Source organism: Nocardiopsis potens DSM 45234 (assembly GCF_000341105.1).
Classification (GTDB): Bacteria; Actinomycetota; Actinomycetes; order Streptosporangiales; family Streptosporangiaceae; genus Nocardiopsis_A; species Nocardiopsis_A potens.
This window is the reverse complement of sequence record NZ_ANBB01000021.1, coordinates 1-115,343: the sequence shown is the minus strand read 5'-3', so window position 1 is coordinate 115,343 and position 115,343 is coordinate 1. Positions and strand designations below refer to the sequence as shown.

At 75.5% G+C, this 115,343-nt stretch carries 86 protein-coding genes, 1 tRNA gene, 1 pseudogene and 2 riboswitches (1 of these 90 running past the window's edge); of the genes and pseudogenes, 46 read left to right on the top strand and 42 right to left on the bottom strand.

Annotated features, from left to right (window positions below):
• From D459_RS0108090 to hisS, 3 genes are all read right to left on the bottom strand, one after another.
• Positions 1-284, bottom strand: the beginning of a protein-coding gene (locus D459_RS0108090; RefSeq protein WP_017592492.1) for a LuxR C-terminal-related transcriptional regulator. It extends 2,212 nt beyond the left edge of the window; only the first 284 of its 2,496 coding nucleotides appear in the window; it begins with the start codon at positions 282-284; its stop codon lies off the left edge, out of view.
• Between the two features lie 293 nt (positions 285-577).
• Positions 578-2,980, bottom strand: a complete 2,403-nt coding sequence (locus D459_RS0108085; protein ID WP_017592491.1) for a LuxR C-terminal-related transcriptional regulator — start codon at positions 2,978-2,980, stop codon at positions 578-580.
• Between the two features lie 1,745 nt (positions 2,981-4,725).
• Entirely contained in the window at positions 4,726-6,048 is a 1,323-nt protein-coding gene (gene hisS / locus D459_RS0108080; RefSeq protein ID WP_017592490.1) for a histidine--tRNA ligase, read from the bottom strand.
• A 609-nt stretch (positions 6,049-6,657) separates the two neighbouring features.
• Here hisS and D459_RS0108075 point away from each other — a divergent pair.
• Positions 6,658-8,124: a uracil-xanthine permease family protein gene (locus D459_RS0108075; RefSeq protein ID WP_017592489.1), complete on the top strand. Its 1,467-nt coding sequence runs from the start codon at positions 6,658-6,660 to the stop codon at positions 8,122-8,124.
• A 304-nt stretch (positions 8,125-8,428) separates the two neighbouring features.
• Complete coding sequence (locus D459_RS0108070) at positions 8,429-9,016, top strand: GTP-binding protein (RefSeq protein ID WP_017592488.1); 588 nt, start codon at positions 8,429-8,431, stop codon at positions 9,014-9,016.
• 74 nt (positions 9,017-9,090) lie between these two features.
• Here D459_RS0108070 and D459_RS31070 read toward each other — a convergent pair whose 3' ends face one another.
• A complete protein-coding gene (locus D459_RS31070) occupies positions 9,091-11,004 on the bottom strand; it encodes an FtsX-like permease family protein (protein WP_017592487.1) in 1,914 nt (637 codons plus the stop codon).
• Positions 11,001-11,780 (bottom strand): ABC transporter ATP-binding protein, encoded by a 780-nt coding sequence (locus tag D459_RS0108060; RefSeq protein WP_017592486.1) that lies wholly within the window; start codon positions 11,778-11,780, stop codon positions 11,001-11,003. Before D459_RS0108060 ends, D459_RS31070 begins: the two co-directional genes overlap by 4 nt.
• A gap of 172 nt (positions 11,781-11,952) precedes the next feature.
• Here D459_RS0108060 and secA2 point away from each other — a divergent pair, with 172 nt between their 5' ends.
• The 4 genes from secA2 (at position 11,953) to D459_RS0108040 (ending at position 16,967) form a co-directional block, all read left to right on the top strand.
• A complete protein-coding gene (gene secA2 / locus D459_RS0108055; RefSeq protein WP_017592485.1) occupies positions 11,953-14,268 on the top strand; it encodes an accessory Sec system translocase SecA2 in 2,316 nt (771 codons plus the stop codon).
• A 98-nt stretch (positions 14,269-14,366) separates the two neighbouring features.
• Positions 14,367-15,752: a sensor histidine kinase gene (locus tag D459_RS0108050; protein ID WP_017592484.1), complete on the top strand. Its 1,386-nt coding sequence runs from the start codon at positions 14,367-14,369 to the stop codon at positions 15,750-15,752.
• Complete coding sequence (locus D459_RS0108045; RefSeq protein WP_017592483.1) at positions 15,743-16,420, top strand: response regulator transcription factor; 678 nt, start codon at positions 15,743-15,745, stop codon at positions 16,418-16,420. Before D459_RS0108050 ends, D459_RS0108045 begins: the two co-directional genes overlap by 10 nt.
• 277 nt (positions 16,421-16,697) lie before the next feature.
• On the top strand, positions 16,698-16,967 hold the full coding sequence (locus tag D459_RS0108040) for a DUF6406 domain-containing protein (protein ID WP_017592482.1): 270 nt from the start codon (positions 16,698-16,700) through the stop codon (positions 16,965-16,967).
• A gap of 132 nt (positions 16,968-17,099) precedes the next feature.
• Here the strand turns inward: D459_RS0108040 and D459_RS36805 are convergent, their stop codons facing one another.
• The 4 genes from D459_RS36805 to D459_RS0108020 form a co-directional block, all read right to left on the bottom strand.
• Complete coding sequence (locus tag D459_RS36805) at positions 17,100-19,532, bottom strand: acetate--CoA ligase family protein (protein WP_017592481.1); 2,433 nt, start codon at positions 19,530-19,532, stop codon at positions 17,100-17,102.
• Positions 19,533-20,253: 721 nt separating this feature from the next.
• Positions 20,254-21,855: a class I adenylate-forming enzyme family protein gene (locus D459_RS0108030; protein ID WP_017592480.1), complete on the bottom strand. Its 1,602-nt coding sequence runs from the start codon at positions 21,853-21,855 to the stop codon at positions 20,254-20,256.
• A 363-nt stretch (positions 21,856-22,218) separates the two neighbouring features.
• Entirely contained in the window at positions 22,219-22,578 is a 360-nt protein-coding gene (locus tag D459_RS0108025) for a VOC family protein (RefSeq protein ID WP_017592479.1), read from the bottom strand.
• Positions 22,575-23,006, bottom strand: coding sequence for a Zn-ribbon domain-containing OB-fold protein (locus D459_RS0108020; RefSeq protein WP_017592478.1), 432 nt, complete (start codon positions 23,004-23,006; stop codon positions 22,575-22,577). The genes D459_RS0108025 and D459_RS0108020 overlap by 4 nt, the downstream gene beginning before the upstream one ends.
• 223 nt (positions 23,007-23,229) lie before the next feature.
• Here D459_RS0108020 and D459_RS0108015 point away from each other — a divergent pair, with 223 nt between their 5' ends.
• Together D459_RS0108015 and D459_RS0108010 are read left to right on the top strand one after the other, a co-directional pair.
• Complete coding sequence (locus D459_RS0108015; RefSeq protein WP_017592477.1) at positions 23,230-23,853, top strand: cysteine hydrolase; 624 nt, start codon at positions 23,230-23,232, stop codon at positions 23,851-23,853.
• Positions 23,854-23,900: 47 nt separating this feature from the next.
• Positions 23,901-24,680: an SDR family NAD(P)-dependent oxidoreductase gene (locus D459_RS0108010; RefSeq protein ID WP_017592476.1), complete on the top strand. Its 780-nt coding sequence runs from the start codon at positions 23,901-23,903 to the stop codon at positions 24,678-24,680.
• 28 nt (positions 24,681-24,708) lie between these two features.
• On the opposite strand, the gene D459_RS0108005 is transcribed toward D459_RS0108010, so the two are convergent.
• A complete protein-coding gene (locus tag D459_RS0108005; protein WP_051065352.1) occupies positions 24,709-25,938 on the bottom strand; it encodes a serine hydrolase domain-containing protein in 1,230 nt (409 codons plus the stop codon).
• A 172-nt stretch (positions 25,939-26,110) separates the two neighbouring features.
• Here D459_RS0108005 and D459_RS0108000 point away from each other — a divergent pair, with 172 nt between their 5' ends.
• On the top strand, positions 26,111-27,055 hold the full coding sequence (locus tag D459_RS0108000; RefSeq protein WP_017592474.1) for a cyclase family protein: 945 nt from the start codon (positions 26,111-26,113) through the stop codon (positions 27,053-27,055).
• A 599-nt stretch (positions 27,056-27,654) separates the two neighbouring features.
• On the opposite strand, the gene D459_RS0107995 is transcribed toward D459_RS0108000, so the two are convergent.
• Positions 27,655-29,193 (bottom strand): AMP-binding protein, encoded by a 1,539-nt coding sequence (locus D459_RS0107995; protein ID WP_017592473.1) that lies wholly within the window; start codon positions 29,191-29,193, stop codon positions 27,655-27,657.
• Positions 29,194-29,239: 46 nt separating this feature from the next.
• Positions 29,240-30,310 (bottom strand): LLM class flavin-dependent oxidoreductase, encoded by a 1,071-nt coding sequence (locus tag D459_RS0107990; RefSeq protein WP_017592472.1) that lies wholly within the window; start codon positions 30,308-30,310, stop codon positions 29,240-29,242.
• A gap of 170 nt (positions 30,311-30,480) precedes the next feature.
• On the opposite strand from D459_RS0107990, the gene D459_RS0107985 reads away from it, so the two are divergent.
• Both D459_RS0107985 and D459_RS0107980 read left to right on the top strand, forming a co-directional pair.
• Entirely contained in the window at positions 30,481-30,798 is a 318-nt protein-coding gene (locus tag D459_RS0107985) for a Dabb family protein (RefSeq protein ID WP_017592471.1), read from the top strand.
• Between the two features lie 305 nt (positions 30,799-31,103).
• Positions 31,104-32,267, top strand: a complete 1,164-nt coding sequence (locus D459_RS0107980) for a thiolase C-terminal domain-containing protein (protein ID WP_017592470.1) — start codon at positions 31,104-31,106, stop codon at positions 32,265-32,267.
• 241 nt (positions 32,268-32,508) lie between these two features.
• Here the strand turns inward: D459_RS0107980 and D459_RS0107975 are convergent, their stop codons facing one another.
• The 10 genes from D459_RS0107975 to D459_RS0107930 all read right to left on the bottom strand — a co-directional run bounded on the left by D459_RS0107975 (position 32,509) and on the right by D459_RS0107930 (position 42,862).
• Positions 32,509-33,549, bottom strand: a complete 1,041-nt coding sequence (locus tag D459_RS0107975; protein WP_017592469.1) for an FkbM family methyltransferase — start codon at positions 33,547-33,549, stop codon at positions 32,509-32,511.
• A 190-nt stretch (positions 33,550-33,739) separates the two neighbouring features.
• Positions 33,740-34,453: a TetR/AcrR family transcriptional regulator gene (locus tag D459_RS0107970; protein WP_017592468.1), complete on the bottom strand. Its 714-nt coding sequence runs from the start codon at positions 34,451-34,453 to the stop codon at positions 33,740-33,742.
• Positions 34,454-34,557: 104 nt separating this feature from the next.
• Positions 34,558-34,926 (bottom strand): hypothetical protein, encoded by a 369-nt coding sequence (locus D459_RS0107965; protein WP_017592467.1) that lies wholly within the window; start codon positions 34,924-34,926, stop codon positions 34,558-34,560.
• Between the two features lie 211 nt (positions 34,927-35,137).
• Positions 35,138-36,130: a cytochrome d ubiquinol oxidase subunit II gene (locus D459_RS31065; RefSeq protein WP_017592466.1), complete on the bottom strand. Its 993-nt coding sequence runs from the start codon at positions 36,128-36,130 to the stop codon at positions 35,138-35,140.
• A gap of 31 nt (positions 36,131-36,161) precedes the next feature.
• Complete coding sequence (locus tag D459_RS0107955; RefSeq protein ID WP_017592465.1) at positions 36,162-37,403, bottom strand: cytochrome ubiquinol oxidase subunit I; 1,242 nt, start codon at positions 37,401-37,403, stop codon at positions 36,162-36,164.
• A gap of 281 nt (positions 37,404-37,684) precedes the next feature.
• Entirely contained in the window at positions 37,685-38,353 is a 669-nt protein-coding gene (locus tag D459_RS0107950; RefSeq protein ID WP_017592464.1) for a response regulator, read from the bottom strand.
• Between the two features lie 48 nt (positions 38,354-38,401).
• The gene (locus tag D459_RS31060; RefSeq protein ID WP_017592463.1) at positions 38,402-39,613 is read right to left on the bottom strand and encodes a sensor histidine kinase; all 1,212 of its coding nucleotides are present in this window, start codon (positions 39,611-39,613) and stop codon (positions 38,402-38,404) included.
• Positions 39,614-39,813: 200 nt separating this feature from the next.
• On the bottom strand, positions 39,814-40,773 hold the full coding sequence (locus D459_RS0107940) for a DMT family transporter (protein ID WP_017592462.1): 960 nt from the start codon (positions 40,771-40,773) through the stop codon (positions 39,814-39,816).
• A gap of 328 nt (positions 40,774-41,101) precedes the next feature.
• A complete protein-coding gene (locus D459_RS0107935; protein WP_017592461.1) occupies positions 41,102-41,932 on the bottom strand; it encodes a spermidine synthase in 831 nt (276 codons plus the stop codon).
• Between the two features lie 318 nt (positions 41,933-42,250).
• Entirely contained in the window at positions 42,251-42,862 is a 612-nt protein-coding gene (locus D459_RS0107930; protein ID WP_017592460.1) for a flavin reductase family protein, read from the bottom strand.
• 236 nt (positions 42,863-43,098) lie between these two features.
• Here D459_RS0107930 and D459_RS0107925 point away from each other — a divergent pair, with 236 nt between their 5' ends.
• Positions 43,099-44,277, top strand: a complete 1,179-nt coding sequence (locus D459_RS0107925) for a thiolase C-terminal domain-containing protein (RefSeq protein WP_017592459.1) — start codon at positions 43,099-43,101, stop codon at positions 44,275-44,277.
• Between the two features lie 165 nt (positions 44,278-44,442).
• Positions 44,443-44,868, top strand: coding sequence for a Zn-ribbon domain-containing OB-fold protein (locus tag D459_RS31055; RefSeq protein ID WP_040709535.1), 426 nt, complete (start codon positions 44,443-44,445; stop codon positions 44,866-44,868).
• A 121-nt stretch (positions 44,869-44,989) separates the two neighbouring features.
• Here the strand turns inward: D459_RS31055 and D459_RS0107915 are convergent, their stop codons facing one another.
• The 3 genes from D459_RS0107915 to D459_RS0107905 form a co-directional block, all read right to left on the bottom strand.
• The gene (locus tag D459_RS0107915; protein ID WP_017592457.1) at positions 44,990-46,672 is read right to left on the bottom strand and encodes an AMP-binding protein; all 1,683 of its coding nucleotides are present in this window, start codon (positions 46,670-46,672) and stop codon (positions 44,990-44,992) included.
• 296 nt (positions 46,673-46,968) lie between these two features.
• Complete coding sequence (locus tag D459_RS0107910) at positions 46,969-48,084, bottom strand: phenylacetate--CoA ligase family protein (protein ID WP_017592456.1); 1,116 nt, start codon at positions 48,082-48,084, stop codon at positions 46,969-46,971.
• Positions 48,081-49,151 (bottom strand): LLM class flavin-dependent oxidoreductase, encoded by a 1,071-nt coding sequence (locus tag D459_RS0107905; protein ID WP_017592455.1) that lies wholly within the window; start codon positions 49,149-49,151, stop codon positions 48,081-48,083. The genes D459_RS0107910 and D459_RS0107905 overlap by 4 nt, the downstream gene beginning before the upstream one ends.
• Positions 49,152-49,438: 287 nt before the next feature.
• Here D459_RS0107905 and D459_RS0107900 point away from each other — a divergent pair, with 287 nt between their 5' ends.
• Complete coding sequence (locus D459_RS0107900) at positions 49,439-50,962, top strand: endonuclease/exonuclease/phosphatase family protein (RefSeq protein ID WP_017592454.1); 1,524 nt, start codon at positions 49,439-49,441, stop codon at positions 50,960-50,962.
• Between the two features lie 148 nt (positions 50,963-51,110).
• Positions 51,111-52,871: a proline--tRNA ligase gene (locus D459_RS0107895; protein ID WP_020380090.1), complete on the top strand. Its 1,761-nt coding sequence runs from the start codon at positions 51,111-51,113 to the stop codon at positions 52,869-52,871.
• A gap of 202 nt (positions 52,872-53,073) precedes the next feature.
• Here D459_RS0107895 and D459_RS0107890 read toward each other — a convergent pair whose 3' ends face one another.
• Together D459_RS0107890 and D459_RS0107885 are read right to left on the bottom strand one after the other, a co-directional pair.
• A complete protein-coding gene (locus tag D459_RS0107890; RefSeq protein WP_017592452.1) occupies positions 53,074-53,601 on the bottom strand; it encodes a ferritin-like domain-containing protein in 528 nt (175 codons plus the stop codon).
• On the bottom strand, positions 53,598-54,173 hold the full coding sequence (locus D459_RS0107885; RefSeq protein WP_017592451.1) for a hypothetical protein: 576 nt from the start codon (positions 54,171-54,173) through the stop codon (positions 53,598-53,600). Before D459_RS0107885 ends, D459_RS0107890 begins: the two co-directional genes overlap by 4 nt.
• A gap of 283 nt (positions 54,174-54,456) precedes the next feature.
• Here D459_RS0107885 and rimP point away from each other — a divergent pair, with 283 nt between their 5' ends.
• From rimP to D459_RS0107830, 11 genes are all read left to right on the top strand, one after another.
• Positions 54,457-54,945 (top strand): ribosome maturation factor RimP, encoded by a 489-nt coding sequence (rimP, locus tag D459_RS0107880; RefSeq protein WP_026120172.1) that lies wholly within the window; start codon positions 54,457-54,459, stop codon positions 54,943-54,945.
• Positions 54,946-54,969: 24 nt separating this feature from the next.
• Entirely contained in the window at positions 54,970-55,971 is a 1,002-nt protein-coding gene (gene nusA, locus D459_RS0107875) for a transcription termination factor NusA (RefSeq protein WP_017592449.1), read from the top strand.
• On the top strand, positions 55,955-56,269 hold the full coding sequence (locus D459_RS31050; RefSeq protein ID WP_017592448.1) for a YlxR family protein: 315 nt from the start codon (positions 55,955-55,957) through the stop codon (positions 56,267-56,269). Before nusA ends, D459_RS31050 begins: the two co-directional genes overlap by 17 nt.
• A gap of 215 nt (positions 56,270-56,484) precedes the next feature.
• Positions 56,485-59,484, top strand: coding sequence for a translation initiation factor IF-2 (gene infB / locus D459_RS0107865; protein WP_026120170.1), 3,000 nt, complete (start codon positions 56,485-56,487; stop codon positions 59,482-59,484).
• Positions 59,485-59,591: 107 nt separating this feature from the next.
• Positions 59,592-59,933, top strand: a complete 342-nt coding sequence (locus D459_RS0107860) for a DUF503 domain-containing protein (protein ID WP_017592446.1) — start codon at positions 59,592-59,594, stop codon at positions 59,931-59,933.
• A 5-nt stretch (positions 59,934-59,938) separates the two neighbouring features.
• Positions 59,939-60,382 carry a 30S ribosome-binding factor RbfA gene (gene rbfA / locus D459_RS0107855; protein ID WP_017592445.1) on the top strand — a complete coding sequence of 148 codons (444 nt, stop codon included), beginning with the start codon at positions 59,939-59,941 and terminating at the stop codon, positions 60,380-60,382.
• The gene (gene truB, locus D459_RS0107850; RefSeq protein WP_017592444.1) at positions 60,379-61,266 is read left to right on the top strand and encodes a tRNA pseudouridine(55) synthase TruB; all 888 of its coding nucleotides are present in this window, start codon (positions 60,379-60,381) and stop codon (positions 61,264-61,266) included. Before rbfA ends, truB begins: the two co-directional genes overlap by 4 nt.
• 81 nt (positions 61,267-61,347) lie before the next feature.
• Positions 61,348-61,827: a riboflavin kinase gene (locus D459_RS0107845; protein ID WP_017592443.1), complete on the top strand. Its 480-nt coding sequence runs from the start codon at positions 61,348-61,350 to the stop codon at positions 61,825-61,827.
• Positions 61,828-62,093: 266 nt separating this feature from the next.
• Positions 62,094-62,363, top strand: coding sequence for a 30S ribosomal protein S15 (rpsO, locus tag D459_RS0107840; protein WP_017592442.1), 270 nt, complete (start codon positions 62,094-62,096; stop codon positions 62,361-62,363).
• A gap of 400 nt (positions 62,364-62,763) precedes the next feature.
• Positions 62,764-65,094: a polyribonucleotide nucleotidyltransferase gene (locus tag D459_RS0107835; protein ID WP_017592441.1), complete on the top strand. Its 2,331-nt coding sequence runs from the start codon at positions 62,764-62,766 to the stop codon at positions 65,092-65,094.
• 182 nt (positions 65,095-65,276) lie between these two features.
• Complete coding sequence (locus D459_RS0107830; protein WP_017592440.1) at positions 65,277-66,611, top strand: M16 family metallopeptidase; 1,335 nt, start codon at positions 65,277-65,279, stop codon at positions 66,609-66,611.
• A gap of 41 nt (positions 66,612-66,652) precedes the next feature.
• Here the strand turns inward: D459_RS0107830 and D459_RS0107825 are convergent, their stop codons facing one another.
• The 3 genes from D459_RS0107825 to D459_RS31045 form a co-directional block, all read right to left on the bottom strand.
• Entirely contained in the window at positions 66,653-67,123 is a 471-nt protein-coding gene (locus tag D459_RS0107825) for an Hsp20/alpha crystallin family protein (protein ID WP_026120168.1), read from the bottom strand.
• A gap of 13 nt (positions 67,124-67,136) precedes the next feature.
• Positions 67,137-68,741, bottom strand: a complete 1,605-nt coding sequence (locus tag D459_RS0107820; protein ID WP_017592438.1) for a BCCT family transporter — start codon at positions 68,739-68,741, stop codon at positions 67,137-67,139.
• A 311-nt stretch (positions 68,742-69,052) separates the two neighbouring features.
• Positions 69,053-70,639 carry a BCCT family transporter gene (locus tag D459_RS31045; protein WP_275041851.1) on the bottom strand — a complete coding sequence of 529 codons (1,587 nt, stop codon included), beginning with the start codon at positions 70,637-70,639 and terminating at the stop codon, positions 69,053-69,055.
• 207 nt (positions 70,640-70,846) lie between these two features.
• Here D459_RS31045 and D459_RS36795 point away from each other — a divergent pair.
• Positions 70,847-71,020 (top strand): annotated as a pseudogene (locus D459_RS36795) (ankyrin repeat domain-containing protein); the annotation flags it as partial.
• A gap of 140 nt (positions 71,021-71,160) precedes the next feature.
• On the opposite strand, the gene D459_RS0107810 reads toward D459_RS36795, so the two are convergent.
• The 3 genes from D459_RS0107810 to D459_RS0107800 all read right to left on the bottom strand — a co-directional run bounded on the left by D459_RS0107810 (position 71,161) and on the right by D459_RS0107800 (position 73,689).
• The gene (locus D459_RS0107810) at positions 71,161-72,630 is read right to left on the bottom strand and encodes a catalase (RefSeq protein WP_017592436.1); all 1,470 of its coding nucleotides are present in this window, start codon (positions 72,628-72,630) and stop codon (positions 71,161-71,163) included.
• Between the two features lie 52 nt (positions 72,631-72,682).
• On the bottom strand, positions 72,683-73,102 hold the full coding sequence (locus D459_RS0107805; RefSeq protein WP_017592435.1) for a Fur family transcriptional regulator: 420 nt from the start codon (positions 73,100-73,102) through the stop codon (positions 72,683-72,685).
• A 95-nt stretch (positions 73,103-73,197) separates the two neighbouring features.
• Positions 73,198-73,689 (bottom strand): DUF2000 domain-containing protein, encoded by a 492-nt coding sequence (locus D459_RS0107800; protein WP_017592434.1) that lies wholly within the window; start codon positions 73,687-73,689, stop codon positions 73,198-73,200.
• Positions 73,690-73,817: 128 nt separating this feature from the next.
• Between D459_RS0107800 and D459_RS0107795 the strand changes: the two genes are divergently transcribed.
• A complete protein-coding gene (locus tag D459_RS0107795) occupies positions 73,818-74,291 on the top strand; it encodes an Lrp/AsnC family transcriptional regulator (RefSeq protein WP_017592433.1) in 474 nt (157 codons plus the stop codon).
• A 93-nt stretch (positions 74,292-74,384) separates the two neighbouring features.
• Here D459_RS0107795 and D459_RS0107790 read toward each other — a convergent pair.
• A tRNA-Arg gene (locus D459_RS0107790) sits at positions 74,385-74,460 on the bottom strand.
• 556 nt (positions 74,461-75,016) lie between these two features.
• Between D459_RS0107790 and D459_RS0107785 the strand changes: the two genes are divergently transcribed.
• From D459_RS0107785 to D459_RS0107775, 3 genes are all read left to right on the top strand, one after another.
• The gene (locus tag D459_RS0107785) at positions 75,017-76,000 is read left to right on the top strand and encodes a cobalamin biosynthesis protein (protein WP_017592432.1); all 984 of its coding nucleotides are present in this window, start codon (positions 75,017-75,019) and stop codon (positions 75,998-76,000) included.
• Positions 75,997-77,529: a cobyric acid synthase gene (locus tag D459_RS0107780; RefSeq protein WP_017592431.1), complete on the top strand. Its 1,533-nt coding sequence runs from the start codon at positions 75,997-75,999 to the stop codon at positions 77,527-77,529. Before D459_RS0107785 ends, D459_RS0107780 begins: the two co-directional genes overlap by 4 nt.
• Before the next feature lie 243 nt (positions 77,530-77,772).
• Positions 77,773-78,228, top strand: a complete 456-nt coding sequence (locus D459_RS0107775) for a hypothetical protein (protein ID WP_017592430.1) — start codon at positions 77,773-77,775, stop codon at positions 78,226-78,228.
• A 99-nt stretch (positions 78,229-78,327) separates the two neighbouring features.
• Here the strand turns inward: D459_RS0107775 and D459_RS0107770 are convergent, their stop codons facing one another.
• On the bottom strand, positions 78,328-78,846 hold the full coding sequence (locus tag D459_RS0107770) for a hypothetical protein (RefSeq protein ID WP_026120166.1): 519 nt from the start codon (positions 78,844-78,846) through the stop codon (positions 78,328-78,330).
• A 115-nt stretch (positions 78,847-78,961) separates the two neighbouring features.
• A riboswitch (cobalamin riboswitch) is annotated at positions 78,962-79,122 on the top strand.
• A gap of 64 nt (positions 79,123-79,186) precedes the next feature.
• Here D459_RS0107770 and cobN point away from each other — a divergent pair.
• From cobN to D459_RS0107750, 4 genes are all read left to right on the top strand, one after another.
• Positions 79,187-82,954 (top strand): cobaltochelatase subunit CobN, encoded by a 3,768-nt coding sequence (gene cobN, locus D459_RS0107765; RefSeq protein ID WP_017592428.1) that lies wholly within the window; start codon positions 79,187-79,189, stop codon positions 82,952-82,954.
• Positions 82,955-83,269: 315 nt separating this feature from the next.
• Entirely contained in the window at positions 83,270-86,134 is a 2,865-nt protein-coding gene (locus tag D459_RS0107760) for a penicillin acylase family protein (protein WP_026120165.1), read from the top strand.
• Positions 86,135-86,319: 185 nt separating this feature from the next.
• Complete coding sequence (locus D459_RS0107755) at positions 86,320-86,760, top strand: NfeD family protein (RefSeq protein WP_017592426.1); 441 nt, start codon at positions 86,320-86,322, stop codon at positions 86,758-86,760.
• A gap of 59 nt (positions 86,761-86,819) precedes the next feature.
• Positions 86,820-87,890, top strand: coding sequence for an SPFH domain-containing protein (locus tag D459_RS0107750; protein ID WP_017592425.1), 1,071 nt, complete (start codon positions 86,820-86,822; stop codon positions 87,888-87,890).
• Between the two features lie 45 nt (positions 87,891-87,935).
• On the opposite strand, the gene D459_RS0107745 is transcribed toward D459_RS0107750, so the two are convergent.
• A complete protein-coding gene (locus D459_RS0107745; RefSeq protein WP_017592424.1) occupies positions 87,936-88,916 on the bottom strand; it encodes a quinone oxidoreductase family protein in 981 nt (326 codons plus the stop codon).
• 115 nt (positions 88,917-89,031) lie between these two features.
• Positions 89,032-91,188 carry a serine/threonine-protein kinase gene (locus tag D459_RS0107740; RefSeq protein WP_017592423.1) on the bottom strand — a complete coding sequence of 719 codons (2,157 nt, stop codon included), beginning with the start codon at positions 91,186-91,188 and terminating at the stop codon, positions 89,032-89,034.
• A 168-nt stretch (positions 91,189-91,356) separates the two neighbouring features.
• Here D459_RS0107740 and D459_RS0107735 point away from each other — a divergent pair, with 168 nt between their 5' ends.
• Positions 91,357-91,635 (top strand): DUF6504 family protein, encoded by a 279-nt coding sequence (locus tag D459_RS0107735; protein ID WP_040709516.1) that lies wholly within the window; start codon positions 91,357-91,359, stop codon positions 91,633-91,635.
• Positions 91,636-91,678: 43 nt separating this feature from the next.
• Here the strand turns inward: D459_RS0107735 and D459_RS0107730 are convergent, their stop codons facing one another.
• Both D459_RS0107730 and D459_RS0107725 read right to left on the bottom strand, forming a co-directional pair.
• Entirely contained in the window at positions 91,679-92,698 is a 1,020-nt protein-coding gene (locus tag D459_RS0107730; RefSeq protein ID WP_017592421.1) for an LLM class F420-dependent oxidoreductase, read from the bottom strand.
• Between the two features lie 69 nt (positions 92,699-92,767).
• A complete protein-coding gene (locus D459_RS0107725) occupies positions 92,768-93,040 on the bottom strand; it encodes a hypothetical protein (RefSeq protein ID WP_017592420.1) in 273 nt (90 codons plus the stop codon).
• 144 nt (positions 93,041-93,184) lie between these two features.
• Positions 93,185-93,313: riboswitch (cobalamin riboswitch) on the top strand.
• Between the two features lie 55 nt (positions 93,314-93,368).
• Here D459_RS0107725 and D459_RS0107720 point away from each other — a divergent pair.
• Together D459_RS0107720 and cobO are read left to right on the top strand one after the other, a co-directional pair.
• Entirely contained in the window at positions 93,369-95,459 is a 2,091-nt protein-coding gene (locus D459_RS0107720; RefSeq protein ID WP_017592419.1) for a putative cobaltochelatase, read from the top strand.
• A 49-nt stretch (positions 95,460-95,508) separates the two neighbouring features.
• A complete protein-coding gene (gene cobO, locus D459_RS0107715; protein ID WP_017592418.1) occupies positions 95,509-96,111 on the top strand; it encodes a cob(I)yrinic acid a,c-diamide adenosyltransferase in 603 nt (200 codons plus the stop codon).
• Between the two features lie 74 nt (positions 96,112-96,185).
• Here cobO and D459_RS0107710 read toward each other — a convergent pair whose 3' ends face one another.
• On the bottom strand, positions 96,186-96,734 hold the full coding sequence (locus tag D459_RS0107710) for a GNAT family N-acetyltransferase (RefSeq protein WP_017592417.1): 549 nt from the start codon (positions 96,732-96,734) through the stop codon (positions 96,186-96,188).
• A gap of 50 nt (positions 96,735-96,784) precedes the next feature.
• Entirely contained in the window at positions 96,785-98,176 is a 1,392-nt protein-coding gene (locus tag D459_RS0107705; protein ID WP_020380086.1) for a cobyrinate a,c-diamide synthase, read from the bottom strand.
• A 224-nt stretch (positions 98,177-98,400) separates the two neighbouring features.
• Between D459_RS0107705 and cobC the strand changes: the two genes are divergently transcribed.
• From cobC to D459_RS0107665, 8 genes are all read left to right on the top strand, one after another.
• Complete coding sequence (gene cobC, locus D459_RS0107700) at positions 98,401-99,585, top strand: Rv2231c family pyridoxal phosphate-dependent protein CobC (RefSeq protein ID WP_017592415.1); 1,185 nt, start codon at positions 98,401-98,403, stop codon at positions 99,583-99,585.
• A complete protein-coding gene (gene cobT / locus D459_RS0107695) occupies positions 99,582-101,921 on the top strand; it encodes a nicotinate-nucleotide--dimethylbenzimidazole phosphoribosyltransferase (protein ID WP_017592414.1) in 2,340 nt (779 codons plus the stop codon). The genes cobC and cobT overlap by 4 nt, the downstream gene beginning before the upstream one ends.
• Positions 101,922-102,421: 500 nt before the next feature.
• Positions 102,422-103,720, top strand: coding sequence for a uroporphyrinogen-III C-methyltransferase (cobA, locus tag D459_RS0107690; protein WP_017592413.1), 1,299 nt, complete (start codon positions 102,422-102,424; stop codon positions 103,718-103,720).
• Between the two features lie 64 nt (positions 103,721-103,784).
• On the top strand, positions 103,785-105,551 hold the full coding sequence (locus D459_RS0107685; protein ID WP_017592412.1) for a GTPase: 1,767 nt from the start codon (positions 103,785-103,787) through the stop codon (positions 105,549-105,551).
• Positions 105,548-108,199 carry a GTPase gene (locus D459_RS0107680; RefSeq protein WP_017592411.1) on the top strand — a complete coding sequence of 884 codons (2,652 nt, stop codon included), beginning with the start codon at positions 105,548-105,550 and terminating at the stop codon, positions 108,197-108,199. The genes D459_RS0107685 and D459_RS0107680 overlap by 4 nt, the downstream gene beginning before the upstream one ends.
• 903 nt (positions 108,200-109,102) lie before the next feature.
• A complete protein-coding gene (locus tag D459_RS0107675; RefSeq protein WP_017592410.1) occupies positions 109,103-110,386 on the top strand; it encodes a GGDEF domain-containing protein in 1,284 nt (427 codons plus the stop codon).
• Positions 110,387-110,578: 192 nt separating this feature from the next.
• Positions 110,579-113,332, top strand: coding sequence for an energy-dependent translational throttle protein EttA (gene ettA / locus D459_RS37615; protein ID WP_152522922.1), 2,754 nt, complete (start codon positions 110,579-110,581; stop codon positions 113,330-113,332).
• A 126-nt stretch (positions 113,333-113,458) separates the two neighbouring features.
• Positions 113,459-113,947, top strand: coding sequence for a globin (locus D459_RS0107665; protein ID WP_017592408.1), 489 nt, complete (start codon positions 113,459-113,461; stop codon positions 113,945-113,947).
• On the opposite strand, the gene D459_RS0107660 is transcribed toward D459_RS0107665, so the two are convergent.
• Positions 113,928-115,127 (bottom strand): MFS transporter, encoded by a 1,200-nt coding sequence (locus tag D459_RS0107660; protein WP_193790237.1) that lies wholly within the window; start codon positions 115,125-115,127, stop codon positions 113,928-113,930. The two genes, D459_RS0107665 and D459_RS0107660, sit on opposite strands and share 20 nt — an antisense overlap.
• Positions 115,128-115,343: the final 216 nt, after the last annotated feature.

Below are 115,343 nucleotides of genomic sequence, written 5' to 3'. Positions count from 1 at the left end.
GTGACGCCGACGGCCGCGGCCACCCTCGCGGCCACCTCGTGCGGGGTGGACACCCCCGACATCTCGGCCAGCCAGACCCCGTCCCGGAAGGCGGCGGTGGCGTGCGCGGCGACCTTCAGCGCCAGCCGGGTCTTGCCGACCCCGCCGACCCCGCAGAGGGTGACCACCCGGTCGGCGGCGAGCAGGCGGAGCAGGTCGCCGAGGTCGCGCTCGCGGCCGATGAAGCTGTCGGATTCCTGGGGGAGGTTCTGCCGCGCGGGCGCGGTTCGAGGTGCCATGGCCATCACGCGATCAGGCGGTCGGGGGCCGCTCTCACCTTGCCTGAGGGTAAGGGCGTTACCTGTGGGTCGGAGGGACGGGGATCGTGTGCGGCAGGTTCCCGGCCGAGGAGGCCCGGGGGCGCCGGGATGTCGGTCAGCTGGGGGTCCGGTAAGGGTTCCATGACGGTCGTCTGCAGGGCTCTGTGCTCTGTTCTTAGTAGGTGGGTCGCGGTCGTGCAAGCGATACGGCGGAATCGGAGGCGATCCGGCGTAATCACAAGGAGTGCGGGTGTATGCGCGTTGTGCGCCCGCCCGGGTCAGGGGGCGAGGCCGTTGCGCTGCACCCACTCGGCGAGCTGGGTGCGCGAGGTGAACAGCAGCTTCTGGAAGATGTTGGCGATGTGCCGGGCGGCGGTCGCCTGGCTGATGGTGAGCCGCTCGGCGATCTCCCGGTTGGACAGGCCCTTGCTGACCAGCACCGATATCTCCCTCTCCCGGCGGGTGAGCAGGGAGGGCAGCGCCCTGCGCGGGGTCGGGAAGAAGAGGGCGCGCTCCACCACCTGCTCCAGCGGCAGTGTGCGCCAGGAATTCCAGGCCTCCTCCGCGGCCTCCTCGGACAGGACCGCCGCCGCCTCGGCGCGGATCGCCTCGGCGTGCGGCGCGACCAGGCCCAGCGAGGCGCGGAGCGCGGCCCCGGCGCCGGCCAGCGAGGCGGCCCGCTCCGGCTGCTCCTCGGCGGCGGCGAGCCCGCCGAGCGCCTCCAGCGCGCGGGCCACCGCCAGCCTGCGCCCGCTGGCGACGCTCAGCCGCAGGCAGCAGGAGAGGCGGCGGCGGGCGCCGGAGACGTCGCCCCGGGCCAGGTCCAGGTAGCCCAGGCCGGCGGTGCAGCGCGCGATGTCGGGCAGCAGCTCCATCTCGATGAAGACGTTCAGCGCCTCGCCCAGCTGCCGGGCGGCGGCCTCCATGTCGCCCCGGCGGGTGGAGACCACGCCCAGCGCGTTGAGGCAGCGGGCCACGCACCAGCGGTCGCCCATCTCCTGGCCGATCGCGATGCCGCGGGTCAGGAAGACCTCGGAGGAGTCGAAGTCGCCGCGCGAGCGCGCGATCTGGGAGAGCGCGCCCAGCGAGCAGATCTCGGTGAGCCGCTCCCCGGAGGCGATCGCCAGCCGCAGCGCCCGGCGGCCGTGCCGCAGCGCCTCGGCGCCGTCCCCCCGGCGCAGCGAGGCCATCGCCAGGGTGGTGTGCGCGATGCCCTGCGCCGGGTCGTCGCAGGCCAGCGCGGCCTGCAGGGCCTCCTGGGCGGCGGAGGCGGCGCCCTGCGGCCCGTCCAGCGGCAGGAGCATCTCGGAGCGGACCGCTGCGGCCCGGGCGCGCACCGGGGTGCGCGCGGCGGGCACCGCGAGCAGCCGCTCCAGCCGGGTGCGGGCCTGGGTCTGCAGGCCGCGCACGAACCAGTGGAAGCGCAGCGCGACGCAGATCCGCAGCCCCTCCTGGACCAGGCCGAGCGGCACCGCCCGGTCCAGCATCTGCAGGGTGTTCTCCAGGCACCGGTCGAGCATGCGGATGGTGAGCATCCGCTCGTCCCAGTCGACCCGGCCGGTGAGGTGGGCCGCGAGCCCCTCCAGGTAGGGCGCCGCGGTGGTCAGCATCCGCCGCCAGACCTCGTCCTCCTCGCCGGCCTCGGCGAGCCGCTCCGCGGCGAAGGCGCGCACCGTCTCGGTCATCCGGTAGGTCACCGCGCCGTCCTCGTGCACGTCCGCGGTGACCAGCGACTTGTCCACCAGGGCGGCGTGCACCCGGTCGGCGCTCCCGGCGGGGAGCTCGCGGAAGCCGCACACCGGGCCCACCTTGTCCGCGGTCCAGATGCAGAACACCGCCAGGCGGCGGAAGAGCACCCGCTCCTCCGGAGAGAGCAGGTCGTGGCTCCACTCCAGGGCGGCGCGCATGGTGCGCTGCCGGGGCGGCAGGCCGTCCGCGCCGGCGGCGAGCAGCCGGAACCGGTCGTCCAGCCGCTCCAGCACCTGCTCGGCGCTGAGCACCCGGATCCGGGCCGCCGCCAGCTCCAGGGCGAGCGGGACGCCCTCCAGCATCCGGCAGATGCGCAGCACCGCCTCGGTGTTGCCGGGGGTCAGCCTGAAGCCGGGCCGGGCCGCGGTGGCGCGCTCGACGAAGAGCCGGACCGCCTCGTGCCGCACCGCCTCCTCGGGGGAGCAGGCGGGCTCGGGCCGGGGCTCCCCGGACGGGGAGGGCGAGGGGGACGGCGGCAGGGCGAGCGGGGGGACCCGCCAGACGACCTCGCGCCCGACCCGCAGCGGCTCCCGCCCGGTGGCCAGGATGTGCAGCCGCGGGCAGGCGGCGAGCAGCTCCTCGCAGAGCCCGCCCAGGGCGGGGGTGAGGTGCTCGCAGGTGTCCAGTAGGAGCAGCACGGAGCGGGAGCGCAGCGCCATCGCCACCGATTCCACGGCGGAGGCGCCCGCGGCCTCGGGGACGCCGAGCGCGTGCCCGATCGCGGCGGTCGCCTGGTCCCGGGTGGAGACCCGGCTCAGGTCGACGAAGCGGGCGCCGTGCTCGAAAGCGGGCAGGGCGGCCTCGGCGACGCGGACGGCGAGCAGGGTCTTGCCGATGCCCCCCGCCCCGACGAGCGATACCGAGCGCGAGTTCCGGACGATCCGGAGGAGGTCGGCGATGTCCCGCTCGCGGCCGATGGGGGCGGCGGACAAGGGCAGGTTATGGCGGGGGTCTGACATGGCCTCGTTCACACTGGGGCGACCGCGACGGGAGGACGTCGCGGGCCGCGGCGGCGGCCTGTTCCGTCCCGGCGCCAAGTCTTCCACGGGGCGCGGTCGGTGTTCGCGGATTGGCCGGTTCCGGCACCCGCGGAGGAAAAACCACTGGTGGGAGCGGGGAGGCCGCTACTCCGGCGGAATGATCTGCTACCAGGGGTAGCGGCTGTTCCGCCGAAACGGCGCCCTCGGCGTCGCGGCCCTGTCAGAGCGCTTGCCGTCAAATGGCCGCTGCGCCCATCGCAACGAGGAACCGTTGCAACGAGGAAAACGAGGAACTCAGGGAGGGGGAGAGGCTGGAGGTGCCCCGCCCGGGCGCGGCGCCTCACAGGGTGAGGGTTCGAGCGGGCGGCGAAGGCCGGCAGGGGGACCGGTCGGCCGGTCGGTCGGGTGCGGCGCCTCACGGGGTGAGGTTCAAACGGGCGGCGACGGCGGGAGGGGGACCGGCTGGTCGGTCGGGTGCGGCGCCCCGCAGAGCGAAGGTCCAAACCGGAACCGACGGCGGCGGTAGGGGCGGGGCGGAGGCGGTCGCCCGGGCGCGGCGCCTCACCGAGCGAGGGCTCAAGCAGGCGGCGAAGGCCGGCAGGGGGACCGGTCGGCCGGTCGGTCGGGTGCGGCGCTCCGCAGAGTGAAGGTCAAGACGGGCAGCGAGGGCGGGAGGGGGCGGGGCGGTGCTAGTGAAGGGGGCGGGACGCTCGCCCTGGCCTACCTGGGGGTCTTATCCCTATATGCCTGGTTCGCGGCGGGGAACGGGCGGGGGTGGAGGCGCCCTGCGCACCTCCGCAGCACTCCGATTACATCTACCAGCGAGTAGTGAGCCTCGAAGTCCCCACCGCCCCCTCGCCGGTTACCCGGAGTGGCCAAACAAGGCCTCCCGGGAGAACAAAAGCGACATCCCGCCCCTGCCCTCCGCCCTCCCCGGGTTCCGGCCCCTTGCATCCCGGCCTTCCGGGCGGCTCGAACCCCCGAACATCGGCTCGAACGGCCCCAACCGGGCTGCCAAGGGGCCGATCCGGCCCGGGATGCGCGCCCGGGAATCACCGGGGTGCTCTCGCGGTGCGCAGGGCACCCCACCTCGCCATCACCCTGTGTATTCACCCAGGTCAGAGAGGGGTAGCGGTTTCCAGGCGGCCGGCCCCGGCGCCCGGGGCGACGCGGGCACGGCGAACCCGCCACCCCGGACCACCTCTGCCGCCCCGACCCGCCCCGCCGCGCCCGACCGACCGGCCGGTCCCCCACCGCCCCCTCGCCGCCCGCTTGAACCCTCACCCCGTGAGGCGCCGCGCCCGGGCGACTACCCTCGCCCCGCCCCCACCGCCGCCGTCGCCGCCCGCCTGAACCTGCACTTCGTGAGGCGCCGCGCCCGACCGGCCGACCGGTGCCCACTGCTGTCTTCGCTGCCTGCTTGAACCTTCGCTCTGCGGGGCGCCGCGCTCGGGTGAGGCGCCCGGCCCCGCCCCTACCGCTGCCGTCGGTGCCGGTTTGGACCTTCGCTCCGCGGGGCGCCGCGCTCGGGTGAGGCGCCCGGCCCCGCCCCTACCGCTGCCGTCGGTGCCGGTTTGGACCTTCGCTCCGCGGGGCGCCGCGCCTGACCGACCAGCCGGTCCCTGCCGCCGCCTTCGCTGCCCGCCTGGACCCCGGCCCCGCGGGGCGCCGTGCCTGACCGGCCGGCCGGTCCCGCCTCAGCCGGCGGCGGGCCGCTCCCAGGCGGCCGGGTCGGCCTCGTACTGCTCGCCGCTGCCCATGTCCTTGACCTCGTGCGGCTTGCCGTCGTCGAACGGGGGGAACCAGACGAAGGGGATGCCCTTCTTCGAGGCGTACTGCACCTGCTTGCCCACCTTGGAGGCCTGGTGGAAGACCTCGGTGTTGAAGCCGCGCTCGCGGAGCAGCGCGCCGGTGCGCAGCGCCTCGCCGCGGCGCTCGTCGGAGGGGACGACGACCAGCACGTCGGTCGGGCAGGTCCGCCCGCCGGCCAGCCGCCCCTCGGCGACGAGCTTGGCGAAGATGCGGGTCAGCCCGATCGAGATGCCCACGCCGGGCAGCCGCCGCCGGATGAACTGGCCGGCCAGGTTCTCGTAGCGGCCACCGGCCACGATGCTGCCGTAGTCGGGGTCGTCGTCGAAGGCGGCCTCGTAGACGGTGCCGGTGTAGTAGTCCAGGCCGCGCGCGATGGACAGGTCGGCCAGCACGCCGCCCTCCAGGTCGGCCAGCGAGTCCAGGACGAAGCCGAGCTCCTCCAGGCCCTCGGCGAGCAGCTCGGACCGGATGCCGAGCTTGCGGACGGCGTCGACCACCGAGCGGTCCGCGCCGCGGATCCGGGCCAGCTCCAGGCAGGTGTCGGCCTGCGCGGAGGTGAGACCGGCCTCCTCGGTGAGGATGAGGCGGACGCCGTCGTCGCCGATCTTGTGCAGCTTGTCCACGGCGCGGATGACCGCCATCGGGTCGGCGGCGCCGATCCCCTCGTAGCAGCCCTGCAGCACCTTGCGGTTGTTGATGCCGATGGTCCAGGCGGGCAGGTCCAGCCCGGACAGCACCTCGTGCGCGATCCGCGGCACCTCGGCGTCGAAGTGCAGCGGCACGCTGTCGACGTTGATCACGTCGATGTCGCACTGGGTGAATTCGCGGTAGCGGCCCTCCTGCGGGCGCTCGCCGCGCCAGACCCGCTGCATCTGGTACCGCTTGAACGGGAAGACCAGGTCGTTGAAGTGCTGGGCGACGTAGCGGGCGAACGGGACCGTCAGGTCGAAGTGCAGGCCCAGGCGGGCCTCGGAGTCGTCGCCGTCGTCGTGCACCCGGTGCAGCGTGTAGACCTCCTTGGAGGTCTCGCCCTTGGCCATCAGGACGTCCAGGTTCTCCACCGAGGGCGTCTCGACCGAGGCGAACCCGTAGCGCTCGAACCCCGCCCGGATATGGTCCAGCCAGCGCTGCTCCACGGACCGGGTCTCCGGCAGCCACTCGGGGAAGCCGCTGATGGGGGTCGGGCGGATGACGCGCTGATCGGACATCGGTTCGGTTGGCTCCTTCGGCCGGTACGGGACTGCGACCAATGGTAGGGCCTGCGCCGCGGTGCGGCCGAACCGGCGGAGGCGGGCGTACGGGGGCGGAACGGCACGTCACCGCCGGTGCGCGCGCGGTCCGCCCGGGAAGTCCCGGAACGGGGGGCGGGCGTCGTGCCGCGGCGGCCCCGGGGGCGGCGGGCGGCCCTGCGCGGGCGGCCGCGCCGAGACGCCGCCACCGGCCCACATGGACGGAGAGTGGGCCGGTGGGGCCACCGGGCATCGGAGGGCGGCGGGCGGAGTGCTCCGCCCGGTCGTCGCCCCGTGCGACGGTGAGGACCGTCCTTGCGGGTGTCCGTGCGATACCGCTGTGCCAGGAATGCGATCGCCGGCGCCGCGTCGAAGGCCTCACTACCACGGTAGACCCCCGGAGGCGGTCCCGGACAGCATTCCCGGCGGCCGAAATGGGCCGCTCACAATGTCGTAAAGTCCGCGTGCCGCCGGGGTTCCGGAGGGGTAGAGGCCCCGGTGTCCGCGCACATCCGAGCCGGACCCGCGTAAACATCCGGCATTCTAGGTGATCGTCATATTTCGGGCATGGATCGCGGAGGGCCGCTGATGAAGCCGATCTGGAAGCTCTACGGCGACGGCGGCGCCCCGCCCCCCGGAGAGGTCGTCGCGCCGGGCGAGCGGCTGTCCTGGGGGCGCACCGCCGGGCTGGGCGCCCAGCACGTGGTGGCGATGTTCGGGGCGACCTTCGTCTTCCCGCTGATGATGGGGCTCGACCCCAACCTGGCGATCATGATGTCCGGGCTGGCCACCATCCTGTTCCTGCTCATCGTGCGGAACCGGATCCCCAGCTACCTCGGGTCCAGCGCCTCCTTCGTCGGCGCGGCCGCGCTCATCTCGCCGGGCGGTGCGAACCCGGCGCTGGTCACCGGTGCGGTGTGCGTCGCGGGGATCGTGCTGGCGCTGTCCGGCTGGGCGATCCACCTGATCGGGCCCAAGGCGGTGCTGGCGGCCTTCCCGCCGGCGGTCACCGGCGCGGTGGTCATGCTCATCGGGTTCAACCTGGCCCCGGTCGTCGCGGACAGCTACTGGCCCTTCGACCAGTGGATCGGCCTGGCCACCATGGCCTTCGTCATCCTGGCGACGGTGCTGCTGCGCGGGTTCGCCGGGCGCATCGCGATCCTGCTCGGCCTGGTGTTCGGCTTCGCGCTGTCCTGGCTGGCCGACCTCCTGGCCGGCCCGGCGGCGCTGCCGGACGGCGGCACCGCGCCGCGCGTCGACCTGTCCGCGGTGGGCGAGGCGGCCTGGTTCGGCCTGCCCGAGCTGCACGCCCCGGAGTTCCAGGTCTCCGCCGCGCTGGTCGCGCTGCCCGCGGTGATCGCGCTGATCGCGGAGAACGCCGGGCACGTCAAGGCGGTCCAGGAGATGACCGGCGACGACCTCGACCCCTACATGGGGCGGGCCATCGCCGCCGACGGCATCGCCACCGCGCTGTCCAGCGCCGTCGGCGGCGCCCCCACCACCACCTACGCGGAGAACATCGGGGTGATGGCGGCGACCCGGGTCTACTCCACCGCCGCCTACTACGCCGCCGCGCTGGCCGCGATCCTGTTCGGCCTCTGCCCGAAGTTCGGCGCCCTGGTGGCGGCCGTCCCCGAAGGCGTGCTCGGCGGCATCACCGTGGTGCTCTACGGGATGATCGGGCTGCTCGGCGCGAAGATCTGGGTGGAGAACCGGGTCGACTTCGGCAACCCGGTGGTGCTGGTCCCGCTCGCCGCCGGGCTCATCGCCGGCATCGGCGGGGTGCGGCTGGAGTTCACCGAGGCGTTCGCGGTCGAGGGGATCGCGCTGGGCACCTTCATCACGCTGGCCGGCTACCACCTGCTGTACCGGCTGGCCCCGGAGTCGATGCGGCCCCGCCCGGCCGGCCCGGCCGAGGTGCCCGCGCAGGGCGCCGGGACGGTGCTGGGCACCGGGTCCGACGCGGTGCGCGCCGAGGACGCGGAGCCGGGGCGGGGAGCCCCGGACGCCCCCGGACCGGAGTCCGGCGGGGAGGCGGACCCGGAGCGGCCCTAGCGGGAGGGCCCCGCCGCGGCGGTCCGGCGCCGTTCCGAAGCCGGTCGGGACGGCGCCGGCGCCGGGACCGCCGGGCCGGAGGAGGCCGGGACCGCCGGGCCGGAGGAGTAGGGGTGTTCGTCCCCTCCCGGCCAGGCGTTTCCGTCCAACTCGCTCATCCGGTCACACAGCGCGACCCGACGGTGCTAGGTTCACTGGAAGGTCTTCTGCGCGCAGTCGTGGGGACCGTATCCCTTTTGTGGCGGGCTATCCCGGTTCCTCGCGGTCCCGCCGCAACCCGGAGTCGTGAGGACCTGAAGACGCAGTGAACGAGTCACCGAAGCTCTCTACGAAGATCATCGTCGCCGGCGGGTTCGGTGTCGGCAAGACGACGTTCGTGGGCGCCATCTCGGAGATCCCGCCGGTGCGTACCGAGGCCGCGGTCTCCGCGGCGAGCGCCGGAATCGACGACCTGTCGCAGACCCCGGACAAGACCAGCACCACCGTCGCCATGGACTTCGGCCGCATCTCGCTCGACACCGACCTGGTGCTCTACCTGTTCGGCACCCCCGGCCAGCAGCGCTTCTGGTTCATGTGGGACGACCTGGTCCGCGGCGCCCTGGGCGCGGTCATCCTGGTCGACGTCCGCCGCCTGGAGGACTCCTTCCAGGCCATCGACTACTTCGAGAAGCAGTACCGGCTGCCGTTCCTCATCGCGGTCAACGACTTCGCCCAGGAGGGCGGCTCCGGCTACACCGACCAGGAGCTGCGCGACGCCCTCGACCTGGAGGACGGCGTGCCCATCGTGCACTGCGACGCCCGCGAGCGGCAGTCCGTGCTGGACACCCTGGTGGTCCTGGTCAAGCGGGCGATGGCGGTGGAGGCGCGGCAGAGCGCCCAGCTCGTCACCTGAGCCGGACCCCGGGCGGCGCCCGGTCCGCGCCGGGGCGGCGCGGACCGGGCGCCGCCGCGCCTCCGGCCGCGCCGCTACTCGCGCACCCCGGTGAGCGAGGCCGAGCGGCGCAGCACCGCGCGGGCCGGCAGCACCGCCGAGGGCAGCGCGATCGCCGCGCACACCCCGGTCAGCGCGAGCAGCGGCCCCCAGGGGACGGCCAGCGGGAGCCCGTCCACCCCGGCGGAGAGCGCCCGGTGCAGCACCGCGAGCACCCCGATCACCACCCCCCAGGCGAGCAGCGCCCCCAGCGCGACCACGGCCGCCGCCTCCGCGGCCACCATCCGCAGCACCTGCCCGCCGGTGGCCCCGGCCAGGCGCAGCGCGCCCAGGTCCCGGGCCCGGTCCGAGGCCGACATGACCAGCGTGTTGGCGATGGCCAGGCAGGAGCAGAACAGGCCCATGCCCAGCACCAGCCCGCCCAGCACCGCCACCATCCGGTCGTTCTCCTGCCGGCCGGGCTCCACCTCGCCGACCGCGTCCACCCGGGCGGCGGCGCCGCCGAGCGCCTCCTCCAGCGCCCCGCGCAGCTCCTCGGGGCCGGTGCCGGGGCCGGCCGAGGCGTAGAGGAAGGTCGCCCCCGGCCCCTCCGGCCCGGCCGCCGCGGCGGCCTCGGCGACCGCGGAACCGGGCGGCACCGCCGCGTAGCTCGTCGCGTTCCAGTTCCCCTCGGCCAGCACGCCCCGCACCCGCAGCTCCGCGCGGGCCCCGCCCGGCAGCCGCACCTCGACCCGGTCCCCTACGTCCAGGCCGGTCTCCGCGGCGGCCAGGGGGTCCAGCACCAGGCCGCCCTCGTCCAGGTCGGACAGCGAGCCCCGGACCGCGGGCGGGTCGATCGCCCGGGCGAGGGCGCCCGGCTCGGCGAAGGCCACCGGGGCGGAGACCGGGCCGAGCCCGGCCTCGGCCACGTCCAGCACCGCGAGCTCGGCCCCGGGCACCGCGCGCAGCCGGTCCACCGTCCCGCCGGAGAGCCCGCCGGGGCCGGTCGCCGTCACCACCAGGTCGGCCGAGGTCCACTCCGCGGTGGCGCGGGCCATGGACGCCGAGGTGAGCGAGACCGCCCCGGCGAGCACCCCGGACAGGCCCACGGTGAGCAGCACCGGGGCGCACAGCGACGCGGTGCGCCGCACCGCGGTCCGCATGTTCTCCCGCACCACCAGGGCCCCGGCGCCCGGCAGCAGCGCGGCGGGCAGGGCGAGCGCGGCGGCCACCGGCGGCACCACCACCGGGGCGAGGAACGCCGCGGCCACGATGGAGACCATGCCCAGGGCCATGGTGAGCGGGACGGCGCCGTCGCCGGTCGCGTTCACCAGCCCGTACCCGGCGAGCACCGCCAGCCCGGTGGCGCCCAGGCCGAGCACCCAGCGGCCGAGGGTCATCGCGCCGGTGTCCACCGAGGCCTCGCGGAGCGCCTCGATCGGCCGGATCCGCCGGATCCTGCGGGCCGGGCCCCACACCCCGGCCAGCGCCACGGCGGTGCCGGTGCACGCGGCGAGGGCCATCGGCACCGCCTCGTAGCGCACCTCCGGCACGCCGGGCGCGATGCCGGCGGCGTGCATCAGGCGCAGCAACCCCTCGGCGAGCGGGAGGCTCAGCGCGCACCCGGCCGCCCCGCCCACCGCCGCGACCAGCAGCGCCTCGCCGTACAGCACCGCCCGCACCCGGACCGGCCCGGCGCCGAGCGAGCGCAGCAGCGCGAACTCCCGGCGCCGCTGGGCCACCGAGTAGGCGAACGTGGAGGCGATCACGAACACCGAGACGAACGTGGTGATCAGCATCGTCATGCCGAGCAGGTTGAGCGCGCCGGAGAAGTCGCGGCCGTCCCGCCCGGCGGCCTGCATGGTCAGCCCCACCGCGGAGATCTGCGCGGCGCCCAGGGCGATGATCAGCAGCGAGCCGGCGAACGACGGCCACCGGTCGCGCAGGGTCCGCACCGCGATCCAGATCACCGGGAGCCCCCGGCCGGTGCGGCGGCCGCGCCGGCGCCCCGCTCCAGGCCCGCCAGCCGGGCGGCGACCTCCTCGGGGGAGGGCGCGTCCACCGCGTCCACGAGCCGGCCGTCGGCCAGGAACAGCACCCGGTCGGCGTAGGAGGCGGCCACCGGGTCATGGGTGACCATGACGACGGTGCGCGGCCGCGCACCGCCCGCCCCGGCGAAGCCGCGCAGCAGCCGCAGCACGGTGCGCGAGGATGTGCTGTCCAGCGCGCCGGTGGGCTCGTCGGCGAAGAGCACCTCGGGGGAGGTGATCAGCGCCCGCGCGATCGCCACCCGCTGCTGCTGGCCGCCGGAGAGCTGGGCGGGCCGGTGCCGCTCCCTGCCCTCCAGGCCCACCTCGGCCAGGGCGGCGCGGATCGCGGCGCGCCCCGGCCGGCGGCCGGCCAGCCGCAGCGGCAGCCCGGCGTTCTGCTCGGCGGTCAGCGAGGAGACCAGGTTGAAGGCCTGGAAGACGAACCCGATCCGGTCCCGGCGGAGCAGGGTCAGCCGCCGCTCCGGCAGCGCGGCCAGGTCGCTCCCGGCCACCTCGACCCGGCCCGAGGAGGGCCGCTCCAGCCCCGCCGCGCAGTGCAGCAGGGTCGACTTCCCGGACCCGGAAGGGCCCATGACGGCGGTGAAGGAGCCGGCGGGGAACCCGGCGGAGACCGCGTCCAGCGCGATCACCCGCCCCTCGCCCGCCCCGTAGGCCCGGGTGACGGCGTCCAGCCGCACGGCGTACTCGATCAGCATGCACCGATCACACCGCGGGCGGGGCGGCCCGGTCACTGCGTCCAGGGCGAGGATCCGGGTGGGGCGGGCCCTACCCCGGCGCGTCCCCCACGCGTTGCAGAGTGGAGGTGCGCCGGATGTGCCGGAACACACACCGGGTCCGGCGCGTTAGTCTTGCGTGGTGTTCGGACGAATGGCGGAGAGCGTCCGCAGGCTGCTGGGCAAGCCCGGTGCCGTGGACATCAGGCCCTATACCAAGCTGCTGGAACCCATCGAGGCCCGGGAAGAGGACCTGCGGGCTCTGGACGACGCGGAGCTCACCGCGAAGGCCGCCGAACTCGGCGACGCGGAACTCCCCTACGAGCGCGCCGACCTGATCGAGCTGTGCGCCGTCGGGCGCGAGGCCGCCCGCCGCGCGCTCGGCGAGCGGCCCTTCGACGTCCAGCTGCTCGGCGTCATGGCGCTGCTGGACGGCCACGTCGCGGAGATGGCCACCGGCGAGGGCAAGACCCTGACCGGTGCGCTGGCCGCCGCCGGGTTCGCGCTGCGCGGCAAGCGGGTGCACGTGCTCAGCGTCAACGACTACCTGGCCCGGCGCGACGCCGAGTGGATGCGGCCCCTCTACGACCTGCTGGGCGTGGCGCCCTCCTGGGTCACCGAGGAGTCCGCGCCGGAGGAGCGGCGCATCGCCTACACCGCCGACGTCACCTACGCCTCGGTCAGCGAGGTCGGCTTCGACGTGCTGCGCGACCGGATGGTCACCGACGCCGCCGACCGGGTGCTGCCCGAGCCCGAGGTGGCCATCGTGGACGAGGCCGACTCGGTGCTGGTCGACGAGGCGCGGGTGCCGCTGGTGCTGGCCGGCGCGGCCGAGGCCGCGGCGGCCGACCTGGAGATGGCCGAGGTGGTCAGGACCCTCAAGCCCCGGCTGCACTACGAGATCGACGAGGAGGGCCGCAACGTCCAGCTCACCGAGGACGGCATCGACGAGGTGGAGAAGCGCCTCGGCGGCATCGACCTCTACGACGAGGACGACGTCTCGGTGCTGCCGCGGGTGAACCTCGCGCTCCACGCCCACGTGCTCCTCAAGCGGGACGTGCACTACGTCGTCCGGGACGGCGAGGTGCGGCTGATCAACGAGTCCCGCGGCCGCATCGCGCTGCTGCAGCGCTGGCCGGACGGCCTGCAGGCCGCGGTCGAGGCCAAGGAGAAGGTCGACGTCTCCGAGACCGGCGAGGTGCTGGACTCCATCACGGTGCAGGCCCTGGTGGTGCGCTACCCGACGCTGGGCGGCATGACCGGCACCGCGATGGCCGTCGCCGAGCAGCTGCGCGAGTTCTACGGGCTGGAGGTCGCGCAGATCCCCTCCAACAAGCCGTGCGTCCGCGAGGACGAGGCGGACCGCCTCTACGCCACCCTGGAGGAGAAGGAGGACGCGGTCGTCGCCGAGGTGGCCGAGGTGCACGCCACCGGCCGCCCGCTGCTCATCGGCACCCAGGACGTCGCCGAGTCCGAGCGGCTGGCCAAGCGCCTGGAGGGCGAGGGGCTGACCTGCTCGGTGCTGAACGCCAAGAACGACGCCGATGAGGCGGCGATCATCGCCGAGGCCGGCGAGTACGGCGCGATCACCGTCTCCACCCAGATGGCCGGCCGGGGCACCGACATCCGGCTCGGCGGCAGCGACATGGCCGACCGGGACCGGGTGGTGGAGGCCGGCGGCCTGTACGTGCTGGGCTACGGCCGCTACCCGAGCAGCCGGCTGGACGACCAGCTCCGCGGCCGCGCCGGGCGCCAGGGCGACCCGGGCAAGTCGGTGTTCTTCGTCAGCCTCGACGACGACCTGGTCACCGCGAACGTCGCGGACACCTCCGGCTACACCGCCGACGCCGAGGGGCGGGTCGCCGACCCCACCTGGCTGGGTACGGTCGACCACGCCCAGCGGGTCTCCGAGGGCCAGCTGCTGGAGGTGCACCGCAACACCTGGCGCTACAACCAGCTCATCGACGTCCAGCGCGGCGTGGTCCTGGAGCACCGCGAGGCCGTGCTCACCCAGGGCCTCGGCGACCGGCAGCTGGCCCTGGACTGCGCCCGGCACCACGCCGACCTCATCGACGACGTGGAGGCCGGCGGCGGCGACGGAGAGGCGGAGGTCGCCCGGGCGGCCCGGCTCATCACCCTGTACCACCTGGACCGCGGCTGGACCGACCACAACGCCTTCCTCGCCGAGCTCCGGGAAGGCATCCACCTGCGCTTCCTCGGCCGGCGGGACCCGCTGGACGAGTTCAACCGGGACGCCGTCCCCGCCTTCAAGGGCTTCCTGGACGGCGCCCGGGCCAGGGCCGCCGAGACCTTCGCCGACACCGAGGCCGCCGACGGCGGGATCGACGTCTCCACCGCCGGGGTGAAGCGCCCCTCGATGACCTGGACCTACATGGTCCACGACCACCCCTTCTCCTCCGACCTGGAGACCGTCGTCGGCCGGCTCAAGGGCAAGGGCGGCGGCGCCTGACCCGCCGGGGTGGGGCCCGCCCTACCCCGGGAGCGGGGCCAGGGCGATTCCGCGCCGGGCCCGCCCGGCAATAGCGTTGTGCCGTGGAAGAACACGGAGTGCGGACGGCCGCCGCGGGCGCGGACCGGCGCGGCGCGGCGGGCGGGCCCCCGGGCGCGCGGCCGCGGACCATGCTGCAGGCCCTGGGCGCCCGCCGGTTCCTGATCGGCGCGTGGCCCTGGCGGGCGCTGGTGCACCTGGCCACCACGCCGCTGTCCGCCCTCTTCTTCGGTGTGCCGCTGTTCGTCCTGACCCTGCCGCTCTACCTGCCGGCCTTCCTGGTGGCGGAGGCCGCGGACGGACTGGCGGCCGCGCCGTCCGCGGGGACCGTGCTGGCGCTGCTGGCCTCCGGGGTCGTGCTGACGGCGGTCTTCGGCCCGCTGATGGCGCTGCCCGCCGGGCGGCTGGAGCGGTTCCGGCTGTGGCTGGTGGACGAGCGCGACCCGGGGACGGGGCACCGGTCCCCGGCCGAGCCCGGTCTGTGGGCCTGGGCCCGGCTCCGCTACACCGAGTCGGCGACCTGGGCGGAGCTGGCGCTGCTGGTGCTCACCGCGGCGCTGTTCACCCCGCTCTCCCTGGGGCTGGCCGCGCTCGGAATGCTCTCCGTGATGCTGCTGGCCGCCCCGCTGCTCGCCTCGGAAGAGGTGCCGATGAGCGTCGGCCCGGTGCGGGTCGAGGGCGCCGCGGAGGCCGTGCCGCTGCTACCGGTCGGCGTGCTCATGCTGGTCGCCGCGGTGTACGCGGCCGGCGTCCTGACCGGGGCGCACGGGGTGCTGGCCAGGGCGCTGCTGCGCGACCGGGGCACCGCCGAGCTGCGCGCGGACCTCACCGAGGTGACCCGGTCGCGGGCCCGGCTGGTGGACGCCTTCGAGTCGGAGCGCCGGCGGATCGAGCGGGACCTGCACGACGGCGCCCAGCAGCGGCTGGTCGCGCTCTCCATGCAGCTCGGCCTGGCCCGGCTGGACCTGCCCGCGGACTCGCCGGCGGCGCGCAGCGTCGCCGAGGCCCAGGAGCAGGCCAAGCGGGCCATCGCCGAGCTGCGCGAGCTGATCCGGGGCATCCACCCGCAGGTCCTCACCGACCGCGGGCTGGCCGCCGCCCTGCCGGAGCTGGCCGACCGCAGCCCGGTCCCGGTCGAGGTCGCCGCCGTCCCCGAGGAGCGGTTCCCGGACCACATCGAGGGCACCGCCTATTTCGTGGTCTCCGAGGCCCTGGCCAACGTCGCCAAGCACAGCGGCGCGGCCCGGGCCGAACTGTCCGTGCGGCGCGAGGGCGGCGCCCTGGTGGTCGACGTGACCGACGACGGCCGCGGCGGCGCCGACCCGGCGAACGGGACCGGCCTGACCGGCCTGGCCGACCGGGTGGCCGTGATGGACGGGAGAATGCTGCTGTCCAGCCCGCCCGGCGGGCCGACCGTCGTGAGAGTGGAGTTGCCGTGTCAGTAGAGGCCCCCGCCGTCCGCACCGTCCTGGCCGAGGACGGGGTCCTGCTCCGGGAGGGCCTGGCCGGGCTGCTGGAGCGGTTCGGCTTCGAGGTGGCGGCGGCCGTCGGCGACGCCGGCGCGCTGGCCGCCGCGGTCGCCGAGCACCGCCCCCGGCTGGTGGTCACCGACATCCGGATGCCGCCCGGCTTCACCGACGAGGGGCTGCGGGCCGCCGTGGCGCTGCGCCGCGAGCACCCGGGCCTGGCGGTCGTCGCGCTGAGCCAGTACGTGGAGCAGAGCTACGCCGCCGACCTGCTCGACTCCGAGGGCGGCCGGGGCGTCGGCTACCTGCTCAAGGAGCGCGTCGCCGACGTGCAGGAGTTCGTCGGCCAGCTGCGCAGGGTGCTGGACGGCGGCACCGTGGTCGACCCCGAGGTGGTCCGCCAGCTGCTCCGCCGCAACCGGGATCCGCTGTCCCGCCTCTCCGAGCGGGAGCGGGAGGTGCTGGGCGAGATCGCCGAGGGCCACTCCAACGCGGCCATCGCGGGCCGGCTGCACGTGAGCGAGGCGGCGGTGGGCAAGCACATCGGCAACATCCTGGCCAAGCTGGACCTGCCGCCCTCCGACGACGTGCACCGGCGGGTGATGGCGGTCCTGGCCTACCTGAGGTCGGGCGCGGACCGGCGGTGAGCGCGGCCGAGTCGAGCGCGGCCGCTCCGCGGTTCCGGAGGGGCCGGAGGGGATAGGCGGGGAGCATCCGGGAAGCCGGTGCTTCAGGACGAAAGTCCCCAGCCGGAACTCTCGCGCGAGATGCGACATATCGGGCGGGAAAACGCCGTGCGAGGTCATATGCAATTGCATTTCGGGGCGGTAAAGTTCGGAGAATCCCCTCGGGAGCGGTCGAAATGGCGGCCGCGCCTTCTCTGCCGAGGGGCGGATCTGGCCGGAGGACGGAGACGGGGTCGGCGTGGCTCACGAGGTCGGAGCGGAGGAGAAGGTCACCTACGGGCGCAACGACCGCTTCGATGGCGGTCCGGTCGGAGGCGGCCGGTTCTGGGTGGACGAGGAGGGCCGCCCCACGGCGAGGATCGGGGGCCCGCAGGAATGGCACCCCACCGGAATGCTGGACGTCCGCGTCGGGGACACGTTCAGCGTCGGCGGGCAGACGTGGAAAATCACCGACATCCGCGAGGCGGAGACATCGGACGCCTATCTTCTCTGCGTCCGGATCAGCTGAAATAACGGACCACCGGATTTCCGTCCGGAAATCCGCCCCCGGCACCCGGCAGGGCGATGCTCTTGACGTCGCGGCCCCATCAGAGCGCCTTGATGGGGCCGCGACGTCAAGAGCATCGGGGAGGGCGGTCCCTCAGCGCTCTGCGGCCGCGCGGGCGCGGGCGAAGGCCTTGCCCGCGGCGATCGCGGCGGAGGCGCCCTCCATCGAGGTGTAGCAGGGGATCCCGGCGCGCCGGGCGGCCGGGCGGAGGGCGTCCAGGAGGTCCGGCGGGCCGCACTCGGGGTTGCGCAGCACCAGGGTGACCCGGGAGGCGGGCAGCTCCTCCTGGAGCGCGGCCAGGTGCGACACGTACTCCAGCAGGCCGTCGCGGACCGCCCCGCCGTCCGCGCCCGGGGCGGCGAAGGTCGCGAAGCTCTGCACGTTGGCGTGCGCGACGATGTCCGGGAGCGACCCGTCGGGGCTCTCCGCGGCGACCGCGGCGGCGGCCGGCCGGGCCAGGTCCTTGCGGCCCCGCGGGCCCAGCGGTATCTCCAGCGGGTTGCCGAGCGGCGCGCCGGCGCCCAGGCCCAGCGAGCGCAGGGCGGCGCGGGCGGCGCCGGGGAGCGGTTCCAGGCGGGCCCCGGCCGCGTCGAACACGTCGGCGGCCAGCACGCTCGCCCCGCCGCTCGGCCCGACCACCAGGACGCCCGGGCCGCCGCCGGCCCGCCGGTGCGCGTGCAGCTCCAGGAAGTCCAGCGCGCCGATCAGGGCGTCCTGGCCGTCCACCAGGGCCAGCCCGCACCGCTCGGCGAGCCCGGTCCAGATCCGGGCGTCGCGGACCATCCCGCCGGTGTGCGAGGCGGCGGCCCGCCCGCCCTGCGCGGTCCGGCCGCCGATCAGCGCGACCGCGGGGAGCCGCCCCGCGCACGCCTGCAGCGCCTCGGCCAGCGCCCGCCCGTCCCGCGGGTCCTCCAGGTAGAGGCCGAGGACGCCGGTGCCGGGATCGGCGGCGAGGAACCGGACCAGCTCCGCCGGGGTGACGTCGGCGCTGTTGCCCAGGGTCGCCGCCTTCGCGAACCGCAGCCCGCGCCGCTCGCCCACCCGGACCACCTCGCCGGCCAGCCCGCCGCTCTGCGAGACCAGGCTGATCCGGCCGGGCCGCCCCGGGGCGCCGCCGAGGAACGTCTGGCCCCCGGCGGGGGAGTAGACGCCCATGCAGTTGGGGCCGAGCAGCCGGACGCCGCTCCGGCGGGCGGCGGTGCGCAGCTCGTCCTCCAGCGCCGCCCCCTCCGGCCCGGATTCGGCGAACCCGCCGCTCACCACCTGGACGAAGCCGATGCCGGTGCCGGCGGCGTCGCGCACCGCCTGCGCGCAGCCGCGCGCCGGGACGGCGACCAGCGCGTAGTCCACCTCCGGGGGGACGTCGCGCAGCGAGGGGACCGCGGGCACCCCGTCGACCTCGGCCGCCTCGGGATGCACGGCGACCAGCGTCCCGGAGAAGCCGGCGGCGCGGTACTGCCCGAGGAGCATGTTGCCGAACGACGGTCGGCTCGCCGAGGCCCCGACCACGGCGATCCCGCGCGGAGCGAACAGCCGTGTGAAGTCGGTTCCGGTATCGGCGCCGGTATCGGCGGCCCCGGAGGGCCCGCCAGCCCCGCCCCTCGCGCCCCCGTCCCGCCGCGACGCGGGGGGCGCGCCGGGACCGTCCCCGTGCCCTTGCGGCGCCGGGGGTGCGCCGTCTCCGTTCCCTGTGGTCCCGCCCTCTCGCGGTGTGCGGGGTGCGCCGGGTTCGCCGTCCCCGTGCCTCTGCGGCGCCGGGGGTGCGCCGTTTCCGGCCTCCGCCGTTCCGTCCTCTCGCGGTGCCGGGAGCGCATCGGGATCGCCGTCGCCGTCCCGGAGCAGCAGCCGGGCGTCGACCGCGACCGCACCGTGCGGGCCGGCGATGACCGGGTTGAGTTCGAACTCGGCCAGTCGGGGTCCCAGCCGCTCGGCCAGGCCGCCGGGGCCGCCGACCGCCATGACCAGGTCGAGCAGGGCCGGGCGGTGCACGGGGGCGGCGCCCCGGGCGCCGTCGAGCAGGGCGGCGCCGCGCAGCCCGGCCAGCATCGACTCGACCTCGCCCCGGCGCACCGGGCAGGGCAGCACCGCGGCGTCGTCCAGTACCTCGGTCCAGACCCCGCCCAGGCCGACCATCAGCACCGGGCCGAACGCCGGGTCGGCCAGCACGCCCACGATCAGCTCCACCCCGGCCTCGGCCTGCTCCTCGACGAGGAACCCCGCGGCGGCGTACCCGGCCCCGGCCAGGGACCGGCCCATCTCCTCCGCGGCGGCGGCGACCTCGTCCGGTCCGGCCAGCCCGAGCCGGACCGCCCCGGCGTCGCTCTTGTGCAGCAGCCCGGGGCCGTGGGCCTTCAGTACCAGCGGGGGCCGCAGCCCCGCGGCCGCGCGCGCCGCGCCGGCCGCCGAACCGGCCACCGCGCCGCGCGGCACGGGGACCCCGGCCCGGGCGGCGAGCGCCTTGGCCCGGTGCTCGGGAACGGCCTGCGGGACCGGCCCGCGGCCGGTTCCGGTGGGTGCACTGGTCATGCGGAACTCCTCGGGTCGGCGGCCCCGGTCCGGGGCGGGGAGGGCCGGTGGGCCCTGGCCCGGGCCCGCGGGCGGGACCGGAACGGGCCGCTGCGGGGCCCCAGGGCCCAAAAAGGAAACCGGGCCCTTGGTGGGCCTGTCGGGGCGGACGGTGACGGGGTGAGGATGCCGGAAGAGCGGTACGGGCCCGGACGTCGCCGAACGGGCCCGGTGGAGAGGCGTCCCGGGTACGCCCGCGTCCGCTCCGCGGGCGTGCGCTGGACACGGGCGCAGGAGGACGGGGCCGGCACGGGGATCCGCGGCGCACCTTTCGCCATCCCCAGCGGATCGGACGACCGTGCCGGCCCCGCGTCCCCGTCCCGGAGATCCGGGGCGGGGAGAAGTACCGGCACCATCCCCACGAGCCCCTGCGCCGCCTCGGAGACGGGAGGCCGGCGCAGGGGCGCAGCCCGGCCCCTGCCGGGCGGACACGCCTTCTGATCCGGCCCCGGTCCCCGCGCCCGCCGCAGGGGGAGCCGGAGGCCCGGCCATGCCGGAACGGCCGCCGAAGAGGCGTGCTGCTGACCTGCAGACCGCCGCCCGCTCCGGCGGAGGCCCCGGCACCGACCGCGCCGGACCCTTCCCGCTCGAAGAGAGCGGCGTCCAAGGCGGCCGACCGCTGACCGGCGGCGCCGCTCGCAGGCCCTTTCCGGCCGGGGGAGGGCGCTGTCCGGGGCGGTGGTCACAGGCGGTCGGCGTAGCGGGCGCGGATCTCTCGGCGGAGTAGTTTGCCGGGGCCGCCCGAGGCGTCCGCGGTGTGCGGCAGTTCGTCGGCCAGTACCACCGCGTCGGGGCGCCGGTGCTCGGGGAGGCGCTCGGCCAGGGCCGCGGCGATGCCCTCCGCCGTCGCCCCCGATCCGGGGCGGGCCACCACGGCCAGCAGCAGCCGCTGCTCGACGGGGTCCTCGCCGTCGATGTTCTCCGGCACCCCGACGGCCCCGGCCTCGGCCACCTGCTCCAGTTCGGCGGCGGCCTCCTCGACCTCGGCGGGCGGCGTCCAGCGCCCGCCTTTGAGGATCGCGTCGGAGCGGCGCCCCAGCACGTACAGCCTGCCCTCGCCGTCGATGCGGCCGAGGTCCCCGCCGACGTACCAGACGCCCCGCAGCACCTCGGCGGTCTTGTCCGGGCGGCCGTCGTAGCGGGCCATCCGGTGCGGGCCGGCCAGGTTGATCTCGCCGACCTCGTCCACCAGCGGCTCGCCGCCGGGGCCGGTGACCCGGACCGCGAACCCGGTCCGGGCCCGCCCGGAGGAGCGCAGGTCCTGGCTGCCGTCGTCGAGCCGGCCGCACACCGAGTAGGGGGCCTCGGTCTGGCCGTAGTAGCCGTACACCCGGGCCTGCGGCATCCGCTCCTTGATCCGGTCGAGCAGCGCCGGGGCCAGCGGCTCGCCGCCGAGCACGATGGTGGTGACCGAGGACAGGTCGGCGCCGCGGTGCGCGTCGCCGGCGAGCAGCGCGCTGAAGAAGCTCGGGATCAGGCTGACGTGGGTGACCTTCTCCCGGGGCACCACCCGGAGGAAGTTCTCCGGGCCCCAGTCCTGCTCCAGCACCAGGTGCATCCGCCCGTACAGCGCCGGGCCGGCGATGGCGGGGAAGCCGATGCCCCAGATGATCGCGCCGGTGCCGAAGACCGAGTCGTCCTCGCGCGGGATGTCCTGCCAGAGCCGGGCGGTGGCCAGCGCGCTGGCGTGGGTGTGCAGCACCGCCTTGGGCAGGTCGGTGGAGCCGGAGGTGTAGAAGAGGGCCAGCGGGTCGTCCCCGGAGCCGCGGATCTCCGGCTGGTCCTCGGGGCACCGGGCGGCGAGGGTGTCCAGGTCCACCGCGTCCTCGGAGGGGCCGCCGAGCCGCAGCCACAGGCCGATCCCGGGCAGTTTGGGGCGGACCTCGGCGACCAGCGCGTCCATCCCGGCGTCGTAGACGAACGCGGTGGCGCCGGAGCGGTCGACCACGGCGGCCAGCACCTCGGCGCTCCAGAACGGGTTGAGCGCCGCGGTGACCGCGCCGATCTTGAACTGGGCGAGGTAGGTCTCGGCCACGCCGAGCGTCTCGCCGAGCAGCGCGGCGACCCGCCGGCCGGGGGCGACGCCGGCCCGGAGCAGGGCGTGGGCGCGCCGGTTGACCGCCCGGTCCAGCTCGGCGTAGCCGAACCGGCGCTCGCCGCAGTAGGTCAGCGCGGTCCGGTCCGGGCAGGCGAGCGCGCCGGCGGTGAGGACGGCGTAGCCGTAGTTGCCGAAGGGGTCGGCCGCGGGGGCGGGGACGGGGGCGTCGGAAGGGGAGGGCGTCACGGTTCCGGGCTCCTTCGCTGCCTGCGGTCCCCGGTGCCGCGCGCCCGGCCGGGCGCGCGGCACCGGGGTCACCGCCGGGGAGGGGGGCTGACAACTGTTGGTGATTTCATCGGTACTTCTCAATGATTTCCGTTACCATCGCCTCAGGCGGTTCAGTGATCCGGCGCGTATGCAGGGCGTTCACCGTCAGAGCGCCTGGAAGCGGGCGCGTCTCGAAGAGAGCACCGCCTGATATGGGAACCCTCGCCGGGAAGTTGCCCGGAGAGGAGAAACGCCTCGTGGAGACCGTGTGAGACCTCGCTCTTCGGAGTCGGCGGCGGTCGGTGAAGCAGGAATGAAGACCAGCGAGAGGAACGCTGGGATTCACTCAACGGAGTAGAGGACGACGGGGTTGCCCGCGGGGTCGGCGACGACGGCGCGGACCTCGTGCGGGCCGGCCTCGGCCGGGCGGAGCAGCGGTGCCCCCCGGCGGGTCAGCTCGGCGACGGCCGCCTCGACGTCGGGCACCCGCACCGAGACGGCGGGGACGCCGCCGGTCACCTCCTCGCTCCCGGCGGACAGGGCCAGGGTGACCCCGCCGCCGTCCAGCGCGGCGAACCGGTCCCCGTCGGTGAACCGGACCGGCAGGCCGAGGCCGTCGCGGTAGAAGGCGGTGGAGGCCGCCACGTCGGTGCTGGGGTACAGGACGTTGCCGATGCGGGCCGCGGCGGCGCCGTCGCTCATCGCTCTCCTTCGCGTCGGGGGCGGAAGTCGGGGATCGGGCCGAAGCCGGGCAGGTCGGTGAAGGCCACCTCGACCGGCAGGCCGATCGCCTCGGTGCCGGGCGGGTGGCCGAGCAGGCCGCCGAAGGCGCGCAGCCCGGGCTGCTCCTCCAGTTCCACCCAGGCCACGGTGTAGGGGGCCAGGCCGGCGAAGCCGGGGACGAAGGGGCGGTGCACCGTGGTGTGGGTGACCACGCGCCCCCGCCCGGAGACCGCCTCGTAGGCCAGGGAGCCGCCGCCGCAGAACGGGCAGCGCTCCTCGGGGAAGTGCACGTAGCGGCGGCAGGAGGCGCACCGCTGGATGGAGAGCACGCCGGCCCGGCAGGAGGCCCAGTACGGCTCGGTGAGCGGGGTCGGCACCGGGTGCGGGCGCTCGCCGGGGACGCTCATCGCGGCGACCTCCTCACTGCCGGCCCTGCGGTGCGGTCCGGCGCCCGGCCCGCCGCGGGGCCCGTGACAACCGGATGCAGTCAAGCTAGCGTACGCTTGGTTGGTCGGCAAGGGCGGGCACCGCCCCGGCCGGCCGCGGCCGCGCCTCCCCGGGCCCGGAGCGGGGAGGCGCGGCGGACCGGCGCCCGCGCGCCGGTCCGGACCCGGAGAAAGGCGGGAGCCGATGCCGTTCGACCTGCGCGCCGCGCTCGCACCGGAGCGCACCGCGGTGCTCGCGATGGAGCTGCAGGAGGGCGTCATCGGCGAGGGGGCGCGCTTCCCCGAGCTCGCCGCGGCCGCGGACCGGGCGGGCCTGCGGGCCAACGCCGCCCGGGTGCTGGGCGCCGCGCGCGCCGCGGGCGTCCCGGTGGTGCACTGCACCGCGGCCTTCCGGGCCGACCGCCGGGGCAGCCACACCGGCAACTCCCCGTTCATCCGCCGCCTGCTGCGCGACCCCGGGCACATGCTGGAGGGCACCCCGGCCGTCGAGGTCCTCGGCGGCCTGCGCGCCCCCGGCGACCTGGAGTCCCGCCGCCACCACGGCTTCTCCCCGTTCACCGGGACCGGGCTGGACACCGCGCTGCGCGCGATGGGCACCGGAACCGTGGTCGCCCTCGGCCTCTCGGTCAACCTGGGCGTCCTGGGGCTCGCCCTGGAGGCGGTCAACCTCGGCTACCGGGTCGTCGTCGCCGAGGACGCGGTGGCGGGGGTCCCGGAGGAGTACGCGCGGGCGGTCATGGAGAACACCATCGCCCTGCTCGCGGCGCGGGCGCCGGCGGCGGACATCGCCGCCGCCTGGGCCGGCTGAGCGGGGCCGGAGCCGCCGGGCGGCGGCCGACGGGAAGGACGGAGCGGATGGCCGACGGACACCGCGGGCGGCCCCTCTACGGGCGCCCCCTCCACGGGCGGACCGCGCTGGTCACCGGAGGAGCGGGCGGCATCGGCCGGGCGGTCTGCGCGGCGCTGGCCGCGGCCGGCGCGCGCACGGTGGCGGCCGACGTCGACGGGGCGGGGGCGGAGCGGACCGCCGCGGCGCTGCCCGGCGCCGCCGCGGTCCGGATCGACCTGGCCGACCCGGAGGACGTCGCCGCCGGCGTCGACCGGGTGCGCGCCGCCGCCCCCGGCGGCGTGGACGTCCTGGTGCACAACGCCGGGGTGAGCGTGATCGGCCCGTTCTGCGACAGCGACCCCGCCGACTGGGACCTGATGTGGCGGGTCAACGCCCGCGCCCCGATGCAGCTCACCCAGGCGTTCCTGCCCGGGATGACCGAGCGCGGGTTCGGCCGGCTGATCTTCGTCTCCTCCGACGGCGCCCGGGCCGGCTCCGGCGGGGAGGGCGCCTACGCGGCGACCAAGGCCGCGCTGTTCGGGCTGGCCAAGACGCTGGCCAGGGAGACCGCCCGGCACGGGGTGACCAGCAACGTGCTCTGCCCCGGCCCCACCGACACGCCGATGCTGCGCGGGGTGGCCCGGGAGCACCCCGGCCTGGTGGACCGGCTGGCCCGGCGGATCCCGGTCGGCCGGCTGGGGGACCCGCGGGACGTGGCCGAGGCCGCCGCCTTCCTGGCCGGCCCCGGGGCCTCCTACATCACCGGCCAGACGCTCTCGCTGAGCGGCGGCATGACCATGCACTGACCCGCGGGCGCCCGGCCGGCCCCGCCGCTCAGCGGAGGCTGTCGTAGACCGCCTTGACCAGGCGCATGGAGCGCATCCCGCCGGACAGCTGCGCGCCCAGGCCGTTCACCACGTAGCCCAGGGAGATGCCGTGATCGATGTCGGCCAGGCCGATCGAGCCGCCCGAGCCGGTGTGCCCGAACGCGCCCTGCCGGGCGGCCCGGGGCACCGCGAAGGTGAGCGAGGGCCGCATGAAGCCCAGCCCGAACGAGCTCTCCAGCACCAGCACCCGGTCCGGGCCGGCCACCCGGGGGCGGACGGCGCCGCGCAGCGTCTCCGGGGCGACGATCCGCCCGGCCAGCAGGTCGCGGTAGAACCCGGCCAGGCCGGTGGCGGAGGCGACCACGCCGGCGGCCGGCCACCCCGCGGCGAGCACGCCCCGGTTGTTGAACCGGCCGGGCACCGCCGAGACGTCGGGCTGGGCGAAGCTCCGGGAGAACGCGCTCTCCGGGTCCTGCGCGGCGCGCTTCATCCGGCTGAGCGGGTCGTCCCCGGTCGGCGCGGCACCGGCCGCAGCCCCGCCGCGCTCCGCGTCGGCGGCGGAGGAGGTGAGCCGCGCGGCGCGGTCCAGCACCGCGTCGGGCGCGCCGACCCACAGGTCCAGGCCGAGCGGCCCGGCGATCTCGTCGGCCACGTAGCGGCCCACGGTGCGCCCGTCCAGCCGGCGCACGATCTCCCCGGCCAGCCAGCCGTAGGTGAAGGTGTGGTAACCGTGCGCGGTCCCCGGCTCCCACTCGGGCGCCTGCCCGGCGAGCAGCGCGGCCATCGCCGCCGGGTCGGCGGCCTCCTCCGCCGTCACCGGCCGGGCGAACGCGGGCAGCCCCGCCTGGTGGGAGAGGAGGTGCTCGCCGGTCACCCCGGCCTTGCCCGCCGCGTCGAACCCGGGCCACCAGGAGGCCGCCGGCGCGCCGAGGTCGTGCCCGCCGCGCTCGGCGGTGCGCAGCGCGGCGGCCGCGGTCAGCGCCTTGGTGCAGGAGAACGCGAAGCAGGGGGTGTCGCGCTCCCAGCGGCGCCCGCTCTTGTGGTCGGCGAGGCCGCCCCACAGCTCCACGACCTTCTCGTCGCCGACGTGCACGGTGATCGCGGCCCCGGTCTCCAGGCCGCGGGCGAAGTTGTTCTCGAACACCTTGCGCACCCGCGCGAACTCCGGCGCGCACGTCCCCTGCACCCCGGCGGCCCCCTCCGGAACCGCCTCTCCGCTCTGAGCTGCCGATCTCACCTGCGACACTCCCTTCTCCGGCCGCGCGGCGGCCGCCTCCGCGACTGTAGACCACCCGCCCCCGGACGCGCCCGCCCGGGACCCGGGGCCCGATGAGAGGCGCCGCACGCCCCGGCGGCCCGCATCCGCGGGCGGCGGCGCGCACCGCGCACGAACGGACAGGAGGACGGCCATGCCCGAACCGCCGCACAACTGGGGGCGCTGGGGGGACGGCGACCAGCTCGGCACGTTGAACCTGCTCACCCCGGAGCGGGTGCTCGCCGCGCTGTCGGCGGCGCGCACCGGCCGGGTGTTCAGCCTGGCCCTGCCGATCAAGGGGGCGACCTCGGGGACGGCTCCGTCGGGGGTCCCGCACATGGCGGGCCGGCCGCTGCCGCAGCACTTCATGTCGGTCGACGGCGGCGACTACGCGGCCGGCGTGCGCCCGATCGGCGCCGGGCTGAAGACCGCCGACGACGCGCTGGTGCTCTCCCCGCACGGCACCACCACGCACATGGACGCGCTCTGCCACATGTGGACCGGGGACGCGCTCTACAACGGCCACCCGGCCGGCAGGGTGCGCAGCTACGGCGCGGGCCGGCTGGGCATCGAGCACGCCGCCGGGCGCGGTGTGGTCGCCCGCGGCGTGCTGTTCGACGCGGCCCGGCACCGCGGGGTGGAGCGGCTGGAGGCCGGGGACCGGGTCGGCGCGGAGGAGCTGGCGGAGATGGCGGACGCCGCCGGGGCGGGCGGGCCGCGGGCCGGCGACGCGGTGCTGCTGCGCACCGGGTGGCCGCTGGCCTGGGCCGAGGACCCCGCGCACTACCAGGGCGCCCAGCCCGGCCTGGGCGCCGACGCCGGGCGCTGGCTGGCCGCGCGCGACGTCGCGCTGGTCGCCGCGGACAACACCGCGGTGCAGGGCCTCAACGCCGACGGCCGCTCCGACGAGGACCTCGGCGACGACCTGCACCTCACCCTGCTCTGGCGGCACGGCATCCACCTGGCGGAGATGCTCTGGCTGGAGGACCTGGCCGCGGCGCTCGCCGCCGAGGACCGCTCCGACTTCCTCTTCATCGCCCTCCCGCTCCCGCTCCACGGAGGCACGGCGAGCCCGGTCAACCCGGTCGCGGTGCTGTGACGCCCCCTGCCGGACGGCCCCCGGCGGCCCGGCCGCGACGGGCCGCCCGGGGGCCGCCGGCCGGGGCGATCGGCGCGCCTCCTCGCCCGCACGGGGCCTGCTCTCCGCGCGCATCGCCCCGAAGCCGGCTGGCAGGGCCGTCGGCGGCCGGTGGATCGCCGGAGGAGCGGGCGGCTTCCGGGCGCCGGTGCGTCCGGCCTGCTCGGCGAGGGGCGGGCGGAGCGCCCGAGAGGCCGGCCGGGGGGCGGGCGGGGCGAGGGGCGGGAGCGGCGTATGCGCTGCTCGGAGAGGTCCCCGAAGTGCCGAAACCCCGGGGCGGCGGCCGGATCCGGCCGCCTGCGGGGGTGGAAGGCCGTTTATCGGCTGCTTATCCTTGCTGCTCATGCGGGCGTTCCCGGATCGTTCAACGGACAAATCGAGACATTTCAGTTACACGAACAGTCCATGGGCGTGACCCCCGGGTCGCTACGTTCTGAACTCGGCGGGCCCCGCTCCCCGGCGGGCGCGGGGGCCGCCTCCGGCCGGGGCCCGGGCCGCCCCGCGGTCGGTCCCAGGGGCTGTCCCCCGCCCCTGGGCCCGGTCCGCACCCGCGGCGCCGCTCACTCCCCCGGGTAGCCCCCGCCGCCGTGCGCCGCGTCCAGCGCCGCGTAGTCCGGCAGCTGCCCGGCCCGGGGCACCTCCTCGGTGAACACCACCCGCCGCGGCTTCTTGTACGAGGCCAGCAGGGAGCGGGCGTGCGCGACCACGGCCTCGGCGTCCAGGGCCGACCCGGGGGCCCGCCGCACCACCGCGGTGACGCTCTGCCCCCACCGCTCGTCCGGCACCCCGATCACCGCCGCGTCGGCGATCTCCGGGTGCGCCCTGAGCGCGCGCTCGACCTCCGCCGGGTAGACGTTCTCGTTCCCGGTCTTGATCATCTTCAGCCGCGGGCCGATGAAGGAGATCGTCCCGTCGGGTTCGCGCCGCCCCAGGTCCCCGGTGCGGTGCCAGCCGCCCGCCGCCTTGCTCCGGTTCAGCTCGGGGCGGCCGTGGTAGCCGCTGAACAGGGTCCTGCCCCGGGCGGTGATCTCCCCGGTCTCGCCGGCCGGCAGCTCCTCGCCGTCCGGGCCGGCGATGCGCACCTGCACCATCGGCGAGGGGCGGCCCGCGCCGCCCGCCCCGCCCATGCCCAGGGCCAGGAAGGTGAGCATCCCGCCGGCCTCGGTCTGCCCGTACCCGCCCATCCCGGAGGCGTTCCACGGGTCGGTCCCCACGGTGATCCGGGCGTCCCAGTCGGGGGAGTGCGCGGTGAAGCGCAGGCTGGACAGGTCGCGGCCGCCGGCCGCCTCGGCGATGGCGTCCAGCATCGGCCCGAAGCCGAAGATGTGGTCGACCCGCTCGGCCTCGATCAGCCGGGCCGCCTCGGCCGCGTCGAAGGCGGGCAGGTAGACGTTGGTGCCCCCGGCGTGCAGCGCGGCCAGATTGAACATCACCGTGCCGACGTGGAACAGAGGGCCGCTGTTGAGGAAGGTGAACCCGGGCTCGATCCGGCGCAGCCAGAGCAGGACCGCGCTGTGCGCCAGCAGCGCGTCGGAGGAGAGCAGCGCGCAGCTCGGCCGCCCGTCGAAGGCCGCGGTGTACAGGCCGAGCACGGGCAGCGAGCCGTCGCCGTCGGCGTCGGGGTCCCCGGCCGGCGCGGCGGCCAGGAACTCCTCGTACTCGTCCGGCTCCGTGCCCGGGGCCCCGGCCGCGCAGTGCACCCAGCGGGCCCCGGCGGCCTCCGGCGCGGCCTCGCGGGCGGCGCGGACCGCCTCCCCGATGCCCTCGGACTGCCACAGCACCGCGGCGGGGGCCAGGTCGGAGAGGACGAAGGCGAGCTCGTCGGCGCTCTGCCGCCAGTTCGCCGGGACGAACACCGCGCCGAGCCGGCCCGCGGCGAGCAGGCCCTCCTGCAGCCGGACGGAGTTGCGCCCGATGTAGCAGACCCGGTCGCCGCGGCCGACGCCGGCCGCGGCCAGGGCGTTCGCCAGCCGGTTCACCCGGTCGTCGAGTTCGGCGTAGCCGAGCCGCACCGGGCCGTCCACGGCCGCCGTGTCGTCCGGCCGGGAGCGCCGGTGCTCGCGCAGGACGTCGCCGAGGGTGAGTCGATGGACGGTCATGCTGCCTCCGGGGGCGGGGAGGGGACGGGGGAGCGCGGCGCGCCGGTCACCGGAAGGCCGGCATGACCTCGGCCGCGAAGAACTTCAGCACCTTCTTCATCTCCTCGACCGGCATCGGCCGGGTGCTGCCGAAGTCGCAGAGCAGGTGGTCGAAGCCCATCTCGCGGAGCATGGCGATCTGGCCGACCACGCGCTCGGGGTCGCCGATCACCTCCAGCTGCTCCCAGCGGAAGTCGGGACCGACCGAGCCGCCCTTGAGGTAGCGGTTCTGCCAGTACTCGAAGCCCTCGGCGACCTCGCCGGTGCGCCGGTCCACCGGTGCGCTGCGCTCGTTGAAGATGCGGGACCGGTCGAAGGAGGACTCGAACCGCTCCAGGTCCTCGCGCGCCTGCTCGGCGGTGGGCGCCACGTAGACCGACCGGCTGACCACGAGTTCGGCGGCGTCCGGGTCGTGGCCGTGCGCGGCCGCGGTGGCCCGCCAGGTCTCGGCGGCCCGGGCGACCTTGCGGAACGGGGCCGCCGGGTCGGCGAGCACGGGCAGGCCGCGGGCGGCGTAGCGCTCGACGGTCTCCGGGCTGACCGCGGCGACGTGGATCGGCGGGTGCGGGTCCTGGAGCGGGAGCGGCACCAGGGCGACGCCCTCGTCGAGGCCGGGCGCCACCCGGTGGAACTCGCCCTCGTGGCGCACCCGCTCTCCGCTCCACAGCGCGCGGATCACCCCGAGCGACTCGTCGAACCGGGCGCGCGCCTGGGCCAGGTCGACGCCGAACCCGTCGAACTCGAAGCTCTGGTAGCCGCGCCCGACCCCGAAGTCCAGCCGCCCCCCGGAGACCACGTCGACCAGGGCGGCCTGCTCGGCGACGTGCACCGGGTCGTACAGCGGCAGCACCACGATCCCGGTGCCCAGCCGCAGCCGCTCGGTCCGGCCGGCCAGGTGCCCGAGGAAGGTCAGCACCGAGGGCACCGCACCGTAGTCGCGGAAGTGGTGCTCGGCGAGGCGCACCCCGTCGAAGCCCAGCTCCTCGGCGAGTTCGATGAGCTCGACGTGGTAGTCGTACACCTCTCCGAACGACTGCCCGTCGAAGCGGTGGAACAGGTGGAACGTGGAGAACTTCATTGCTCGGGCCGCTCCTCGCGCGATGGGGTCTCTGCACCGCCTCATACCAAGCGCTCGCTTGGGTAGCGTAACAGCCGCCCCCGAGCCTGGCCAGCGCCGGACGGGCCGGCCGCCCGCCGGGCGCGGGGCCGGTGCCGCGCGGGCGGGGGCGGGCCGCTAGGTTCGGGCACATGGCAATCAGGCACATCGCGCTGTTCAGCTGGAACTCCGAGGCGACGCCGGAGCGGGTCGCCGAGATCGAGGGGGCGCTCTCCCGGCTTCCGGGGCTCATCCCGGCGCTGCGCGGCTACAGCTTCGGCCCGGACCTGGGCATCTCCGAGGGCAACTCCGACTTCGCCGTGGTGGCCGACGTCGACGACGCGGACGGCTTCGCCGCCTACCGGGACCACCCGGACCACCGGGCCGTGCTGGGGCTGATCAAGCCGCTGCTGGCCGCGCGGTCGGCGGTGCAGTTCGTCCTCCCGGAGTCCGACCCGGAGTCCGATTAGATCGCGTTCTCGTTCACCGTCTCCGGGGCGGGCGCCGGTCGGCGCCCGCCCCGCTCTCGTGCCCCTCGGCGCCCTGTTCCCGGGGGAGCGGAAAGCGGCCCGGAAGGTACCGGATCGGTCCCGAGGGTTGCGCTAGAACGAGTTACAGTATTACCTTCTGGGGCAGAGCCGGGCCCGGTGCGGGCGCCCGGACCGGGCGCGGACCCGGCGGGCGGCCACCGGGCGGCAGGCGGAAGAACGCGTCGCCCGCCGGGGATGGATCGCGCCCCGTCCCCGGCGGGCGGCGTCTCTGCGCGGGAGGCGCCGTGCCCGGTACCGGAATCGCCGAGCGTGCGGCCGTGGCCGGCGTCGGAGCGACCCCGCTCAGCCGCGCCTCGGGCCGCACCGAGCTCTCACTGGCCGCCGAGGCCGCCCGCGCCGCGCTCGCGGACGCCGGGATCGGCCCGGACGGCGTCGACGCGGTGCTCAGCTACCACCTGGACGACTCGGTGCCGGTCACCGATCTCGCCCGCGAACTCGGCATGCACCGGCTGGGCTGGCACAACGAGATCCGCGGCGGCGGCACGCAGAGCGCCTCGATCCTCGGCGACGCCGCCATGCTGGTGGCCACCGGCCAGGCCGAGACGGTCCTGGTCTACCGGGCGCTCAACGGCCGCTCCGGGAAGCGGATGAACCGCGCCGGGCTGCGCCTCGGCGCCGGCGTCGAGCAGCAGTTCACCGTCCCCTACGGGGTCCTGGGCCCGGTCAACGCCTTCGCCATGGTCGCCCGGCGCTACCTGCACGAGGCCGGGCTGGACTCCCGCGACCTGGCCGCCGTGGTCGAGGCGTCCCGGGCGCACGCCGCCGCCAACCCGCGCGCGCTGCGCCGCACCCCGCTGGACCGGGCCGGCTACCTCGCCGAGCCGATGGTCTCCGACCCGCTGCGCCGGGCCGACTGCTGCCAGGAGACCGACGGCGCGTGCGCGCTGGTCGTCACCGGCTCCCGGCGGGGCCTCGCCGCCGGGGCGCCGCGGATCCGCGCCGTGGTGCGCGGCGGCCGGCCGGAGCACTCCCGCCCGGACCGCACCCCCGACCCGGCCGGGGTGTTCTCCGCCGGCCTGGCCCCGGAGCTGTACGCGGCCGCCGGGATGCGCCCCGCCGACGTCGACGTCGCCCTGCTCTACGACGCCTACTCGTTCCTGGTGCCGCGCCAGCTCGCCGACTTCGGCCTGGTCGCCCCGGAGGAGATGGCCCGGGTGCTGCGCTCCGGCGGGATCTCGGCGGCGGGCGCGGCGGCGGCCGGCGGCGTCCCGGTCAACCCGCACGGCGGCCTGCTCTCCGAGGGGTACGTGCACGGGCTGAACAACACCGCCGAGGCCGTCCGCCAGCTCCGCGGCGACGGGGTGAACCAGGTGCCCGGCGCGTCGACGGCGCTGTGCACCGGCTTCGGCGGCGCCTACGGCGCCGCCGCCCTCCTCGTCGCCGCCTGACCGGGAGGAGGACGCCCCGGCGGTACCGGCCGGGCGCGGCCCGAGGGTGCCCGCCTGTATCCGCCGGGCCGGGGGCGAGCCCCATGAGAACCCGGCCGGGGCCCCGCCGGTGCCGCGCCGGCCCTTCCGGCCGGCGGACGGCGGCCCGGGCGACGAGTCCCGGGGGCCGCCCGGCCGGCCGCTCGGCGCCGCGATCACCGCGCCGCGGAACGGCCGGGACCGGCTGCACAGGTCGGCCCGGTCAGGCCACCGGGACCCCCAGGGCGCGCAGGTCGCCGGCAGTGCGGGCGGTGAAGAACCAGTCGCGGAACCGGTCGTGCGCCCGGAGCGGCCCCGCGGGGGCCAGCGCCCGCTCCCCGACCAGGTGGAAGCGATAGCCGAACGGCGCCAGCAGCCCGGTCAGCCGGTCGGTGTCGGCGTCGGGCAGCACCTCGCACAGCACGTCCGGGCGGTGCTCCCGGAGGAAGTCCTGCCCGTGCGCGAACACCTCGGCCTCGGTGCCCTCGACGTCCACCTTGAGCAGCGGGCGCCCGCCGCCGGCGCCGCCCGCCTCGCCGGTGAACGCGTCCAGCGCCACGGTGCGCACCGGGACGCCGTCGGCGAAGTCCATCTCGCTGGAGTAGAAGCAGGGCAGCGCCGAGTCGCCGGACTCGGCGGGCATCGCGACCAGGCCGTCCGGCGCGCCGACCCCCACGTGGTGCAGCGTGGTGCGGTGCAGCACCCGGTTGCGCACCGCGTTGTCGAACAGCCCGCGGTAGACCTCCGGGACCATCTCGAAGGCGTGCGCCCGCAGCTCGGCGTTGACCGCGGTCCCGACCAGGGTGAACAGCCCGGTGTAGGCGCCGATGTCGAACACCGCCGGCGCCCGGCGGGCCAGCGCGGCGAACGCCTGCACTGCGAGGTCGTCGGCGGGGCCGGGGCGGCGGCCCCGCCCCCAGTACAGCTCCTTGGCGATCACGCAGCGCGCCGGGGCGAGCATGGTGAAGGAGGCGCCGCCCGCGTATCCGGTGACCTCGCGGACCGAGGACGGCGCGGGGAGCCGGCCGGTGGCGCGCAGCCCCGGCGCGGCGAAGCGGACCGCGCCGCGCATCGCCAGGTTCGGCAGCGGGCTGCCGAGGAACCTCTTGACGTGCTTCTTCGCCCCGTACCAGCTGCGTTTGCGGGCGGTGGCGGTGGCCCGGAAGTCGGTGCCGTCCGGCGGCCCGGGCCGCGGTTCCCGGGCGGGCCCGCCGCGGGTGCGCTGCGCGGGGACGGGCCCGCCGGTGCGGGTGCGCTGTGCCATGGGAGGCGCCCTCCGGGACGTCCGGGGTCGGGTGTCGGCCGCGGGCGCCGGGGCGGCCCGCGCGGCCAGGCTAACGCGCCGGCCGCCGCCGTTCACCGACCTCGCCGGGCGTGTACGCCGGGCGCGCCGGCTCCGCGCCGTCGCCGCCCCGGCGCCGGTCGGGACGGCGGCGCGGGGGAGGGGCCGCGGGTCAGGACTCGAAGGAGCGCTCGCCGAAGCTGATCCCGTCGAAGAGCACCGTCATGAAGTGCTCGGCCAGGTCGTCGGTGCCGAGCGGGCCGTCCGGCCGGTACCACCGGACCGCCACCCAGATGGTGTCGCGGATCATCCGGTAGGTGAGCTTGGGGTCGATGTCCGGGCGGAAGGCGCCCTTGGCCTGGCCGTCCCGGATCACGTCCATCCAGATCCGCTGGATCTCCTGCTCGGCCTCCTCCAGGTAGCCGAACCGGGAGAACTGGCGCAGGTAGTTCCAGTCGTTCTGCAGCACGGTGATCGCGGCGCGGTGCGGCTTGAGCGAGCGGTACGCGGCGCTGATCAGCCGGCCGAGCAGCTCCCGGGGCTCGCCGCCCTGCTCCAGCGCGGCGCGGTAGTCGCCCAGCAGCTCGTCGAGGTAGGAGGAGAGCACCTCGTCCACGATCGACTCCTTGGAGTCGAAGTGGTGGTAGAGGCTCCCGGAGAGGATCCCGGCCTCGTCGGCGATCTCGCGGACGGTGGTGGCCTGGAAGCCCTTCTGCGCGAAGAGGTCGGCGGCGAGCCGGACCAGGTCGACCCGGCGCTCGGAGGCGAGCGCGGAGGACTGGCGGCCCCGCCTGCGCGGGGCGCGGGACGGCGTGCGCGCGCCGCCGCCCTGGTCGGAGTCCTGGTCGGAGGGTGAGGCGCCGGTGGCGCTGCTGCGGGTGTTCACGCTCCCATTATGCGGACGCTGTCCAATCGCTTGCTCGCCTGGATGCGCTCACCCCAGCAGGGCGCTCATCCCGCGGACGGTCGGGCAGGGCCACCTGGATGCGCTCACCCCAGCAGGGCGCTCATCTCGCGGACGGTCGGGCAGGGCCAGCGGAGCATGCAGCACTGGCAGCGCTGCACCGCGGGCCCGGGGCCGCTGCTGATCCCGCCGCCGTCGCGCGGCCGGTGCAGCGAGAGCAGGTTGAGGCAGAGGTCGGCGAAGGCCGAGATCTCGTGCCGCGCGTTGGCGTAGAACGCCACGTCGTTGATGCGCAGCAGGCCGCTGTCGCAGTTCTGCCGGGGGACGCCGACGGTGTCCGGCCCCCAGGGCGCCGCCCGGTCGGCCCGCTCGCGCACCCCCTCGACGTAGAGGCGGAGCCGTTCGTGCACATCGAGCTGGTCGTCCGCCGAGGCGAACAGATCGGAGATCGACATCGGACCCCTTCCCCCGGTCCATACTCACTGTGTAAATAATGTCACACTGAGTGTTCGGAGGGGGGTGGGAAACGCCCTGGGGCCCCGCTTCCACCGGATCCGCGCGGGCCGCCCCGGGGGCATGGGGCGGCCCGCGCCTCGGGATGGCCGCACGGGGGCGGCCGCCCGGGCCGCCCGTCCACTCGGGGCAGGTGCCCGGGCGGCGCCGCGGTCAACCCCGGATGGCCGGATCCGGCACGGCCCTCCGGCGCGGCGGGAGCGCCGGGGCCGGCGGCGAGGCGAAGAAACCGGTGTCGGCGGCGGGCCGGCGCAGCATCCGGTAGAGCCCCACCTGCCCCACCGCCATCAGCGGGACCAGCGGGACGATCGCGATCCCGGCCAGGGCCAGGACGCCCGCCGGCGGGCCGTCCAGCGGCAGCGCCTGGGCGGCGGCCGCCAGCAGCGGGGCCGAGCCGATCGCCACCGCCGACGTGTGCCGGGACAGCCGCGGACCGGACAGCCCGGCCGTCGCCGCCAGCGCCGCGGCCGGCACCAGCGCGGCGGCGGCCAGCGCCAGCGGCCGCTCGATCGCGGCGGCGCCGGGCAGCACCGCCGCCACCGCGGTCACCGCGGCCGCGCCCAGCGCGACGCGGGCCAGCACCCGGGTGAGCCGCCCGGCGTCGTCGGCGCTCGCCGCCTCCCCGGCCTCCGCCGGCACCAGGCGCTCCGCGCCGAACGCGGCACCGCGCAGCAGGAAGAGCGCGGCCACGGCCAGCGTGCAGGCGACGGTGAACACGCTCGGCGCCGCCCCGCCGGCGATCAGCCCGGCCAGCACCGCGCCCCAGCTCAGCGCGAGCACCCAGCTGCCGCCGACGATCAGCGCGTCGCACGCCCTCCGCCAGGAGTCGGTGTCGATGCGGGCCCGGAACCACAGTCCGGCGTCGCGCAGCAGCCACGCCGCGAGCAGCACGCTGAACACCGGCCACAGGCCGCCGAAGAGCGCGCTCTTCAGCTCCGGGAAGAGGCCGGCCACGACGCCGACCGCGCCCACCAGCCACACCTCGGTGCCGAGGAAGTAGGGGGCGGCGGCCGACACCAGGCGCCGCCGCTCGGTCGGGGTGCGGGCCAGGTAGGGCATGAGCATGCCCAGGCCGATGTCGCACCCGGCGAGCACGAAGTAGCCCACGACCAGGCCGGTGAGGAAGAGGACGGGGACGGTATCCATGCTGGTTCTCCTGCGGTCGTCGGGCTGGTGGTCAGAAGGTCCGGACGGGGGCGGGCTCCGCCTCCTCGGCGGGGGCCGGCGCCAGTGGCCCGCCCTCGGGGCCGCGCCGGGCGAACCGGGCGAGCAGCCAGAGGGTGGCCCCGCCGAGCACGGCGAAGGCGACGGTGAAGAAGGAGAAGGAGGCGAGCGCCATCGCCGGGCTCAGGTCGGTCATCGCGTCGGCGGTGGTCAGGTGGCCCCGCACCACCCAGGGCTGGCGGTTGGTCTCCCGGAAGACCCACCCGCCGATGCTCGCGGCGTAGGGGAGCAGCGGCAGGAACACCACCGGGTGCAGGAACCAGCGCCACTTGCTCAGGCCGCGCAGCAGCCACACCAGCGCCAGCAGCCCGGCGGCGAGGGAGATCATCGCCCACGCGCTCATCATCACCATGTCGCCGGCCGCCCCGAACGCGGTGGCGACGGAGGAGTCTGAGGCCTTCTCGATCGCCTCGATCTCGTCGGCGGTGTAGGTGAGCCCGGCCGTCGGCGGCTCCTTGCCGAACAGGGAGAACTGGGTGCCGCCGGTGATCACCGTGGGCATCACGCCGAGGATCAGCATCACCGTGCCGGCGCGGACCCCGCGGTGGAACATCCGGTCCGGGTCGTTGCGCCGGGCCAGGTGGTAGGCGCTGACCGCGGCCACCACCGCGCCGCCGACCAGCAGGGCGGTGCTCGCCACGTGCCAGAACGCCATCACCGCCGACGGGTTGGCGACCAGCGCCATCGGGTCCTCCAGCACGGCCTCGCCGCCCTCGATCCGGAACCCGTCGGGCCACTTGAGGACGCCGTTGGCGACCAGGACCCAGTAGGCGGAGAGGTAGGCGGTGCCCGTCACCACCAGGAAGCACGCCCAGTGCGCCCAGCGGCCCATCCGGTCCCAGCCGAAGATCCACAGGCCGAGGAAGGTCGACTCGACGAAGAACGCGGCCATCGTCTCCACCGCGAGCGGGGCGCCGAAGACGTAGCCGAACATCTCGTTCAGCCCGCTCCAGTTCAGCCCCAGCTGGAGCTCCATGACCAGCCCGGACAGGATGCCCATCGCGTAGTTGACCAGGTAGAGGCCGCCCCAGAAGCGCACCGCGCGCATCCGCGCGGCGTCCCGGCGCAGCACCGCGATGAACTGCGTGACCAGGATGTACGGCGCGAGGCCGAGGGTGAAGGCGACGAACATGTAGTGCGTCGCCGCTGTGAGCGCGAACTGGAGCCGCGCGAGGACAAGCGGGTCGTCGAGCATCGCCCTGAGCCTTCGCCGGTAGGGGAACGGAACGCTCCGATGCTCCCGCCCGGCCCGCCCTCCGGGCATCGCCCCGGGGAAGGCAATCCCCCTACCGCGCCGGGGGTGCGGCCCCCTCCCCGGCTACGCCCCCGGGGGTAGGGGGAAACCCCGACCCTTCCCCGGGGGCGGGCGGCCGGATCCCGGGGCAACCCCCGAACGCCCGGCCGGGGGCGGAGGCGCGTCCCCGCAGGCCGGTTCGGCCGGCCGGGGGAGCCGGCCGGCCCCGGCCCGCCCCGGGGTCAGTCCAGCCAGCCGGGGGTCACCAGCGACGACTCGTAGGCGAGGACCACCAGCTGGGCGCGGTCGCGCATGCGCAGCTTCACCATGATCCGGCTGACGTGGGTCTTGGCCGTGGCGGGGCTGACCACCAGCCGCGCGGCGATCTCGTCGTTGGACAGCCCCGCGCCGACCAGCGCGAGCACCTCGCGCTCCCGCTCGGTCAGCCCGTCCAGGGAGGCGGTCGGCGCGGCGGCGCGCGGCGCGCGGCGGGCGTAGTCGGAGATCAGCCGGCGGGTGACGCCGGGCGAGAGCAGCGCGTCCCCCTCGGCGACCACCCGGACCGCCTGCAGCAGGTCCTCCGGCTCGGTGTCCTTGACCAGGAACCCGCTGGCGCCCATGCGCAGCGCCTCGAAGATGTACTCGTCCAGGTCGAAGGTGGTGAGGATGATGATCCGGGGGCCGTCCGGGCCGGACTCGGCGAGGATCCGCCCGCTGGCGGCGAGCCCGTCGGTGCCGGGCATCCGGATGTCCATCAGCACCACGTCCGGCCGGGCCGAGGCGGTCAGCCGGACCGCTTCGGCGCCGTCGGCGGCCTCGGCCACCACCTCGATGTCGGGAGCGCTGTTCAGCAGGGCCCGGAACCCCGCCCGGACCAGCGACTGGTCGTCCGCCAGCAGTACTCTGATCAATCCCGGCCCCTTCGCTGCGGTCGAGTGCTCCTCACCCGGACCCGTCCATCATCCGGCACCGTCGCGCCCGGCGCCGTCGGGGCGGGGGGAACCGCCGTCGGCCGGGAAGTGCGGCAGCCGCGCCCGGACCTCGAAGCCCCGGCCGCCCGGCCGCGGCCCGGCGGAGAAGTCCCCGCCCAGCAGCGCGGCGCGCTCTCGCATCCCGGTGATCCCGTTCCCCGGGCGGACCCCGTCCGGCGCGCCGCGGCCGTCGTCGGTCACCGAGATCTCCAGCCACCGCTCGCCGAAGACCAGGCCGACCCGGGCGTGCGCCGCCCCGCTGTGCCGGACCGCGTTGGTCAGCGCCTCCTGGACGATCCGGTAGCCGGTCGCCTCGACGTTGGGCGGCAGCCGCCGCTCCCCGGAGGCCTCCACCGTCACCTCCAGCCCGGAGGTGCGGGTCTCCTCGGCCAGGGCCGCCAGGCCGTCCAGCGCGGGGGCGGGGCTGCGCGGCGCCTTCTCGTCGACCGCCCGCAGCACGTCCAGCGTGGCGCGCAGCTCCTGCAGGGCCGACTTGCTGGTCCGCTTGATGGTGGCGAGCGCCTCGGCGGCGCGCTCCGGCTCGGATTCGATCAGGTAGAGCGCGGTGCCCGCCTGCACGTTGATCAGCGAGATGCTGTGCGCCACGGTGTCGTGCACCTCGCGGGCCAGCCGGAGCCGCTCGTCGGCGGCGCGGCGCAGGATCTCCTCCTCCCGGCTGCGCGCGGCGTCGGCCCGCCGCTGCTCCTGCACGGAGAGGTAGTCGCGGCGCCAGCGCACCAGCTCGGCGGAGATCAGCACGACCAGCACCCAGGCGAGCACGCCGAACGCCTGGCCGATGCGGAACGCGCCCTCGTCGGTGAACTCCCAGGCGTAGACGGTGAGCCACTGCGCGATCCCCAGCGTCCAGCCCTGCCAGCGCATGCCCTGCGCGACCGGGACGAACAGCGCGAGCGCGGCGCAGAGCATCAGCGGCCCGTCGGGGAAGCCGAGCGGGTAGTACACCGTGGCGGAGGGGACCACGATCAGGCCGGTCGGCACCGGGGCGGTGCGCACCCAGACCAGCGGCACGGTGCCGAGCAGGATCAGGATGTAGCCGAGGAGGCCGAGGTCGCTCAGGGACCGCTCGAACGCCGGGGCGTGCCACAGGTCCAGGGCGACCGTGGGCAGGGCGACGGCCGCCGCGATCACGGCGGCGATCAGGACGTCGGTCCGGGACGGACGGGGAGGCAGGCGGATCATCGCGGTTCGACGTTACGCGCCCCCACCCCGGTCGGGGCGTCCCCCAGGGGGAGGTTCCCGGAGCCGGGGGCGTACTCCCGGCGGAGTACGCCCCGGCGCGGGCGCCCGGCTCTCCCCGGCCGCCGGAGGGGCGGCCGGCCGCGCACGGGCCTCCCGCCCCCGGAACCCCGGGCCGCGGGGGTTCGGGCCGCCGCCCCGGGCTACCGGGGCCCGGGCCGGCGCCGGCGGCGCTCACCGACCGCGCGGGCGAGCGGTTCGGCCCCCATCGAGGCGAGCAGCAGCACCGCCCCGGCCATGCCCAGCGGCGTCATCGCCTCGCCGAGGAAGGCCACCGACAGCAGCGCCGCGGTCAGCGGCTCGGCCAGTGTGCCGACGGCCGCCCCGGTGTCGGAGGCGGTCCGCAGCCCGGCGAAGTAGGCCAGGTAGGCCAGCACGGTGGGCACCGTGCCGAGGAACGCGAGCAGGGCCAGGGTGTCGGCCCGCACCGGCACCGCGAGGCCGGTCGCGGCCCCGGCGGGGAGCAGCAGCACCGCGCCGATGAGCATGCCCAGGCCGGCGTTGGCCAGCGGCGGCAGGCCCTCCACCGGCCTCCGGTTGACCAGGGTCATCGCGGAGAAGGCAAGCCCGGCGCCGAGCGCGCAGGCCAGGCCGCCGGCCAGCCGGGCGGGGGAGCCGCCGGCCCCGGGGAACCCGGCGAGCAGCGCCAGGCCCGCCACGGCCAGCAGCACCGGCACGGCCAGTCGGGCGCCGGGCCGGCTGCGGGACAGCGCGCACACGCCCACCGCGACGAAGACCGGCACGCTGCCGATCTTGACCAGCGTGGCCAGGCCCACCGGGATCAGCGCGAGCGAGCCGAAGTAGAGCATCTGGAACACCGCGTGCAGGGCGCCGTTGACCGCCAGCCGCCGGAGCAGCGGCCGGGACCGCGGGATCCGCCTCAGCTCCCCGGTGGCCGCCAGGAAGGCGGAGATGAGCAGGCCGGCCAGGAGCAGCCGGTAGGTCGCCGCGGCCATCGGGGCGACCCCCTGGGCCTGCAGCAGGTGCCCGGCGGGCCCGCCGGTGCCCCAGAGCACCCCGGCGAGCAGCAGCAGTGCGAACCCGCGCTGGGACGGCGCGCGGGAGGGAACCGCGGCCTGCGCCGCGGGAAGGGAAGACGACACGAAGAGGACTCCTCCGTCGACGGAACAGGGGATCGTCGAGGGGCGTCCGCGATCGGCTGAGGAACCCGCCGCGGTTCACCGCGGGGGAGGACCCGGCGCCCCGGTCAGCCGACCGGAGGGGGCGTCACGAAAAGCCGTGACTCGTGCTCCATCGCTTCCTCGCGCTCATGCGTCCGCCGCCCGCCCGACCGGGCGGGACGTGTCCGGGCCAGGCTACCGCGCGGACCCGTCGGATGACAGGGCGACCCCGGGCGATGATCTTGACGTTGCGGGGGCATCAGAGCGCTCTGATGCCCCCGCAACGTCAAGATCATCGGGGAGGGGGCGCTCAGCGGGTGAAGGCGCCCTCGGGCGGGGCGGGGGAGTCCGCGGCGGCGCCGTCGCGGACCGGTGCGGTGCCCGCGGTGAACCGCTCCAGGTCCGGTCCGCAGACCAGCCGGGCCATGTCCGGGTCGCGGTGGGCGCGGCGGCCCAGCTCGTCGACGGGCAGCGGGCGGTCCGAGGCGGCCAGGACGAGGTTGCCGAACCGGCGCCCGCGCAGCACCGAGGGCTCGGCGATCAGCGCGGTGTGCGCGAACGCGGTGGCGGCGGTGGCCAGCTGCGCCCTGGTGTGCGCCAGGCGCCCGCCGTCGGCGACGTTGACCGCGAACACGCCGCCGGGGCGGAGCACGCGCGCCGCGTCGGCGTGGAACTCGGCGGTGGTCAGCGCGGCCGGGGTGCGCGCACCGGCGAACACGTCGCACACGACCAGGTCCGCGGTGCCGTCCCGGCGCTCGGCCAGCCAGGCCCGGGCGTCGCCGATGCCGACCCGGATCCCGGCCCGCCGGTCCAGCGGGAGCTCCCGGCGGACCAGCTCGACCAGGTCGGCGTCGATGTCCACGGCCCGCTGCCGCGACCCCGGCCGGGTCGCCGCGATGTAGCGGGCCAGGGTCAGCGCGCCCGCGCCGAGGTGGAACGCCTCGATCGGCCGCCCGGCCGGCGCCGCGAGGTCGGCGACGTGCCCGAGCCGGCGCACGTACTCGAAGTCCAGGTGCGTCGGGTCCGCCAGGTCGACGTGGGACTGCGGCGTCCCGTCCACCACCAGCAGCCAGGAGTCCGCCCGGTCGGCGTCCCGCAGCAGCTCCGTCCGCGGCCCGCCCGCGGCCGTCTCGGCTCCCATGCCCGCCCCCTGCACCCTCGGCGGGAGGGGCGCCGCGGGCGTCGGGGAACCCGCCGCCTCCCGCCCTCTCCCGCGATGATCCGTCCGGCCGGGGCGCCTCCCCGGTCCGCAACCCAAAGGTACGGCCGGCGCGGCCCTGGTCGGACCGGGAACCGGCCGGGCGGCGCAGAGAAGGGCGGGGGGGGGAAGGCGCGGCGCCGCCGGTGTCCGCTTCCGGGGCCGATCCCTCCGCCCGGGCGGCGGAGAGAAGGGGGCGGGGCGCCGCCCGGTCCGGCGCTCCCGGTCCGGCGAGGGCGCGGCCGGCGTGGTGCGCGGGCGTCACCCCCAGGGCAGGTCGCCGTATCCGCCCCGGTAGAAGACGAGCGGGCCGCCGCCGGCGGCCCCGTCGGTGTCCAGGTGGTGCACGCGGGCGACGACGATCAGGTGGTCGCCGGCGGGGTGCTCGGCCTCGACGGAGCATTCGAGCCAGGCCGGCGCGCCGTCCAGGACCGGGGCCCCGGAGGGGGAGGGGAAGTGGCCGAGGCCGGCGAACTTGTCGCCGCCCTTCGAGGCCAGCCGGCGGCAGGCCTCCTCCTGGTCGGCGCCGAGGATGCTGACGGCGAGGCGGCCCGCCCGGCGGAGCGCGGGCCAGCTGGTGCTGGTGTGGGCGACGCAGAAGCCGACCAGCGGCGGGTCCAGCGAGACCGAGGTGAAGGAGTTGGCGGCCAGGCCCGCGGGGCGGCCGGACTCCGGGTCGCGGCCGGTGATGGCGACGACGCCGGTGGGGAAGCGGCCCAGAGCGTCGCGGAACCGGCGCCCGTCGACCGGGGGGCGGGCGGGGGCGGGGCCGCGGGGCGCGGCGGAGCCGTTGGCGCGGTGCTGCGGGGCGGCCTCGGGGGGCGGGGTCTCGACGACGGTGCGGTTCGCGCATCCGGGGTTGCCGGCAGACATGGGCGTCGCCCTTCCTGTGCGGGGCCGAGTTCGTCCGGAGCGGCGGCGGCCGCTTGACCCAAGCGCTTGCTTGGTTCATCACTGTACCCGCTTTTCCGCGCCCCGTCACGGGGGCGGCCCCTTGACACCAAGCAGTTGCTTGGTATTGGGTCGGGGCGAGTCGATCGGCACCCCGGCGCCGCGCCCGCGCCGAGCGGGACGGGCGCGGCGCCGGGCGCGGGAAGGAGGCCGAGGCGGTGGGCGCACCCCTGCGGGACGCGGCGGCCGTGGCCGGCGTCGGATACACCCCGTTCGGCAAGGACTCCGGGGTCAGCACCACCACGCTGGCCTGCGAGGCGATCCTCGCGGCGCTGGACGACGCCGGACTGGGCCCCGAGGACGTCGACGGGATCGCCACCCACCGGGTCGGCGACTCCAGCCCGCCGTGGGTGGTGGCGCCCGCCCTCGGCATCGAGGACCAGGGCTGGTACCTGGACCAGTTCGGCGGCGGCAGCGTCTCGCACGCCGTGCTCGGCCAGGCCGCCATGGCCATCGCCGCCGGCGTCGCCGAGACCGTCGTCTGCTACCGCGCGATCAACGCCCGCTCGGAGTTCCGGATGGGCGGCCAGGGCCGGCCCCCGGCGGGCGCCTTCGACCTGCAGTACCAGGCGCCCTACGGGCTGCTCGCGCCCGCGCAGCACTACGCGCTGCTCGCCCGCGCGCACATGCTGGCCTACGGCACCGCCCACGAGCACCTCGGCGCGGTCGCCGTCGGCCAGCGGGAGAAGGCGGCCGGCAACCCGCGCGCGCTCAAGCGGGCCCCGATCACCATGGAGGACTACCTGGCCTCCCGGTGGATCGCCGAGCCGTTCCGGCTGCTGGACTGCTGCCTGGAGACCGACGGCGCCTGCGCCCTGGTGCTGACCTCCGCCGAACGCGCCCGGGACCTGCGCCGGCCCCCGGTGAACATCACCGCCGCGGCCTGGGGCGGAGGGCACTCCTCCTACTCCGGGGCCGGGGCCGGCGGGATCGGCGCGGACACCACCACCTCGGCCGCCGCCCGGCTGGCGCCGCGGCTGTACGCGATGGCCGGCCTCGGCCCGGCCGACGTCGACGTCGCCGAGCTCTACGACTGCTTCACCTGGACCGTCCTGGTGCAGCTGGAGGACTACGGGTTCTGCGCCAAGGGCGAGGGCGGCCCGTACGCGGCCTCCGGCGCGCTGCGGATCGGCGGGGAGCTCCCGGTCAACACGCACGGCGGCTTCCTCTCCGAGGGGTACGTGCACGGCATCAACCACGCGGCCGAGGCGGTCCAGCAGCTGCGCGGGGATGCGGGCCCGCGCCAGGTCCCCGGTGCCGAGGTCGCGCTCTCCACCGCGCAACCGGGGTACGTGCTGGCCGGAACCTCGGCGCTGCTGCTGACGGCGGCCCGGTGAACGGAGCCCGCGCACCCGGCGCCCCGGCCCGGAGCAGGGCGGGGCGGACGGCCGATGCCCGGCGCCCCGCCGGCGGCGGAGCCGCGGCGGCCGCGCCCGGCGCCCCGGACTCCCCCGGTCCCGCAGGCGGGCGGGGCCGACCTCCGGCAGAAGGGCGAGGAGACCATGACCGAACCGGAACGGCCCCGGCCCGGCGCGGACCGGGACTCCGCCGCCTGGTGGGAACTGGTGCGCGGGCACCGGCTCGCGGTGCAGCGCTGCACCGGCTGCGCGCTGCTCCGCTTCCCCGCGCGGGAGTACTGCCCGGCCTGCCGCTCGCGGTCCTGGGAGTGGCAGGACTCCGCCGGAACCGGGCGGGTCGCCTCCTGGACCGTCACCCACCAGCCGTTCCACCCCGCCTTCGCGGCCGAGGTGCCCTACACGGTGCTCCGCGTCGCCCTGGACGACGGCCCGGGCCTGCACTGCTGGGGCCGCCTGGCCGGCGCCGGCCCCGAGGTGCTCGCCGCGGGCCTGCCCGTCGAAGCGGTGTTCACCGACGCCGGGCCCGGACTGACCCTGGTCGACTGGCGCCCGGCGGCCCCGCGGCGCTGACGGCGCGCCCTGCAACGCCGCCGGGAACCCCCGGGCGATGGTCTTGGCGCTGCGGGCCCGTCAGAGCGCTCTGACGGGCCCGCAGCGCCAAGACCATCGGAGGAGGGGCGCGGGCGCGGCCTCACCCCGCCGGGCTCTCCTCGGCCAGGCGGCGCAGGCGCACCTTGTCGATCTTGCCGTTGGCGTTGGCGGGCAGCGAGTCGGCCAGCACCACCCGGCGGGGCACCTTGTAGTTGGACATGTTCCGCTCGGCCCAGGCGGTGATCTCGGCGGAGGAGGCGCCGGATCCGGGGGCGGGGACGACGAACGCGCAGCCGACCTCGCCCAGGCGAGGGTCGGGCACCGGGACCACCGCGGCCCGCGCGACCGCGGGGTGCCGCAGCAGCAGGGACTCGATCTCGGCGGGGTAGGCGTTGAAGCCGCCGACGATGAACATGTCCTTCTTGCGGTCCACCACCGACAGGTTCCCCTCCTGGTCGAGGACGCCGATGTCGCCGGTGCGCAGCCGGCCGCGGCCGTCGAGGGCCTCGGCGGTGCGCTCCGGGTCGCCCCAGTAGCCGAGCATCACGCCGTGCCCGCCGACCAGGATCTCGCCGCGCTCGCCGGGCGGCAGCGGCGCCCCGTCCTCCCCGGCGATCTCGACGGAGACCCCGGGCATGGCGCGGCCGGTGCTCCCGGCGATGGTCTCCACCGGGTCGCCCGCCCTGGTCATCGAGACCACGGTGCCCTCGATCAGCCCGTAGGCGTTGATCATCCGGCGGACCACCCGCTCGTCGAGGAGGCGGCGGACCAGCTCCGGAGGGACCGAGGCCGCCCCGCAGATGCCGACCCGCAGCGAGGGCGCGGTCCGGCCGGACGCCGCCAGGCCCTCCAGGATCCCCTGGAACATGGTGGGCGGCCCGGCGAGGACGCCGACCCCCTCCTCGGTGATCAGGTCCAGCAGCGCACCGGGGTCGAACACCGGAACCGGCAGCAGCACCGCCGCCCGCATCACCCCCGCCAGCAGCCCCGCGTTGACCCCGAACCCGTGCGAGAACGGCGCGATCACCGGGTAGCGGTCGCCTTCGCCCAGCGTCACCACCTCGGCCCAGTCCCAGTAGCCGCGGAGCAGCTGGCCGTGCGGGATCATCACGCCCTTGGGCGCGCCGGTCGTCCCGGAGGTCGCCAGGATCTCGGCCAGGTCGCCCGGGCCCACCGCCAGCGCGCGCTCCTCGGCCGTACCGGCGGGGACCCGCTCGCCCTCGGCCAGGAACGCCTCGAAGGCGCAGGTCCCGGCGCGCTCCGCCGCGGGGTCGCCCGGCCCGGCGTCGAGCAGCACCGCCCGGTCGAGGGCGGGCAGCCCGGCGAACGGGCGCCCGCCCGCCGGCGGCCCCTCGGCCTCTTCGATCAGCCGCACGAACGAGGTGTCCAGGAAGTGCTCGGTGCAGAGCAGCAGCCGGGCCCCGGTGCGGCGCAGCAGGTCGGCGGCCTCCAGGCCCTTGAACCGGGTGGAGAGCGGGACGAGGACCGCCCCGGCGTCCCACACCCCGAAGGCGGCGGCCGCCCACTGCGGGGTGTTCGGGCCGAGCAGGGCGACCCGGTCGCCGGGCCGCACCCCGGCGGCGATCAGCGCGCGTGCGGTCCGCCGCGCCCGCTCGGCGAGGCCGGCCGCGGTGGTCCGCTCGGAGCCGGAGGCGAGCAGTACCGCCTCGGGCCGGGACCGGGCCCGGTCCCGGAGCATGCGGGGGATGGACGTCCACCCGGGCGGCAGGGGCGCGAACCCGGGCTCGGCACCGGCGGAGGGGCGGGGGCTGCTCTGCTGCATCGCGGATCCTCTCTGCGGGCCGAACCCGCACGGAAGGGGGGAACCGAGGAGGAGGCGGAAGAAGAGGCGCCAGGGGAGGGGAGGCAGGGAGGACAGGGAGGACAGGGAGGACGCGCCGGCCGGTCGCCGGGAACGCGGCGGAGGCCCGGCGCGGAGGGCCCGCCGGAGCCGAGCGGTCCGGGGAGCGGTGCCGGCCCCGGCCGGGCCGGACGGCCACCGGCGGAACCCGGGCGGCCCCTCCTTCCGCGAGCGGGAGGCCGGGGCGGGGCCGCGTCACCGTGCTGTCGGGAGGGTGCTCACAGGGCGCCGCGGTCGCGGCCCAGGTGGTGGCCGCGTTCGTCGGCGAGCGAGCCGGACGCGGGGCCGGGCGGCAGGTCCGGGTCGGCGGGGCCGGTGACCACGCCGATGTGGACCGGGGCGGCGGCGAGCAGGGCCTGCTCGATCCGCTTGGTCCACATCGGGTTGCCCACCAGGGACTCCCGGGTGAAGGAGACGTGCAGGGCGGCGGTGTCCAAGGTGCCCGGGCGCGACACCCTCAGCTCCCAGGAGCCGATGCCGTCGATCGGCGCCAGCGCCCGCTCCAGCCGGGGCAGCGAGAGCCAACGCCCCCGGACCAGCACCCTGTCGCCCACGGTGTGCCCGGGGACCGGGACCAGGTCGGCGCCCTCGGCCACCGCGGCGGCGAAGCCGGTGCGCACCGCGGCCCCTGCCAGCGCCGAATGCCACAGCGGCCGGGTGACCAGCTCGGCGGTGCCCGCCGGATAGGGGGCCCGCAGCAGCTCGTCCTCGGCCGGCGGGGCCGCCTCCACCAGGCCCGGCCGCGGCTGGTGCAGCCCGCCGCCGGCGCCGTCCCGGCAGGCCACCGGCACCTGGAGCAGCGGGTCGACGAACAGGTCGGCGACCTCGGCGTCGAACTCCGCGGCCAGCTGCCGGCGGACGTGCTCCCCGGTGATCTCCCCGGCCAGCAGGATCCGGCGCAGCCCCAGGTCGAGCGGGTCGACCAGGAACTCCGCGTGCATCCGGGCCAGCAGGTCCAGCACACCGGTTGGGGTGGCCACCAGCACCGTGGCGGCCAGCGACTCCAGCGCCCGGTGCAGCCGCATCCGCCCGCGCGGCCCCAGCGAGGCGGCCGAGGCGCCCGCGGCGGCCGCCGCCTCCGCCACCAGCGCGCCGGTCTGCTCGCCGTCGCCGTTGAGGGCGACGGCCACCCGGTCGCCGGGGCCGACGCCGGCCCGGGCCAGCACCGCGGCGCCCACCTCCACCGCGGCGGCGCGGTCGGCGGCGGTCAGCGGGACGGCGGTCTCCGCGTCCGGCGAGACCAGCAGTACCTCCCCCGGCCCCCCGCCCCCGGTGGCCGGGGCGGGGAAGGGGGCGTCGGCGCGGATCCACGCCGGTTCCGGCACCCGGCTCATTCGGGGACCACCTCCTGCTTGAAGAGCTTGATCGAGTTGCACACGTGCTCATGGGCGAGCCCGCCGACCTGGGCCTGGAGCAGCAGGTCGGTGGCGCCCGCCGCGCGGATCCGCTCGACCGCGGCGCGCGAGCCCGCCACGTCGTCGATGACCACCATGTGGTGCCGGCCCAGCACCTCCAGCGCCTCCTCCGGGGGCATGCCGGCGGCCAGCTGGCCCAGCACCCTGTGGGTGGCGTGCCGGGCGTCGTAGTAGTCCGGCGGGGTGACCAGGTTGACCTGGCGGCGGATGTACCAGAGCACCGCGTCGGAGGCGGTCTGCACCGCCTCGTCCCGGGTGGGCGCCACGTGCCAGGGGATCATCAGCGCGACCCGGCGGGTGTCCGGGTCGAAGCCGTGCTCGGCCAGGGTCCGCTTGTAGGCGGCGATGTCCTCGGCGACGTCGTCCAGCCCCTTGAGCATGGTCATGCCGAGCAGGTTGTGGCCGCGGCGGGCCGCCGCCAGGTACCCCTCCAGGCTGGTGGAGGCCACCCAGACCGGGGGGTGCGGCTCCTGGGTCGGGCGGGGGTAGACCGAGACGCCGGGCACCTGGAAGTAGGGGCTGTCGATGGTGACCGGGGCGCCGTCGGCCCGCCAGATCTCCAGCACCGCCTCCAGCGACTCCTCCCAGATCCGCCGGGACTGCTCGAAGGGGCGCTGGAAGGCCTGGTACTCCAGCGGGGAGGCGCCGCGGCCGGTGCCGAACTCGACCCGGCCGCCGGAGAGCACGTCCAGGGTGGCCACCCGCTCCGCCGTGCGGATCGGCGGCTGGAAGGGCAGCAGCACCACGCCCAGGCCGAGCCGGAGGCGGCGGGTGCGCTGGGAGATCGCGGCGAGGACCAGGTCGGGGGCGGAGGAGTGCGAGAAGCCCCGGGTGAAGTGGTGCTCCACGAACCAGGCGGCCTCGTAGCCGAGTTCGTCGGCCAGTTCGGCCTGGGCCAGCACGTTGTCGAAGGCGCGCCGCTCGACCTCGCGGGTGCGGCCCCGGACCTCGACTTCGTACCCCAGGCTGACTCGTAGGGACGGCATGGCGCCTCCGGTATTCGACGGTGACGAGCAACCAAGCGAACGCTTGGTAGCGTATCAGTGCGGTACCGGACCGACAACGAATCCGGAGCCCGCCGCAGCCGGGCAGGCCGCCGATGTTTACCCGGACCCGCCCCGCTCGCAGCCCGGACACCCGGCCCCGCCCGCCCCGCCCGCCTTCTTCGCCCAACCGTTACCGGGGGTTCCACCCCCGGGAGCCGTGCCATCGTCATGCGCCGTCAGCGTGTGCGGGACGCGCACCGCGATGAGCAACGGCACTGGAGGAAGCAATGCGAGGCAGGTGGAGGCGGGCCCTGGCGGCCGCCGCGGCCGCCGCCGTCGTCCTGGCCGGGGCGGCCGCCCCGGCGCAGGCCGAACCGGCGGGCACCCTGGCCCTGGCCGGCCCGGTGGCCCAGGGCGGGGCCGCGAAGTTCGGGTACAGCACCCCCGACCCGCACGACACCAACTGGATCGGCGTCTACCCCCAGGGCGAGGGGCCGGTCGACGAGGAGTACACCGAACCCTCCCTGGCCTGGTCCTACGCGCCCGAGGCGGAAGGGGAGGCCGAGGTGGACACCGCCGCGCTGCGCGCCGGCGACTACACCGCCTACCTCCTGGCCCGGGACGGCTACGAGTGGCTGGCCGAACCGGTCGACTTCACCGTCACCGACGACCGCCCGGTCGCCTTCCCCGTCGACGAGATCACCCTGCGCAACGGGCGCAAGGGCGACGCCTACCAGGCCTCCGTCGGCGGACTCGCCTCCGGCGGCGGAGAACCGGAGTTCCGCAAGGTCTCCGGGCCGAAGTGGGCCGAGGTGGCCGCGGACGGCACCGTCACCGGCACGCCGAAGGGCAACCCCGGGCGGGGCGCCGAGATCGTGGTGGAAGCGGTCGGCGACGACGGCTCCACCGACCGGATCACCGCCGTCGTCCCGGTCCGCAAGAAGAAGGAGCCGCTGGTCGGCGAGCTCGACGTGATGAGCTACAACACCTGGCACGCCGGCACCCGGGTCAACGGGTACCACGAGAAGCAGCTCCGCTACCTCGCGGAGAGCGGCGCCGACATCGTCGGCCTGCAGGAGACCCAGGGCGAGGCGGCCGAGCGGCTGGCAGACGCGCTCGGCTGGTACCACTGGCAGTCCCCCGGCAGCCTCGGCGTGATCAGCAAGTACCCGATCACCGAGGAGCGCGGCGAGGTCAACGCCTCGGGCAGCGTCAAGATCGCGCTGGACGGAGAGGACTCCGAGGTCGCGCTCTGGAACGTCCACCTCGGCTACACCCCCTACGGCCCCTACGACGCCTGCGACGCGGGCATGCCGGTGGACCGCATCCTGGAGCGCGAGGCCGAGTCCGGCCGCACCCCGCAGATCGAGGACACCGTCGCCGCGATGGAGGCGGACCTCGCCGCCGCCGGCGACGTCCCGGTGCTGCTGCTCGGCGACTTCAACTCCCCCTCCCACCTGGACTGGACCGAGGCCAACCGGGAGAAGAACTGCGGCTACGCCGACGTGCCCTGGCCCGCCTCCACGGTGCCCGCCGACGCCGGCCTGACCGACTCCTTCCGCGAGGCCCACCCCGACCCGGTGGCCGAGCCCGGCATCACCTGGTCCCCGCTGTTCCCCCGGCGGGACGGCGCCACCGGGGTGGAGGAGCCCCAGGACCGGATCGACTTCGTCTACTACGCCGGGGACCTGGAGGTCAGCGGCTCCGAGACGCTGGTCGCCGGAGACCCGCAGGTCTACCCCGACCACGCCGACAACGAGTGGACATCCGACCACGCGGCGGTGATGACCGCCTTCGCGCTGGACGGCTGATCCCGGCCGCGGAGCGGGCGGCTCCGGGAGCGCATCCGCCGCCCCGGGGCCGCCCCCCGTCCGGCTGCGGGCGGCACGGCGGAGCGCTAGCCTGGAACCCCTCTGACCACCAGGCTTGCCCTGACGCATCACCAACCGAGGAGTGGCCGTGCTGCTGCGGATGTCGACCCTGTTCCTGCGCACCCTGCGCGAGGACCCAGCGGACGCAGAGGTGCCGAGCCACAAGCTGCTGGTCCGCGGCGGCTACGTGCGCCGCGCCGCCCCCGGCGTCTACAGCTGGCTGCCGCTCGGCAAGCTGGTCCTGGAGAACGTCGCCGGTGTCGTCCGCGAGGAGATGAACCGGATCGGCGGCCAGGAGGTGCTGCTGCCCGCGCTGCTGCCCCGCGAGTACTACGAGGCCAGCAACCGGTGGACCGAGTACGGCGACACCCTGTTCCGGCTCACCGACCGCAAGGGCGCCGACTACCTGCTCGCCCCCACCCACGAAGAGGTCTTCACCCTCCTGGTCAAGGGCGAGTACTCCTCCTACAAGGACTTCCCGGTCATCCTCTACCAGATCCAGGAGAAGTTCCGGGACGAGGCCCGCCCGCGGGCCGGCGTGCTGCGCGGCCGCGAGTTCCACATGAAGGACTCCTACTCCTTCGACATCGACGACGAGGGCCTGGAGTGCTCCTACGCCCGGCACCGCGACGCCTACGTCCGCATCTTCGACCGGCTCGGCCTGCGCTACGTGATCGTCTCGGCCACCTCCGGCGCGATGGGCGGCTCGGCCTCCGAGGAGTTCCTCGCCGAGACCCCCAACGGCGAGGACACCTTCGTCCGCAGCACCGAATCGGACTACGCCGCCAACGTCGAGGCGGTCAAGACCCCCGCGCCGCCCGCGCGGCCGATCGAGGGCCTGCCCGAGGCGGCCGTGCACCACACCCCGGACACCCCCACCATCGAGACCCTGGTCGACCACCTCAACGGGGCCGGCCTGGGCCGCACCTTCACCGCCGCCGACACCCTGAAGAACGTCCTGGTCAAGGTCAGGCAGCCGGGTGAGGAGGAGTGGGAGGTCATCGGCATCGGCGTGCCCGGCGACCGCGAGGTCGACGTGAAGCGGCTGGAGGCCGCCCTGGAGCCGGCCGAGGTCGCCCTGCTCGAAGAGGCCGACTTCGCCGCCCGCCCCTACCTGGTCAAGGGCTACGTCGGCCCGGCCGCGCTGCAGGGCAACAAGCTCGCCTACTACGCCGACCCGCGCATCGTGGCCGGCACCGCCTGGGTCACCGGCGCGGACAAGGCCGACCACCACGTGGTGGACCTGGTCTGCGGCCGCGACTTCACCCCGGACGGCGTCCTCGACGTCGCCGACGTGCGGGACGGCGACCCCTCGCCGGACGGGCGGGGCACCCTCTACACCGCGCGCGGCATCGAGATCGGCCACGTCTTCCAGCTGGGCCGCAAGTACGCCGACGCCTTCGAGGTGGACGCGCTCGGCCCGGACGGCAAGCCCAAGCGGATCACCATGGGCTCCTACGGCATCGGGGTGTCCCGCGTGGTCGCCTCCATCGTCGAGCAGTCCCACGACGGCAAGGGCATCGTCTGGCCGCGCGCCGTGGCCCCCGCCGACGTGCACGTGGTCGCCACCGGCAAGGGCGAGCAGATCGAGGTCGCGCTGCGCCTGGCCGAGGAGCTGGAGGCCAAGGGCGTCCGGGTCCTGGTCGACGACCGCAAGGGCGTCTCCCCGGGCGTGAAGTTCACCGACGCGGAGCTGCTCGGCGTCCCCACCGCCCTCATCGTCGGCAAGGGCCTGGCCGACGGCGTCCTGGAGCTCCGCGACCGCCGCACCGGCGACCGCGAGGAGGTCTCCCTGGACTCCGCCGTCACCAAGGTCGCCGCCATCGTCGAGGCCGACAAGAAGGACTGACGCGACGGCTTGGAGGGCGCTCCGCCGCACCTGCGGGGGAGCGCCCTCCGCCGTAGAATCGGTGCGGCTCCCGGCCGGTCGCGGGAAGATGACGCCCGTTGTTTCCCCAGGTCATTCGCTCTGAGTCCCGCGCACGCGGGAATGGACCGCCACCGGCACCCCGCACCCTGTGGCCGGCCGCCTGAGTCCCGCGCACGCGGGGTCAGTCGCCCTCCTTCTCCTCTGCTGCGGTGGGGGAGGGCGAGGGCGCCGCCTTCTCCGGGTAGCCCGGGAAGGCCGGGAGGTCGCCGCCCCATTCCAGGGAGCGGGCGACGGCGGCCTGGAGGGCGTTCGCGGCGAGTTCGCGGAGGGTTCCGCTGCCGGAGGCGGCGCCGGCCAGTTGGAGGGCGCTCTGCGCGGCGGTCTCCTCCAGGGAGCGGGCGTGGCGGCGCAGCTCGTCGGGGTCGTCCGAGTCGGGGAGCGGGTAGGCGGCCTCGGTCGGGGCCGGGTCGGCCTTGCGGGCGACCAGCTCCTCGCGGAAGGTGTCCCGCTGGGCCCGGTGGGCGTCCATGAACCGGCCGGCCCGGTCGCGGTCGCCGCCCTCGGAGCGGGCGCCGATGTAGGTGTAGCCGTAGACGGCGGCGTGCGCGGCGCGCAGCGCGTCCTGCAGGGCGGAGACCTCGCCCGGCCCCTCGTCGGCCGAGGCCGACGGGGAGGACCCGGACGGGGAGCGGGGCGGTGGCGCTGTCACGAGGCCTCCTCGGCGAGCAGGTGGGCATGGCCGATCTCGCAGGCGCCGACCGAGGCGAGCAGCTGGGCCAGCGCCGGCTCCAGCACCTGGGCGCACTCGCGGGCGCGGTCCACCGCGGCGGCCTCCTCAAGGCTCTGCAGGTCCGCGGTGGACGGGGGCTCCTCGGGGACCGGTTCGGGGGAGGGCGACGGGCCGCCGCCCCCGCCTCGCCCCGCGCCCCCGTCCGCGCCCTCGGCGGCGGCGGAGTCCTCGGGCAGCCGGCCGCGGAGCGCGGCCAGGTGCTCCTCGTGGTGGGCCAGGAAGGACTCCAGCAGCTCGGCGGGGCCGTCGCCGGCCCCGACCGCGGCGCGGTACCGGGCCACGAGCCGCTCCTTGGCGGTGATGGCGCCGTGCAGGATCCGCTCGTCCTGGCCGACCTCGCTGGGGTACCAGCGGACGCCGCAGCCGGCCGCGCCCGCGGCCGCCGCCGCGGCGAGGGCCCCGAGCAGTGCGGCGCGCCGGGTGACCGCGGTGCCGCCGGAGCGGGAGCCTGCGCGGCGGGAGGGGCCGTCCCCTTCGACCGACTCGCCCAACCTCGTCCTCCTTCTCGGCTCACCGCGGGATGCCGTTCCATCTTTCCATGCACGGGCGCCCCTCCCGCGCACGCGCGGACCCGCGCGGACGCGCGAAACCCCCGTCCCTGCGGGGAAACGCGCGCCCTCCGCTGCGCGGATTGCCTGGGGAGGCCGCGATTGTGGATACCCTTGGACACGAACCGCGGTCGCAGCGACGCGCGGACGACTTTCATGCACAGCTGGACCGCCCCGGAGATCCGTCTGCGGAGCCGGGCGGAATTCCCCGGAGAGAGGAATACGGATGGGGGCGCAGGCTCGCCAGGACCGCTTGGCCGCCGTGCTTGAGCCGGTGCTGGCCGAGGCAGGCCTGGAGCTGGAGGCCGTCGAGGTCGTCCCGGCCGGCAAGCGGCGGCTGCTGCGCGTGGTGGTGGACTCCGAGAACGGGGTCGACCTGGACGCGGTCGGCGAGGTGAGCCAGCTGGTCTCGACCGCTCTGGACGCCTCCGACGCGATGGGCAAGGCCCCCTACGTCCTCGAAGTGACCTCCCCCGGCGTGGACCGGCCGCTGACCCTGCCCCGGCACTGGCGGCGCTCGCGCGGGCGGCTCGTCTCGGTCCGGCTCGCCGAAGGCGGCGAGGTCACCGGCCGGGTGCTGGACGCCGACGAGTCGGGCGTCTCCCTGAGCGTCGACGACGCGACGGTGGAGTACGGCTACGCCGACATCGCGCGGGCCAAGGTCCAGGTGGAGTTCCGCCGCCCCGCCGACGACGACACCGCCGCGGCGGACTAGAGGGGGAGCCCCGTGGATATCGATATGAGTGTCCTGCGCAGCCTGGAGCGCGAGAAGGACATCTCGGTTGACCTCGTCGTCAAGGCGATCGAGGACGCCCTGCTGATCGCCTACCACCGCCAGGAGGGCACCGAGTCCTCGGCCCGGGTCGAGCTGGACCGCACCAGCGGCCACGTCACGGTCTGGGCGAGCGAGACCGACGAGGAGACCGGCGCCGTCCGCGAGTACGACGCCACCCCGAGCGGGTTCGGCCGGATCGCCACCTCCACCGCCAAGCAGGTCATCCTGCAGCGGTTGCGCGACGCCGAGGACGAGCTGACCCTCGGCGAGTTCGCCGGCCGCGAGTACGAGATCGTCTCCGGCATCATCCAGCAGGGCAAGGACCCGCGGAACGTGCTGGTCGACCTGGGCCGGCTGGAGGCGATCCTGCCTCCGCAGGAGCAGGTCCCCGGCGAGGAGTACAACCACGGCGAGCGGCTGCGCGCCTACGTCGTGCAGGTGCGCAAGGGCCACCGCGGCCCCTCGGTCACCCTCTCCCGCACCCACCCCAACCTGGTGCGCAAGCTCTTCGAGCTGGAGGTGCCCGAGATCGCCGACGGCACCGTGGAGATCGCCGCGATCGCCCGGGAGGCCGGCCACCGCACCAAGATGGCGGTCAAGTCCAACAAGACCGGGGTCAACGCCAAGGGCGCCTGCATCGGCCCGCTGGGCAGCCGGGTCCGCAACGTGATGGCCGAGCTCAACGGGGAGAAGATCGACATCGTCGACCACTCCGACGACCCGGCCGTGTTCGTCGGCAACGCGCTGTCCCCCGCCCGGGTGAACCGGGTGGAGGTGCTGGACGCCGCGGCCAAGGTCGCCCGGGTCACCGTGCCCGACTACCAGCAGTCCCTGGCCATCGGCAAGGAGGGGCAGAACGCCCGGCTCGCCGCCCGGCTCACCGGGTGGCGGATCGACATCCGCTCCGACGCGCCCGATGGCGACGACGAGGACGGCGGCGGACGGGCCGATGCCCCGGCGCGCTAGACTCGGGGAGGCCGGAGGGCGCCCGCCGGTCCGCACCTGCATCGGGTGCCGGTCCCGGGCGGACCAGTCCGAACTGCTGCGGCTGGTCGCCGACGGCCTGCTGGTCCTCCCCGACCCGCGCCGCCGTGCGCCGGGCCGGGGCGCCTACCTCCACCCCGATCCGGAGTGCCTGCGGGCGGCCGAGAAGCGGCGGCCCTGGCCGCGCGCGTTCCGGGCGCCGGGGCGGTACGACGCCTCGCGGGTGGCGGCCTACTTCGCGGAGTCCCACGCGTTGGAGTCGGTCGCGGTCAAGGGATAGGGTTGGAATGATCCAGCCGAGAGCGCGGTTGTAACGACCGTGCGCCGGCCGGTCTTGTCGTGCCGGAAGATCCGGCGAACTGACCCATTGTTGTGTAGCGACGAGGAAGCGGGTCGAGATTGCGATGAGCGCTCGATGAGTACGCAGCGATGAGTACGTCAAGCTAGCGACGGTCCGGCACAAGCCCATGTCCCGGACCGAAGTAGAGGAGAGCAGTGGCGAAGGTCCGGGTATACGAGCTTGCCAAGGAGCTCGGAGTAGAGAGCAAGGTCGTCATGGCCAAGCTCCAGGAGTTGGGCGAATTCGTCCGATCGGCGTCCTCGACGATAGAGGCTCCGGTCGTGCGGAAGCTCACCGACGAGCTCAAGCCGGGCTCTGCGGGTAAGAAGGGCGGCTCCGGCAAGCCGTCCGCGCAGGAGTCCAAGCCGCGCGAGCGCGGCGCGTCCACGCCGGGCGGGGAGGCCAGGACGGCCCCCAAGCCCGGTCCGAAGCCGGGTCCCCGTCCCGCCCCGCGCCCCGGCGCGGCCGGCGGCGGTGCCCCCAGCGCCCCCAGCGGCAGCGCCCCCGAGGGCCCCGCGGGCGGCGCTCCCAAGCCCGGTCCGAAGCCGGGCCCCCGTCCCGCGACGCCCAAGCCGGGGCAGCCGCAGGGCGGCCGCAGCGACCGCAGTGACCGTCCCGAGCGGGGCGACCGCGGCGAGCGCTCCGAGCGCGGCCGCGGTGAGCGCGGTCCGAAGCCGGGGCCCCGCCCCGCCGGCCCGCGTCCGGGCAACAACCCGTTCTCGACCCAGGCCACCGGCATGGGCGCCAAGCCCGGACCGCGTCCGGGCGGCGGCGCTCCGCGCCCCGGTGGCGGCGCCCCGCGTCCCGGCCAGGGCGCTCCCCGTCCGGGCGGCGCGGCTCCGCGCCCCGGCGGTGGTGCCCCGCGTCCGGGCGGCGGCGCTCCCCGTCCCGGCGGCGGCGCCCCGCGTCCGCAGGCCCCGCGCCCCGGCGGCGCTCCGGGCGCCGGCGGTCCGCGGCCCAAGCCGGGCCCGCCCGCGGGCGGCGGCGCTCCGCGTCCGGGCGGTCCGCGCCCCAGCCCGATGAACATGCCGTCCTCCCGGCCGACCCCGCCCGCGGGCGCCGGCCGCGGCGGTGGCCGCCCGGGTGGCGGCGGCGGTCGTCCCGGTGGCGGCGGTGGCCGTCCGGGCGGCGGCGGCCCGCGTCCCGGCGGCGGTGGCGGCGGCTTCGGCGGCCCGCGTCCGGGCGGCTTCGGCGGCCGTCCCGGTGGCGGCGGCCGCGGCCGCGGCGGCACGGCCGGCGCCTTCGGGCGCCCGGGCGGTCCGCGCGGACGCTCCCGCAAGTCGAAGAAGGCGCGTCGTCAAGAGTTCAACGAGATGGGGGCGCCGTCCTTCGGCGGCGTGAAGATCCCCAGCGGCAACGGGCAGACCATCCGGCTGTCCCGCGGCGCCTCGCTGTCGGACTTCGGCGACAAGATCGGGGTCAACCCGGCCTCCCTGGTCCAGGTGATGATGCACCTGGGCGAGATGGTCACCGCGACCCAGTCGCTGCCCGACGAGACGCTGCAGCTGCTCGGCGAGGAGCTCAAGTACAACGTCTCCGTCGTCAGCCCGGAGGACGAGGACCGCGAGCTGCTGGAGTCCTTCTCCATCGAGTTCGGCGAGGACTCCGGCACCGACGAGGACCTGCGTCCGCGTCCGCCGGTGGTCACCGTGATGGGCCACGTCGACCACGGTAAGACGAAGCTGCTGGACACCGTCCGGAACAGCAACGTCGCCAGCGGCGAGGCCGGCGGGATCACCCAGCACATCGGCGCCTACCAGGTGTCCACCACGGTCGACGGTGAAGAGCGCAGGATCACCTTCATCGACACCCCGGGCCACGAGGCGTTCACCGCCATGCGTGCCCGCGGTGCCCAGGCCACCGACATCGCGGTGCTGGTGGTCGCGGCCGACGACGGCGTGAAGCCGCAGACGGCCGAGGCCATCGACCACGCCAAGGCGGCCGAGGTGCCGATCGTGGTCGCGGTCAACAAGATCGACGTCGAGGGCGCCGACCCGCAGCGCGTCCGGGCCCAGCTCACCGAGTACGGCCTGGTCGCCGAGGAGTACGGCGGCGACGTGCAGTTCGTCGACATCTCCGCGCTCCGCGGGCAGAACATCGACGCCCTGCTGGAGTCGATCGTGCTGACCTCCGACGCGGCGCTGGACCTGCGCGCCAACCCGTACATGGAGGCCCAGGGCCTCGCGATCGAGGCCTACCTCGACCGCGGCCGCGGCTCCATGGCCACGGTCCTGGTGCAGCGGGGCACGCTCAACGTCGGCGACTCGATCGTCTGCGGCGACGCCTACGGCCGTGTCCGCGCCATGCTCGACGAGCACGGCGAGAACGTGGAGCACGCCGAGCCGTCCCGGCCGGTGCAGGTGCTGGGCCTGACCAACGTGCCCAGCGCCGGCGACAACTTCCTGGTCGTCAAGGACGACCGGGTCGCCCGCCAGATCGCCAACCAGCGCGAGGCGCGCGAGCGCTTCGCCCAGCAGGCGAAGGCGGCGCGCCGGGTCACCCTGGACAACTGGCAGAAGACCCTGGAGGAGGGGGAGCGCACCGAGCTCGCCCTGCTCATCAAGGGCGACATGTCCGGTTCCGTGGAGGCCCTGGAGGAGTCGCTGCTCAAGATCGACGCGGGCGGCGACGAGGTCGGCATCCGCATCGTCGGCCGCGGCGTCGGCGCGATCACGCAGAACGACATCAACCTGGCGGCGACGTCCGAGGCCATCATCATCGGCTTCAACGTCCGGCCGGAGGGCAAGAACAGCGAGCTCGCCGACCGGATGGGCGTCGACATCCGCTACTACTCGGTCATCTACCAGGCGATCGAGGAGGTCGAGGCGGCGGTCAAGGGCCTGCTCAAGCCGATCTACGAAGAGGTCCAGCTGGGCACCGCGGAGATCCGGGAGATCTTCAAGGTCCCGAAGATCGGCAACGTGGCGGGTTCGATCGTCCGCAGCGGCATCGTCCGGCGCAACGCCAAGGCGCGGCTCATCCGCGACGGGGTGGTCGTCTCCGACAACCTCACCGTGGAGTCCCTGCGCCGGTTCAAGGACGACGCCACCGAGGTCCGCGAGGGCTACGAGTGCGGTATCGGCCTCGGCCACAACGACCTGCGCCTCGAGGACATCATCGAGACCTACGAGATGCAGGAGAAGCCGCGCGACTGACGCGGTGGCAGGAAGCCAGGCAGTACCCCGGGGGTCCGGCCGCACGGCCGGGCCCCCGGGCTCCCCGGATCCTTTCCCCGGCCCGCCGCTCCGTCATGCGGCACACGATGACATCCAGACCAAGCAACGGCCGCCGCACCGCGCGGAGCGGCGCCTACATCGGGTCGCTGACCCTGGACATCCTGCTCGGCGACGTCCGGTCGCTGAAGCAGAAGCGCTCGGTGGTGCGCCCGATCGTCGCCGAACTCCAGCGGAGGTTCTCCGTCTCCGTCGCGGAGACGGGGGAGCACGACCTCTACCGCAGGGCCGAGATCGGCGTCGCGGTGGTGGCCTCCACGGCGGCCCACTGCACCGAGGTGCTCGACACCTGCGAGCGGCTGGTGGCGGGGCGGCCCGAGATCGAGCTGCTCTCCGCCAGGCGGCGGCTCTTCAGCCCAGAGGAAGATTGAGGACCATGGTCGACGCCGCACGAGCGCGCAAGCTCGCCGACCGCATCCAGCGCATCGTCGCGGAGATGCTGGAGCGCCGGATCAAGGACCCCCGCCTGGGGTTCGTGACCGTCACCGACGCCCGGCTCACCAACGACCTGCGCGAGGCGACCGTCTACTACACCGTCTTCGGCACCGACGAGGAGAAGGCCGGCACCGCGGCCGCCCTGGAGAGCGCCAAGGGCGTGATCCGCTCCGAGGTCGGCCGGCAGACCGGGCTCCGGCACACCCCGAGCCTCGCCTTCGAGCGGGACGAGGTGCAGGACAACGCCCAGCACATCGAGGAGCTGCTCGCCGAGGCGCGCAAGTCCGACGCGGAGGTGGCGCGCGCCGCGGCCGGGGCGACCCACGCCGGGGACGCCGACCCCTACAAGACCTCGCGCGACGAGGACGAAGAGGGCGCGGAGTGACCCGGGCCCCCGGCCCCGACGGCGTCCTGGTCGTGGACAAGCCGGCCGACTGGACCTCGCACGACGTCGTCGCGCGGGTCCGCCGGCTGGCCGGCACCCGCAAGGTGGGCCACGCCGGGACGCTCGACCCGATGGCCACCGGGGTGCTGGTGCTCGGCCTCGGCCGGGCCACCCGGCTGCTGGGCCACCTCACCCTGACCGAGAAGGCCTACGAGGGCACCATCCGGCTCGGGGAGACCACCGACACCGACGACGCCCAGGGCTCCCGCACCGGCCGCGCCGACGCGTCCGGTGTCGCGGAGGCCGCGCTGCTGGCCGGCGCCGCCGCGCTGACCGGGGAGATCGAGCAGGTCCCCCCGCAGGTGAGCGCGATCAAGGTGAACGGCAAGCGGGCCTACAAGTCCGCCCGGGAGGGCGAGGCGGTCGAGCTCAAGGCGCGCCCGGTCACCGTCTCGGAGTTCACCGTGCTGGAGATCCGGCGCGGGGAGGAGACGGTCGACCTCGACGTGCGGGTGGTCTGCTCCAGCGGCACCTACATCCGGTCGCTCGCCCGGGACCTGGGCGCCGCGCTGGGGGTGGGCGGCCACCTCACCGCGCTGCGCCGCACCCGGGTCGGCCCCTACGGCATCGAGCAGGCCGCCACCCTGGAGCGGCTGGCCGAGGAGTTCACCGCGCTGCCGCTCTCCCAGGCGGTGGCGGCGGCGTTCCCGGTGCGGGTGCTGGACGCCGAGGAGGCGCGCAAGGTCGCCCACGGCGGCCGGATCGCGGCGGGCAGCCTGGGGCCGGGCCCGATCGGGCTGTTCGCGCCGGACGGCTCGGTGGTGGCGCTGGCCGAGGAGAAGGCCGGGCAGAGCAGGCCGATCGTGGTGTTCGCGGGCGGATGAGCGCGCGGACCGCGCGGCGGAGCGTCCCGGGAGCCGGGGCGCGGTCGGAGGAGTTCGGTCGCGGACCGGAGGGAGTTCGACGTGCAGGATGAGGCCGGGGCGGACGGCGGCGTCCGCGGGCTGATCGAAGAGGGCCGGGTGGAAGAGGCCGCGGCGGCCCTGGGCCGCCCGCACCGGGTGGAGGGCGTCGTGGTGCACGGCGCCGCCCGCGGCCGGGAGCTGCTCGGGTTCCCCACCGCCAACCTGGACGTGGTGCACGGCACCGCGGTGCCGGCCGACGGCGTCTACGCCGGCCGACTGCTGCTCACCGACCCGCCGCAGGACGGCGGGGAGCAGAGCTGGCCCGCGGCGGTCTCGGTGGGCACCAACCCCACCTTCGACGGCGTTCACCGCACCGTCGAGGCCTACGCCCTGGACCGGGACGACCTGGAGCTCTACGGCCGCAAGATGGCGGTGGAGTTCGTGCACCGGATCCGCGGCCAGCGCCGGTTCGCCGACGTCGCGGAGCTCATCGACGCGATGACCGAGGACGTCGCCCGGGCGCGCGAGCTGATGGCCTGACCGGCCGGCGCCGGCCGCCGCCCGGGCCCGGGCGGCGGGAATGTGGGTTAGACTCGGTCAGGTGACGGGGCTGATCAGCCCTGCCCTTCCCGCGCCGGCGACGGCGCCGGAGGGCCGCCGGGTCCGGACGCCGAGGCGCCGACCGCGGCCGGACCACCCGCAGACGGTGACTGCTCGTACGCGCGGTCGCCGCGGCTGCGCGCCGCCCCGGCTCCGCCGGGAGCGGCTCCGCGAGAACGCGTACCGAACACAAGAGAAGGAGCGACGTGTCGATCGACGCCGCCACCAAGCAGAAGATCATCGCCGAGTACAGCACCGGCGACGGTGACACCGGGTCGCCGGACGTGCAGATCGCACTGCTGACGCACCGCATCACCGAGCTCACCGAGCACCTCAAGACGCACCAGCACGACCACCACAGCCGCCGCGGCCTGCTGCTGATGGTCGGCCGGCGCCGCCGCCTTCTCAAGTACGTGCAGAAGAAGGACATCAACCGCTACCGCGAGCTGATCCAGCGCCTGGGTCTGCGCCGCTAGCGGAGGGAGGGGAGCGGTTCCGGCCGCTCCCCTTTTCTCGATGCGGACGGATTCCACTGGTGTGGATCTATCGCGTCCCACCGTGGCCAGGCAGTATGGTCCACAGTGGAGCCCGGTCGAAAGGCCGGGCGAAGAACAGATCAGACGAAGACGGACGGAGCGCTCCCGCGCTCTGCACCTCGGCCGCCGTGTCGGGGCCGGTCCTCGGTAGTGGTCTGCGGCCCGCCCCCCGGGGTGTGCCGCGGGCTTCGATCGATGGCCGGCGTTCGCGGACCGGGCCGCGCCGGGCGATGCCCGGTCGGCGGTCGGGGAACGAATCTCGGCGGCGGACAGGAGGGCCCCGCCGGGGCCGGACGCGGGGCCTGCGCACCCGTCTTCCGCAGTCATGAGGAGGACGCCCATGGAGGGCGCGTATTCCGCCGAGGCCGTGATCGACAACGGCCGCTTCGGCACCCGTACCATCCGCTTCGAGACGGGCCGGATGGCCCGCCAGGCCGCCGGCTCCGCCGTGGCCTACCTCGACGACGAGACGATGGTCCTCTCCGCGACCACCGCCTCCAAGCGGCCCAAGGAGAACCTGGACTTCTTCCCGCTCACCGTCGACGTCGAGGAGCGGATGTACGCCGCCGGGCGCATCCCCGGCTCGTTCTTCCGCCGCGAGGGGCGCCCGTCCGAGGACGCCATCCTCACCTGCCGCCTCATCGACCGGCCGCTGCGCCCCTCGTTCAAGCACGGGCTGCGCAACGAGATCCAGGTCGTGGAGACCGTGATGGCGCTCCACCCCGACCACCTCTACGACGTGGTCGCGATCAACGCCGCCTCGATGTCCACCCAGCTGGCGGGCCTGCCGTTCTCCGGCCCGATCGGTGGCGTGCGCGTCGCCCTGATCGAGGGCCAGTGGGTCGCGTTCCCGACCCACAGCGAGCTGGAGGACGCCACCTTCGACATGGTGGTGGCCGGCCGCGAGCTGGAGGACGGCGACGTCGCGATCATGATGGTCGAGGCGGAGTCCACCCCGAACACGCTCAAGCTGGTCTCCGACGGCGCCGTCGGCCCGACGGAGCAGACCGTGGCCGAGGGCCTGGAGGCGGCCAAGCCGTTCATCCGGGTGCTCTGCCGCGCCCAGCGGGCCCTGGCCGACCAGGCCGCCAAGCCCACCGGCGAGTTCCCGATCTTCCTCGACTACGAGGACGACGCCTACGAGGCGGTCAAGGCCGCGGTGGGCGCCCCGCTGGCCGAGGCGCTGACCATCGCCGACAAGCAGGACCGCGAGGCCCGGCTGGACGAGGTCAAGGCCGAGGCCGCGGAGAAGCTCGCCGAGGACTTCGAGGGGCGCGAGAAGGAGGTCGGCGCCGCCTTCAAGTCGCTGACCAAGCAGCTCATGCGCGAGCGGGTGCTGCGGGACAAGGTCCGCATCGACGGCCGCGGCCCGAAGGACATCCGCCAGCTCTCCGCCGACGTCGGCGTGGTGCCGCGGGTGCACGGCTCGGCGCTGTTCGAGCGGGGCGAGACCCAGATCCTGGGCATCACCACGCTGAACATGCTCCGCATGGAGCAGACGGTCGACACGCTCAACCCCGAGCGGACCAAGCGCTACATGCACAACTACAACTTCCCGCCGTACTCCACCGGTGAGACCGGCCGGGTCGGCTCGCCCAAGCGCCGCGAGATCGGCCACGGCGCCCTGGCCGAGCGGGCCCTGATCCCGGTGCTGCCCGCCCGCGAGGAGTTCCCCTACGCGATCCGCCAGGTCTCCGAGGCCCTCGGGTCCAACGGGTCCACCTCGATGGGCTCGGTCTGCGCCTCCACCATGTCGCTGATGGCCGCGGGCGTGCCGCTCAAGGAGATGGTCGCCGGCATCGCGATGGGCCTGATCAGCGAGGGCGGCGACTACGTCACGCTGACCGACATCCTCGGCGCCGAGGACGCCTTCGGCGACATGGACTTCAAGGTCGCCGGCACCCGGGAGCTCATCACCGCGCTGCAGCTGGACACCAAGCTCGACGGCATTCCCGCCGAGCAGCTGGCCAACGCGCTGCAGCAGGCCCGCGGGGCCCGCCTGGCCATCCTGGACGTGATGGCCGAGGCCATCGAGCGCCCGGCGGAGATGAGCCCGAACGCGCCGCGGATCCTCACCGTGAAGATCCCGGTGGACAAGATCGGCGAGGTCATCGGCCCCAAGGGCAAGATGATCAACTCCATCCAGGAGGACACCGGCGCCGACATCACCATCGAGGACGACGGCACCATCTACATCGGTGCCACCGACGGCCCGTCCGCCGAGGCCGCCCGGGACACGATCAACTCGATCGCCAACCCGACCATGCCCGAGGTCGGCGACCGCTACCTCGGCACCGTGGTGAAGACGACCGCGTTCGGCGCGTTCGTCTCGCTGCTGCCGGGCAAGGACGGCCTGCTGCACATCTCGCAGATCCGCAAGCTCCACGGCGGCCAGCGGATCGAGAACCTCGACGACGTGGTCAGCATCGGCGAGAAGATCCAGGTCGAGATCCGCGAGGTGGACGACCGCGGGAAGCTCTCCCTGGTCCCGGTCGAGGTCGTCGAGGCCGAGGCCGCCGCCAAGGAGGCCAAGGAGGAGAAGGACTCCGGCTCCGAGGAGGCCGCGGCGGAGAAGAAGCCCGCCGGCGACGCCGCCGAGGACGGCGAGGGCGGCTCCGCGCCGCGCCGGCGCCGCCGCAGCCGCGGCACGCGCAGCAGCGAGAACACCTGATCCTCGTTCGCCTGAACCGGGGCGGCCGCATCCTCCGGGGTGCGGCCGCCCCGCGTTTTCCGCACAGAGCGGCGGACGGCCTCGCGCCGGTGCCGCCGCAGCCGGTAGAACGGGGTACGGGGCGCGCCTCCCCGGCAAGGGCCCGCACCGGGCCGACCCAGACGATCATGAGAAGGATGGAATTGAGCTCTCCCGCCACCGCCGCCGAGCAGGAGCCCGGCACCACGGTCACCCTGCTGGAACCGGGCGAAGGGTCCGGCCTGGTCCGCCGGACGGTGCTCCCCGGCGGCCTGCGCGTGGTCACCGAGGAGGTCCCCGGGCTGCGCTCGGCGGCCTTCGGCATCTCCGCCACCACCGGCTCCCGGGACGAGGACGACGCGCACGCCGGCGCCGCGCACTTCCTGGAGCACCTGCTGTTCAAGGGCACCGCGACCCGCGGCGCGCTGGAGATCTCCGCGGCGCTGGACGCGGTGGGCGCCGACCACAACGCCTACACCACCAAGGAGCAGACCAGCTACTACGCCAAGGTCCTGGACCGGGACCTGCCGCTGGCGGTGGACGTGGTCGGCGACATGGTGGCGCACTCGGTCCTGGACCCGGGGGAGGTGGAGACCGAGCGCGGCGTGATCCTGGAGGAGATCGCGATGTACGAGGACGAGCCGGCCGACCTGGTCGACGACGTCTTCGCCGCGCACGTCTTCGCCGGCTCCGCGCTGGGCCGGCCCATCCTGGGCACCAACGAGACCATCGGGCGGATCTCCCGGGACCGGATCGCCGAGCAGTACCGCGCGGCCTACCGGCCGGCCGAGCTGATCGTCGCCGCCGCCGGCAACCTCGACCACGACCGGGTGGTCCAGGGGGTCCGGGAGTCCTTCGCCGACGTGCTGGCCGAGGCCGGCGACGAGCGGCCCGCCGCGCCGCGGATCGGCGGCGCCCCGGTCCGGGTGCACCCCGGGACCGCGCTGCTCTCCCGGGAGACCGAGCAGGCCCACCTGATCCTGGGCTGCGAGGGGGTGTCGCGCACCGACCCGCGCTGGTACGCGCTGCGGGTGCTCTGCTCGGCCCTGGGCGGCGGCATGTCCTCCCGGCTCTTCCAGGAGGTGCGGGAGAAGCGCGGCCTGGCCTACGCGGTCCAGGCGTACCACAGCGGCTACGCCGACACCGGGCTGTTCCAGATCTACGCGGGCTGCCTGCCGGAGAAGACCGACGAGGTCCTCGGGGTGTGCCGGGACGAGCTGGCCAAGGCCGCCTCCTCCGGCCTCACCGGGGAGGAGGTCGACCGGGCCAAGGGCCAGATCAAGGGGTCGTGGGTGCTGGGCAGCGAGGGCAGCAGCTCCCGGATGGGGCGGCTGGCCGCCCACGAGCTCGGCCACCCGAAGCACTTCTCGCTCGACGAGGACCTGGCGCTGTTCGACGCGGTGACCCCGGACGACGTCGCCGCGGTGGCCGAGGAGGTCCTCGGCCGACCGCAGGCGCTCGCCGTCGTCGGGCCCTATGAGCAGGGCCGGGTCTTCTGAACCGCGGAAGGCGCCGCTGAGGCGTCAGGGACGCCGGGCGGTCAGGGGCGCGGCCGCTTCCGGCGCTTGATCGCGATGAGCTTCGGCCGCTGGATGTCGGCCGCGCCCTTCACGGTGAGCTCCAGCAGCCCCTCGTCGAAGGAGGCCTCGATGTCCTCCTCTTCGACCCCCTCGGGGAGGGTGATCTCCCGGCGGAACGCACCCCGGTAGCGCTCGGCGGCGTAGTACACCACGTCGCCGGGCTCCGCGGGGCGCTCCCCGGCGATGGTGAGGTAGCCGTGCGAGAAGGTGACCTCGACGTCCTCCGGGGCGATCCCGGGCAGCTCGCTCCGGATCACCAGGTCGGCACCGCGGGCGAAGATGTCGGTGGTGGGGCTCCAGGCATCGGAGTAGCCGCGCGGGGTGGCGCCGCCGGTCTCCAGGTTCGCCATGGTGTCCGAGATGCGGTTCATCTCGCTCATCATGTCCAGCACCCCGCGGAACGGGTTGCCGCGGTGCTTCTTGGGCGGCATGCTCGCCATCACCTCACTTTCCCTCGTCGGGGTCGGGGGTCTCCTCTGCGGAGGACTCCGCCTCTTCGTTCCGGCCGACCGGGATCCGGTCGCCCCGTTCGACGGCCTCCTTGGAGCCGGCGCGGACCACCGGGGCGGTCCCCGTCCGCTCCGCGGCCAGCGCCTTCAGCAGCCCGGCGGCGATGAAGAGCAGGACGATCGCGAACGGGAGCCCGGTGGAGACCGCCGCCGCCTGCAGTGCCGTCAGCGCCGCCGATCCGCCGATGACCAGCAGGACGATGGTGATCACGCCCTCCATGCTGGCCCAGAAGATGCGCTGGGCGCGGACCGGGTGCGGGTCGCCGCCGTTGGTCAGCATGTCCACCACCAGCGAGCCGGAGTCGGAGGAGGTGATGAAGAAGATGGCGACCACGAGGATGGTCAGCAGCGCCACCAGCTGCAGCACCGCGGTGGGCAGCGGGAAGGAGTCGATCAGGGCGAAGGTGGCCGCGCCCTCGTTGTCCACCCCGGAGATGGCGCCCCCGGTGGCCTCGTCGTAGAACATGCCGGTGCCGCCGAACACGCCGAACCAGATGACGCTGACCCCGAGCGGGGCGAACAGGCTGGCCGCGATGAACTCGCGGACGGTGCGGCCGTAGGAGATCCGGGCCAGGAACATGCCCACGAACGGGGACCAGGAGATCCACCAGCCCCAGTAGAAGATGGACCAGCCCTCGGAGAAGGCCTTGGCGTCCGGGTCGCCCTGCGGGGAGAAGAAGCTCAGGCTCATCTGCACGATGTTCTGCAGGTACTCGCCCAGCCCGGTGGACATCATGCTGATCATGAACAGCTTCGGGCCGAGCAGGAACATCACCAGCAGGAGCACCGCGGCCATCCACATGTTGGTCACGGCCAGGCGCCGGATGCCCTTGTCGACGCCGGCGACGACACTGGTCACCGCGATCGCGGTGATCACGCAGATGATGGCGATCTGCATGAGCTGGCCGTCGGGGAGGCCGAACACGTGGTTCAGGCCGTAGCTGATCTGCTGCGTGCCCAGGCCGAGCGAGGTGGCCAGGCCGAACAGGGTGCCGAACACGGCCAGGATGTCGATCAGGTTGCCGATCCAGCCGTGGATCCGGTCCCCGATCAGCGGGTAGAGCGCCGAGGCGGGGCGCATCGGCAGGCCCTTGCGGAAGCAGAAGTAGCCCAGCGCGAGCCCGAGCACGATGTAGATCGCCCACGGGTGCAGGCCCCAGTGGAACAGGGTGTACTGCATCGCGGTGGTCTGCGGGTCGCCGGAGGCGGTGATGAACGGGTCGTGCATGTGCAGCGAGGGCTCGTACACCCCGTAGAACACCAGGCCGATGCCCATGCCGGCGGTGAACAGCATGGCGAACCAGGCGACGGTGGTGAACTCCGGCCGGGACGAGTCGGGGCCCAGGCGGATCGAGCCGAACCGGCTGAACAGCAGCCAGATCGACAGCACCAGGAAGACCGTGGTGGAGAAGACGTAGATCCAGCCGAAGTTCTGCCCGATCCCGTCGCGCACCGCGACGGTGATCTCGCCGAGCCGCTCGGGTACGGCGATGCCCACCGCGATGAAGGCCAGGACCACGGCGCCCGCGATGAAGAACACCGGGGGGTTGGTGTGCTCGCGGAGATAGGACGTTAAACGAGAGATGGTTACCCCTCCTCAGGAATCCGGCGGGCCGCTCCCCGGACGCGCGTACGGCCGGGACGGAGCGGAATCCGCCGCTGAGAAGTACGGGGTCGACCGCGCTGTCCGGATCAGGGCTTCCGGATATCCGGTTGTGAATCGGTGGGTTGTCGTGCAATGGGCTTCGGGCGGCCGTTCGGCTCCGCCATAAGAAGCCTAGGAGTGCGGAACAGGCCGGGTACACAGAGTGCGGCCATCGGTTATGGCATTTTGATGTGTTCGATGGGGGATCATTGCCGTCGCCGCGGCGCGTCCGGCGGCCCGGAGGGGTCGGTGCGCATCGTCCGCGGGCGCCGCGGCTCCGGGGAGCCCTCCGCGGCGTCCGCGCCGTCCCGCCGCACGGCGGTCACCAGGCTCACCGCCATCAGCACCAGCACCGCGCAGAACGGCAGCGCGGCGCAGACCGCGGCGGCTTCGAGCGCCTGCACCGCCGCGTCGCCGCCGGCGACCAGCAGCACGACGGCGATCAGCCCGATCAGCGAGGACCAGAAGACCCGCTGCAGCCGGACCGGGTGCGGGTCGCCGCCGTTGGTGAGCATGTCCACCACCAGGGAGGCCGAGTCGGCCGAGGTGATGTAGAACGCGGCCAGCACGATGATGGCGAACACGACGAGCGCCGCGTAGGCGGGCTCGGGGAGCCCGAGGGCGTGCAGCAGCCCGAAGAGGGCCGCCCCGGGGCCGCCGGCCGCGGGGGCGCCGTCCTGGAGGCGGTGGAAGATGCCGGCGCCGCCGAACACGCCGAACCAGAGGACGGAGATCGTCAGCGGGGCGAACAGGCAGGCCGCGATGAACTCGCGGACGGTGCGGCCGTAGGAGATCCGGGCCAGGAACATGCCGACGAACGGCGACCAGGAGACCCACCAGCCCCAGTAGAACAGGGTCCACCGGCTGGAGAACTCCTGCGCCTGCGGGTCGGTGCCGGGCGGCACGAAGGTCAGGCTCATCTCCACGATGTTCTGCAGGTACTCGCCCAGGCCGCTGACCGCGGCGCCGACCATGAAGAGCCTGGGGCCGAGCGCGGCGGTCACCGCGAGCAGGGCGCCCGCCGTCCAAAGGGTGAGCACGGCCATCCGGCGGATGCCCCGGTCCAGCCCGGCCAGCACGCTGGCCACGGCGACCGCGGTCACCGCGGCGATGATCAGCAGGTGCAGCGCGGCGCCGTCGTGCAGTCCGAAGGCGCCGGACAGCCCGCTGCCGATCTGGCGGGTGCCCAGGCCGAGCGAGGTGGCGATGCCGACCAGGGTGGTGAACACGGCCAGGATGTCGATCAGGTTGCCGATCCAGCCGTTGATCCGGTCGCCGATCAGCGGGTAGAGCGCGGAGGCCGGGCGCATCGGCAGGCCCTTGCGGAAGCAGAAGTAGCCCAGGGCCAGGCCCGGCACGACGTAGATCGCCCACGGGTGCAGGCCCCAGTGGAACAGGGTGTAGCGCATCGCGGTGGTCGCGGGCTCGCCCGACTCGGAGACGAACGGGTCGCCGGTGTGCATGACCGGCTCGTACACGCCGTAGGTGACCAGGCCGATGCCCATTCCGGCGGTGAAGATCATCGCGATCCAGGAGGGGAACCCGAATTCGGGCCGGGCGCTGTCCGGCCCGAGCCGCAGCCGCCCGAACCGGCTCATCATCAGCCACAGCGCCAGCCCGAGGAAAAGCGCCGCGGACAGCACGTAGAACCAGCCGAAATGGGTTCCGATCGCGGAGCGGAGCGAGAGGGCGGCGGCTTTGAAGCGCTCCGGTTCGACCACCCCGACGATGCAGAAAACGAGGACCAGCGCCCCGGAGGCGAAGAAGACCGAAGGGTTGGTGTGCCTGCGGATATGGTCTCTGATGCGAGAGATGGGGCTTCCCTCCTCGGATTCCCGGCGCCCCCCGCACCGGAACCGCCGCCGGCGGCCCGTCCGGTGCCGAATTGCATTCCGGTGCCCGCGCTTTCCGGTCCGGACTCCACGGATCATAGACCGCGCACCCCCTTCTCCGCATGCGCTGCGGATCCCGCGGACCTCCCGGCGGCGGCGCCCGGGGCGGGGGCCGACGTGGACCTGCGCAGCGACCGGGACCGGTCGCCGGTGGCCGGGGCGCTGTTCAAGGGCGAGGGCGCCGTGGCGGCCGCGCCGGTCGAGGGCGGCGCGGACCTGGACGCGGGCGCGCCCGGCGCCCGGGCCGCCGCCGGAATGTTCGGGCAGGCCGGGCTCCTCCCCCCGAAGGACGACCGACCGGCGGGCCGGGGCCGCAGGGGCGCAGGGCCGGGAAACGCAGCGGGCCGGCGTGGTCGGGAAGACCACGCCGGCCCTTTCACGTGCGTCGGTGCCGGTCTAACGGCACCTCACGCCGGACCTTCTCAGAGGTTGCCGGCCTTGAGGGCCTCGATGGCCTTGCGCACGCCCTCGCCGTAGGCCGGGTCGGCCTTGGTGCAGTTGCCGATGTGCCGCTCGATGGTGGCCTCGGAGGCACCGTCGATCGCCCGCGCGGTGTTGGCGAACAGCCGCTGCTGCTCCTCCGTGCTCATCTGGCGGAACAGGTCGCCGGGCTGCTGGAAGTAGTTGTCGTCGTCCTCGCGGTAGTCGAACCGGTCGGCGCTGGCGCCCACGCTCAGCGCGGGCTCGGCGTAGGCCGGCTGCTCCTTCCAGCGGCCGTAGGAGTTCGGCTCGATGCCGGGGACGCTGCCCTGGTTGCCGTCCACGCGCATGGTGCCGTCGCGGTGGTAGGTGTTGACCAGCTTGGCGCCGCGCGGGTAGTTCACCGGGATCTGGTGGTGGTTGACGCCCAGGCGGTAGCGGGCGGCGTCACCGTAGGAGAACAGGCGGCCCTGGAGCATGCGGTCGGGGGAGACGCTCACACCGGGGATCAGGTTCGCCGGGGTGAAGGCGGCCTGCTCCACGTCGGCGAAGTAGTTCTCCGGGTTGCGGTTGAGCTCGAACTCGCCGACCTCGATGAGCGGGTAGTCCTTCTTGGACCAGACCTTGGTCAGGTCGAAGGGGTGGAAGCGGTAGTTCTCCGCGTCGGCCTCGGGCATGACCTGGACGTAGAAGGTCCACTTGGGGTTGTCGCCGCGCTCGATGGCCTCGTAGAGGTCGCGCTGGGCCGACTCGCGGTCGGCGGCGATGACCTCGGCGGACTCCTGGTCCGTGAGGTTCTTGATGCCCTGCTGGGTGCGGAAGTGGAACTTGACCCAGAAGCGCTCGCCCTCGGCGTTGATGAACGAGAAGGTGTGCGAGCCGAAGCCGTGCATGTGGCGGTAGCTCGCGGGGATGCCGCGGTCCGACATGACGATGGTGACCTGGTGCAGGGCCTCGGGCAGGTTGGTCCAGAAGTCCCAGTTGTTCTCGGCCGACCGCATGTTGGTGCGGGGGTCGCGCTTGACGGCGCGGTTGAGGTCGGGGAACTTCAGCGGGTCGCGGAAGAAGAAGACCGGGGTGTTGTTGCCGACGATGTCCCAGTTGCCCTCTTCGGTGAAGAAGCGCAGCGCGAACCCGCGGATGTCGCGCTCGGCGTCGGCCGCACCGCGCTCACCGGCGACGGTGGAGAACCGGGCGAAGACCTCGGTCTCCTTGCCGACCTCGGAGAAGAGCGCGGCCCGGGTGTAGCGGGTGATGTCCTGGGTGACCTTGAAGGTGCCCCAGGCGCCCGAGCCCTTGGCGTGCATGCGCCGCTCGGGGATGACCTCGCGGTCGAAGTGCGCGAGCTTCTCGAGGAACCACAGGTCCTGCAGGAGCATCGGGCCGCGCGGGCCGGCGGTGAGGCTGTTCTGGTTGTCGGCGACGGGAGCACCGTTGGCTGTGGTGAGCGGGTTCGTGTTGTCGTGCGACATGGATTCCTGTTCCTTGGGAGAAGACTTCAGCACCGCGGACGGCACTGGCGTGTCAGGCCTCTTGACACGCAGGGCACATGCCCCAGTAGGTGACCTCGACCTCGTCGATGGCGAAGCCGTGGTCGTCCGAGCCCTCGAGGCAGGGGGCCGACCCCGTGGCGCAGTCCACGTCCGAGATCGTGCCGCAGCTGCGGCAGATCACGTGGTGGTGGTTGTCGCCCACGCGCCGCTCGTAGCGCGCCGGCGACCCTTCCGGCTCGATGCGCCGCAGGAGCCCCGCCTCGGTCAGGGCCTTGAGGACGTCGTACACCGCTTGGGTGGACACCGCACCGAGTCGGGTACGGGCCAGCCGGAGAACGGTGGAGGCGTCGGAGTGCGGATGGGCTCCGACGGCCTCCAGTACCGCGACCCGGGGCCCGGTCACACGAAGCGAAGCCGCGCGGAGGTCGGCTTCGGTGTCGGTCTGGTGCATGGGGCCCAGTAAAGCACTTTTTCTTGAGTTGTTCCAATCTTGGGGTCGTACCGGTGAAGCCGCCGGTCAAGCCCGCGCCGCCCCGGTGCGCCCCATCAGGCCAGCAGCGGGAGGCGGCCGGTGAGCTTGGCGACCTTGTTGCGCGGGCCGAGCAGGCTGATCCCCTGGTACTCGATCTCCTCGGTGCCGATCTCGGCCAGCGCCTCCACATAGCGGGTGTAGACGTTGGCCGCCTGGGCCGAGCGGGGCATGTCCACGACGTGCACCCCGGACTTCGCCCGCGCCTTGTCGCGCACGGCGCGCAGCGTGGCGGGGTCGGCGCCGAGCACGCTGCACCCGGTCCAGGGCAGCCCCGGGTGGTCCGCGCCGGAGGCGTCCTCGGCCCCCGGGCCGATGATCCCGGGGAGCTCCTTGCCGACGGCGGCGGCCAGGCAGCCCGCGGTGTTGGCGATCAGGCCGGGACCCAGCGCCGGGTCGATGACCATCACCCACTTGACCCGGGCCTCCCGGGTGGACAGGTCGGGGCGGATGTCCTCCGGCGCGAGCTCGAAGCGGGCCGGGGCGGTCGCGGTGAGGCGGTCGGGCATGGTGGTCCCCTCTGCGGTGCGAAGACGGAAGATCGACGAACATCCTGTGTCGGATCGGCATGACGCTAGATGAACATGCGCCATGATGAAAGCAGAGGCGAACGAAGTTCGGCAGAGAGGCGGTTTCGATGGACTTGGACGAACTCGACCGGCTGATCCTGCGGGAGTTGCAGAAGGATGCTCGGCAGACCAACCGCGACCTCGCCGCCGCGGCGGGCGTCGCCCCCTCCACGTCGCTGGAGCGGGTGCGGGCGCTGCGGGAGAAGGGCGTCATCCGCGGCTACCGCGCCGACGTCGACCTCGGGCGGCTGGGGCGCTCGGTCCAGGCGATGATCTCGGTCCGGATCCGGCCGCCCTCCCGCCGCAACATCGAGGGCTTCCGGGAATGGGTGTCGCGGCTGCCCGAGACCGTGGGGCTGTTCGTCACATCGGGGCGGCAGGACTTCCTGCTGCACGTCGCGGTGGCCGACACGGACGGCCTGTACGCCTTCGTCATCGACCGGCTGACCCAGCGCCCCGAGGTCGCCGACGTCGAGACCAGCGTGGTCTACGAGCACCGCAGGGCCCCGGCGGTGGAACCGGTCCGCCCCGAGCCCCGGTGACGTCCCCGGCCGGAGGCCGGGCGGCGGGAGCGGCGGACTGCGGCCCCTAAGACGAAGGCGCCTTACCCGGAGAGGTAAAGCGCCTGGTCGAGCTGGTGCACCCGGCAGGATTCGAACCTGCGGCCGTCGGATTAGAAGTCCGGTGCTCTATCCACTGAGCTACGGGTGCGCGTTTCAATTGTGGCCTGCCGCGGGGGTCTGCGTTGCAGGGGCGGCGGGGTCCACGGGAGGGCCTCCGGCCCGGGCGGTGCCGGGGTCCCCGCAGTCTTGCGGGGACATCTTACGGTATTCGGGCGATGGGCCCCAAGGATGGGCAAAGCAAGAGCAACTGCGGCCAATCGTAGTTGCGCCTCGTTAGTGCTCGGGCTTCACCAAAACGACGGGTATCGGCGTCGGACCACACGTTACCCGTGATTAACCCTTGTCGTGGTGCAGGTCGGGGGCGTTTCGCCGAGTCAGAGGGGCGGGGCGGCGCCCGGCGGGGGTCCCGGAGGTCAGAAGATCCACCAGACGCCCAGGACGGCGAGGGCCTCGAAGGCCGACAGCAGCGTCATCCGCTCCTCCTCTCCGTCCCGTCCGGACGGGGCCGGTCCGTGCGTACGGCGGGGAGGGCGCGACGCGTGCGGTGATCATGCTCCCCCGGGTGTCCGGGCAAACCGGCTTTGCCGCCACTTGGCCTGATCGTGGTGCGGGGGAGCAGGGCGCGGTGGCGCTACCGTTGTGCCGTGACGAAGCAGAGGGCGGACGGCGGCGCGCGCGCCGCGGGTCTGATCACCGGGGCCGTGCTCGACCGGGCCGTGCCCGACCCGAGGCGGGGGCACCCCGTCGCGCTGTTCGGGGCCGCGGCGGCCCGCCTGGAGCGGGCGCTGTACCGGCCGTCGCGGGCGAGCGGCGCCCTGTTCACCGCCGCGGCGGTGGGCTCCGCCGCCGCGCTGGGGGCACTGGCCGAGCGGGCGTCCGGCCCGGGGGCGCGCGCCGCGGCCACCGCCGCGGGCACCTGGGCGGTCTCCGGCGGCGCCATGCTGCGCAGGGAGGCCGGGCGGATCGCCGATGCCCTGGAGGCGGGCGACCTCGACGAGGCCCGCCGCAGGCTGCCCGGGCTGTGCGGGCGGGACCCCTCCGCCCTGGACGGCAAGGGGATCGCCCGCGCCGCCGTCGAGTCGGTCGCGGAGAACACCTCGGACGCGGCCGTCGGCGGGCACGTGTGGGGCGCCCTGCTGGGCCTGCCCGGACTGCTCGGCCACCGTGCGGCCAACACCCTGGACGCCATGGTCGGCCACCGCTCCGAGCGCTACCAGCGGTTCGGCTCGGCCTCGGCGCGCCTGGACGACGTCGCGGGGTGGGCGCCGGCCCGGCTCACCGCGCTGCTGGCCTGCGCCGCCGCGCCGCTGGTCGGCGGGGACGCCCGGCGCGCCCTGGCGGTCACCGCCCGGTACGGGCACCGCCATCCCAGCCCCAACGCCGGCCACTGCGAGGCGGCCTTCGCCGGCGCCCTGGACCTGCGCCTGGGCGGCGCCAACCGGTACGGCGACCGGGTCGAGCACCGCCCCGAACTGGGCGACGGGCGGCCTCCCGGCCCCGCCGACCTGCGCCGCGCGATCCGGCTGGCCGGCATCGTGGACGCCGCCTCGGCCGGCCTGGCCGCGCTCGCCGCGGCCGGGATCCCTGAGCGGGCGCCCGGCGCGCACCGCGGAAGGGGGCGGCGGTGAGCGGGGCGGGAGGCGCCGCCCCGGCGCTGCTCGTCGCGGGCACCACCTCCGACGCGGGCAAGAGCGTGGTCACCGCCGGGCTGTGCCGGTGGCTGGCCCGGCAGGGGGTGAAGGTCGCGCCGTTCAAGGCGCAGAACATGTCGCTCAACTCGGTGGTCGCCCCGGACGGCGCGGAGATCGGCCGGGCGCAGGCCATGCAGGCCGCCGCGGCCGGGGTGGAGCCGTGCGCGGCGATGAACCCGGTGCTGCTCAAACCCGGCGGCGACCGGAGCAGCCAGGTCGTGGTGCGCGGGCGGCCGATCGGCGAGGCCGACGCGCTGAGCTACCGGGACTACAAGGAGCGGCTGCGCGAGGTGGCGCTGGAGTCGCTGGCCGAGCTGCGCGCCGACTACGACGCGGTGATCTGCGAGGGCGCGGGCAGCCCGGCGGAGATCAACCTGCGCGACGGGGACATCGCCAACATGGGCCTGGCGCGCGCGGCGGACCTGCCGGTGCTGCTGGTCGGCGACATCGACCGGGGCGGGGTGTTCGCGGCGATGCACGGCACCCTGGCCCTGCTGGAGCCGGCGGACCAGGCGCTGATCGCCGGGTTCGCGGTGAACAAGTTCCGCGGCGCGCGGGAGCTGCTCGAACCCGGCCTGGACATGCTCCGCGACCTCACCGGGCGCCCGGTGCTAGGGGTGCTGCCCTGGCTGGACGGGCTGTGGCTGGACGTCGAGGACTCGCTGGCGCTCAGCGTGGACCGGGGGCCCGCCGCGCCGCCGGTCACCGGGACCGCCCTGCGGGTGGCGGTGGTGCGCACCCCGCGGATCAGCAACTTCACCGACGTCGACGCGCTCACCGTCGAACCGGGGGTGGACGTCCGGTTCGCCACCGCCCCGCACGAGCTGGACGGCGCCGACCTGGTGATCCTGCCCGGCAGCCGGGCCACCGTGGCCGACCTGGACTGGATGCGCGGGCGCGGACTGGACGCCGCCGTCGCAGACCGGGCCCGCCGGGGCCGCCCGGTGCTGGGCATCTGCGGCGGGTTCCAGATGCTCGCCCGCACCATCACCGACGACGTGGAATCGGGGGCCGGGACCGTGCCGGGGCTCGGCCTGCTGCCCGCGGCGGTCCGCTTCGCGGCGGAGAAGACCCTGGCCCGGCCGCGCGGCACCGCCTACGGCGAGGACGTCCGGGCCTACGAGATCCACCACGGCCGGGTGGAGACCGACTGGTCCGACGCCGGGGCGCCGGAGCCGTTCCTGGACGGCTGCCGGAGCGGCGCGGTGTGGGGGACCACCTGGCACGGCGCCTTCGAGAACGACGGGTTCCGCCGGGCCTTCCTCGCCGACGTGGCCGCCGCGGCGGGGAGCGCGTTCCGCCCCGCCCCCGGCACCGACTTCGCGGCCGCCCGCGCCGCCCGCCTGGACGCGCTGGGCGACCTGGTCGCGGAGCACATGGACACCGGTGCGGTGCTGCGCCTGCTGGAGCAGGGCGCCCCCGCAGGCCTCCCGGTGGTCCCGCCGGGCGGGCCGCCCCGGCGCTGAGCCCCCGGAGGACCGGAGCGCGGCCGCCGGCGGCCGCAGGCCGGGGCTGTGGACAACGGACTGTGGACGGGCGGTGGCGCTCCGTCGCGCGGTGGCCTAACGTGGTCCCCGACCGGTGGCGGACCGGGTGGGAAGAGGGCCGGGCACAGCGCGGACAGGGGCCCCGACGAGAAGGACGCCGCCGCCGGGATCCGGCCCGCGGGGCCGGAGCGCCCCTGCTCCTTCCAAGTTCGGAGGCCCTCTGTGACCACCACCGGAACCGACTGCACCGCCGACCGCACCGCCCTGCCCGGGGCGGAGGGCGGGCCGCCGCACCGGATCGTGCTCGACCTGGACCCGATGACCCGCGCCGAGCTGGAGCGCGCCGCTGGCGGCCGCTCCATCGAGGCCTACCTGTACCTCCTGGCCGGGCGCTGCGCCCGGTGGACCGAGATGCGCGACTGGCTCGCCCACCTGGAGGCCTGCTACGGCCCGATCCCGGCGGAGGCGCTGGAGCGGCTGCACCGGAAGATGCTCGGACTGCGGCCGGTGCGCGGGGCCGGCTCCGCGCTCGGCGTCGCGTTCACCGACGAGGAGCTCGCCGCGCTGAAGGAGGCTGCGGACGGCAGGGCGCTCGCCCCGTTCGTCCGCGAGACCGTGCTGGACCGGCTCACCGCGGCGGCTGAGGATACCGCCGACCCCGGGCCGGGCGGGGGGTGAGCCTCTCCGCCGACCGGGGCCGCCGGCCTCTCCGGCGGGGCGTGCGGGCGGCCCCGCCGGGGGCCTCGGCGCGGGCGCCGGGGGCCGCGGCGGCCGCGGCTAGGCGGCGAGCGAGCGGGCGTAGTTCACCTGCTGGGCGACGTTGGCGCCGGTGGCCCTGTTCTGGGCGGGGACCATCGTGGAGTGGTACATCCCGCCGCCCTGCACGGTCACCTGGATGTGGCCGGTGACCCGCTCCTCCTTCACCAGCAGGAACAGCAGGCCGAGCAGGCAGGTCCACCAGAAGACCAGGATCGCCACGATGATCGCCCAGACCGGGGTGGTCTTCTCCACCCGGGACATGTCGGTGACGGTCCACACCGAGCCCTTGATCGGGAACCGCCCCGCGGGGGTGATCACCTCGGTCTGGGTGACGGCGATGTCGCCGATGGTGGTGAGCGTCGGCCCGCCGGCCGGGGCCGGGGCCATCGGCGACTCGTAGCCGCCCGCCTGCACGGGGACGATCTCCCCCGAGCTCTGCGGGGGCGGCCCGTACACCGGCTGGCCGTAGGGGTCGGTTCCGGGAGGCCGCTGATAGGGGTCACCGGGCCCGGAAGGGGGGTGGGGGTACTGGGTCATGCGCCGATTGTCGCAAAGCCCTCCACCGGATGGGACCCGCTCGGGCAAAGGCGTTCCGGCGGCCGGAGGCGGGCCGGGGAGGGGACTCTGCGAAGATGAGGCGGTACGTGCCGCGAAGGAACACGGTGCCCCGGATGGCGGGGCCTGGCCGGATCCGGCCTGGAAGCCGTGGCTGTCCCGCAACTGTGAGGGAGGAGCGCCCCCGGACGCGCGCCACCGCCGGCACCGCCGGCGGGAAGGCCCGGGAGGCGCGGTGAGCCCCGAGCCAGGAGACTTCGCGGTGCGCGAGCATCCGATCGGCACCGGGGCGCGGACCCCGGAACGACACGAAGGACCGAGTGTGGCCACCATTCTGCTGCTGTCCACCGCGGACACCGAGCTCCTCGCCGCACAGGCGGCCGAGGCCGGGTACCGCACCGCCAACCCGGCGCGGACCCCCGCGGGCGAGGTCCCCGCGCTGCTGGAGGGGGTCGACATCGCCGTCGTGCGGCTCCTCGGCGGAACCGAGTTCTGGCCGGAGGGGATGGCCGCGCTGCGGGCCGGCGGCGTCCCGCTGGTGGCCCTGGGCGGCGAGGCCGCGGTGGACGCGGAGATGATCGCGGCCTCCACGGTCCCCGCCGGGGTGGCCACCGAGGCCCACGCCTACCTGGCCGAGGGCGGGGTGGAGAACCTGCGCCGGCTGGCCCGGTTCCTCTCCGACACGCTGCTGCTCACCGGGGAGGGCTTCGCCCCGCCGGCGAAGATGCCCGAGTACGGGGTGCACGAGCGGCCGCCCCGGGAGGGCGCGCCGGCGGCCGGCGCGCGGCCGGTGGTGGCGGTGGTCTTCTACCGGGCGCACGAGCTGTCCGGCAACACCTCCTTCGTCGACGTGCTGTGCGACGCGATCGAGGCGGCCGGGGGAGAGCCGCTCCCGGTGTTCTCCGGTTCGCTGCGCGGGCTGGACGCGGAGAACTCCCCAGGCCTGTTCGAGCTGCTCGGCCGGGCCGACGCGGTGGTCACCACGGTGCTGGCCGCGGGCGGGGCGGTCGCCGCCGACGCCAGCGGCGGCGGCGACGAGGACGCCTGGGACGCGGGCGCGCTCGCCGCGCTGGACGTGCCGATCGTCCAGGGCCTGGTGCTCACCTCCACCCGGGAGCAGTGGCAGGCCTCCGACGCGGCGCTCACCCCGATGGACGCCGGCATGCAGGTGGCCATCCCGGAGTTCGACGGCCGGCTGATCACCGTCCCGTTCTCCTTCAAGGAACTGGCCGAGGGGTCGGTCCCGGTCTACCGGGCCGACCCGGAGCGGGCCGCCCGGGTGGCCGGGATCGCGGTCCGGCACGCCCGGCTGCGCGCGGTGCCGCCGGCCGAGCGCCGCCTGGGCGTGGTGCTCTCCTCCTACCCCACCAAGCACTCCCGGGTCGGCAACGCCGTCGGGCTGGACACCCCCGCCTCGGCGGTCCGGCTGTTCCGGCTGCTCGCCGAGCGCGGGTACGACCTCGGCCCGGACGATGCGCTGTGGCGCCGGCCGGGGCCCGGAGAGGACCGCCGCGAGGACGACGGCGACCCGCTCATCCACGCGCTGATCGCGGCCGGCGGGCACGACGTGGAGTGGCTCACCGAGGAGCAGCTCGCCTCCGCCGGCGCCCGGGTCCCGCTGGAGGACTACACCCGCTGGTTCGAGGCGCTCCCCGCCGGGCTGCGCGACTCCGTCCGGGAGCACTGGGGCGAGCCGCCGGGCGAGCTCTACGTGGACGACTCGCGCGGCCGCCCGGAGATCGTGCTGGCCTCGCTCCGGTTCGGCAACCTGGTGCTGATGATCCAGCCGCCGCGGGGCTTCGGCGAGAACCCGATCGCCATCTACCACGACCCGGACCTGCCGCCCTCGCACCACTACCTGGCCGCCTACCGGTGGCTGGAGGGCCCGCGCGCCCAGGGCGGCTTCGGCGCCGACGCCGTGGTGCACCTGGGCAAGCACGGCACCCTGGAGTGGCTGCCCGGCAAGGGGCTGGGCATGGCGGCCGAGGACGCCCCGGACGCGGTGCTCGGGAACCTCCCGCTGGTCTACCCGTTCATCGTGAACGACCCGGGCGAGGGGACCCAGGCGAAGCGGCGCGGGCACGCCACCGTGGTGGACCACCTGGTGCCGCCGATGGCGCGCGCCGACACCTACGGCGACATCGCCAGGCTGGAGCAGCTCCTCGACGAGTACGCCCTGGTCAGCGACTTGGACCCGGACAAGGCGCCGGCGCTGCGCGCGCAGATCTGGACGCTGATCAAGAGCGCCGAGCTCCACCACGACCTGCACCAGGAGGACATGCCGGGCGAGGACGAGTTCGACGACTTCGTCATGCACGTCGACGGCTACCTGTGCGAGATCAAGGACGTGCAGATCCGGGACGGCCTGCACGTGCTGGGCGCGGCCCCCGAGGGGGAGGCCCGGGTCAACCTGGTGCTCGCGGTGCTGCGGGCCGCGCAGGTGTGGGCGGGCACGGCGGGCGCGCTCCCCGGGCTGCGCGCGGCGCTGGCCCGCCGCTTCGGCCTGGAGGAGAAGGCGCTGCTGGCCGACCCGGGCGCCCGGATCGAGGTGCCCAAGGAGCTCGCCGCGCTGGAGGACGGGCCGGCCCGCACCGCCGCGGACGCGGTCGACCTGCTGGAGGCGGTGGCCCGCAGGCTGGTGGAGGCGATGGAGGGGGCCGGCTGGGAGGCCGGGCGCGCCGAGCCGGTGGTCGCCGAGGCGCTGGGCGGGGCCGCCGGCGGCGCGGAGCGGACCGCGCTCGCCGACGCGGTCCGGGTGCTGGTCTTCGCCGCCGAGGAGGTGGTGCCGCGGCTGGCCGCGACCGGCGCCGAGATCGACGCGGTGCTGCACGCCCTGGACGGCGGGCACGTCCCGGCGGGGCCCTCCGGCTCGCCCACCCGGGGCCTGGTCAACGTGCTGCCGACCGGCCGCAACTTCTACTCGGTCGACCCCAAGGCGATCCCCTCCCGCAACTCCTGGGACGTGGGCCAGGCGCTGGCCGACTCGCTGGTCGCCCGGCACCTGGCGGACACCGGCTCCTACCCCCGCTCGGTCGGGATCACGGTGTGGGGCACCGCGGCGATGCGCACCCAGGGCGACGACGTCGCCGAGGTGCTGGCGCTGCTGGGGACCAGGCCCACCTGGGACGACGCCTCCCGGCGGGTGACCGGCTTCGAGATCGTCCCGCTGGAGGAGCTGGGCCGGCCGCGGATCGACGTCACGCTGCGCGTCTCCGGCTTCTTCCGGGACGCCTTCCCGCACGTCATCGGGTTGATCGACGACGCGATCAGCGCGGTGGCCGGGCTGGACGAGCCGGAGGAGTCCAACTACTGCCGGGCGCACGCGCTCGCCGACCACGCCGGCCACGGCGACTGGCGGCGCGCCACCACCCGCATCTTCGGCTCCAAGCCGGGCGCCTACGGGGCCGGGCTGCTGCCGCTGATCGACGCGCGCAACTGGCGCGACGACGCAGACCTGGCCGAGGTCTACGCGGTGTGGGGCGGCTACGCCTACGGGCGGGGGCTGGACGGCGCCGAGCGCCGCCCGGACATGGAGGCGTCGTTCCGCCGGATCGCGGTCGCGGCGAAGAACCAGGACACCCGCGAGCACGACATCGTCGACTCCGACGACTACTTCCAGTACCACGGCGGGATGGTCGCCATGGTGCGCCGGCTGACGGGGGAGTCCCCTGCCGCCTACATCGGCGACTCCGCGGTGCCGGACCAGGTCAAGACGCGGACCCTGGGCGAGGAGACCCGCCGGGTCTTCCGGGCCAGGGTGGTCAACCCGCGGTGGATCGCGGCGATGCGCCGGCACGGCTACAAGGGCGCGTTCGAGCTGGCCGCCACGGTGGACTACCTCTTCGGCTACGACGCGACGGCCGGCGTGGTCGACGACTGGATGTACCGGACGCTCGCCGAGACCTACGTGTTCGACCCGGAGAACCGGGACTTCCTGGAGGAGTCCAACCCGTGGGCGCTGCGCGGCATCTCCGAGCGGCTGCTGGAGGCCGCCGAGCGCGGGCTGTGGGAGGAGCCGGAGGAGGACGTGCTGGAGCGGCTCCGGGAGACCTACCTCCGGATGGAGGGGGAGCTGGAGGGCGACGACTGACCCGCCCGGCCGGGGCTTTAGCCGATCGCGTCCGGCGGGCGCAAGGGATCTGAACCGGGCCGGGGTGGCCGCATTCGGCCACCCCGGCCCGCTGTGCCTCCGGTCACATGCGGGGTGGCGGAGTGGTCGGTGTTACCGCTGGTAGCGGCATGGGTCCCGGGCGGCGGCCGCCCCCGGGGGCCGGAAGGCGGGCGCGGGGAGCGGTGAAGCGGGGAACGTGAAAGTCTTTCGCGAAAGCCGCGGGCGTGCGTAATCTGCCGACGACGCGTCGTGCACGACCCCTGTGATCCCCCGCCGATCGAGGTGCGACTCCCCATGGCACACCACGTTCGACGCAGGACCGCCGCCGCGCTGGCGGTCATCTGCGCGACATCACTCGCCGCCGCCCCGTCGGCCGCGGCGGACGGACCGGATGCCGCGGCCCTGATGGCCGCGGTCGAGGACCACTGCGGCGAGAACGGCTGCCACGACATCCTCCCGCCCGGCCAGAACGGCAACGCCACCCTGGTCGAGATCCTGGGCAACCAGATGTTCGGCACCCGTCCGGCGCACTCCTCCGACCAGCTGGACATGTACGACGACCTGCTCCACGACTACCAGGGGCTGGACGACGCCGGGCTCGACTCCTACTTCATGGACGCCTCGTTCGGCGTCGCCGAGGGCGACGTCGGCCGCGAGTACAGCCCGCGCGGAGACGTGACCATCGTCCGCGACGACTCCTACGGCGTCCCGCACATCTACGGCGAGACCCGCGAGGGCACCATGTTCGGCGCCGGGTACGCCGTCGCCGAGGACCGCCTCTTCCTCATGGACGTGCTGCGCAACCTGGGGCGGGGGGAGCTCACCCCGTTCGCCGGCGGAGCCGAGGGCAACCGCTCCTTCGAGCAGATGCTGTGGCGCACCGCCCCCTACACCGAAGAGGACAAGCAGGCCCAGATCGACCGGGTCGCCGCCTCCGGCGAGCGCGGCGCGCAGGCGCTGGCCGACGTCGACTCCTACATCGAGGGCATCAACGCCTACATCGACGCCTCGCAGGAGCGCAACGACTACCCCGGCGAGTACGTGCTGACCGGGCACAAGAACGCGGTCACCCAGGAAGGCGAGATCGAGCACTTCAAGCCCACCGACATCGTCGGCATCGCCTCGATGGTCGGCGCGCTGTTCGGCGGCGGGGGCGGCGGCGAGGTGCAGTCCGCCGTCATCAAGCTCGCCTTCCAGAAGCAGTACGGCGCGGAGAAGGGCGCCGAGCTCTGGCAGGACTGGCGGATGGAGAACGACCCCGAGGCCACGGTGACCGTGGACGGCGACTTCCCCTACTCCGGGACCCCCGAGGACCCGGTCGGCCGGGTGCTGCCGGACGAGGGCTCGGTCGAGCCCTACGACATCGTCCACGACGAGCAGGGATCGGCCGCCGGCGGCGCCTCCGCCCAGGCCGCCGCCTCGGAGGAGAGCACCGCCGAGGGCGGTGAGCAGGTCTCCGACCTCCCCGCGAAGAAGCAGGAGCAGCTGGAGACCAAGGCCGAGGAGGGCGACCTGGAGGCCGCCGAGGGCATCTTCAACGAGGGCGTCCTCCCCGCCGACCTGGCCGAGCCGCGCGGCATGTCCAACGCGCTGCTGGTCTCCGGCGAGCACACCGCCAGCGGCAGCCCGGTCGCCGTGATGGGCCCGCAGACCGGCTACTTCTCCCCGCAGCTGCTCATGGTCCAGGAGCTGCAGGGCCCCGGGATCAGCGCCCGCGGCGCGTCCTTCCCCGGCACCAGCTTCTACGTGCAGATGGGGCGCGGCACCGACTACGCCTGGAGCGCCACCTCCGCCGGGCAGGACATCACCGACACCTTCGCCGTCGACCTGTGCGAACCGGACGGCTCCGCCCCCGACACCTCCTCCCGCGGCTACATCGCCGAGGACGGCTCCTGCACCGGCTTCGAGGAGCTGACCGTGGAGAACGCCTGGGAGCCCACGGTGGCCGACCAGACGCCGGCCGGCTCCTACCGGCTCACCGCGCTGCGCTCGGAGTACGGCCTGGTCGAATCGTTCGCCACGGTGGACGGCGACCCGGTCGCCTTCGTCCAGCGCCGCTCCACCTACATGCGCGAGGTCGACTCGATCATCGGCTTCCAGCAGTTCAACGAGCCGGAGACGATCACCTCGGCCGAGGCATTCCAAGAGGCCGCCGGCGACATCGGCTACGCCTTCAACTGGCACTACGCCGACGCCGAGGAGATCGCGTTCATGAACTCCGGGGCCAACCCGGTCCGCACCGAGGGCACCGATCCCAACCTGCCGATCGCCGCCGGCTCCGAGGCGGGCTGGCAGGGCTGGGACCCCGAGCACAACGGGGCCGACTACACCCCGCCCGAGCAGCACCCCAACACCATCGGCCAGGACTACCTGGTCAACTGGAACAACAAGGTCGGCCGCGGCTACACCGCCGGCTGGGGCAGCGGCCCGGTGCACCGGGGCGACCTGCTCGACGGCCGGGTCTCCGCGCTCATCGAGGAGGGCCACGACTTCACCAAGTCCTCGCTGACCCGAGTGATGATGGAGGCCGGCCACACCGACCTCCGCGGCGAGCAGGTGCTCCCGGTCCTGCTCCGCGCCCTGGAGGACGCCGACACCTCCGACCCGGAGGTGGCCGGGGCGGTGGCCGCCCTCACCGCCTGGGAGGAGGCCGGCGCGCCGCGCCGGGAGGCCGCGCGGGACGACGGCTCCTACGAGCACTCCGAGGCGATCCGGATCATGGACGCCTGGTGGCCGCTGCTGGTCTCCGCCCAGTTCGAGCCGGGCCTGGGCGAGGGCCTCTACACCGAGCTGACCCGCGCGGTCCAGGTGGGCGAGACGCCGTTCGGCGACGGCGGGCACAAGGGCTCCGCCTACCAGTACGGCTGGTGGTCCTACGTGGACAAGGACCTCCGCTCGGTGCTCGGCGAGGAGGTCGAGGGCCCGCTGGGCGAGCAGTACTGCGGCGGCGGCGACGCCGGCGAGTGCCGGACCCTGCTCGTCGACACCCTCGCCGACGCGGCCGCCACCCCGGCCGAGGAGATCTACCCGGGCGGCGACCAGCTGGCCGCGGACACCGTGGTGCACCAGCCGCTCGGCGGGATCAACATGTGGCCGATCGCCTGGCAGAACCGCCCCACCTACCAGATGGTCGTCGAGTTCGAGGGAGGGCGCGGCTGACCCCGGCCCGGTCCGGCCCGCCGCCGGACCGGGACCGGCCCCGGCCGGGCGCGGTGTCCCCGCCGCGCCCGGCCCCCGCTTTTCCGGACGCCCGCGAACCCGGCCCGATAACCCGCCGGGAGGACGTGTGGCCGAACGAGGGCGCGGGGTACCTTAGGGGTATCCCGCAGGACGGGAGGCCGTACATGCCGCTGTGGATCCTCTGGATCGTCGCCGCCGTCGCCCTCGGCATCGCCGAGGCCCTCACCCTCACCCTGTCGCTCGGCCTGCTCGCGGTCGCGGCACTGGTCGCCGCCGTCGTGGGCGCGCTCGGCATGGGGGTCGCGGCCCAGGTGATCGCCTTCGTCACCGCGTCGGCCGCGGGCGTGCTGGTGGTCCGCCCCATCGCCCGCCGCCACCTGCGCCAGCCGCCGCTGCTGGCCTCCGGCACCGCCGCCCTGATCGGCAAGTCCGGCGTGGTCATCGAGGAGGTCACCGGCGACCACGGGCTGATCAAGCTCTCCGGGGAGGAGTGGTCCGCGCGCGCCCTCGACGAGGACCACGTCATCCCGGCCGGCACGCACGTGGACGTGATGGAGATCGACGGGGCGACCGCCGTCGTGTACCCCCGCGAGGCCCTGCCGTGACCGCCGGCCAGGCGCCCCGCCCGACCCGCAGCTCCGACTCGCAGGGCAGGTAGAGACCCATGGGACCGGAAATCCTGTTCATCGTCCTGGCGGCCCTCGTGGTGCTCCTCGTGGTCTCCACGGTGCGGATCGTTCCGCAGGCGCGCGCCTACAACATCGAGCGCTTCGGCCGCTACCAGCGCACCCTCCAACCCGGACTGAACTTCATCATCCCGTTCGTGGACCGGGTCAACACCAAGTACGACCTGCGCGAGCAGGTGTTCTCCTCCCGGCCCCAGCCGGTCATCACCGAGGACAACCTGGTCGTCAACATCGACACGGTGCTCTACTACCAGATCACCGACCCCCGGGCGGCCGCCTACGAGGTCGCCAACTACCTGCAGGCCATCGACCAGCTCACCGTCACCACGCTGCGCAACGTCATCGGCGGCATGGACCTGGAGCGGACCCTCACCTCCCGCGAGGAGATCAACACCCGGCTGCGCAGCGTGCTGGACGAGGCGACCGGCAAGTGGGGCATCCGCGCCAACCGGGTGGAGATCAAGGCGATCGACCCGCCGCCCTCCATCAAGGAGGCGATGGAGAAGCAGATGCGGGCCGAGCGGGACAAGCGCGCCGTGGTCCTGCACGCCGAGGGCGAGCGGCAGTCCCGCATCCTCACCGCCGAGGGCGCCCGCCAGCAGGCCATCCTGGAGGCCCAGGGCGACCAGCAGGCGCGGATCCTGCGCGCCGACGGCGAGGCGCAGGCGGTCGAGCGGGTCTTCCGGGCGGTGCACCAGAACGACGCCGACCCCAAGCTCCTCGCCTACAAGTACCTGGAGACCCTGCCGCACCTGGCCAACGGCGATGGCAACACGTTCTGGGTGATCCCCGGCGAGCTCACCTCGGCGATCCAGAACGTCACCAAGGCCTTCTCCGGCGAGGCCGGGGGGTCGGCCGCGGGGCCGCCGTCCCAGGGCGGCGGGCCGGAGGAGACCGCCACCCCGGAGCTCACCTCCGGCGACGGGGCGCGGGTCGCCGCCGAGGAGGCCGCGGAGAGCGCGGCCGCCGCGGTGGAGAACGCCCGCCAGGCGGCCCAGGCCGCGGCGGCCGGCGGGGCCGTCCCCGAGCAGGGGCGCACCGGGCAGTGACGCCGCCCGGGGCCGCGCGGGCGCCCGCGCGGCCCCGGCCGCGGGTCAGTCCCGGGTGAGCAGCACCAGCTTGCCGGTGGTGCGCCGGGAGGCGAGGTCCTGCTGGGCGCGGGCGGCCTCGGCCAGCGGGTAGCGGCCGCCGATGCGCACCTCCAGGTCGCCCCGGCCCACCATGCCGAACACGTCGGCGGCGCGGTCCAGCAGCTCGGCGCGGTCCGCGGTGTAGTGCGCCAGCGAGGGCCGGGTGAGGAACAGCCCGCCCGCCCCGTTCAGCCGCTGCGGGTCGAACGGCGGGACCGGCCCGCTGGACTGCCCGAACAGCACCAGCATGCCGCGCCGGCGCAGCGCTCCCAGGCTGGCCTCGAAGGTCGAGGCGCCCACCCCGTCGTAGACCACCGGCACCCCGGCCCCGCCGGTCATCCCGCGCACCGCCGCCGCCACGTCGGTGCCCGGCTCGCCGTACCGGATGACCTCGTCGGCGCCGGCCGCGCGGGCCAGCTCCTCCTTGGCCGGAGTGGAGACGGTGCCGATCACCCGCGCCCCGCGGAGCCTGGCCATCTGCACCAGCAGCAGGCCGGTGCCGCCGGCCGCGGCGTGCACCAGCACCGTGTCGCCCTCGCGGACCGGGTAGGTGGAGTGCGTCAGGTAGTGCGCGGTCATGCCCTGCAGCAGCACGGCCGCGGCCTGCTCGGCGCCGACCCCCTCGGGGACCGGCACCACCCGGTCGGCGCGGACCACCGCCCGCTCGGCGTAGCCGCCGGGCTCCCCGGTCCAGCCGACCGGCTGCCCCACCGCCAGGCCGGTGACGCCCTCGCCGAGGGCGGCGACGGTGCCCGCCGCCTCCACCCCGGGAGTCAGCGGCATCGGCATCGGGTACAGGCCGCTGCGCTGGTAGATGTCGATGAAGTTGACGCCGGCCGCCGCCACGTCCACGGCGACCTCGCCGGGGCCCGGATCGGGCGGGTCGGCCTCGGTGAGCCGGAGCGCCTCCGGCCCGCCCGGTTCATCGATGGTGATCGCGCGCATACCGTCTCCGTTCTCCGCCGGATCCGGGGCTCCCGCCCCGCCCCCGGCGATGATCTCGGCGTTCCGGGGCCGTCAAAGAGCCTTTATAGCCCCGGGGCGCGGAGGACGGCGAGCTCTACTCGTCGTCGGAGGGCGACTCGGTGGGCGTCGCCTCGGTGGACGGCGCCGTCTCGGTGAACTCGATGTCGTCGTAGTAGGCGACGGCGTCGCCGCCGCTGCCCCCGCCGGTGCGCTCCACCTTCAGCCCGGCGCCGCGCCCCATGATCGGGGTGGCGTCCTGGGCCTCGCCGACGTACTCGTCGTTCATCCAGGCGCGGACGGTGATGGTGCCGTCCTTCGGGTCGGCCTCGGGGTCGGGCAGGTCGCGGTCGCAGGTCACCTGGAGCCGGTTGGTGGCCCCCTCCGCGGTGTCGAAGCCGGGCACCTCGGAGGTCTTGAACAGCGTCCCCGCCCCGTCGGTGCCGTCGTTGCGCCGGATCAGCAGCTCGCCGCCGTCCTTGCGGACCAGCACCTCGTACTGGCGGTAGTCGTCCTCGAAATCGCTCTCGGCGGCGTCGTAGCCGAAGCAGAACATTCCGGCCTGCGCGTAGTCCGGGCCGCCCTGCCAGGTCAGACCGACGCTCATGCCCAGGTGGACCGGGAGCTTCCCGTCGAAGGGGGACCAGGCCTGCATCGACGGCTCGTTCTCGGAGGCGCGGACGGCGAACTGCTTGTCGATGTGGCCGTACTCGCTGTCCTCCTCGAACTCGGTGTCGTACTCGCTGGTCCACGTCGTGGCGCCGCTGTCGAAGTCCTCCTGGTAGACCGGACGGGCCTCGGCGGGGAACGCCGGGTCGGCGGTCAGGTAGAGCGCGGACGCGCCGGCCAGCACCAGGACCAGCCCGGCGGCGCCGCCGATGAGCAGGGTGCGCCGGCTCGGCCGCTTCTTCCCACCGGAGGCGCCCGGCGGGACCGGGCCGGGAGGCGCGCCGGGGCCGCCCGGGGCGCCGGGACCGCCGGGGGCGGCGCCGAACTGCGCGGGCTGCCCGTACGGGGGCGAGGGGTGGGTCGGGGCGAAGCCCGGCTGCGGACCGGACGGGGGGAGGCCGGCGCCGTGGCCGGGCTGCGGGCCGCTCGGCGGGCCGTACGGCCCGGGCCGCTGCCCGGGGACGCCGGGGACGCCCGGCTGGGGACCGGACGGGACCTGCCCCTGCGGCGGGGCGTAGGGGCGGGTGGGCGGGGCGCCCGGCGACTCCTGCGGCGGCATCGCCGCGGTGGGCTCGGCCCCCATGGCCGCGGTCGGCACCGAGCCCAGGTCGGAGGTGGCGGCCGGGGTGCCGGCGGCCGGGGTGCCGTCCTCGCCGGGCGGGGGCGGCAGCATCGCCGCGGCGCCCGTCGGCCGCGGGGTGGACGGCGGGGTCCAGGAGCGGACCACGGTCTGGTCCACCACCGAGTCGCTCGGGTTGTCCTGGCCGACCAGCCGGTTGAGCAGCTGCTGGGCGGTGGGCCGGTTGGCCGGGTCCTTGTCCAGCGCCCGCTCGACCAGCTCCTTGAGCGAGGGGTCCAGTCCCTCCAGGTTCGGCGCCATCGAGGCGATCTGGTGCAGCACCGCCGGGACCGAGGGCCCGTCGAACGGGGTCCGGCCGGTGCCGGCGAAGGCGACCAGGCAGCCCCAGGAGAAGATGTCGGAGGCCGGGGTGATGTCCCTGCCCTCGATCAGTTCCGGGGCGAGGTAGGCCGGGGTGCCCATGAGCTGGCTGGAGCGGGTCACCGCGCCGTCGTCCTCCATGGCCCGCGCGATGCCGAAGTCGATCACCTTGGGGCCGACCGTGGAGAGCAGCACGTTGGCGGGCTTGAGGTCGCGGTGGATGACGCCGGCGCCGTGGATCGCGGTGAGCGCCGCGGCGACCCCCATCGCCAGGCCGTCCAGGGTGCCGCCGGCCATCGGCCCGTCGGCCTCGATGGCCTCGGCCAGGTTGGGGCCGGAGACGTACTCGGAGACGATGAAGAGCGGCTCGCCCTCCAGACGGGCGTCGAGCACTCCGGCGGTGGAGAACCGGGCGACGCGGCGGGCCGAGGCGACCTCCCGGGCGAAGCGGCGCCGGAAGTCCTCGTCGTCGGCGAGGTCGGGGTGGATCAGCTTCACCGCGACCTTCTGCCCCGAAGGGTTCTGCGCGAGGTAGACCGTGCCCATGCCGCCCCGGCCCAGTCGGCCGATGATCCGGTAGTCGCCGAGCTCGCGGGGGTCGCCGGTGCGGAGGGGTCTGGCGCTGTCGTGCCCGTTTGACGTCACAGTGTCGAAGTCCTTCGTGGATCGCGCGATTCGCCGTCACAGAGTACCGATGAGGTGCCCGGCCCGGCATCCGGGATCGGCCACGGTCCGCTACCATGGGAACACGTGTTCGAACGCCTGCCCTTCCCCGCAGGCCCGCCCGTCGTCGTGTACAGGTACGTGAGGAGGATGGCGGTGTCCGCTGTGTACGGTGTCCGGATCGATGTCGTCGAGGAGGGCGGCAGACCGGTGCGCTTCACCTGGAACGGGCGGGTCTACGCGGTGCGCCGGGTGATCGACCACTGGGTGACGCTCCGGGCCGACCACGTCGCGGCCGCGGGCGGCCGCGGCGTCCCGCAGCGCCGCCACTGGCGGGTCGAGGCGGGATCGGACCGCGCCCCCGGCGTCTTCGAGCTCCGCTACGAGACCCTGGGCGACGAGTGGACCCTGGCCCGGGTGGTCGAGTGAGGGCGCGCGCGGCGGGCGGGCGCGCGGCGGGGTCCCGCCGCGCTCAGCCGAGCACCATGTCCCGCAGGGCGCGCAGGGTGGGCTCGTCGCGCACCCCCGCCACCAGCAGCGTGCCGACCGGGGAGGCGCGCCAGGCGGCCAGCCGCTCGGCGATCCGGGGGAGCGGGCCGGCCAGGGTGAGGCCGTCGGCGAGCTCGTCCGGCACCGCCTCGACCGCCTCGGCCCGCCGCCCGGCCAGGAAGAGCTCCTGGACCTTGTGCGCCTCCTCCTCGAACCCCATCCGGACGAACACGTCGAGGTGGAAGTTGGTGCTCCGGGCCCCCATGCCGCCGATGTAGAAGGCGATCGGGGCCTTGGCGGCGCGCAGCGCGGCGGCGGTGTCCCGGTCGTGCAGCACGCTCACCGTGCAGGCGATGTCGAACCCCTCGGGGGCGCCGGCCAGCGCGTCGGCGTACAGCCCCGGGCTGATCCCGGGGTGGTAGAACATCGGCACCCAGCCGTCGGCGATCTCCGCGGCCAGCGCCACGTTCCGGGGCCCCTCCGCGCCCAGGTAGACCGGGATGTCCGGGCGGAGCGGCCGGGTGATCGACTTCAGCGGCCGGCCCAGCCCGGCGCCGCCGGGCCGCGGCAGCGGGTAGTGCGGGCCGCCGCTGGTCACCGGGGCCTCCCGGCGCCACACCTGCCGCATGATGTCCAGGTACTCCCGGGTGCGCTGCAGCGGGCGCGGGAACGGGCGGCCGTACCACCCCTCCACCACCTGCGGCCCGGACACCCCGATGCCCAGCCGCAGCCGCCCGCCGGACAGGTGGTCCAGGGTGAGCGCGTGCATGGCGGTGGCCACCGGGGTGCGGGCCGAGATCTGCGCGATGGCGGTGCCCAGCCCGATCCGCTCGGTCCGGGCCCCGTACCAGGTCAGCGGGGTGAAGGCGTCGGAGCCGTAGGCCTCGGCGGTCCACACCGAGTCGTAGCCGAGCGCCTCGGCGGTGCGGACCGTCCCGGTCGCGTCGTCGGCTCCGGCGCCCCAGTAGCCCAGGGCCAGTCCGATCCGCATGTCCGTCGCCATGGCGGCTCCCCTCGGTACGCGGGCCTGGCGCGCATGGTAGAACGCGGTTCGGTCCGGCGGAAGGGCCGGTCAGTCCCCGCCGCCACCGCCGCCGCTGTCGCCGCCACCGCCGTCGCCGCCGAACAGGCCGCCCCACCCGCCGCCGGACGGGCCGCTCCGGTCGTCGCCGGACGCCGCGGAGCCGTGGTCCGCGGCGTAGACGCCGCCGTCGCCGCCGGGCCGGGGGCGACGCGGCCGCCCGGCCGGCCGCCCCGAGGAGCGGGCGACCGCCACGACGGCGATGACCACCGCGGCGAGGGCCGCCGCCACCAGCACGGCGGAGAGTGCGAAGAAGAGACTCATGAGCGGGGTCTTCCGAAGTCGGGGGGTCGCAGAGAAGAAGGGTATGCCCGGGGCCGGGCGGTTCACGCGCCGCCTCCCCGGCGAACGGTGGCCGGAATCGGCCGCTACACGCCGGTATGAGAATCTGGGGGGCGGTGCGGACGGCAGGAACCCGGTGCGAGACCGGGGCGGACCCGCCACTGTGACCGGGGAGCGCCCCCGCCCCCCCCGCCACTGCCGCGGAGAGCGGCGGGAAGGCGGCGGGGGAGCACGGATCCGGGAGCCAGGACACTGCGCGGCACCGAGACCGAACCCATGGGCGTGGACTCCCAAGGAAGGACTGACCTGCGTGGGCGCTAACGCTCGCTATCCCTTCACCGCGGTCGTCGGCATGGACGACCTCAAACTCGCACTCCTCGTCAACGCGGTCTCCCCGGCCGTCGGCGGGGTGCTGGTGCGGGGCGAGAAGGGCACCGCGAAATCGACCGTCGTGCGGGCCCTGGCCGCACTCCTGCCCGAACTGGACGCGGTGGCCGGCTGCCGCTTCGGCTGCGACCCCGCCGCCCCGGACCCCGAGTGCCCGGACGGCCCGCACCCCGCCGACGCCGTCCCCGAGCGCCGCCCGGCCCGGCTGGTGGAGCTCCCGGTCGGCGCCAGCGAGGACCGCCTGGTCGGTTCGCTGGACATCGAGCGCGCGCTCACCGAGGGCGTCAAGGCCTTCGAGCCCGGCCTGCTCGCCGCCGCGCACCGCGGGGTGCTCTACGTCGACGAGGTCAACCTGCTCCACGACCACCTGGTCGACCTGATGCTGGACGCCGCGGCGATGGGCACCTCGCACGTCGAGCGGGAGGGCGTCTCGGTCCGGCACGCCGCCCGGTTCCTCCTGGTCGGCACCATGAACCCGGAGGAGGGCGAGCTCCGCCCGCAGCTGCTGGACCGGTTCGGGCTCACCGTGGAGGTCGCCGCGACCCGCGACCCGGAGCAGCGGGCCGAGGTGGTCCGCCGCCGGCTGGAGTTCGAGACCGACCCGGAGGCGTTCGCGGTCCGCCACGCCACCGGGGAGCGGGAGCTGGCCCGGCACATCCTGGCGGCCCGCAAGCGGCTGCCCGGCGTGGTCCTCACCGACGCGGCGCTGCGCCAGGTCACCGCGGTCTGCGCCGCCTTCGAGGTGGACGGGCTGCGCGCCGACATCGTCACCGCGCGCACCGCGATGGCGCTGGCCGCCTGGCGGGACCGGGCCGAGGTCACCGCCGAGGACGTCCGCGACGCCGCCCGGCTCGCCCTGCCGCACCGGCGCCGCCGCGACCCCTTCGACGCCCCCGGCCTCGACGAGGACCGCCTCTCCGAGGCCCTCTCCCAGGCGGGTGAAGAGGACCCGAGAGGCCCTGAGGACGACCCGGACGGCCCGGGGAGTCCCGACGGCGGCGGAAACGGCGGAGACGGCGCCGGTCCGGACGGGGGAGCGGACGCCCCCGGCTCCGACTCCGCCCCCGGCTCCGGCGCCGGGGACGGGCCCGAGGCGGGCGGTCCGGGTCCGGGGCCCGCGCCCTCCGCGGAGCAGGGCGGCCCCGGCGAGGAGTCCGACCGCCGCCCCGCCGGGGGCGCCGGCGGAGAGCGCACCTCGGAGGCGGGGGAGACCTTCCGCCCCCGGCTGTTCAGCGTCAAGGGGATCGGCGCGGGCACGCCCGGCCGAAGGTCCCGCGCGCAGACCCCGTTCGGCCGCACCTCGGGGGCGCGCGTCCCGGGCGAGCGCCCCGGCCCGGTGCACCTGGCGGCGACGCTGCGCGCCGCCGCCCCGCACCAGCGCGCCCGCGGCCGGGACGGCCGGGGCCTGGTGCTGCGCCGCGGCGACCTGCGCGAGGCGGTGCGCGAAGGGCGCGAGGGCAACCTCGTGCTGTTCTGCGTGGACGCCTCCGGATCGATGGCCGCCCGGCAGCGGATGCGCGCGGTCAAGGGAGCGGTGCTCAGCCTGCTGCTCGACGCCTACCAGCGCCGGGACAAGATCGGCCTGGTGACCTTCCGCGGCCGCGAGGCGCGGCTGGACCTGCCGCCCACCTCGTCGGTGGAGGCCGGTGCGCGCCGGCTGCGCGAGCTGCGCACGGGGGGCCGCACCCCGCTGGCGGCGGGCCTGCTGCGCAGCGCCGACGTGCTGCGCGTCGAGCGGCTGCGCGACCCGCGCCGCCGCCCGCTGCTGGTGGTCGTCACCGACGGCCGCGCCACGCACGGCGGCGTGGACGAGGCGCTGCGCGCGGGCGCCTGGATCGGCGCCCAGGACGTGGAGTGCGTCGTCGTCGACTGCGAGTCCGGCCCGGTCCGCCTGGGCCTGGCGGACCGGCTGGCCTCCGCGCTCGGCGCCACCCGGGTCCGGCTGGAGGAACTCGGCGCCGACGCGCTGACCGGCCTGGTCCGCGGCGCCCGGACCGCCCGCGGCGCCGCCTGACCGGCACCGCCGCCCCCCCCGAACCTCGGACCAAGGAGAAGCGAGACAGATGCCTCAGGGCAAACCCGCCTACGTCCCCGACGACGGGCTGACCACCCGCCAGCGCCGCAACCGCCCGCTGCTGGTGGTGCACACCGGCGCGGGCAAGGGCAAGTCCACCGCCGCCTTCGGCCTGGCCACCCGCGGCTGGGCCCAGGGCTGGGACATCGGCGTCTTCCAGTTCGTCAAGTCGGCGAAGTGGCGGATCGGGGAGGAGAAGGCCCTCCGCGTCCTCGGCGAATCCGGCGAGGGCGGCCGCGTCACCTGGAACAAGATGGGCGAGGGCTGGTCCTGGATCCAGCGCCCCGGAACCGAGTCCGACCACGCCGCGGACGCCGCCGAGGGCTGGGAGCAGATCAAGCGCGACCTCGCCGCCGAGACCTACCGGCTGTACGTCCTGGACGAGTTCACCTACCCGATGAAGTGGGGCTGGATCGACGTCGCCGACGTCGTGCAGACCCTCCGCGACCGCCCCGGAGCCCAGCACGTCGTCATCACCGGCCGCGACGCCCACCCCGACCTCCTGGACGCCGCCGACCTGGTCACCGAGATGACCAAGGTCCGCCACCCGATGGACACCGGCCAGAAGGGCCAGCGCGGCATCGAGTGGTGAGCCCCGCAGATGCGGGGGCGACAGGACACGGGGTCCGGGAAGCGTTTCCCGGACCCCGTTCGGAACGCCGCCGGCTACAGGTCGGACGGGATGAGGCTGTAGACCGCGAGGTCCGTGCGGCCCTTGTGGAGGGGCATGGCGTTGCGTTCGACGCCCTCGAAGGTGAATCCCGCCTTCTCCGCGACGCGGCGGGAGGCGGTGTTGCCGGTGGCGGCCTTGAGCTCGACCCGCTGCATCTCCTGGTCGAGGATGGCCCAGCGGGAGACGGCGGTGACCGCCTCGGTGGCGAGGCCGGAGCCGCGGAGGCGGGGGGAGAACCAGTAGCCGACCTCGGTGACGAGGGAGGGCCAGTGGGTGCGGAGCAGCCCCACGGCGCCGGCGAACCCGCCGGTGGCGGTGACGGTGGCGGCCCACTGCTGCCCCTCGCCGGAGGCGCGCATGGACGGGGCGGTGGTGCGGCACCACTCCTCGGCGTCGGCGCGGGTGTAGGGGCGGCCCGGTTCGGGCAGCGGGAGCCAGCGCCGGGTCTCCGGGTCGGTCATGACCGCGAGGACGTCGTCGATCAGGGACTCGGTGAACGCGCGCAGCGTGAGCCGCTCGGTCTCCAGGACCACCATCGGCATGCGCCGGGTCCCTTCACCGGTCGACCTGGCGGCGGGGCCTGGGGCGGAGCTCATCGACGTCCTTTCTCGGAGTGGTCCCGCGCCGCGGCCAGGAGGCGGGCGGCGAGCGCCGGCGCCCCGGCCCAGTGCAGGTGCAGGTATGACGCGATCATCGTTGCACTCGCGTACCCCTCGGCGCCATCACCGCTCCACTGCCAGGCGGCGGTGGAGCCGCGCGCCGGGTCCAGCGCGGTCCGGTGGAACTCGTGGCCCTGCACCCGGGTCCCGGCGCGCGCCAGGACCGAGTCGGAGACCGCGACGGCGGACCGGTAGCCCAGGGTGAGCCGGTCGGTCATCCGCCCCTTCGCCGGCAGCACCCCGCACATCGGCGCCCCGTCCAGGCTCTCCGCCAGGTAGAGCAGGCCCGCGCACTCGGCCGCGATCGGGCCGCCGCGGGCGGCGAAGCCGGCCACGGCGCCGCGGAGCGGCCGGTTCGCGGAGAGCGCGTCGGCGTGCACCTCGGGGAAGCCGCCGCCGACGATCAGCCCCGCCGCCTCCTCGGGCAGGGCCTCGTCGCGCAGCGGGTCCAGCACGGCGACGTCCGCGCCGCCGGCCCGCAGCAGCTCGGTGTTCTCGGTGTAGCCGAAGGTGAACGCGGCGCCGCCGGCCACCGCCAGCACCGGGGCGGCCCCGGTCCGGGCCGGCTCTTCGGCGCCGGTGGCCGCGGCGAGCTCCGCGGCCGGGTCCCAGGGCGCGTCGGGCAGCGGGCCCGCGGTCGCCGCCAGGGCCGCCACCGCGTCCAGGTCGCAGGAGGCCGCGACCAGGGCGGCCAGCGCGTCGACCGCCTCCCGGGCGCGCACGGTCCGCTCGGCCGCCGGGATCAGGCCGAGGTGCCGGGCCGGCGTCTCCACCCCGGTGCTGCTGCGGAGCGCGCCGAGGACCGGGACGCCGGTGTCCTCCAGGGCCTCGCGCAGCAGCTCCTCGTGCCGGTCGGAGCCGACCCGGTTGAGGATGACGCCGCCCACCCGGACCCCCGGGTCGTAGGTGCAGAAGCCGTGCACCAGGGCGGCGACCGACCGGGAGGTGCGGGAGGCGTCCACCACCAGCACCACCGGGGCGCCCAGCAGCGCGGCGACGTGCGCGGTGGAGGCGTAGTCGCCCGGCCCGTCGTGCCGGTGCGGCCGGGACGCGCCGTCGAACAGCCCCATCACCCCCTCCACCACCGCGATGTCCGCGCCGGCCGCGCCGTGCAGGAACAGCGGGGCGACCCGCTCCTCTCCGCAGAGCACGGGGTCCAGGTTGCGCGGCGGGCGCCCGGTGGCCAGCGCGTGGTAGCCGGGGTCGATGTAGTCGGGGCCGACCTTGTGCCCGGACACCTCGGCGCCGCGCGCGGCGAACGCGGCCATCAGCCCGGTGGCGACCGTCGTCTTGCCGCCGCTCGACGCCGGCGCGGCGATCACCACCCGCGGAATGCTGCGCACCTGCTCCTCCGTCCTCTCTTCGGGCCCGCGCCGGACGCGGGCCGGGCCGGCTGACAAGGCTAGGGCGGCGGCCGGGGTGCCCGCTCCCTCGGCGCCCGCTCCGGTGCAGGGGCGCAGGTCGCGGGGGAGGGCGGGAGGTATAAGGTCGCGGAGTGTCCGGAGTGCCCCGGTTCTCGGGGGGAGAGCGGAGCGGGGGAGGGCGACCGGTGGCGGTCGGGGCCGAGCAGAGCGGGGACGGGATCGACCTGCGCCACCACGGTGACGCGGAGACCGGCCCCGGGCTGGTCGATTTCGCGGTGAACGTGCGCACCGGGACGCCGCCCGCGTGGCTGGCGGAGCGGATCGCCGCCTCCCTGTCCGGCCTCGCGGCCTACCCCGACCCGGCCGCGGCGCGCGCCGCCGTCGCCCGGCGGCACGGCCGCCCGGCCGGCGAGGTGCTGCTCACCGCCGGAGCCGCCGAGGCGTTCGTGCTGCTCGCCCGCGCCCTGTCGCCCCGCCGGGCGGTGGTGGTGCACCCCCAGTTCACCGAGCCCGAGGCCGCGCTGCGCGCCGCCGGGCACCGGGTGGAGCGCGTCCTGCTCGACCCCGGGGAGGGCTTCGCCCTCGACCCGGCCCTGGTCCCCGAGGACGCCGACCTGGTGGTGCTGGGCAACCCGACCAACCCCACCTCGGTGCTGCACCCGGCCGAGGCCCTGGCGGGACTGGCCCGCCCCGGCCGGGTCCTGGTCGTCGACGAGGCGTTCGCCGACTGCGTCCCCGGCGAACCGGAGTCGCTGGCCTCCCGCCGCGACCTCCCCGGGCTGGTCGTGGTGCGCAGCCTCACCAAGACCTGGGGGCTGGCCGGGCTGCGCGCCGGGTACCTGCTGGCCCCGGCCGCGCTGGTGGACGCGCTCGCCGAAGGGCAGCCGCTGTGGTCGGTGTCCACGCCGGCGCTGGCCGCCACCGAGGCCTGCTGCGCCCCGGAGGCGCTCGCCGAGGCCGAGGAGTGGGCCCGGAACCTGGCCGGCGACCGGGACCGGTTCGCCGCGGCGCTCGCCGGGGCCGGCGCCCGGGTGCTCCCCGGGGCCGCCGCCTCGTTCCTGCTCGTCCAGGTGGAGGAGGGCGACCGGGTCCGGGCGGAGCTGCGCGGGCGGGGCATCGCGGTCCGCCGCTGCGACACCTTCCCGGGGCTGGGGCCGGACTGGATCCGGGTCGCGGTCCGGGAACCGGGGACTTCCCTCCGGATGGCCCGGATTCTGGCAGAGTTGCTCTCGACCGAACGGGGGAAGCGGTCCGCGGCCGGCCCCGGATCCGCCTCCGCCGGCGACGGGACGGAGTCGGGGGGAGCAGTGGGGAAACGACGTGCCGACGAGAGGCGGAGCCGAGCGGGCTCCGGTGAGGAAGCGCAATGACCGGTAACGACAACCGCTCCCCGGCGGGCCGGGGAGCCGACGAGGACCAGGACCGCGCCGGCGGCGGGCTCTTGGACGGCCTGCCCGAGCCGGGGCGCGGCGCGGCCGCGCGCCCGGAGCCGGGCCGCGCCGCGGCGCCCCAGCGCGGCAACCCGTTCCACACGCCGCCGTCCCGGTCGGCCCCGGGCCGGGGCGGGGCGGACCGGCCCAACGTCATCCCGTTCCGCGGCGCGCCGCAGCCGCCGGAGGAGCCGCAGCCCGGCCGGGCCCGGCGGTCCGGCGGCGGGCGGGCGCCCGCGACCGGCGGCGCGCACGCCGCACCGGCGGAGCCGCAGTCCGCGGCCCCGGTGCCGGCCGCCGCCCCCCAGACCCCCGAGCCGGCCGCCGCGCCGCAGGCCGCCGAGGCCGCCGCGCCGGCCGAGCCGCCCGCTCCCGAGAACACCGAGGCCGACGTGAACGCTTCCGCAGCCGCTCCGCTCCCGGAGCACCCGGACCCCGCCCCCGCCGCCGAGCCCGAGCCCGCCGCCGAGCCGGCCGCCGCGGCCCCGGTCTCCGAGGCCCCCGAGGCCCCCGAGGCCGCGGCCGGGGCCCCGCCCGCGGCCGGCCCGGACCGCAACGCCTTCTCCGACGACGAGCGCGACGCCGTGTACCGGGCCATCCGGGAGCGCCGCGACGTGCGGGTCGGCTTCCGCCCCGACCCTGTTCCCGACGAGGTCCTCACCCGGGTCCTGGAGGCCGCCCACCAGGCGCCCTCGGTCGGTTTCTCCCAGCCGTGGGACTTCGTGGTCATCCACGACGGGGAGGTCCGCCGGCGCGTGCACGGCCTGGTCGCCGAGGAGCGCGACGCCTACGCCGGGGCGCTGCCCGCGGCGCGCGCCCGCGCGCTCTCCGGGCTCAAGGCCGAGGCCATCCTGGACACCCCGGTCAACCTCGTGGTCACCGTCGACCCGACCCGCGGCGGCCGGCACACCCTCGGCCGGCACGCCCAGCCGCAGACCGCCGCGCACTCCGCCGCGCTGGCGGTGGAGAACCTCTGGCTGGCGGCGCGGGCCGAAGGGCTCGGCGTCGGCTGGGTCAGCCTGCTCCGCGAGCGCGACGTCGCCCGCCTGCTCGACCTCCCCTCGCACCTGGAGGTCGTCGCCTACCTGTGCGTCGGCTACGTGGAGGACTTCCCCGCCGAGCCGGAGCTCTCCCTGGGCGGCCTGGCCCGCCGCCGCCCCCTCTCCTGGGCGGTCCACCGGGACCACTACGGGCGCCGGGGGCTGCCCGGCGAGGAGGCCACCAGCCTGCTGGAGGAGACCGTCGCCGCGATCGGCCCGCTGGACGCCCGGGCCGTCGAGGAGGCGACCGACCGGCAGCGGCGGATGACCAAGCCGCAGGGCTCGCTGGGCGTGCTGGAGGACGTGTCGGTGCGGCTGGCCGGCCTGACCGGGGAGTGCCCGCCGCCGCTGCCCGAGCCGGCGGCGCTGGCCATCTTCGCCGGCGACCACGGCGTGCACGCCCAGGGGGTGACCGGCTGGCCGCAGGAGGTCACCGGGCAGATGGTGCACAACTTCCTGGCCGGCGGTGCGGTCGCCAACGCCTTCGCCGCCCAGGCCGGGGCCGAGGTGACCGTGGTCGACGTCGGCGTCGTCGCCGACCTGCCGTCCGTCCCGGGGCTGCTGCCCCGCAAGGTCGCCCGGGGCACCGCGGACATGGCGCAGGCCCCCGCCATGACCCGCACCCAGGTCCAGCACGCCATCGAGGCCGGCATCGAGGTCGCCCGCGACCTGGTCTCGGCGGGCAACCGCTGCCTGGTCACCGGGGACATGGGCATCGCCAACACCACCCCGGCGGCGGCGCTGATCGCCGCGTTCACCGGCGCCGACCCGGAGGAGTGCACCGGCCGGGGCACCGGGGTGGACGACGCCGTGCACGCGCACAAGATCGACGTGGTGCGCCGCGCGCTCGACCTGCACCGGCCCGACCCGGCCGACCCGGTGGGCGTGCTGGCCGCGGTCGGCGGGCTGGAGCACGCCGCGCTCACCGGGTTCATCCTGGGCGGCGCGGCGCTGCGGGTGCCGGTGCTGCTGGACGGCGTCATCGCCGGCGCGGCCTCGCTGGCCGCCATGGCACTGGCCCCGGAGTCGATGGCGGCCTGCTTCGCCGGGCACCGCTCCGCCGAGCCGGGCCACACCGCGGTGCTGGACCGGACCGGCCTGCACCCCCTGGTCGACCTGGACCTGCGGCTGGGCGAGGGCTCCGGGGCGCTGCTCGCGCTGCCGGTGCTGCAGGCCTCCGCCCGCGCCCTGCGCGACGTGGCGACCTTCTCCGACGCCGGCGTGACCGAGCGCTGAGGCCGCTCCGACCGGGGAGGCGCGGGCGCGGCCCCGCGCCTCCCCGGCCGCGCTCCGCCCCGGCGCCGGGTACCGATCGCGTTACGACCGCGCGGGGCCGGCGAGCCCGCGACCGGCGGGGAATCCGGCGGTGCGGAGCCCGGACCGGGCGGGCGGGGCCGGACAGGGCGTGCGGAAACACATCCTCCGGCCACCTGCCCACGAAGCGGGCGGGTACGATCTGCGTACCGGCCCGCGGGCCCGCAGGGCGCGAACCGGTTCGCCGGGGCCCGCCCCGGTGCGGGGCCAGGTCGGCGGCTCCGCGCCGCAGCAGCGGCGGATGCGATCCCGACGCCGCAACCGGCGGCGGCCGGGGAGCGCGGACCGGCGTGCGCGGCGGCGCGCGGCCGGGAGGCCGACGGAACCACGCAAGGCGCTCCGCCGCCGTCGCGGGCGGCGGGAACGGGGACCCGGGGGCGCACCCGCCGGGCTCCCGGACACGGATCTGGAGGACTGCCCCGGTGACGTATCTTCTCGGCCTGCGCCTGGAGGGGCGCGACGTCCTCATGGTCGGCGGCGGGCGGGTCGCCCAGCGCAGAGTCCCGGTCCTGGTCGAGGCCGGGGCCAGGGTCGTGCTGGTCGCACCGGAGGCCACCCCGGCCCTGGAGGGCCTCGCCGACGCCGGCCGGATCGCCTGGCACCGCCGCCCCTTCCGGGCCGGCGACGTCACCGACCGCTCCCTGGGCGACTTCTGGCTGGTGCACACCGCCGCCGACGACCCCGCCGTGAACGCCGCCGTCACCGCCGAGGCCGAGGCCGCCCGGATCTGGAGCGTCCGCGCCGACGACCGGCACGCCTCCGCCGCCTGGACCCCCGCCACCGGCTCCGCCGCCGGGGCGACCGTGGGCGTCATCGCCGACGGCGACCCGCGCCGCGCCGCGGGGCTGCGCGACGCCGTGGTGGACGGGCTCGGCGACGGCTCCCTGGACGCCCGCCGCGGCCGCGAGCCGCTGCGCGGCGTCGCCCTGGTGGGCGGCGGCCCCGGCGACCCCGGGCTGATCACCGTGCGCGGCCGCCAGCTGCTCGCCCAGGCCGACGTGGTGGTGGTGGACCGGCTCGCCCCGACCTCGCTGCTGGACCGGCTCCCCGCCGACGTGGAGGTCGTCGACGCGGCCAAGATCCCCTACGGGCGGGCGATGAAGCAGGAGGAGATCAACCGGCTGCTCGTCGAGCACGCCCAGGCCGGCCGGTTCGTGGTCCGGCTCAAGGGCGGCGACTCCTTCGTGTTCGGCCGGGGCGGGGAGGAGGCCGCGGCCTGCGCCGCGGCCGGCGTCCCGGTGACCGTGGTCCCCGGGGTGACCAGCGCGCTGGCCGGCCCCGCCGCGGCGGGGATCCCCGCCACCCACCGGGGGGTCTCCCAGGAGGTGCACGTCGTCTCCGCGCACGTGGCCCCCTCCGACGAGCGGTCCACCGTGGACTGGGCGGCGCTGGCGCGCTCCCGGGGCACGGTCGTGGTGCTGATGGGCGTGGAGCGGGCCGGCGCGGTCGCCGAGGCGCTGATCGCCGGGGGCCGCTCCGCGGACACCCCGGTCGCCGCCGTGCAGGAGGCCACACTCCCGTCCCAGCGCACGGTCACCGCGACCCTGGGCACCGCGGAGCGGGCGCTGCGCGACGCGGGGGTGCGCCCCCCGGCCGTGCTGATCGTCGGCGAAGTGGTCGATGTGGCCCGGGAACTTGACATACTGCACGAGGGACCGGGCGGGTCCGCGGAGCGACCGGGGGCCGGCTCCGCCGGACACGGCGGTGGCCGGGGGCAGTGACGGGCACGCAAACGGGGGAACCGGGTCCTTGAACCTGACGACCGATGGGAAGGGCGGAAGCGCTATGTCTCGGCCGCCTGCCGCTCCGGACGCGGCGCAGGCCCGCTCCGGGCGCACCGGCGACGGCGCCGCGCACGGCCGGGCCAAGCACCGGAGCGGAGGAGCGGGCGACGCCCGCTTCGAGCAGATCCTGGACGACCTGCGCGGCCGGATCCGCGGCGTCCGCTTCGCCGACGGGCTGCCCGGTGCCGCCGAGGGCGAATCGGCCCGCGGCGACGTGCTGCACCAGCTGGAGGACTTCGTCCTGCCCCGGGTGCGCCGCCCGGACACCCCGCTGCTGATCGCGGTCGCCGGCTCCACCGGCGCGGGCAAGTCGACCCTGGTGAACAGCCTGGTCGGCGAGCAGGTCACCACCACCGGCGTGCGCCGCCCCACCACCAACAGCCCGGTCCTGGCGTGCAACCCGGCCGACGTCGACTGGTTCAGCGAGGCCTCGTTCCTGCCCACCCTGCCCCGGGTGCGCCAGCAGGGCCTGGCGATGCCGGGCAAGGACGGCATGCTGGTGCTGGCCGCCAGCGAGTCGATGCCCGAAGGGGTCGCCCTGCTGGACACCCCGGACGTCGACTCCGCGGTGGCGGCGCACCACGAGTTCGCCGCGAAGTTCCTGGACGCCGCCGACCTGTGGGTGTTCGTCACCACCAGCCGCCGCTACGCCGACGCCCGGGTCTGGGAGTTCCTCCAGGTCGCCCGGGACCGGGACACCTCGCTGGCGGTGGTGCTCTCCCGGGTCCCCGAGCGCGGCCGGGACCAGCTGCTCGACCACTTCTCCGCGATGCTGCAGGCCAACGGGCTGGGCGGGGCGACCCGGTTCTCCATCCCCGAGACCGACCAGATCGCCGGCGGCCGGTTCACCGCCAACACCGCCGACCCGATCCGCTCCTACCTGGCCGACGTCGCGGGCGACCTGGCCCGCCGCGACCGGGTGACCCGGCGGACGTTCATCGGCGTGGTGGACAGCTTCCGCACCCGGGTGCCCGAGCTCGCCCGCCAGGTCGAGGTGCAGGTGGAGGTGAGGCAGCGGCTCGCGGCGACGGTCCGCGACGCCTACGGCGACGCCGCCGAGGAGGTCTCCGACGCCCTGGAGGACGGCTCCCTGGTCCGCGGCAACGTACTGGCCCGCTGGCAGGACATCGCCGCCAGCGGCGAGCTGGTGCGCACCCTGCGGTTGCGCGGGAAGCGCAAGGCCAAGGCGGTGGAGGCCGCCGCACCCCGGATCGAGGCGCTGCGCGGCGCGGTGCTGGACGCGCTGGAGGCGCTGGTGGACTCCGCCGCGGAGCGGGCCGCCGACCGGGTGGGCGAGGAGTGGGACCGGGTCCCCGGCGGGGGCGTGCTCGCCCGGGCCTACCAGGACGAACCGCCGGAGGCGTTCTCCCGCCGGATCCGCGAGGCCCTCTCCGGCTGGCAGGACCGGGTCGCCGAGATGCTCACCGCGGACGGCGCGACCAAGCGGTCGGTGGCCAAGTTCGTCACCTTCGACAAGGAGGCGTTCACCCTGATCCTCATCGTCGAGCTCCTCGGCTACCCGGCCGTGGACGCCGGGGGCCGCGGCGCCGGCCCCTCGCCGCAGCGCCTGCTCAAGGGCCTCTTCGGTGCGGAGGCGCTGCGTAGCATAGGGGTGGCGGCGCGCGACGACCTGCGCGGGCGGATCGGCACGCTGCTGAGCGGGGAGAAGCGCCGTTTCACCGACGCGCTGGCGGCCGCGGGGCTGCCGGACGAGGACGACGCCGTCCAGCTCTACCAGGCCACGTACAACCTTGAGATTGCGCGATGACGAGTCAGCGGAACCCGGCCCACACCGGCGAGGAACCGGACGCCCCCGAGGGCGCCGGGCAGCGGGAGGAGGCCCCCCGGGCCGCCTCCGACGGGTGGAGCGGGTACATCGTGCCCACCGCCGGCGCCGACGCCGGCTGGCTGCCCCGTGAGGGCGGCGGGCCGCTCCCGTCCGCCCGGAGCAGGCCGGACCGGTCCTACCCCGAGCTGCGCCGGGCCGTCGACGAGCGGACCGACGACGACGGCGGCGGCGAAGAGGCGGAGCAGGGGCCCTGGCCCGCCGCGGAGGACGGCCCCGAGCGGCCGGCCGCCGCCGAGCCGCGTGCCGCGGACGCCGGTGCCGCCGGTGCGGAGCCCTCCGCACCGGCGCGCCGGGGCCGGCACGCCGCGCCCCGCCGCGCCGAGCAGGACCCCGGCCCGGCCGAGGCGCCCCGCACCGAGGGGGCGCAGGAGCGGCAGGACGGCGGCCCGGCCTCCCCGGACGGACCGGAGCGGCCGGCGGCCGAGGACGCCGGCGCCCCCGCTGCCGACCCGGGGCAGGGCGCGGCCGCCGGGGACATGGACGACCCGGAGGACCTCGCGGGCTGGGTCGGCAGCCTCACCGAGGCCGTCGACGCCGACACCCGCATCGCGGGCCGCCGCACCGGAGAGATCCCCATCGTGCGGCCGCAGCCCGAACCCGCCGCCGGGGACGCCGGGAGCGGTACCGGGGCCGGTGCGGACGCCGAGGACGCCGCGGCGGAGCCGGAGCGCCCCGAGCCGTCCGGCACCGGGCCCACCGCCGCAGAGCCCTCCGGCGCGGAGCCTTCCGGTGCTGAGCCCTTCGGTGCGGAGCCCGCCGAGGCCGAGCCCTCCGCCGCGGAGGCGCCGGAGGCCGGCGCCGCAGAGGACGGCGCCGAGGAGGACGGCGGCACCGGGGCCGAGCGGGACGAGGACGGCCCCGCGCCCTGGGTGCCGGACCCCGGGTTCGTCGTGGCCGGCGCCGATGACGACGAGTACCGCCCGGACACCCGGGAGCACTGGCAGCCGCACCCGGAGATCTCCCGCGCCGAGCTGGTCGCCCGGCTGGACGGGCTGGCCACTGCAGTGGAGATCGGCGGCGAGGACATCGCCCCGGAGCGGGCCGCCGCCGCCCGGCACATGCTCAACCACGCCGGCGCGCGGCTGCGGCTCTCCGCCGACCACACCGTGGTGGCGCTGGCCGGCGGCACCGGCAGCGGGAAGTCCTCGCTGTTCAACGCGGTGTGCGGGCTGGAGTTCTCCCGGGTGGGGATCACCCGCCCCACCACCTCCGCCGCGCACGCCTGCGTGTGGGGCACCGAGGGCGCCGACGAGCTGCTGGACTGGGTCGGGGTGCCGCCCCGGCACCGCCACTCGCGCACCAGCGAACTGGACCGGGACGACTCCGAGCTGTCCGGGCTGATCCTGCTCGACCTGCCCGACCACGACTCGGTGCGCGCCGTGCACACCGCCGAGGCGGACCGGCTGATCGGCGCCGCCGACCTGCTGATCTGGGTGCTCGACCCGCAGAAGTACGCCGACGCCGCGGTGCACCACCGCTACCTGGCCGAGATGTCGGGCTACGGGGCGGTGACCGTCGCGGTGCTGAACCAGGTGGACCGGGTCGAACCCGAGGAGCTGGAGGAGCTCCTCACCGACCTGCGCCGGCTGCTGGAGACCGAGTCGGGGGTGCACCCCCGGGTGCTCACCACCTCCGCGCTCACCGGGCACGGCATCCGCGAGCTGCGCGAACTGCTCACCGAGACGGTCGCCGGGCGGCGCGCCGCGGTCGACCGGCTGGTCGCCGATCTGGAAGGCGTGGTCGAGGAGTTCGAGCCGTACCGGGCCGGGAAGGGGAGCGCCCCGGAGGAGGTGCCCGAGCCGGACCGGCGGCGGCTGGCCGCGCGGCTGCTGGAGGCCTGCGGCACCGACGCCCTGGCCGACGCGGTGGAGACCCGCCACGCGCGGCGCGGCACCCGGCGGGTCGGCTGGCCGGTCACCCGCTGGGCGGACCGGTTCCGCCGCGACCCGGTGCGCGCCGCGGGCATGGACTTCCTGCGCGACTCCTCGGACGCGGCGGCGAGCCCGGTCGCGCCGCAGCAGGCCGAGGTGGAGAAGGCCGCGGTGACCACCGCGGACGCGGTCGCCGGCGGCCTGCCCGCGCCGTGGCCCAAGCGCCTCCGCGCGGCCGCGCGCTCCGGCACCGGGGGCCTGCCCGAGGTGCTCGGCTCCGAGGTGGCGGCGGTGCTGCCCTCGGACGTCGCCGAGCCCTCCTGGTGGGGGGCGGTGCGCGCGCTGCAGTACACCCTGGTGGCGGCCGCGGGGGCGGGGCTGGCCTGGTTCGCGGTGGTGCTGGTCAGCTGGCTCGCCGGCGGCCTCACCGGCCTCGCGTTCCTGGACTCGCCGCTCTTCCTGGGGCTGGCGGCGGCCGTCGCGGCCGCGGCGCTCCTGGCCGGCTGGCTCACCTCGATCGGCTGCCGGAACCTGGTCTCCGACGCCGCCGCCAGGGAGCGCGAGGCGACCGAGGCGGCCTGCGCCGAACGGGTCGAGGCGGTGGCCGAGGAGCACGTCATCACCCCGGTCGAGCGGGAGCTGGCCCGCTACCGCTCCTTCGAGGCGGCCCTGGCCGAAGCGCGCGGCGAGGCCTGACCCCGGCCGGTCCCGGACCTCCGGGGCCGGCCGGGCGCACCCCGCCGGAACACCCCGCCCCGCCCGCGCGGTCCCGGCGGGCGCGGCCGCGAGGCCGTCGCGGGCAGGCCTTTTGAACGCCCCGCCCGGCGTCGCGCGGATCCCTTCTCCCCGTCCGCGCCGCCGCGGCCACGGTCGGCCCCGAAGGGCGGAAGGCCGCAGAGCGGGCGCTCTCCGCCGTATCGACGGGGTCGAGGCGTCCGTACGCCTCCACTGACACGGCTCCTGGTGGGGGCGGTGCCGTCGGATGCGATCCGCCCGACGCGCATCCGAGCGGCCGGCCTCTCGGAGGGCCCGCGCCCGGAGGGCGCCCGGCGGCGGGGCCGGATGGGAGAACCTCCGGGGAACGGGCCGCCTGCGGGCCTGAACCGCCGATCGCCCGGCCGGGACGCGGACCGGGCGGCCGCTCTCCGTGCCGGGGGCGTTCCGCGGGGCGGCGCCGTCGGTGCCGCGGTCTTTCTCCGGTGGTTCCGGGGCGTTCGTGTGCCGGTGTCCGGGCTCCGAATCGCCGGGGAGGTGCGGCGGACGGCGGGAGGAACGGGGCAGATCGGTTCGGAGTATCGCGAACGGCGCGGTCGGGGCCGGGCGGGCGGCCGGGTCCGGAACCAGGGCCGGTACGGGGCCGCCGCTGCCTGCGCGGCCTCGGCAATATGGCGGTTTCCCTCCCTCCTTGCACAATCGGCGATTAGGCTGTCACCGACCGTGATTCACGGCTCGGGGGCGCCGCCCGGCTGCGCCGGCGCCCCCGGCCGTCGACCCTGGGAACGGGGGGAGAACGAGGTGGCGATGGATCGGCGCGGTACGAATCCTGCGCGATCCCCGACCCGACATCCGAAGGACCTGCCCCGCCCCCTGCTGGTCTTCATGGGGGCCGTGTTCGTCTGCGCCCTGGCGGCCGCGGTGCCGGCGCTGCTCGCACTCCCGCCCGTCCGCGCCGACGACCTGCTGCTCTTCGGGGGCCTGGTGCTCTGCGCGGCGCTGTGCGTCGAGGGGATGCGCAGGCTCGGCTCGCCGCAGGGCGTCACCCGCGACCTGTTCGGCGCCTGGTGGTTCCCCACCCTCCTGCTCCTCCCGCCGGCCTACGCGATGCTCGTCCCGGTCCCGGTCTACCTGCTGCTGCAGTACCGGATCCGGCGGATCGCCGCGCACCGGCGGACCTTCAACGCCGCCTCGGTCGGCCTCGCCGGCGCCGCGGCCTCCTGGGTGTTCCATCTCGCGGCCGCGGACGCCGCCGCCACCGCCGGGGGGCCGGTGGGGGCCGCGGAGCTGCTGGCCACTCCGGAGGGAGTGCTGGCCGGGGTGGCGGCCTGCGTCCTGTTCTCCGTGGTCAACACCGGCATCATCGCCACCGCGGTCCGGCTCAGCGGCGGCGGGGCGCCGCTGCGGATGCTGTGCGGCCGGGAGGCGGTGACCGTCGGCGGGGTCGAGATCTGCGTCGGCCTCACCGCGGCGGTGCTGGCCGGGCTCTCCACGCCGCTGCTCGTGCTCGCGCTGCCGCCGGTGCTGATGCTCCAGCGCAGCCTGCTCTTCGAGGAGCTGCAGGCCGCCGCGCGCAACGACCCCAAGACCGGGCTGCTCAACGCCACCACCTGGGAGAAGGAGGCCGAGCTCGGCCTGCAGCGGGCCCGGCGGGAGAACAGCCCCGCGGCGGTGCTCATCGTCGACATCGACCACTTCAAGCGGGTCAACGACACCTACGGGCACCTGGTCGGCGACCAGATCCTGCAGGCCGTCGCCGACACCCTCGGCGGCCAGCTGCGCACCGGGGACCTGATCGGCCGGTTCGGCGGCGAGGAGTTCGTGGTGCTGCTGAGCGACGCGGACATGGCCGAGGCGTGCCGCGTCGCGGAGCGGCTGCGCTACCGGGTGGGGCTGCTCCGCCCGCCCACCGGGCAGGGCGAGATCACCATCACCGTCTCCGTCGGCATCGCGCTGCTGCCGCTGCACGGGGAGACCCTGGTCGACCTGCTCACCATCGCCGACCTCGCGCTGTACCGGGCCAAGGACGAGGGGCGGGACCGGGTCCGCCTCCCGGTCGCCGCGGGGCCCGCCGCGATCCCGGGGCAGAAGCGCGGCGAGGACGCGGTCCCGGAGCGCCGCCCGGCCGACCCCGCGGTCACCGGGGAGCCCCGGGTGCTGGAGGCCTGACGGGCCGCCGGTGCGCGGGAGCCTCCGGCGCTCCGGCGCCCCTCCGGCGCTGATCCCGGCGCCGCTGCTCTCTCCGCGCCGGTCGAGACGGCGGCGCCGAGATCGGCGCCCCGGCGGCCGTCCACAGGGCGCCGTCCACAGGCCGGGAGCACGCCGTTGCCGCGGCCCGCCGCGGTGGCGCACCGTGAGCGCATGGAAACAGCCACTCCCTGGATCTCCGTCCGCCGCCCCGGCGACGTCGTCGGAGTCGTCCCCTACCTCGTCGGATACCACCCGAGCGACGCCGTCGTCGTGGTCGGGGTGCACGGCGCGACCGGCCGGATCCGGTTCATGATGTGCTCCCGCCCGCCCCTGCCCGCCCCGGAGGACGTGGCCCGGCGCTCGCTGCGGGCGCTGCGCGACCACGGCTGTGAGAGCGCCCTGCTGATCGGCTACGGCCCGGCCGAGCGGATCACCCCGCAGGTGGACGCGTTCGCCGCGGCGGCCCGCGCGCACGGCGTCGAGCTCCGCGACGCGCTGCGGGTCACCGGCGGCCGCTACTGGTCCTACCTGTGCACCTCGCCGTCGTGCTGCCCGCCGGAGGGCAGCCCGGTCGACCCCGCCGGCTCCGCGGCGGTCGCGGAGGCGGTCGCCCGCGGGTTCAGCGCCTGGCCGGACCGGGCGGCGCTGCTGGACTCGATCTCCCCGGCCACCGGGGAGCAGCGGGCCCGGATGGACCGGGCCACGGTCGCGGCCGAGGCGCGCTGCGCCCGGTTGTGGAGCCGCCGCGAGCCCGGCGGCCACGCCCCCTTCCGCACCGCGTTCCGGGCCGAGGGGAAGCGCGCGGTCCGCGCCGCGGTGGACGGCGCCCGGGCCGGCCGCCCGCCGGAGGACCCGGCCGCCGTCGCCTGGCTCGCCCTGCTGCTCGTCTCGGTCGAGGTGCGCGACGAGGCCTGGCTCCGGATCGACCCGGCCGAGGCCGGGGTCCACGCCGACCTGTGGCGCCGGGTGCTGCGCCTGGCCGACCCCGGCTACACCGCGGCCCCCGGGTCGCTGCTGGCCTTCGCCGCCTGGCTCCGCGGCGACCTGGCCCTGGCCGACGCGGCACTGGACCGGGTGGCCGGGGCCGCCCCGGGCTACTCCATGGCGGCGCTCATCCGCCGCGCCCTGGAGGCCGGCGTGCCGCCGGGCGGCTGGCGCCCGCCCGGCGCCGAATGGCCGGTGCGGCGCGGGCCCGGCCGGCCTCCCCCGGACCGCCGGTACGGGCCCGGGCACCTGGGCGATGCCCCTAGGCTTGGAGGCATGCCGGAGTACATCTACACCATGCAGAACGTGCGCAAGGCGCACGGCGACAAAGTCGTCCTGGACAACGTGTCGGGCTCCTTCCTGCCCGGGGCGAAGATCGGTGTCGTGGGGCCGAACGGCGCGGGCAAGTCCACCCTGCTGAAGGTGATGGCCGGCGTTGAGCAGCCCTCCAACGGCGAGGCGCGCCTGATGCCGGGGTTCACCGCGGGCATGCTGGCGCAGGAGCCCCAGCTCGACCCGGACAAGACCGTGCTGGAGAACGTCGAGGAGGGCGTCGCCGAGACCAAGGCGATGCTCAGCCGCTTCAACGAGATCGCCGAGAAGATGGCGACCGACTACTCCGACGAGCTCCTCGAGGAGATGGGCAGGCTCCAGGAGCAGCTCGACCACCGCAACGCCTGGGACCTGGACAGCCAGCTCGCGCAGGCGATGGACGCGCTGCGCTGCCCGCCCGGGGACGCCGCGGTCACCAGCCTCTCCGGCGGTGAGAAGCGCCGGGTCGCCCTCTGCCGCCTGCTGCTGGAGCAGCCCGACCTGCTGCTGCTCGACGAGCCCACCAACCACCTGGACGCGGAGAGCGTGCAGTGGCTGGAGCAGCACCTGGCGAAGTACCCCGGCACCATCGTCGCCATCACCCACGACCGCTACTTCCTGGACCACGTGGCCACCTGGATCTTGGAGCTGGACCGCGGCCGTTTCTACCCCTACGAGGGCAACTACACGACCTACCTCGACAACAAGGCCGCCCGCCTCAAGGTCGAGGGCCAGAAGGACGCCAAGCAGGCCCGGCGGATCTCCGAGGAGCTGGAGTGGGTCCGCTCCAACGCCAAGGCCCGCCAGACCAAGAGCAAGGCCCGGCTGCAGCGGTACGAGGAGATGGCCGCCGAGGCCGCCAAGACCCGCAAGCTGGACTTCGAGGAGATCCAGATCCCGCCGGGCCCGCGGCTGGGCGGCACCGTCGTCGAGGTCAAGAACCTCACCAAGGGCTACGGGGACCGCGTCCTCATCGACGGCCTGAGCTTCTCCCTGCCGCCCAACGGCATCGTCGGTGTCATCGGCCCCAACGGCGTCGGCAAGACCACCCTGTTCAAGATGCTCGTCGGCGAGGAGCAGCCGGACTCCGGCTCGGTCACCGTCGGCGACACGGTGAAGGTCTCCTACGTCGACCAGTACCGGGCCGGCATCGCCGACGACAAGAACGTCTGGGAGGCGATCTCCGACGGGGAGAGCTTCATCCAGGTCGGCAACGTGGAGATCCCCAGCCGGGCCTATGCCGCGGCGTTCGGGTTCAAGGGCTCCGACCAGCAGAAGCCGGCCGGGGTGCTGTCCGGCGGCGAGCGCAACCGGGTCAACCTGGCGCTCACCCTGAAGCAGGGCGGCAACCTGCTCCTGCTGGACGAGCCCACCAACGACCTCGACGTGGAGACGCTGGGCTCGCTGGAGAACGCGCTGCTGGACTTCCCCGGCTGCGCCGTGATCACCTCGCACGACCGGTGGTTCCTGGACCGTGTCGCCACCCACATCCTGGCCTGGGAGGGCGGCTCGGACTGGTTCTGGTTCGAGGGCAACTTCGAGTCCTACGAGAAGAACAAGATCGAGCGGCTCGGCCCGGAGGCGGCCCGCCCGCACGCGGTCACCCACCGCAAGCTCACCCGGGACTGATCCGGACCGGCCGTCGCGGCCCCGGTCCGGCGCCCTCCGCACGGGGCGCCGGGCCGGGGGTTGCGCGGCGGCCGCCCCCACCGCATAAGCTGGGCGGCGACTATGACTTCCGCGCGCGATGACCAAGTGACGTTCTATGACGCCGTCGGCGGCGAGGAGGCCTTCACCCGCCTCGTCCGCCGGTTCTACGAGGGCGTCGCCGACGATCCGGTGCTCCGGCCGATGTACCCGGAGGAGGACCTGGGCCCGGCTGAGGAGCGGCTGCGGCTCTTCCTCATCCAGTACTGGGGCGGCCCGCGCACCTACAACGAGCTCCGCGGCCACCCCCGGCTGCGCATGCGGCACGTGCCGTTCCGGATCGGCGCCGCCGAGCGGGACCGCTGGCTGGCGCACATGCGCACCGCCGTCGGCTCCCTCGAACTCCCCGAGGCGCTGGAGGCGCGGCTGTGGGAGTACATGGTCTACGCCGCGCACAGCATGGTGAACGTCCCCGAGGACGAACCGGTCCGGCAGGTCGCCGACCCCACCGGGATCACCGTCGCCCGGGGCGCGGAGGCCGACCGCTCCGGGGAGGACCCGGACGACGGCGAGACCGTCACGATCTCCCTGAAGTGACCGGCGCCGCCGCCACCGCGGCGGCGGCGAACAGCGCGCTCACCGCGAACACGGCGGGCAGCCCGGCCCCGGTGATGACCGCCGCCATCAGCACCGGCGTCAGCGTCGTGCTGACCGCCTGGAGCCAGTTCTGCACGGCCAGGGCCCGGCCGGCCCAGGAGGTCCCGGCGATCTCGGCGACCGAGGTGAAGGTCAGCCCGTTGTGGCACATCGACAGCACCAGGCAGCCGAGCAGCAGCGGGACCGCGGTCCACGGCAGCGCGGCCGGTGCGGCGGCGAGCAGCAGCAGCGCCGCGCAGGACACCGCGGACAGCGCCCGCACCGGGCGCATCCGCTCCCCGGTCCGGTCCGAGAGGACCCCCAGCAGCAGCCGGCCCAGCGCCCCGGGGACCTGGGCGGCGGCCACCACCGCGCCCGCGGCGGGCGCGGCCCAGCCGTGCTCCTCCACCAGGTAGACCAGGGCGTAGGTCATCAGCGCGATCTGCGGGACGCCCAGCAGCATGCTCACCCCGTGCACCCGCCACAGCGCCCGCTCCCGGTACGGGGAGCTCCGGCGGCCGGGGGCGGCGGCGCCGGAGGCACCGGCGGCCCGCCCGTCCGCGTCCGCCCCGGCCGCGCGGGACGGCGGCGCGGACAGCAGCAGCACCAGCGGCACCGAGGCGGCCGCCGCGGCGGCCGGGAGCATCATCGCGCCGAGGAACCCCCACCGCTCCGCGGCCGCGGGCAGGGCCAGCGCGGCCAGCCCCATGCCCAGCGGCAGCGCCGACTGCCGGATCCCCATCGCCAGCCCGCGCTCCCGGGCGGAGAACCAGGACAGGATCAGCCGCCCGCTCGCCGCGTTCACCGGGCCGCCGGCCGCCCCCGCCAGCAGCAGCACGCCGCCGACCCCCAGCGGGCCGCGCACGGCGGCGAGCAGCCCCAGCGCCCCGGCGGTCAGGGCCAGGCTCAGCGCCATGGTGGCCCGCTCGCCGAACCGGTCGATCACCACGCCCCAGGCGAGCAGGGTCAGCAGCAGCCCGAACGCCGGCAGCCCGGCGAGCATCCCGGCCTGCGCGGTGGTCATCCCGTAGGCGTCCCGGAGCTGCGGCAGGACGAAGGGCACCCCGTACATCGCGGTGACGCCGGCCACCTGGGCGGCCATGCTCACAGAGAGGATCACCCAACGATTGCGCACCCGCACCCGGCCAGGGTAGTTCGCCCCGCTCCGCCCGCCGCGCGCGGCCCCTCCGCTCCGCCCCGGACCGCATGCGAGCACCTCCGCCGCGGGCGGTCCCGCCGCGCGCCCGGCGCGGCACCGGCGGCGGTGCACCGGTCCGGCACAGGGGCAAGGGGAGGGCCCGGCGGCAAGGCGAACGGGATCCGGGCCGGGGACCGGCGTTCTTCCGGCCCGTGCAGG

Coding starts and splice junctions, on each gene's coding strand:
- D459_RS0107910 (WP_017592456.1), bottom strand. CDS start 48,084: ATGAGCCGGGTGCCGGAACCGGCGTGGATCCGCGCCGACGCCCCCTTC.
- cobT (WP_017592414.1), top strand. CDS start 99,582: ATGACCGGTAACGACAACCGCTCCCCGGCGGGCCGGGGAGCCGACGAG.
- D459_RS0107805 (WP_017592435.1), bottom strand. CDS start 73,102: ATGCACCAGACCGACACCGAAGCCGACCTCCGCGCGGCTTCGCTTCGT.
- D459_RS0107685 (WP_017592412.1), top strand. CDS start 103,785: ATGTCTCGGCCGCCTGCCGCTCCGGACGCGGCGCAGGCCCGCTCCGGG.
- D459_RS0107745 (WP_017592424.1), bottom strand. CDS start 88,916: ATGCGCGCGATCACCATCGATGAACCGGGCGGGCCGGAGGCGCTCCGG.
- D459_RS0107990 (WP_017592472.1), bottom strand. CDS start 30,310: ATGAAGTTCTCCACGTTCCACCTGTTCCACCGCTTCGACGGGCAGTCG.
- D459_RS0107995 (WP_017592473.1), bottom strand. CDS start 29,193: ATGACCGTCCATCGACTCACCCTCGGCGACGTCCTGCGCGAGCACCGG.
- D459_RS0108060 (WP_017592486.1), bottom strand. CDS start 11,780: ATGCTGATCGAGTACGCCGTGCGGCTGGACGCCGTCACCCGGGCCTAC.
- D459_RS0107930 (WP_017592460.1), bottom strand. CDS start 42,862: ATGTCTGCCGGCAACCCCGGATGCGCGAACCGCACCGTCGTCGAGACC.
- D459_RS0107725 (WP_017592420.1), bottom strand. CDS start 93,040: ATGAGTCTCTTCTTCGCACTCTCCGCCGTGCTGGTGGCGGCGGCCCTC.
- D459_RS0107825 (WP_026120168.1), bottom strand. CDS start 67,123: ATGCCGCCCAAGAAGCACCGCGGCAACCCGTTCCGCGGGGTGCTGGAC.
- D459_RS0108025 (WP_017592479.1), bottom strand. CDS start 22,578: ATGAGCGACGGCGCCGCCGCGGCCCGCATCGGCAACGTCCTGTACCCC.
- D459_RS0107730 (WP_017592421.1), bottom strand. CDS start 92,698: ATGGCGACGGACATGCGGATCGGACTGGCCCTGGGCTACTGGGGCGCC.
- D459_RS0107735 (WP_040709516.1), top strand. CDS start 91,357: ATGGCGGTGTCCGCTGTGTACGGTGTCCGGATCGATGTCGTCGAGGAG.
- D459_RS0107760 (WP_026120165.1), top strand. CDS start 83,270: ATGGCACACCACGTTCGACGCAGGACCGCCGCCGCGCTGGCGGTCATC.
- D459_RS0107975 (WP_017592469.1), bottom strand. CDS start 33,549: ATGGCACAGCGCACCCGCACCGGCGGGCCCGTCCCCGCGCAGCGCACC.
- D459_RS0107835 (WP_017592441.1), top strand. CDS start 62,764: ATGGAGGGCGCGTATTCCGCCGAGGCCGTGATCGACAACGGCCGCTTC.
- D459_RS0107860 (WP_017592446.1), top strand. CDS start 59,592: ATGACATCCAGACCAAGCAACGGCCGCCGCACCGCGCGGAGCGGCGCC.
- cobO (WP_017592418.1), top strand. CDS start 95,509: ATGCCTCAGGGCAAACCCGCCTACGTCCCCGACGACGGGCTGACCACC.
- ettA (WP_152522922.1), top strand. CDS start 110,579: ATGGAAACAGCCACTCCCTGGATCTCCGTCCGCCGCCCCGGCGACGTC.
- rimP (WP_026120172.1), top strand. CDS start 54,457: ATGGGGGCGCAGGCTCGCCAGGACCGCTTGGCCGCCGTGCTTGAGCCG.
- D459_RS0107810 (WP_017592436.1), bottom strand. CDS start 72,630: ATGTCGCACGACAACACGAACCCGCTCACCACAGCCAACGGTGCTCCC.
- nusA (WP_017592449.1), top strand. CDS start 54,970: ATGAGTGTCCTGCGCAGCCTGGAGCGCGAGAAGGACATCTCGGTTGAC.
- hisS (WP_017592490.1), bottom strand. CDS start 6,048: ATGTCCGATCAGCGCGTCATCCGCCCGACCCCCATCAGCGGCTTCCCC.
- D459_RS0107915 (WP_017592457.1), bottom strand. CDS start 46,672: ATGCAGCAGAGCAGCCCCCGCCCCTCCGCCGGTGCCGAGCCCGGGTTC.
- D459_RS0107955 (WP_017592465.1), bottom strand. CDS start 37,403: ATGCTCGACGACCCGCTTGTCCTCGCGCGGCTCCAGTTCGCGCTCACA.
- D459_RS0107800 (WP_017592434.1), bottom strand. CDS start 73,689: ATGCCCGACCGCCTCACCGCGACCGCCCCGGCCCGCTTCGAGCTCGCG.
- D459_RS0107710 (WP_017592417.1), bottom strand. CDS start 96,734: ATGCCGATGGTGGTCCTGGAGACCGAGCGGCTCACGCTGCGCGCGTTC.
- D459_RS0107985 (WP_017592471.1), top strand. CDS start 30,481: ATGGCAATCAGGCACATCGCGCTGTTCAGCTGGAACTCCGAGGCGACG.
- D459_RS0107900 (WP_017592454.1), top strand. CDS start 49,439: ATGCGAGGCAGGTGGAGGCGGGCCCTGGCGGCCGCCGCGGCCGCCGCC.
- D459_RS0108015 (WP_017592477.1), top strand. CDS start 23,230: ATGCCGTTCGACCTGCGCGCCGCGCTCGCACCGGAGCGCACCGCGGTG.
- D459_RS0108075 (WP_017592489.1), top strand. CDS start 6,658: ATGAAGCCGATCTGGAAGCTCTACGGCGACGGCGGCGCCCCGCCCCCC.
- D459_RS0107750 (WP_017592425.1), top strand. CDS start 86,820: ATGGGACCGGAAATCCTGTTCATCGTCCTGGCGGCCCTCGTGGTGCTC.
- D459_RS31060 (WP_017592463.1), bottom strand. CDS start 39,613: ATGATCCGCCTGCCTCCCCGTCCGTCCCGGACCGACGTCCTGATCGCC.
- D459_RS31055 (WP_040709535.1), top strand. CDS start 44,443: ATGACCGAACCGGAACGGCCCCGGCCCGGCGCGGACCGGGACTCCGCC.
- D459_RS0107795 (WP_017592433.1), top strand. CDS start 73,818: ATGGACTTGGACGAACTCGACCGGCTGATCCTGCGGGAGTTGCAGAAG.
- D459_RS0107965 (WP_017592467.1), bottom strand. CDS start 34,926: ATGTCGATCTCCGATCTGTTCGCCTCGGCGGACGACCAGCTCGATGTG.
- D459_RS0107755 (WP_017592426.1), top strand. CDS start 86,320: ATGCCGCTGTGGATCCTCTGGATCGTCGCCGCCGTCGCCCTCGGCATC.
- D459_RS0107905 (WP_017592455.1), bottom strand. CDS start 49,151: ATGCCGTCCCTACGAGTCAGCCTGGGGTACGAAGTCGAGGTCCGGGGC.
- D459_RS0108010 (WP_017592476.1), top strand. CDS start 23,901: ATGGCCGACGGACACCGCGGGCGGCCCCTCTACGGGCGCCCCCTCCAC.
- D459_RS36805 (WP_017592481.1), bottom strand. CDS start 19,532: ATGACCAGTGCACCCACCGGAACCGGCCGCGGGCCGGTCCCGCAGGCC.
- D459_RS0107680 (WP_017592411.1), top strand. CDS start 105,548: ATGACGAGTCAGCGGAACCCGGCCCACACCGGCGAGGAACCGGACGCC.
- D459_RS0107770 (WP_026120166.1), bottom strand. CDS start 78,846: ATGACCCAGTACCCCCACCCCCCTTCCGGGCCCGGTGACCCCTATCAG.
- secA2 (WP_017592485.1), top strand. CDS start 11,953: ATGGCGGAGAGCGTCCGCAGGCTGCTGGGCAAGCCCGGTGCCGTGGAC.
- rbfA (WP_017592445.1), top strand. CDS start 59,939: ATGGTCGACGCCGCACGAGCGCGCAAGCTCGCCGACCGCATCCAGCGC.
- D459_RS0108020 (WP_017592478.1), bottom strand. CDS start 23,006: ATGAGCGTCCCCGGCGAGCGCCCGCACCCGGTGCCGACCCCGCTCACC.
- D459_RS0108000 (WP_017592474.1), top strand. CDS start 26,111: ATGCCCGAACCGCCGCACAACTGGGGGCGCTGGGGGGACGGCGACCAG.
- D459_RS31050 (WP_017592448.1), top strand. CDS start 55,955: ATGCCCCGGCGCGCTAGACTCGGGGAGGCCGGAGGGCGCCCGCCGGTC.
- D459_RS0107935 (WP_017592461.1), bottom strand. CDS start 41,932: ATGGGAGCCGAGACGGCCGCGGGCGGGCCGCGGACGGAGCTGCTGCGG.
- D459_RS31065 (WP_017592466.1), bottom strand. CDS start 36,130: ATGGATACCGTCCCCGTCCTCTTCCTCACCGGCCTGGTCGTGGGCTAC.
- D459_RS0107675 (WP_017592410.1), top strand. CDS start 109,103: ATGGGGGCCGTGTTCGTCTGCGCCCTGGCGGCCGCGGTGCCGGCGCTG.